100 protein-coding genes, 5 tRNA genes, 3 pseudogenes and 1 riboswitch (1 of these 109 running past the window's edge) are annotated in these 98494 nt (G+C 59.0%); of the genes and pseudogenes, 58 read left to right on the forward strand and 50 right to left on the reverse strand.

The window, feature by feature from the left end; all coding sequences use genetic code 11:
- Positions 1-1345 carry the 5' portion of a class II fumarate hydratase gene (locus HBO10_RS13670; protein WP_014719259.1) on the reverse strand. It extends 38 nt beyond the left edge of the window, so only the first 1345 of its 1383 coding nucleotides appear in the window; the start codon lies at positions 1343-1345; its stop codon lies beyond the left edge, outside the window.
- A 196-nt stretch (positions 1346-1541) separates the two neighbouring features.
- Here HBO10_RS13670 and HBO10_RS13675 point away from each other — a divergent pair, with 196 nt between their 5' ends.
- The 7 genes from HBO10_RS13675 (at position 1542) to HBO10_RS13705 (ending at position 9308) form a co-directional block, all read left to right on the forward strand.
- The gene (locus tag HBO10_RS13675) at positions 1542-2060 is read left to right on the forward strand and encodes a DUF2059 domain-containing protein (protein ID WP_014719258.1); all 519 of its coding nucleotides are present in this window, start codon (positions 1542-1544) and stop codon (positions 2058-2060) included.
- Between the two features lie 6 nt (positions 2061-2066).
- Positions 2067-2360, forward strand: coding sequence for a BolA family protein (locus HBO10_RS13680; RefSeq protein ID WP_034126158.1), 294 nt, complete (start codon positions 2067-2069; stop codon positions 2358-2360).
- Positions 2361-2546: 186 nt separating this feature from the next.
- On the forward strand, positions 2547-3488 hold the full coding sequence (locus tag HBO10_RS13685; protein ID WP_034126159.1) for a rhodanese-related sulfurtransferase: 942 nt from the start codon (positions 2547-2549) through the stop codon (positions 3486-3488).
- 36 nt (positions 3489-3524) lie between these two features.
- Positions 3525-4127 (forward strand): DsbA family protein, encoded by a 603-nt coding sequence (locus tag HBO10_RS13690; RefSeq protein ID WP_169922010.1) that lies wholly within the window; start codon positions 3525-3527, stop codon positions 4125-4127.
- Complete coding sequence (locus HBO10_RS13695; RefSeq protein WP_034126161.1) at positions 4120-5922, forward strand: ABC transporter ATP-binding protein; 1803 nt, start codon at positions 4120-4122, stop codon at positions 5920-5922. The genes HBO10_RS13690 and HBO10_RS13695 overlap by 8 nt, the downstream gene beginning before the upstream one ends.
- A gap of 71 nt (positions 5923-5993) precedes the next feature.
- Entirely contained in the window at positions 5994-8456 is a 2463-nt protein-coding gene (locus tag HBO10_RS13700) for an EAL domain-containing protein (RefSeq protein WP_034126162.1), read from the forward strand.
- Positions 8457-8501: 45 nt separating this feature from the next.
- Positions 8502-9308, forward strand: coding sequence for an iron-containing redox enzyme family protein (locus tag HBO10_RS13705; RefSeq protein WP_034126163.1), 807 nt, complete (start codon positions 8502-8504; stop codon positions 9306-9308).
- A 134-nt stretch (positions 9309-9442) separates the two neighbouring features.
- On the opposite strand, the gene HBO10_RS13710 is transcribed toward HBO10_RS13705, so the two are convergent.
- Both HBO10_RS13710 and lldD read right to left on the reverse strand, forming a co-directional pair.
- The gene (locus HBO10_RS13710; RefSeq protein ID WP_014719251.1) at positions 9443-10369 is read right to left on the reverse strand and encodes a GGDEF domain-containing protein; all 927 of its coding nucleotides are present in this window, start codon (positions 10367-10369) and stop codon (positions 9443-9445) included.
- Between the two features lie 411 nt (positions 10370-10780).
- Positions 10781-11911, reverse strand: a complete 1131-nt coding sequence (gene lldD, locus HBO10_RS13715; protein WP_034126164.1) for an FMN-dependent L-lactate dehydrogenase LldD — start codon at positions 11909-11911, stop codon at positions 10781-10783.
- A 100-nt stretch (positions 11912-12011) separates the two neighbouring features.
- Here lldD and HBO10_RS13720 point away from each other — a divergent pair, with 100 nt between their 5' ends.
- The 3 genes and pseudogenes from HBO10_RS13720 to HBO10_RS13730 all read left to right on the forward strand — a co-directional run.
- Positions 12012-12935 (forward strand): LysR family transcriptional regulator, encoded by a 924-nt coding sequence (locus tag HBO10_RS13720; protein WP_034126165.1) that lies wholly within the window; start codon positions 12012-12014, stop codon positions 12933-12935.
- A 33-nt stretch (positions 12936-12968) separates the two neighbouring features.
- Positions 12969-13044: transfer RNA gene (locus tag HBO10_RS13725), tRNA-Asn, on the forward strand.
- Between the two features lie 121 nt (positions 13045-13165).
- Positions 13166-13350 (forward strand): annotated as a pseudogene (locus HBO10_RS13730) (ParA family protein); the annotation flags it as partial.
- A gap of 146 nt (positions 13351-13496) precedes the next feature.
- Here HBO10_RS13730 and HBO10_RS13735 read toward each other — a convergent pair.
- Together HBO10_RS13735 and HBO10_RS13740 are read right to left on the reverse strand one after the other, a co-directional pair.
- Positions 13497-14171: a MarC family NAAT transporter gene (locus HBO10_RS13735; RefSeq protein ID WP_034126166.1), complete on the reverse strand. Its 675-nt coding sequence runs from the start codon at positions 14169-14171 to the stop codon at positions 13497-13499.
- A gap of 93 nt (positions 14172-14264) precedes the next feature.
- Positions 14265-15170 (reverse strand): LysR family transcriptional regulator, encoded by a 906-nt coding sequence (locus tag HBO10_RS13740; protein ID WP_034126167.1) that lies wholly within the window; start codon positions 15168-15170, stop codon positions 14265-14267.
- Positions 15171-15304: 134 nt separating this feature from the next.
- Here HBO10_RS13740 and HBO10_RS13745 point away from each other — a divergent pair, with 134 nt between their 5' ends.
- From HBO10_RS13745 to HBO10_RS31320, 4 genes are read left to right on the forward strand one after another with little or no spacing between them, the layout of a single operon-like run.
- Complete coding sequence (locus HBO10_RS13745) at positions 15305-17626, forward strand: PQQ-binding-like beta-propeller repeat protein (RefSeq protein WP_169922011.1); 2322 nt, start codon at positions 15305-15307, stop codon at positions 17624-17626.
- Between the two features lie 39 nt (positions 17627-17665).
- Entirely contained in the window at positions 17666-19303 is a 1638-nt protein-coding gene (locus HBO10_RS13750) for an MFS transporter (RefSeq protein WP_034126169.1), read from the forward strand.
- Positions 19296-20054 (forward strand): biotin/lipoyl-binding protein, encoded by a 759-nt coding sequence (locus tag HBO10_RS13755; RefSeq protein ID WP_230633830.1) that lies wholly within the window; start codon positions 19296-19298, stop codon positions 20052-20054. The genes HBO10_RS13750 and HBO10_RS13755 overlap by 8 nt, the downstream gene beginning before the upstream one ends.
- Before the next feature lie 17 nt (positions 20055-20071).
- A complete protein-coding gene (locus tag HBO10_RS31320; protein ID WP_262378109.1) occupies positions 20072-20389 on the forward strand; it encodes a hypothetical protein in 318 nt (105 codons plus the stop codon).
- Between the two features lie 295 nt (positions 20390-20684).
- On the opposite strand, the gene HBO10_RS13760 is transcribed toward HBO10_RS31320, so the two are convergent.
- From HBO10_RS13760 to HBO10_RS13775, 4 genes are all read right to left on the reverse strand, one after another.
- Positions 20685-21254, reverse strand: coding sequence for a type 1 glutamine amidotransferase family protein (locus HBO10_RS13760; RefSeq protein WP_034126170.1), 570 nt, complete (start codon positions 21252-21254; stop codon positions 20685-20687).
- Between the two features lie 155 nt (positions 21255-21409).
- Positions 21410-21568, reverse strand: a complete 159-nt coding sequence (locus tag HBO10_RS13765) for a hypothetical protein (protein WP_155290827.1) — start codon at positions 21566-21568, stop codon at positions 21410-21412.
- Positions 21569-21916: a hypothetical protein gene (locus tag HBO10_RS13770; RefSeq protein ID WP_034126171.1), complete on the reverse strand. Its 348-nt coding sequence runs from the start codon at positions 21914-21916 to the stop codon at positions 21569-21571.
- Positions 21897-22070 (reverse strand): hypothetical protein, encoded by a 174-nt coding sequence (locus tag HBO10_RS13775; protein ID WP_014719228.1) that lies wholly within the window; start codon positions 22068-22070, stop codon positions 21897-21899. Before HBO10_RS13775 ends, HBO10_RS13770 begins: the two co-directional genes overlap by 20 nt.
- 135 nt (positions 22071-22205) lie before the next feature.
- On the opposite strand from HBO10_RS13775, the gene HBO10_RS13780 reads away from it, so the two are divergent.
- Both HBO10_RS13780 and HBO10_RS13785 read left to right on the forward strand, forming a co-directional pair.
- On the forward strand, positions 22206-22880 hold the full coding sequence (locus tag HBO10_RS13780; protein ID WP_034126172.1) for a response regulator transcription factor: 675 nt from the start codon (positions 22206-22208) through the stop codon (positions 22878-22880).
- Entirely contained in the window at positions 22873-24201 is a 1329-nt protein-coding gene (locus HBO10_RS13785; RefSeq protein WP_034126173.1) for a HAMP domain-containing sensor histidine kinase, read from the forward strand. Before HBO10_RS13780 ends, HBO10_RS13785 begins: the two co-directional genes overlap by 8 nt.
- Before the next feature lie 10 nt (positions 24202-24211).
- Here the strand turns inward: HBO10_RS13785 and HBO10_RS13790 are convergent, their stop codons facing one another.
- Positions 24212-24652: a hotdog fold domain-containing protein gene (locus HBO10_RS13790; RefSeq protein WP_003192702.1), complete on the reverse strand. Its 441-nt coding sequence runs from the start codon at positions 24650-24652 to the stop codon at positions 24212-24214.
- A gap of 134 nt (positions 24653-24786) precedes the next feature.
- On the opposite strand from HBO10_RS13790, the gene HBO10_RS13795 reads away from it, so the two are divergent.
- The 5 genes from HBO10_RS13795 (at position 24787) to HBO10_RS13815 (ending at position 29299) form a co-directional block, all read left to right on the forward strand.
- Complete coding sequence (locus tag HBO10_RS13795) at positions 24787-25404, forward strand: TetR/AcrR family transcriptional regulator (protein WP_034126174.1); 618 nt, start codon at positions 24787-24789, stop codon at positions 25402-25404.
- Positions 25405-25930: 526 nt separating this feature from the next.
- Positions 25931-27142, forward strand: a complete 1212-nt coding sequence (locus tag HBO10_RS13800; RefSeq protein WP_034126175.1) for a YeeE/YedE family protein — start codon at positions 25931-25933, stop codon at positions 27140-27142.
- Entirely contained in the window at positions 27132-27665 is a 534-nt protein-coding gene (locus tag HBO10_RS13805; protein WP_034126176.1) for a GNAT family N-acetyltransferase, read from the forward strand. The genes HBO10_RS13800 and HBO10_RS13805 overlap by 11 nt, the downstream gene beginning before the upstream one ends.
- 91 nt (positions 27666-27756) lie before the next feature.
- Complete coding sequence (locus HBO10_RS13810; protein WP_034126177.1) at positions 27757-28299, forward strand: isochorismatase family protein; 543 nt, start codon at positions 27757-27759, stop codon at positions 28297-28299.
- 4 nt (positions 28300-28303) lie between these two features.
- Entirely contained in the window at positions 28304-29299 is a 996-nt protein-coding gene (locus HBO10_RS13815) for a helix-turn-helix domain-containing protein (protein WP_169922007.1), read from the forward strand.
- Here the strand turns inward: HBO10_RS13815 and HBO10_RS13820 are convergent.
- From HBO10_RS13820 to HBO10_RS13830, 3 genes are all read right to left on the reverse strand, one after another.
- Positions 29271-29441, reverse strand: coding sequence for a DUF2986 domain-containing protein (locus HBO10_RS13820; RefSeq protein WP_080757734.1), 171 nt, complete (start codon positions 29439-29441; stop codon positions 29271-29273). The genes HBO10_RS13815 and HBO10_RS13820 overlap by 29 nt on opposite strands.
- Positions 29442-29638: 197 nt before the next feature.
- Entirely contained in the window at positions 29639-30664 is a 1026-nt protein-coding gene (locus HBO10_RS13825; protein WP_034126179.1) for an alpha/beta fold hydrolase, read from the reverse strand.
- Between the two features lie 94 nt (positions 30665-30758).
- Positions 30759-31589, reverse strand: coding sequence for an alpha/beta hydrolase (locus tag HBO10_RS13830; RefSeq protein WP_032896079.1), 831 nt, complete (start codon positions 31587-31589; stop codon positions 30759-30761).
- A gap of 177 nt (positions 31590-31766) precedes the next feature.
- On the opposite strand from HBO10_RS13830, the gene HBO10_RS13835 reads away from it, so the two are divergent.
- Positions 31767-32225, forward strand: a complete 459-nt coding sequence (locus HBO10_RS13835; RefSeq protein ID WP_034126375.1) for a MerR family transcriptional regulator — start codon at positions 31767-31769, stop codon at positions 32223-32225.
- A gap of 14 nt (positions 32226-32239) precedes the next feature.
- Here HBO10_RS13835 and HBO10_RS13840 read toward each other — a convergent pair whose 3' ends face one another.
- The 3 genes from HBO10_RS13840 to HBO10_RS13850 all read right to left on the reverse strand — a co-directional run bounded on the left by HBO10_RS13840 (position 32240) and on the right by HBO10_RS13850 (position 34538).
- Positions 32240-33166, reverse strand: coding sequence for an acetoacetate decarboxylase family protein (locus tag HBO10_RS13840; protein WP_034126376.1), 927 nt, complete (start codon positions 33164-33166; stop codon positions 32240-32242).
- A gap of 106 nt (positions 33167-33272) precedes the next feature.
- The gene (locus tag HBO10_RS13845) at positions 33273-34013 is read right to left on the reverse strand and encodes a type 1 glutamine amidotransferase domain-containing protein (protein WP_034126180.1); all 741 of its coding nucleotides are present in this window, start codon (positions 34011-34013) and stop codon (positions 33273-33275) included.
- A 189-nt stretch (positions 34014-34202) separates the two neighbouring features.
- Positions 34203-34538: a DUF6124 family protein gene (locus HBO10_RS13850; RefSeq protein WP_032902107.1), complete on the reverse strand. Its 336-nt coding sequence runs from the start codon at positions 34536-34538 to the stop codon at positions 34203-34205.
- Between the two features lie 692 nt (positions 34539-35230).
- Between HBO10_RS13850 and HBO10_RS13855 the strand changes: the two genes are divergently transcribed.
- The 3 genes and pseudogenes from HBO10_RS13855 to HBO10_RS13865 form a co-directional block, all read left to right on the forward strand.
- Complete coding sequence (locus HBO10_RS13855; protein ID WP_034126181.1) at positions 35231-35605, forward strand: addiction module antidote protein; 375 nt, start codon at positions 35231-35233, stop codon at positions 35603-35605.
- Positions 35606-35927: 322 nt separating this feature from the next.
- Complete coding sequence (locus HBO10_RS13860; protein ID WP_034126182.1) at positions 35928-36563, forward strand: lytic polysaccharide monooxygenase auxiliary activity family 9 protein; 636 nt, start codon at positions 35928-35930, stop codon at positions 36561-36563.
- 40 nt (positions 36564-36603) lie between these two features.
- Positions 36604-37605, forward strand: a pseudogene (locus tag HBO10_RS13865) (chitinase); the annotation flags it as partial.
- A 197-nt stretch (positions 37606-37802) separates the two neighbouring features.
- On the opposite strand, the gene gudD reads toward HBO10_RS13865, so the two are convergent.
- Together gudD and HBO10_RS13875 are read right to left on the reverse strand one after the other, a co-directional pair.
- Complete coding sequence (gudD, locus tag HBO10_RS13870) at positions 37803-39128, reverse strand: glucarate dehydratase (RefSeq protein WP_034126184.1); 1326 nt, start codon at positions 39126-39128, stop codon at positions 37803-37805.
- 19 nt (positions 39129-39147) lie between these two features.
- Positions 39148-40497: an MFS transporter gene (locus HBO10_RS13875; RefSeq protein ID WP_034126377.1), complete on the reverse strand. Its 1350-nt coding sequence runs from the start codon at positions 40495-40497 to the stop codon at positions 39148-39150.
- A gap of 336 nt (positions 40498-40833) precedes the next feature.
- On the opposite strand from HBO10_RS13875, the gene HBO10_RS13880 reads away from it, so the two are divergent.
- The 7 genes from HBO10_RS13880 to HBO10_RS13910 all read left to right on the forward strand — a co-directional run bounded on the left by HBO10_RS13880 (position 40834) and on the right by HBO10_RS13910 (position 48536).
- Entirely contained in the window at positions 40834-41547 is a 714-nt protein-coding gene (locus tag HBO10_RS13880) for a FadR/GntR family transcriptional regulator (RefSeq protein ID WP_034126185.1), read from the forward strand.
- Between the two features lie 10 nt (positions 41548-41557).
- Positions 41558-42253, forward strand: a complete 696-nt coding sequence (locus HBO10_RS13885; RefSeq protein ID WP_034126186.1) for a tRNA (adenine(22)-N(1))-methyltransferase TrmK — start codon at positions 41558-41560, stop codon at positions 42251-42253.
- A gap of 217 nt (positions 42254-42470) precedes the next feature.
- On the forward strand, positions 42471-43097 hold the full coding sequence (locus HBO10_RS13890) for a glutathione S-transferase (RefSeq protein ID WP_034126187.1): 627 nt from the start codon (positions 42471-42473) through the stop codon (positions 43095-43097).
- A 204-nt stretch (positions 43098-43301) separates the two neighbouring features.
- A complete protein-coding gene (locus tag HBO10_RS13895; RefSeq protein WP_034126188.1) occupies positions 43302-45032 on the forward strand; it encodes an OPT family oligopeptide transporter in 1731 nt (576 codons plus the stop codon).
- Between the two features lie 110 nt (positions 45033-45142).
- Entirely contained in the window at positions 45143-45883 is a 741-nt protein-coding gene (locus tag HBO10_RS13900) for a BPL-N domain-containing protein (protein ID WP_034126189.1), read from the forward strand.
- 138 nt (positions 45884-46021) lie between these two features.
- Entirely contained in the window at positions 46022-47428 is a 1407-nt protein-coding gene (locus HBO10_RS13905) for an amino acid permease (RefSeq protein ID WP_034126190.1), read from the forward strand.
- Positions 47429-47450: 22 nt separating this feature from the next.
- Positions 47451-48536 (forward strand): GlxA family transcriptional regulator, encoded by a 1086-nt coding sequence (locus HBO10_RS13910; RefSeq protein WP_034126191.1) that lies wholly within the window; start codon positions 47451-47453, stop codon positions 48534-48536.
- Positions 48537-48680: 144 nt separating this feature from the next.
- On the opposite strand, the gene HBO10_RS13915 is transcribed toward HBO10_RS13910, so the two are convergent.
- Entirely contained in the window at positions 48681-49061 is a 381-nt protein-coding gene (locus HBO10_RS13915; RefSeq protein ID WP_034126192.1) for a cupin domain-containing protein, read from the reverse strand.
- Between the two features lie 185 nt (positions 49062-49246).
- Here HBO10_RS13915 and HBO10_RS13920 point away from each other — a divergent pair, with 185 nt between their 5' ends.
- Entirely contained in the window at positions 49247-49963 is a 717-nt protein-coding gene (locus HBO10_RS13920) for a class I SAM-dependent methyltransferase (RefSeq protein WP_034126193.1), read from the forward strand.
- Positions 49964-49999: 36 nt separating this feature from the next.
- Here the strand turns inward: HBO10_RS13920 and HBO10_RS13925 are convergent, their stop codons facing one another.
- The 4 genes and pseudogenes from HBO10_RS13925 to HBO10_RS31325 form a co-directional block, all read right to left on the reverse strand.
- Positions 50000-50365, reverse strand: coding sequence for a hypothetical protein (locus HBO10_RS13925; protein ID WP_034126194.1), 366 nt, complete (start codon positions 50363-50365; stop codon positions 50000-50002).
- A gap of 37 nt (positions 50366-50402) precedes the next feature.
- Positions 50403-50567: a hypothetical protein gene (locus HBO10_RS13930; RefSeq protein ID WP_169921996.1), complete on the reverse strand. Its 165-nt coding sequence runs from the start codon at positions 50565-50567 to the stop codon at positions 50403-50405.
- Between the two features lie 70 nt (positions 50568-50637).
- On the reverse strand, positions 50638-51291 hold the full coding sequence (locus tag HBO10_RS13935; protein ID WP_262378111.1) for a cytochrome b: 654 nt from the start codon (positions 51289-51291) through the stop codon (positions 50638-50640).
- A 98-nt stretch (positions 51292-51389) separates the two neighbouring features.
- Positions 51390-51531, reverse strand: a pseudogene (locus tag HBO10_RS31325) (cupin domain-containing protein); the annotation flags it as partial.
- Between the two features lie 89 nt (positions 51532-51620).
- Here HBO10_RS31325 and HBO10_RS13940 point away from each other — a divergent pair.
- Positions 51621-52349 carry a hypothetical protein gene (locus HBO10_RS13940; protein ID WP_034126196.1) on the forward strand — a complete coding sequence of 243 codons (729 nt, stop codon included), beginning with the start codon at positions 51621-51623 and terminating at the stop codon, positions 52347-52349.
- 52 nt (positions 52350-52401) lie between these two features.
- On the opposite strand, the gene HBO10_RS13945 is transcribed toward HBO10_RS13940, so the two are convergent.
- The gene (locus tag HBO10_RS13945; RefSeq protein WP_034126197.1) at positions 52402-52944 is read right to left on the reverse strand and encodes a GNAT family N-acetyltransferase; all 543 of its coding nucleotides are present in this window, start codon (positions 52942-52944) and stop codon (positions 52402-52404) included.
- 160 nt (positions 52945-53104) lie between these two features.
- On the opposite strand from HBO10_RS13945, the gene HBO10_RS13950 reads away from it, so the two are divergent.
- A complete protein-coding gene (locus tag HBO10_RS13950) occupies positions 53105-53338 on the forward strand; it encodes a hypothetical protein (RefSeq protein ID WP_003192651.1) in 234 nt (77 codons plus the stop codon).
- Between the two features lie 6 nt (positions 53339-53344).
- Here the strand turns inward: HBO10_RS13950 and HBO10_RS13955 are convergent, their stop codons facing one another.
- Positions 53345-53839 carry a GNAT family N-acetyltransferase gene (locus tag HBO10_RS13955; protein WP_034126198.1) on the reverse strand — a complete coding sequence of 165 codons (495 nt, stop codon included), beginning with the start codon at positions 53837-53839 and terminating at the stop codon, positions 53345-53347.
- Between the two features lie 119 nt (positions 53840-53958).
- On the opposite strand from HBO10_RS13955, the gene HBO10_RS13960 reads away from it, so the two are divergent.
- Both HBO10_RS13960 and HBO10_RS13965 read left to right on the forward strand, forming a co-directional pair.
- Positions 53959-54459, forward strand: a complete 501-nt coding sequence (locus HBO10_RS13960; protein ID WP_034126199.1) for a GNAT family N-acetyltransferase — start codon at positions 53959-53961, stop codon at positions 54457-54459.
- Between the two features lie 281 nt (positions 54460-54740).
- A complete protein-coding gene (locus HBO10_RS13965) occupies positions 54741-55769 on the forward strand; it encodes a restriction endonuclease (protein WP_080757736.1) in 1029 nt (342 codons plus the stop codon).
- Between the two features lie 68 nt (positions 55770-55837).
- On the opposite strand, the gene HBO10_RS13970 is transcribed toward HBO10_RS13965, so the two are convergent.
- Entirely contained in the window at positions 55838-56386 is a 549-nt protein-coding gene (locus HBO10_RS13970) for a nucleotide-binding protein (RefSeq protein WP_256220338.1), read from the reverse strand.
- 673 nt (positions 56387-57059) lie between these two features.
- Entirely contained in the window at positions 57060-57905 is an 846-nt protein-coding gene (locus tag HBO10_RS13980; protein WP_138763681.1) for a hypothetical protein, read from the reverse strand.
- A gap of 376 nt (positions 57906-58281) precedes the next feature.
- On the opposite strand from HBO10_RS13980, the gene HBO10_RS13985 reads away from it, so the two are divergent.
- Positions 58282-59076 carry a hypothetical protein gene (locus HBO10_RS13985; RefSeq protein WP_034126202.1) on the forward strand — a complete coding sequence of 265 codons (795 nt, stop codon included), beginning with the start codon at positions 58282-58284 and terminating at the stop codon, positions 59074-59076.
- 1004 nt (positions 59077-60080) lie between these two features.
- Here the strand turns inward: HBO10_RS13985 and HBO10_RS13990 are convergent.
- Positions 60081-60314, reverse strand: a complete 234-nt coding sequence (locus HBO10_RS13990; RefSeq protein WP_034126203.1) for a DUF6124 family protein — start codon at positions 60312-60314, stop codon at positions 60081-60083.
- A gap of 437 nt (positions 60315-60751) precedes the next feature.
- On the opposite strand from HBO10_RS13990, the gene HBO10_RS13995 reads away from it, so the two are divergent.
- Complete coding sequence (locus tag HBO10_RS13995) at positions 60752-61201, forward strand: GNAT family N-acetyltransferase (RefSeq protein ID WP_034126204.1); 450 nt, start codon at positions 60752-60754, stop codon at positions 61199-61201.
- Between the two features lie 129 nt (positions 61202-61330).
- On the opposite strand, the gene HBO10_RS14000 is transcribed toward HBO10_RS13995, so the two are convergent.
- The 5 genes from HBO10_RS14000 to HBO10_RS14020 all read right to left on the reverse strand — a co-directional run bounded on the left by HBO10_RS14000 (position 61331) and on the right by HBO10_RS14020 (position 66947).
- A complete protein-coding gene (locus tag HBO10_RS14000) occupies positions 61331-63568 on the reverse strand; it encodes a GMC family oxidoreductase (RefSeq protein WP_034126205.1) in 2238 nt (745 codons plus the stop codon).
- Entirely contained in the window at positions 63565-64056 is a 492-nt protein-coding gene (locus HBO10_RS14005) for a sorbitol dehydrogenase (RefSeq protein WP_034126206.1), read from the reverse strand. Before HBO10_RS14005 ends, HBO10_RS14000 begins: the two co-directional genes overlap by 4 nt.
- A 4-nt stretch (positions 64057-64060) precedes the next feature.
- Entirely contained in the window at positions 64061-65401 is a 1341-nt protein-coding gene (locus HBO10_RS14010) for a hypothetical protein (RefSeq protein WP_034126207.1), read from the reverse strand.
- 173 nt (positions 65402-65574) lie between these two features.
- Positions 65575-66408 (reverse strand): hypothetical protein, encoded by an 834-nt coding sequence (locus HBO10_RS14015; RefSeq protein WP_034126208.1) that lies wholly within the window; start codon positions 66406-66408, stop codon positions 65575-65577.
- 137 nt (positions 66409-66545) lie between these two features.
- Positions 66546-66947 carry a GFA family protein gene (locus HBO10_RS14020; RefSeq protein ID WP_080757738.1) on the reverse strand — a complete coding sequence of 134 codons (402 nt, stop codon included), beginning with the start codon at positions 66945-66947 and terminating at the stop codon, positions 66546-66548.
- A gap of 541 nt (positions 66948-67488) precedes the next feature.
- On the opposite strand from HBO10_RS14020, the gene HBO10_RS14025 reads away from it, so the two are divergent.
- The gene (locus tag HBO10_RS14025) at positions 67489-67962 is read left to right on the forward strand and encodes a hypothetical protein (protein WP_230633832.1); all 474 of its coding nucleotides are present in this window, start codon (positions 67489-67491) and stop codon (positions 67960-67962) included.
- Positions 67963-68025: 63 nt separating this feature from the next.
- Positions 68026-68547, forward strand: coding sequence for a DUF2846 domain-containing protein (locus HBO10_RS14030; protein ID WP_034126210.1), 522 nt, complete (start codon positions 68026-68028; stop codon positions 68545-68547).
- A gap of 208 nt (positions 68548-68755) precedes the next feature.
- Here the strand turns inward: HBO10_RS14030 and HBO10_RS14035 are convergent, their stop codons facing one another.
- From HBO10_RS14035 to HBO10_RS14075, 9 genes are all read right to left on the reverse strand, one after another.
- Positions 68756-69193 carry a hypothetical protein gene (locus HBO10_RS14035; RefSeq protein ID WP_034126211.1) on the reverse strand — a complete coding sequence of 146 codons (438 nt, stop codon included), beginning with the start codon at positions 69191-69193 and terminating at the stop codon, positions 68756-68758.
- Complete coding sequence (locus tag HBO10_RS14040) at positions 69174-69941, reverse strand: SDR family NAD(P)-dependent oxidoreductase (protein WP_052199938.1); 768 nt, start codon at positions 69939-69941, stop codon at positions 69174-69176. The genes HBO10_RS14035 and HBO10_RS14040 overlap by 20 nt, the downstream gene beginning before the upstream one ends.
- Positions 69942-69949: 8 nt before the next feature.
- Complete coding sequence (locus HBO10_RS14045) at positions 69950-70720, reverse strand: SDR family oxidoreductase (RefSeq protein WP_034126212.1); 771 nt, start codon at positions 70718-70720, stop codon at positions 69950-69952.
- 1 nt (position 70721) lies between these two features.
- Positions 70722-71867, reverse strand: coding sequence for an NADPH dehydrogenase (locus HBO10_RS14050; RefSeq protein ID WP_034126213.1), 1146 nt, complete (start codon positions 71865-71867; stop codon positions 70722-70724).
- A gap of 13 nt (positions 71868-71880) precedes the next feature.
- Entirely contained in the window at positions 71881-73080 is a 1200-nt protein-coding gene (locus tag HBO10_RS14055; RefSeq protein ID WP_052199939.1) for an AfsA-related hotdog domain-containing protein, read from the reverse strand.
- On the reverse strand, positions 73077-73607 hold the full coding sequence (locus HBO10_RS14060; protein WP_034126214.1) for a DUF2867 domain-containing protein: 531 nt from the start codon (positions 73605-73607) through the stop codon (positions 73077-73079). Before HBO10_RS14060 ends, HBO10_RS14055 begins: the two co-directional genes overlap by 4 nt.
- A gap of 13 nt (positions 73608-73620) precedes the next feature.
- Positions 73621-74214 (reverse strand): NAD(P)H-dependent oxidoreductase, encoded by a 594-nt coding sequence (locus HBO10_RS14065; protein WP_052199940.1) that lies wholly within the window; start codon positions 74212-74214, stop codon positions 73621-73623.
- A gap of 139 nt (positions 74215-74353) precedes the next feature.
- Positions 74354-74929: an acyl-homoserine-lactone synthase gene (locus HBO10_RS14070; protein ID WP_034126215.1), complete on the reverse strand. Its 576-nt coding sequence runs from the start codon at positions 74927-74929 to the stop codon at positions 74354-74356.
- Between the two features lie 162 nt (positions 74930-75091).
- Positions 75092-75808 (reverse strand): LuxR family transcriptional regulator, encoded by a 717-nt coding sequence (locus HBO10_RS14075; RefSeq protein WP_054898586.1) that lies wholly within the window; start codon positions 75806-75808, stop codon positions 75092-75094.
- 471 nt (positions 75809-76279) lie between these two features.
- On the opposite strand from HBO10_RS14075, the gene HBO10_RS14080 reads away from it, so the two are divergent.
- Positions 76280-76843: a nucleotidyltransferase family protein gene (locus HBO10_RS14080; protein ID WP_034126216.1), complete on the forward strand. Its 564-nt coding sequence runs from the start codon at positions 76280-76282 to the stop codon at positions 76841-76843.
- Positions 76844-76948: 105 nt separating this feature from the next.
- Here the strand turns inward: HBO10_RS14080 and chrA are convergent, their stop codons facing one another.
- Positions 76949-78142: a chromate efflux transporter gene (chrA, locus tag HBO10_RS14085; protein ID WP_034126217.1), complete on the reverse strand. Its 1194-nt coding sequence runs from the start codon at positions 78140-78142 to the stop codon at positions 76949-76951.
- A gap of 164 nt (positions 78143-78306) precedes the next feature.
- Here chrA and HBO10_RS14090 point away from each other — a divergent pair, with 164 nt between their 5' ends.
- From HBO10_RS14090 to HBO10_RS14100, 3 genes are read left to right on the forward strand one after another with little or no spacing between them, the layout of a single operon-like run.
- Entirely contained in the window at positions 78307-78747 is a 441-nt protein-coding gene (locus HBO10_RS14090; RefSeq protein ID WP_034126218.1) for a TspO/MBR family protein, read from the forward strand.
- Complete coding sequence (locus tag HBO10_RS14095; RefSeq protein WP_034126219.1) at positions 78747-79676, forward strand: alpha/beta hydrolase; 930 nt, start codon at positions 78747-78749, stop codon at positions 79674-79676. Before HBO10_RS14090 ends, HBO10_RS14095 begins: the two co-directional genes overlap by 1 nt.
- A complete protein-coding gene (locus HBO10_RS14100; protein ID WP_034126220.1) occupies positions 79666-80157 on the forward strand; it encodes a GNAT family N-acetyltransferase in 492 nt (163 codons plus the stop codon). Before HBO10_RS14095 ends, HBO10_RS14100 begins: the two co-directional genes overlap by 11 nt.
- 98 nt (positions 80158-80255) lie before the next feature.
- Here HBO10_RS14100 and HBO10_RS14105 read toward each other — a convergent pair whose 3' ends face one another.
- The 4 genes from HBO10_RS14105 to HBO10_RS14120 all read right to left on the reverse strand — a co-directional run bounded on the left by HBO10_RS14105 (position 80256) and on the right by HBO10_RS14120 (position 84385).
- Positions 80256-81020: an ABC transporter ATP-binding protein gene (locus HBO10_RS14105; RefSeq protein WP_034126221.1), complete on the reverse strand. Its 765-nt coding sequence runs from the start codon at positions 81018-81020 to the stop codon at positions 80256-80258.
- A complete protein-coding gene (locus HBO10_RS14110) occupies positions 81017-82021 on the reverse strand; it encodes an iron ABC transporter permease (RefSeq protein ID WP_034126222.1) in 1005 nt (334 codons plus the stop codon). The genes HBO10_RS14105 and HBO10_RS14110 overlap by 4 nt, the downstream gene beginning before the upstream one ends.
- The gene (locus tag HBO10_RS14115; protein WP_034126223.1) at positions 82018-83028 is read right to left on the reverse strand and encodes an ABC transporter substrate-binding protein; all 1011 of its coding nucleotides are present in this window, start codon (positions 83026-83028) and stop codon (positions 82018-82020) included. The genes HBO10_RS14110 and HBO10_RS14115 overlap by 4 nt, the downstream gene beginning before the upstream one ends.
- 114 nt (positions 83029-83142) lie before the next feature.
- A riboswitch (cobalamin riboswitch) is annotated at positions 83143-83336 on the reverse strand.
- 119 nt (positions 83337-83455) lie between these two features.
- On the reverse strand, positions 83456-84385 hold the full coding sequence (locus HBO10_RS14120) for a DNA/RNA non-specific endonuclease (protein ID WP_034126224.1): 930 nt from the start codon (positions 84383-84385) through the stop codon (positions 83456-83458).
- Between the two features lie 136 nt (positions 84386-84521).
- On the opposite strand from HBO10_RS14120, the gene HBO10_RS14125 reads away from it, so the two are divergent.
- Positions 84522-85583: a M4 family metallopeptidase gene (locus HBO10_RS14125; RefSeq protein WP_034126225.1), complete on the forward strand. Its 1062-nt coding sequence runs from the start codon at positions 84522-84524 to the stop codon at positions 85581-85583.
- A gap of 29 nt (positions 85584-85612) precedes the next feature.
- The gene (locus HBO10_RS14130) at positions 85613-85918 is read left to right on the forward strand and encodes a protealysin inhibitor emfourin (protein ID WP_034126226.1); all 306 of its coding nucleotides are present in this window, start codon (positions 85613-85615) and stop codon (positions 85916-85918) included.
- 18 nt (positions 85919-85936) lie between these two features.
- Here the strand turns inward: HBO10_RS14130 and HBO10_RS14135 are convergent, their stop codons facing one another.
- On the reverse strand, positions 85937-87331 hold the full coding sequence (locus tag HBO10_RS14135; RefSeq protein ID WP_034126227.1) for an aldehyde dehydrogenase family protein: 1395 nt from the start codon (positions 87329-87331) through the stop codon (positions 85937-85939).
- Between the two features lie 247 nt (positions 87332-87578).
- Between HBO10_RS14135 and HBO10_RS14140 the strand changes: the two genes are divergently transcribed.
- The gene (locus HBO10_RS14140; protein WP_057977606.1) at positions 87579-88472 is read left to right on the forward strand and encodes a LysR family transcriptional regulator; all 894 of its coding nucleotides are present in this window, start codon (positions 87579-87581) and stop codon (positions 88470-88472) included.
- 77 nt (positions 88473-88549) lie between these two features.
- Here HBO10_RS14140 and HBO10_RS14145 read toward each other — a convergent pair whose 3' ends face one another.
- Together HBO10_RS14145 and HBO10_RS14150 are read right to left on the reverse strand one after the other, a co-directional pair.
- The gene (locus tag HBO10_RS14145; protein WP_005789784.1) at positions 88550-88759 is read right to left on the reverse strand and encodes a hypothetical protein; all 210 of its coding nucleotides are present in this window, start codon (positions 88757-88759) and stop codon (positions 88550-88552) included.
- 100 nt (positions 88760-88859) lie between these two features.
- A complete protein-coding gene (locus HBO10_RS14150; protein ID WP_034116881.1) occupies positions 88860-90056 on the reverse strand; it encodes an amino acid aminotransferase in 1197 nt (398 codons plus the stop codon).
- A 343-nt stretch (positions 90057-90399) separates the two neighbouring features.
- Between HBO10_RS14150 and uvrB the strand changes: the two genes are divergently transcribed.
- From uvrB to HBO10_RS14200, 10 genes are all read left to right on the forward strand, one after another.
- Entirely contained in the window at positions 90400-92415 is a 2016-nt protein-coding gene (uvrB, locus tag HBO10_RS14155) for an excinuclease ABC subunit UvrB (protein WP_003192575.1), read from the forward strand.
- Between the two features lie 186 nt (positions 92416-92601).
- Positions 92602-94083, forward strand: a complete 1482-nt coding sequence (gene gltX / locus HBO10_RS14160; RefSeq protein WP_032896132.1) for a glutamate--tRNA ligase — start codon at positions 92602-92604, stop codon at positions 94081-94083.
- Between the two features lie 147 nt (positions 94084-94230).
- Positions 94231-94306: transfer RNA gene (locus HBO10_RS14165), tRNA-Ala, on the forward strand.
- A 79-nt stretch (positions 94307-94385) separates the two neighbouring features.
- Positions 94386-94461, forward strand: a tRNA-Glu gene (locus tag HBO10_RS14170).
- Between the two features lie 50 nt (positions 94462-94511).
- Positions 94512-94587 (forward strand) — tRNA-Ala (locus tag HBO10_RS14175).
- A gap of 81 nt (positions 94588-94668) precedes the next feature.
- A tRNA-Glu gene (locus tag HBO10_RS14180) sits at positions 94669-94744 on the forward strand.
- A 184-nt stretch (positions 94745-94928) separates the two neighbouring features.
- Positions 94929-95468 (forward strand): TetR/AcrR family transcriptional regulator, encoded by a 540-nt coding sequence (locus tag HBO10_RS14185; RefSeq protein ID WP_034126229.1) that lies wholly within the window; start codon positions 94929-94931, stop codon positions 95466-95468.
- 15 nt (positions 95469-95483) lie between these two features.
- A complete protein-coding gene (locus tag HBO10_RS14190) occupies positions 95484-96317 on the forward strand; it encodes an alpha/beta fold hydrolase (protein ID WP_034126230.1) in 834 nt (277 codons plus the stop codon).
- A gap of 38 nt (positions 96318-96355) precedes the next feature.
- Complete coding sequence (locus HBO10_RS14195) at positions 96356-96790, forward strand: thioesterase family protein (protein WP_020300953.1); 435 nt, start codon at positions 96356-96358, stop codon at positions 96788-96790.
- A gap of 55 nt (positions 96791-96845) precedes the next feature.
- Positions 96846-97811: a tRNA-dihydrouridine synthase gene (locus tag HBO10_RS14200; protein ID WP_034126231.1), complete on the forward strand. Its 966-nt coding sequence runs from the start codon at positions 96846-96848 to the stop codon at positions 97809-97811.
- Positions 97812-98494: the final 683 nt, after the last annotated feature.

Below are 98494 nucleotides of genomic sequence, written 5' to 3' on the forward strand. Positions count from 1 at the left end.
CAAACTCGGCATCGGTGAGGTAGCCCAGCTCCAGTGCAGCCTCACGCAGTGTCAGCCCTTCGGCGTAAGCCTTCTTGGCGATTTCGGCTGACTTGTCGTAGCCGATATGCGGGTTGAGGGCGGTGACCAGCATCAGCCCGCGTTCCAGGTGCTGGGCCATTTGCTCGGCGTCGGGTTCAAGACCGGCAATGCAATGCTCCTGGAAGTTGTTGCAGCCATCGGCCAGCAGGCGGATCGACTCCAGCAGGTTGTGGATGATCACCGGTTTGTACACGTTCAACTGCAAGTGCCCTTGGCTGGCGGCCATGCCGATGGTCACGTCGTTGCCCAGCACCTGGCAGGCCAGCATCGACAGCGCTTCGCATTGTGTGGGGTTGACCTTGCCGGGCATGATCGAACTGCCCGGTTCGTTGGCCGGCAACTTGACTTCGGCCAGCCCGGCGCGAGGGCCGGAACCCAGCAGGCGCAGGTCGTTGGCGATTTTCATCAGCGCCACGGCCAGGGTTTTCAGCGCGCCGTGCAGGGTCACCAGCGGCTCATGGCCGGAGAGGGCGGCGAATTTGTTCGGCGCGGTCACAAAGGGTAGACCCGACAACGCGGCCAGCTCGGAAGCAATCGCCTCGCCAAAGCCATGGGGTGCATTGAGGCCGGTGCCGACGGCGGTGCCGCCCTGGGCCAGCTCGCACACCGCGGGCAGGGCGCTGCGGATCGCACGCTCGGCGTAATCGAGCTGGGCGATAAACGCCGAGAGTTCCTGGCCGAAGGTGATCGGTGTGGCATCCATCATGTGGGTACGGCCAGTCTTGACCAGCTTCATATGCCGCGCGGCCAATTCTGCCAGTCCACCGGACAAGGTGGCGATTGCCGGCAGCAGTTGCTTGTTCACCGCTTGCACCGCAGCAATGCTCATGGCGGTAGGGAAGCAGTCGTTGGAACTCTGGGAACGGTTGACGTGATCGTTGGGGTGCACCGGGCTCTTGCCGCCGCGGTTGTTGCCGGCCAGTTCGTTGGCGCGGCCAGCGATCACTTCGTTGGCGTTCATGTTGCTCTGGGTGCCACTGCCGGTCTGCCAGACCACCAGCGGGAACTGGTCGTCGTGCTGGCCGTCCAGAACCTCGTCGGCAGCCTGCTCGATCAGGCGGGCAATATCGGCGGGCAGGTCGCCGTTACGGTCGTTGACCCGCGCCGCAGCCTTCTTGATCAAGGCCAAGGCATGCAATACCGCCAGCGGCATGCGCTGCTCGCCAATCGCGAAATTGACCAGCGAACGTTGGGTTTGCGCGCCCCAATAGGCGTCATCAGGGACCTGTACTTCCCCCAAACTGTCGGTTTCGATACGGCTCATCGGTCACCCTCCTTATGCAGTCGTGATTGGTCAGTTTAGGCCCTGGCGGCCAGCGTGGGTTCCCTAAAAGCGCATTTGTGCCATCGCGCCCCGTGAAACCGGGGCTTGCCAAGGAGTGGGGTTGAGCCGCGAGGTTTTTTAGGCGCAGAATGGTCGCCCTTGGGGTCTTACCTCGCCTGCTAGAAAAGGAAACTCGATGACTCGTCTTCGTGCCATCTGTACCGCGGTTGCTCTGGTTTGCGCCAGCGGCCAGGTTCTTGCCGATACCGCCAGCCACAACGCCAGTGCCGAAGCCTTCCTTACCCTGGCCCATGCTGACAAGCTGGGGACCCCGGTGTACATGCAAGTGCAGCAAATGTTCGCCCAGCGTTTCGAACAGACCAAGGCGCCTGCCGCCAAGCAGTCGGTACTGGACAGCTACCAGGCCAAGGCCAACGCCGCTCTGGACCAGGCCATCGGCTGGCCGAAGCTCAAGCCCGACATGGTCAAGCTCTACACCACCAACTTCAGCGAATCCGAGCTCAAGGACCTGGTAGCGTTCTACCAGTCGCCACTTGGCAAGAAAGTCCTGGAAAAAATGCCGCAGCTGACCCAGCAATCGGCCCAGATGACCCAGGCCAAGCTGGAAAGCGCCGTACCGGTGGTGAACAAGCTGTTGGAAGACATGACCAACGAGCTGGCGCCAAAAGCCGCCGCACCGGCCAAGAAGAAGTAAGCGGGAATGACCATGCAACAGCGTATCGAAACGGCCCTTGCCGCCCTGGCCCCGCAACATTTGAGCGTGCTGGATGAAAGCCACATGCACAGCCGTGGGTTGCAGACCCACTTCAAGGCCGTGCTGGTCAGCCAGCAGTTCGAGGGGCTCAACCGCGTCAAGCGCCATCAGAAGGTCTACGCCACCCTGGGTGATCTGATGAGCGAGTTCCATGCGCTGGCGCTGCATACCTATACGCCTGACGAGTGGGCGACAATCGGCGCAGCCCCGGCCTCGCCGACGTGCGCCGGCGGACATTGAAGCTGCCACAAGTTTTCAGCTGCAAGCTTCAAGAGTAGAGCCCTCGCAGCTGCCTTCTTGCTACAATCCTCAGCGCGCCGCTTAGTCGGCGCGTTTTTTTTGCTTTTACTTGTAGCTTGCAGCTAAAAACTCGCAGCTGCTATCCGGTTCACCCCTTACGAGGGTAGCCACCTGGAGAGAACACCCATGACTCAACCGATTGTCGTGGCGGCACTGTATAAGTTCGTCACCCTCGAAGATTACGTCGCCCTGCGCGAGCCCCTGTTGCAGGCGATGGTCGATAACGGCATCAAAGGCACCTTGCTGATCGCCGAAGAAGGCATCAACGGCACCGTTTCCGGCAGCCGCGAAGGCATTGACGGCCTGATGGCGTGGCTGAAAACAGACCCGCGCATGGTCGACATCGACCACAAGGAATCCTACTGCGACGACCAGCCGTTCTATCGCACCAAGGTCAAGCTCAAGAAAGAGATCGTGACCCTGGGCGTTGAAGGCGTCGACCCGAACAAAAAAGTCGGTACCTATGTCGACCCGCAGGATTGGAACGCGCTGATCAGCGACCCGGAAGTGTTGTTGATCGACACCCGTAACGACTACGAAGTGTCCATCGGCACTTTTGAAGGCGCAATCGACCCGAAAACCACCAGTTTTCGCGAATTTCCCGACTACATCAAAGCCAACTTCGACCCGGCCAAGCACAAGAAGGTCGCCATGTTCTGCACCGGGGGCATTCGTTGTGAGAAGGCCTCGAGCTACATGCTCAGCGAAGGCTTCGATGAGGTCTACCACCTCAAGGGCGGTATCCTGAAGTACCTCGAAGAGGTGCCCCAGGAAGAAACCAAATGGCAGGGCGACTGCTTTGTGTTCGACAATCGCGTGACCGTGCGCCACGACTTGAGCGAAGGCGACTACGATCAATGTCATGCCTGCCGCACACCCGTGAGCGTAGAAGAGCGCGCCTCCGAGCATTACGTGGCGGGCATCAGTTGCCCCCATTGCTGGGATAAGCTGCCGGAGAAGACCCGTCGCAGCGCAATCGACCGCCAGAAGCAGATCGAACTGGCCAAGGCCCGCAACATGCCGCACCCGATTGGTTACAACTACAAGCAAACCCCTTCCGAGGCCTGAGCCATGTCTGCGCGCCTGCTCTATGTAATGGACCCGATGTGTTCCTGGTGCTGGGGCTTTGCCCCGGTGGCACAAGCGCTGGTGGAGCAGGCCCAGGCGGCCGGCGTGGACGTGCACCTGGTGGTGGGCGGCTTGCGCACCGGCAGCGGCGCGGCGCTGGAGCCGACTACCCGGCGCTACATCCTTGAACACTGGCAGGCCGTCACCGACGCCACCGGCCAGCCGTTCAAGCGTGACGGCGCGCTGCCCGACGGTTTTGTCTACGACACGGAGCCGGCGTGCCGCGCTATCGTCACCGCACGCAGCCTGGCGCCGGATTGCGCCTGGAAGCTGCTGGGGCTGATCCAGCATGCGTTCTATGTCGAAGGACGGGACGTGACCCTCGCCCATGTGTTGGTTGAGCTGGCCGAGCAGGCCGGCATTCCACGTATCGAGTTTGCCGGCGAGTTCGACCGTGCCGAGCAGCACGTGGCCACGGCGGCCGATTTCACCTGGGTACAGGACCTGGGCATTGCCGGGTTCCCGACCCTGTTGGCCGAGCGCAACGGCCAGTTGGCCTTGCTGACCAATGGTTACCAGCCGCTGTCCGAGCTGTCGCCGTTACTGGGTCGATGGCTGGAGCGAGCTGCCTGTGTATGAACAGCCTCCACGCACCGACCGCCTGACCTGGGCAGAAATTCGCCGCCTGGCCCTGCGCCACAAGAAATCCCTGTGGGTCGCCAACGGTGTCGCCGTGCTCGCCACCCTGTGCAGCGTGCCTATCCCGCTGTTATTGCCGTTGCTGGTGGACGAAGTGCTGCTGGGCCATGGCGATGCCGCCCTCAAGGTGATGAACCACGCGCTGCCCCTGGGTTGGCAAAAAGCCGCTGGCTATATCGGCCTGATGCTCTTGGTCACCCTGGCCCTGCGCTGCGGCGCGCTGGTGTTCAACGTGGTGCAGGCGCGGCTGTTTGCGCGCTTGGCCAAGGACATCGTGTACCGCATCCGCGTGCGCCTGATCGAGCGTCTCAAGCGTATCTCTCTGGGTGAGTACGAAAGCCTGGGCAGCGGTACGGTCACCACTCATCTGGTGACCGACCTGGACACGCTGGACAAATTCGTGGGTGAAACCCTCAGTCGCTTCCTGGTGGCGATGCTGACCCTGGTCGGCACCTCGGCGATCCTGGTGTGGATGCATTGGCAACTGGCGTTGTTGATCCTGTTGTTCAATCCGTTGGTGATCTACGCCACGGTGCAATTGGGCAAGCGCGTCAAGCACCTCAAGAAGCTGGAAAACGACAGTACTTCACGCTTTACCCAGGCGCTGACTGAAACCCTCGATGCCATCCAGGAAGTACGTGCCGGCAACCGCCAAGGCTTTTTCCTCGGGCGGCTGGGCCAGCGTGCTCAGGAAGTGCGTGACTACGCCATTCATTCCCAGTGGAAAACCGACGCGTCGAGCCGCGCCAGTGGCTTGCTGTTCCAGTTCGGTATCGACATCTTCCGCGCCGCGGCCATGCTCACCGTGCTGTTTTCCGACCTGTCCATCGGCCAGATGCTCGCGGTGTTCAGTTACCTGTGGTTCATGATTGGCCCGGTGGAACAACTGCTGAACCTGCAATACGCCTATTACGCGGCGGGTGGCGCGCTGTCGCGCATCAACGAGCTGCTGGCGCGTGCCGATGAGCCGCAATACCCAGGCGGCGCAGACCCGTTCAGCGGGCGCGAGACGGTCGGCATCGAAGTGCGTGGCCTCGACTTCGGCTACGGCGAAGACCTGGTACTCAACCAGTTGAACCTGGCCATCGCACCGGGTGAAAAGGTGGCAATTGTCGGCGCCAGCGGCGGCGGTAAAAGCACCCTGGTGCAACTGTTGCTCGGGCTCTACACGCCGCAGGCCGGCAGCATTCGCTTTGGCACTGCCACCCAGCAGGAGATCGGCCTGGAGACCATCCGCGAAAACGTCGCGGTGGTGCTGCAACACCCGGCGCTGTTCAACGATACCGTGCGCGCCAACCTGACCATGGGCCGCACCCGCACCGATCAAGCCTGCTGGCAGGCGCTGGAAATCGCCCAACTGGATGCTACTGTCAAGGCACTGCCCTTGGGCCTGGACAGCGTGGTCGGGCGTTCGGGCGTGCGCTTTTCCGGTGGCCAGCGGCAACGCCTGGCGATTGCCCGCATGGTGCTCGCCGAGCCTAAAGTGGTGATTCTGGACGAGGCCACGTCTGCATTGGATGCGGCGACCGAGTACAACCTGCACCAGGCACTGGCGCGGTTTCTCAGCGGGCGTACTACACTGATCATCGCTCACCGGCTGTCTGCGGTGAAGCAGGCTGACCGAGTGTTGGTGTTCGATGGCGGGCACATCGCCGAGGATGGCGACCATCAGCAGTTGATTGCCGATGGTGGGTTGTACGCCAAACTGTACGGACACTTGCAACAAGTGCGTTGATTTAGCTTGAGCTGTGCTATCGGGAGCGGATTTTCGCGTGCGTATTAAGCTGTGCATGTGTAAGGGACTTCATGAAGCAAAAGCGGACTCTCGGAACGCCACGCCTGTTGGGTATTGTCTGGCCCTTCATCGCCGTCGTGTTGTTCCAGGCATTGTTAGGCTGCGTCAGTCTCTACGTGCTTTCGGCAGTGCGGGGTTATGTGGCGGGCGAAAGCCTGTGGTCCAAGGGCCAGAAGGATGCTATCTACTACCTGACCCTCTACGCCGATAACCGCAACGACGCCACCTACCTCAAATACCAGCAGGCCATTGCCGTGCCCCAGGGTGGGCATGAATTGCGCATTGCCCTGGACCGTCCCAATCCAGACATGGAGGCCGCGCGCCTGGGTATCCTCAAGGGCGGCAACCATCCGGACGACGTTTCCAGCCTGATCTGGCTGTACCTCAACTTCCGCCATTTCAGCTACCTGGAAAAAGCCATTGAGCTGTGGACGGTGGGCGACGGCTATCTGCTGCAGTTGGATGAGCTGGCCCAGGAGATGCACGGCGCCATTACCTCCGGCTACGTCAGCAGTGACGATGTCCATAGCTGGAAGGCGCGCATCACGGCCATCAATGAAGGGGTGACGCCCGCCGCCAAGGCGTTCAGCGATGCCCTGGGCGAAGGTTCGCGGATGATCCTGCGCCTGTTGTTGATCACCAACCTGGCGACGGCCTTGGGCCTGATCGTGTTGGCGCTGCTGCGCACCCACAAGCTGCTGGCCCAGCGTCATGCCTTTGCCGATGCGCTGCAAGCGGAGAAGGAGCGGGCGCAGATTACATTGGAGTCGATTGGCGACGGGGTGATTACCACCGATGTCGACGGGGCCATTGCCTATATGAACCCTGCCGCTGAAGCCTTGACCCACTGGCGCTCGGAGCAGGCCCAGGGCCTGCCGCTGGCGGCGTTGTTCAAGCTTTTGAATGAAAACGCCGAGCCCGACGGATTCACCCTGATTGAGCACATCGTCAAGGGCCAGTTCAGCGGCGGCAGCGAGCATTCCAAGCTGATCCAGCGCCTGGACGGCAGCACGGTCTCGGTCACCCTGGTGGGCGCGCCGATCCGCAGCGCCGGCAAGATCAGCGGTGCGGTCCTGGTGCTGCACGACATGACCCAGGAACGCCAGTACATCGCCAATCTTTCCTGGCAGGCCACCCATGACGCCTTGACCGGCCTGGCCAACCGTCGCGAGTTCGAGTTCCGCCTTGAACAGGTGCTGCAACAGGTCGCGCGCCAGCAAAGTGGGCGACATGCCTTGATGTTCCTCGACCTCGACCAGTTCAAGCTGGTCAATGACACCTGTGGGCACGCGGCAGGCGATGAATTGTTGCGTCACATCTGCGCGCTGTTGCAATCAGACTTGCGCGAAGGCGATACCCTGGCTCGGTTGGGCGGCGACGAGTTTGGCATCCTGCTGGAAAACTGCCCGGCGCCGGTGGCGGAAAAAATCGCCGAGAGCCTGCGCCATACCGTGCAAAGCTTGCACTTCGTGTGGAAGGGGCGGCCCTTCATGACCACTGTCAGCATCGGCCTGGTGCATATCTCGCAAACCCCGACCACCCTGGAAACCTCCCTGCGCGCCGCCGACATGGCGTGCTACATGGCCAAGGAAAAGGGGCGCAACCGGGTGCAGGTCTACCACGTCGACGACTCCGAGTTGTCTCTACGGTTTGGCGAGATGGCCTGGGTACAGCGGCTGCATATCGCCCTTGAAGAAGATCGCTTTTGCCTCTATGCCCAGGAAATCGCGCCGTTGGGCCCTACCGACGCTGGCAATGGGCACATCGAAATTCTCCTGCGCCTGCATGACGAAGCGGGGCGGATCATTTTACCCAACAGTTTTATTCCGGCTGCCGAGCGTTACGGTTTGATGACGTCCCTGGACCGTTGGGTAGTGGAAAACGTATTCAAGATTATCGCCCGCTGCATGCATGAGCGTCCGGGCCGACCCATGGCCATGTGTGCGATTAATCTGTCAGGCATCACCATTGGCGATGATGACTTTTTGGGTTTTTTACGTCAGAAATTCGATAGTTACAGCATTCCACCGGAAATGATTTGTTTTGAAATAACTGAAACGAGCGCTATAGCCAATTTGGGCAGTGCGATTCGATTTATTAATGAACTCAAAGCGTTAGGGTGCCATTTTTCCCTGGATGACTTTTGCGCCGGAATGTCCTCATTCGCATATTTGAAACATTTACCTGTAGACTTCCTGAAGATCGATGGAAGTTTCGTAAAGGATATGCTGGACGACCCGATTAACCGCGCCATGGTCGAGGTGATCAACCACATCGGCCACGTCATGGGTAAGCGCACGATTGCCGAGTTTGTTGAAACACCCCAGATCGAACAGGCTTTACTTGAGATAGGTGTGGATTACGCTCAGGGCTACCTGATTGAACGCCCGCAATTGTTTACCTTTGATAGCCTGCAGTGCCGACCTGAGCGGCCGCAGCCTCTGTTATTCAAGGCGCCCGGCACTTTCCGCTGAAACATTTGCTGGTCTGTACAATCACACTTGAAAAGGAGCCCCACAGTGATCGACACATTCAACAGAACCGGCCCGCTTATGGAAGCCTCGAGTTACCCCGCCTGGGCGCAGCAACTGATCCAGGACTGTAGCGAGAGCAAGCGTCGGGTTGTCGAGCACGAACTGTACCAGCGCATGCGCGACAACGCCCTCAGCGCCAAGACCATGCGCCACTACCTGATTGGTGGTTGGCCGGTGGTGGAACAGTTTGCCTTGTACATGGCGCAGAACCTGACCAAGACCAAGTTTGCCCGCCATCCTGGGGAGGATATGGCGCGCCGTTGGCTGATGCGCAACATTCGCGTGGAGCTCAACCATGCCGACTATTGGGTCAATTGGGCGCGGGCTCACGGCGTCAGCCTTGAAGAACTGCAAGCGCAGGAGGTGCCGCCCGAGTTGCACGCCCTGAGTCATTGGTGCTGGCACACCAGCTCGGCGGATGCGTTGATCGTCGCGATTGCCGCCACCAACTACGCGATCGAGGGGGCGACGGGGGAGTGGTCCGCCGTGGTCTGCTCTACCGGTGTGTATGCTGCCGCCTTCCCTGAGGAAGATCGCAAGCGGGCGATGAAGTGGCTGAAGATGCACGCCCAATACGACGATGCCCACCCTTGGGAAGCCCTGGAAATCATCTGCACACTGGCCGGGACCAACCCGAGCAAGGCCTTGCAGGAGGAGTTGCGCCAGGCGGTGTGCAAGAGCTACGACTACATGCACTTGTTCCTGGAAAGCTGCATGCGTCTAGAGAATGCGGAAAAAGACAAGGCGCCAGCCGTTCGCGAGCGCCCTGTGCGCATCGCCAGCGAGGCGTGATGTAACGGTTCGGATGGTATTTGTGGCCAGGGAGCTTGCTCCCGTTGGACTGCGTAGCAGGCCCATTCTTTTTAAATAAAAAATGGGGCCGCTTCGCGCCCCAGCGGGAGCAAGCTCCCTCGCCACAACTGGCTTTATCCCGCCATCGCCAAGCGGTTGCGACCTTCGCGCTTGGCCACGTACAACGCATTGTCGGCCCGGCGCAGCAGGCTTTCAGCCGACTCGGCCGCCAGCAGCGTAGAACAGCCGAGGCTCACGGTCAGTTCGATTCGCGTGCCCTCCACCCAGTAGTCCTGGGCTTGCGCCGCCTGGCGCAGGCGTTCTCCCACCATTCTCGCGGCATCGCGACCGGTGTTGGAGAGCAGGATCAAAAACTCCTCCCCGCCAAACCGAAACACCATGTCCACGTTGCGCAGCTGGCGTTTGATCGCCCCGGCTACGGCGCGCAGCACGCTGTCGCCCGCAGCATGCCCATGGGTGTCGTTGATTTTCTTGAAGTGGTCGATGTCCAGCATTAACAAAGAGAGCGGGTGCAAATGCCGGCGTGCCATGTCGATTTCTCGCTGCAGCGTCTGGTCCATGGCCACACGGTTGCCGGTTTCGGTCAACGGGTCACGCAGGGCGCTGCGGGTGGCGGCGCGGTAGAGCAGGGCGTTGCGCATCGGATAAAGCAAGGTCACCAGCAGGAGTTCGAGTTGGCTCAGTTCTTCTTCAAGCAACCGCTGGTTGCGACGAAAGACCAGTTCCCCCAGGTGTTCGCCTTCATGGCTCAGGGTGTAGCTGACGGAGTGATGACCCCGGTGGCCAAACTCCAGGCGCAGGTCGCTGGCGGCGTGACGGTATTGCAACGCGTCCAGCGGCACCAGGCGCTGAACCTCACGAAAGAACAGGCCCAGGATGCGCTCCGGCTCCAGGCTGGTCTGCAACTGCTGGTTCAGTTGCTGGCGAAGTTCGGCGAGGGTGGCGGGGCGGCGTGGGCGCAAGGATGGCTGGCCAAATCCCAGGCGTTGCAATTTGGCACTGTCAAAGTCAATTGCGTTGGTCTGGGTGGGGGTTTTCATAAGCGCGTGGCCTCTAAGCACTGGGCTGTCTTACAGGCGGGATGAGGGTGGCGAGTGCCAAGCGTCTTACTGATCCTTCAGTTCCGTAAAACATTGGAAACAGTTTAAACCGCTTTTCATTGGGTTATAACCCCATGGCCCTGCCGCACGTCTTGTCATCGCCGAACCTGCTTGAACAGTACTAGAGCGAGATTCATGCCAAGTGTCTTTAGTTGGAAAAAATACTTATAAATCAATTAACTAATTTTTAAATAAGAAAAGTCCGTTAAAGCATGGCGCCAGTTATTTGGCTGATTTGGGCCAGCGTTGCCGCCGGCCCGGTTGACGTAACTGTTTCGGTGGGGCGAGTTGCTTGTCGCAAATAAACAACGCTTCGTTATTCGTGAACAAAGTACACCGCACCCATCACCACTAGACCAAGGTGGTACGGTCGATTTGCGCGATGGAGGTGACCCCGGTCAGGGTCATGGCCACGCGCATTTCCTTGGCGAAGATGTCCAGCAGATTCTCTACCCCATGCTGGCCCTCGGCGGCCAGCGCGTAGGCGGTGGCGCGCCCCAGCAGGCACGCCTTGGCGCCCAGGGCGAGCATGCGCACCACGTCGAGCCCGGAGCGAATGCCGGAGTCCACCAGCACGGTCAAGTCATCGCCCACCGCTTCGGCAATTGGCGGCAACGCCTTGGCCGTGGACAGCACTCCGTCGAGTTGGCGGCCGCCATGGTTGGAGACCACGATGCCGTCGGCACCGAAACTCACCGCGTCCTTGGCATCCTGGGGGTCGAGGATGCCCTTGATGATCATCGGGCCTTTCCAGAACTCGCGGATCCACTCCAGGTCTTTCCAACTGATGGACGGGTCGAAGTTGTTGGCCAGCCAACCAATGTAGTCCTCCAGGTGGGTGGGTTTGCCCAGGTATTTGGAAATATTGCCCAGGTCGTGAGGGCGGCCCATCAAGCCCACATCGAAGGCCCACTGCGGCTTGGTCACCGCCTGCAACATGCGTCGCTGCGCTGCGTAGGGGCCAGACATGCCCGAGTGCGCATCGCGGTAGCGTGCGCCGGGTGTGGGCATATCCACCGTGAACACCAGGGTGGTCACGCCAGCTGCCTGCGCCCGCTCCAGAGCGTTGCGCATGAAGCCGCGATCCTTGAGCACATACAGTTGGAACCAGATCGACTGCGGGCTTTGCGAGGCCACTTCCTCAATCGAACACACCGACACTGTCGATAGGCAAAAAGGGATGTTTTTGTTGGCCGCCGCCTTGGCTGCTTGCACTTCACCGCGTCGCGCATACATGCCGGTCAGGCCGACCGGGCTAAGGATCACTGGCATCGCCAGTTCGGTACCGAACAGCTGGGTGGTGAGGCTCAGGTCGTCGACATTTCGCAGGATGCGTTGGCGCAGGCTGATCTCGGCCAGGTCCGAACTGTTGGCGCGCAGTGTGTGCTCGGCGTAGGCACCGCCGTCGATGTAATCGAACAGAAAGCGCGGCAACTTGCGCTTGGCCGCAGCGCGGTAATCGGAAGCGGACGAGATGATCATCGACGGTGTCTCCACAGGGCAAAGTGCTACACCCTAAGCAAAGTTATGCCATGATGAAAACAACTTTTATCACTGCCATCCAGTCGTTATAGGAATACTGATGAACCTACGAACATTGCGTGCGTTTGTCGAAGTGGTGCGCCAGGGCGGGTTCTCCCAGGCGGCCGAAGTGGTTGCCCTGACTCAGTCCACCGTCAGCAAAGCGGTCAAGACCCTTGAGGACGAATTAGGCATGCCGCTGCTCAATCGCCTTGGCCACAAGAACGAACTCACCGCCGCCGGCGAAATTGCCTACCGCCGCGCCTTGGTAATGCTCGCCGAACGCACCGACCTGATGGCTGAAATCAACGACCTGCGCGGCCTCCAGCGCGGCGTGCTGCGCATCGGCCTGCCGCCGGTAGGGTGCGGAGTCTTGTTTGCGGCGATGTTCGCCACTTACCGCAGCCGTTACCCGGGCATCGACATCGAACTGACGGAGTACGGCAGTAAAAGGCTGCGCGAATGCCTGGAAGCAGGGGAGGTGGACCTCGCCGCCTTGCTGCTACCGGTTGATGAAGGCTTTGACTACCAACCGGTGCGCAACGAGCCATTGATCGCCGTGTTGCCCATGGGCCACCCATTGGCCCGGCGCGAGCGTATCGACTTCACCGACCTGGCCGACTCGCCGTTCATCCTGTTCGAGGCCGGCTTTGCCCTCAATGCCAAGATCCTCAGCGCCTGCGAACGCAAAGGCGTGACCCCCAAAGTCACCGCCCGCAGCGGGCAAATAGACTTTATCGTCGACCTGGTCACCGCTGGGCTGGGCGTTGCCTTCCTGCCTAGGATGCTGGCGCACAAACACCAACATCCCGGCATCGCCTTGATCCCCCTGGACGAGCCTCATACCGATTGGCACATCGCCCTGGCCTGGCGTTCCAGCGCTCATCTGCCACCGGCAGCGCGGGCCTGGTTGGATTTGGCCAAGGAACCGCCGTATTCAAGCGAGCAGGGCGACGATTTGCGGAAAATTTCTGAGGGCGCTTGACTTCTTCTTTTTAATCAGTAACATACGGCGCATTCCGCGATAGCTCAGTTGGTAGAGCAAATGACTGTTAATCATTGGGTCCCTGGTTCGAGTCCAGGTCGTGGAGCCAGATAGAGAAAAGCCTGCAGAGATGCAGGCTTTTTTTTGCTTGGGATTTGACCCAGCAATCCAGACGCTTAGCGCGCTTAGCATGACGCCATCTCTAATCCTTCGATTCAGAGGTAAGGCCAATGAAAGTCGCAGCAGTCGTTTCAACCAAAGGCGGACCGGGGAAAACCACGGTTGGCGCCAATCTAGGCGCGTTCTGCGCCGACGCGTGTCATTGGACCTTACTGATCGATCTCGATCCCAGCCGTCACTGTCCTTGTTCTATACGCTAACGCGTGAGGCGCCGGGCGGGACCTACCAACTGATCGTTAATAATGAAATGCCTCCGCGGAGCGCTTTCTTCTGTCGGTAATGAGGTGAAGCGCTGAGCCAGGCATTTGATAAAATTGCTAGCGAACGTGGCCGCGGGAATATCAACGGCCTTTAATAATTCACTATTATGAAAACTATAATTCAGTGCATAGGTGTAGACGCTAACTCAAAACCACCATTGATAACGAACTGAACACCCATACAAACCAGTAGAAAACCAACGACTCGGGAAATTGCATCGATTCCTGACTCACCAAGCACTTTCATGATTCGCCCCGAACATCTTAAAGCTATCCAGAAAATAAGCGCAGTAATGATGAATACGGTTGCGGCTGCAAGGTGAATGACGAGTGGTAGGGTCTGGTAGGTCGACTGCAGGGTAGAGGCGGAGCTGATAAGCAACGCTATCGTGCCGGGGCCTGCTGCACCAGGAAGAGCTAAAGGTACAAATGACAAATCGCGAAAATGTGGAGTTGCTTTCTCTTTCTCTGAAAGGAAATCTTTCTGAACCTCCGTTTCGTCAGGTGTCGTTGCTGGAAAAAGCATGGCGAAACCGATGTAGGTGACGATCAGGCCTCCCGCTATCCTCAAGCCGGGAACAGATATTCCGAATACCTGCATTACCAGGCTGCCCCCGTAGAAGCTGACAAACATAATCAGAGCTACATACAAGCTTGCCTTCAGGATTTGCCGGTTACGCTCTACTGTAGGCAGCTTTCCTCCAAGTCCTAGTAAAAGGGAGATGCTAGTTAGAGGATTGGCCATAGGAAGCAGGGCTAATAGTCCAATAAGAACATGATGAAAGTAATTACCCATAGTGTTTTTACTCGGTTATGCAACGAATAGGAGGCTATAAGATTATTAAGGTCGTACGTCATCTGCCCTAACGAACCGATATCAAGTCAGGACTCAATCAGGAAAGTATTTTTTTGCCTCTTCCGTGGTGTAGCGCAGAAAGATCTGCACCGCCTGCGGAATCAAGCGCCGTGAAAGTAGAAAAGCATACAGCGACATGTTCTGGAGGGTATAGCCAGGTAAAACACGTACCAGTTTGCCGCTCTCTACGGCGTCATTGGCGCTGGGCAAATTGAACTGCGCGATGCCAAGTCCGCGCAGAGTAAGATCCATGCGCGCATCGTTCGGTGTGGCAAGCAGGATGGCTTGCACCGGCGTCAGGTGTTTATGTCCTTGGGGGTCGATCAGCTCCCACTCGGGTTCTCCCTGACGCCCAAGGCAGGGCCATTGCAGGAGATCGTCCGGTACACGGGGAGGTTTCCTGCCGGCCAGTAACAGGGGAGAAGCGAATAACCCTTGTGGCATTGAACAGATTGGCCGAGCAACCAGCGACTTGTTAATCACTTCGGCGCGGCGATGACTGAAGTAGACATCCACTGGCTCTTCAATGGGGTTTGGCACGCGTGTGCTGGCCTCCACTTCAAAATGAATTTCGTGCTGTTCTTCCAGCATTCGAGCGATAGCCGGGTTGATAAACCAGTGCACAACCTCGGGCGATCCGACGACCCGGATACGTCCTCTAATTTTTCCATCATCCGACTTGATCGCGCTTTCAACCTCCTGAAGGCCTTCGAACAAGGGCGCGATTTCGCTATAGAGCCGCTCGCCCGGGTCCGTCAATCGCATAGACGGCATCCGATTGAACAAGCGCAGACCCAGGTGCTCCTCCAGCCGGGTCACGGCGCGACTGATGCTTGAAGTGTTCTGCCCAAGCCGTTCAGCCGCACGGCTGAAGTTCAATGTTTGCGCGGCAACGAGGAAGGTGTGGTATTCGCTCCACATGGCGTTGCTTTTATGCAATGTATAGTTGCTCCATATGGCATGGCTAAAATTAATAGGCTAACACTATCATCACCAAGTCTGAGAGCCATTTAGCGTATAGGAGTTCAACTGTGACCTCGATAAATCGTATTTTTGCCAGCCTAGTTGCCTTGATGGGGCTGGGGTTATTGTTAGGTGGAGCTTACCTCTTAACCCTTGGCGGATCGTTTTATTACGTGCTGGCCGGATGGGCCTATCTGAGCGCTGGCGTCATGCTTTGGCGTAGGCAAGTTTGTGGAGTATGGCTGCTGGTAGCGGTTGCCGTGCTGAGTGTTCCATGGGCGCTCTGGGAGTCAGGCACGTTCTATTGGGCGCTGTTTCCACGCCTGCTCGTACCGGCAGCGTTGGCGAGCATCGGCTTGCTCCTGTTATCCACTTGGTCGCCTGCGGACTCCCGGCGTCGGATACGCGGTCTGGGTGTACTAGCGCTATTAGGGACGGCGGTGTTCTTTGGGTTTGCCTTTACTCCACATGGTGTCGTCTCGCCTGGCTCGGGCACACCTTTTACTGCAGCCGCCACAAACACCACGCCTTCAAATTGGTCCGCATATGGCCGAACCACTGCGGGTACGCGCTACGCGCCCTTTACGCAGATCAACCGTGACAACGTTCAGGACCTGAAAGTGGCCTGGACCTATCGTACCGGCGCGAAGATCCAGTTGGACAAGGGCGCCGTGGATTCGAACACCCCATTGCAAATTGAAGATACGTTGTTCACTTGCACACCCGATGATCGCATTGCTGCCATCGATGCAGATACGGGGGTAGAACGTTGGAAATTCGATACCCATAGTGCATCTCCTATCTGGAACCGTTGCCGCGGCCTGGGTTACTACAAGCTCAAGGAGGCGCCGGCTGATGGCGTCTGTGCGGAACGAATCGTCAATTCCACCATCGATGCGCGCCTGATCGAACTAGATGCCAAGACCGGCAAGCAGTGCCCAGGTTTTGGCAGCGACGGCGTCGTCGACCTGAAGCAGGGCATGGGCGACGTTAAGCCTGGGTTCTACTTTCAGACCTCCGCGCCGCTGGTGGCGCGCGACTACATTATTATCAGTGGCTGGGTAGTTGATAACTACAGTCGCGGTGAGCCGTCAGGCGTGATCCGCGCCTTTGATGCCCGCACCGGCGCACTGGCATGGGCGTGGGACCTAGGCAACCCGGACATAACCGGCTTGCCACCGGCGGGGCAGACCTACACGCCCGGCACGCCCAACATGTGGACCGCCGCTGCCTATGACGACCAGTTGGGTCTTATCTATGCGCCGCTGGGAAATGCCACGCCGGACTTTTTCGGCATGGAGCGACCACCGCACTCGGGTGAATACAACTCTTCCCTTGTCGCCCTCGATATCATGACGGGCCGCCCGAAATGGAAATTCCAGACCGTCCATCACGACATCTGGGACTACGACTTGCCTTCTCAACCCGCGCTGGTCGATTTGCCTGACGGCCAAGGCGGAACCATCCCCGGGGTATTGCAAACCACCAAGCGTGGCCAGCTTTTCCTGCTAAATCGCGCCACCGGAGAGCCGATTGCCGACGTCGTCGAAAAGCCCGTGCCTACGGCCGGTGCGGTACCTGAAGAAAAGCTTTCGCCTACACAGCCTTATTCGGTAGGGATGCCGACTATCGGTGCCGAACACCTCACCGAGAAGAAGATGTGGGGGGCAACCATGTTCGACCAACTCATGTGCCGCATCATGTTCGACCAACTCATGTGCCGCATCATGTTCAAGCAACTGCGCTACGAGGGCGACTTCACGCCGATCGGTCTGACCAAGGCGCTGGATCAGCCCGGCAATATCGGAGGATTCAACTGGGGTAGCGTCTCCTACGACCCCGTTAATCATCTGGCTTATATGAACGATATCCGGGTGCCGAACATCTTTTGGCTGATGCCTCGTGATGAATTCAATACTTGGACAAAAACCCACCAGATCGAGGTGAGCGGACATGGGCCGTCACCGCAGTTGAAAACACCTTACGGTCAAGCCATTTATATCTGGATGTCATCCCTAGGGGTTCCGTGCAACCAGCCACCCTATGGGACCGTCACGGCGGTCGATCTGAATACGCACAAGGTGGCCTGGCAAGTGCCGGCTGGCACCACAGAGCAATTGGGGCCACTGGGTATCGCATCACACCTGCCCATGCCCATGGGCATGCCAACTTATGCAGGAACGATGACCACGGCAGGCGGCCTCGTATTCTTTGCCGGTTATCAGGACTACTACATCCGGGCATACGACGGGCAAAGTGGCAAACTCGTCTGGGAACATGAATTACCGGTCGGCGCCAGCGCCACGCCGATCTCCTACGTCTCGCCGACGACGGGCAAACAGTACGTTGTCATTTCCGTAGGCGGGGCAGCGCATTCTCCCGACACCGGTGACTATGTAATGGCCTTCAGCCTTCCGACATCCCAACCGTGAAGCGTCTGCAGCGACAGCAAAAGAAGGCGTTACCTGCACATGGCCAGCGCTGAATACGTGTTCAAAGCTGACGAGAAACCGGCGATGGCGGGCAGTCCTTATAAGCCCAAGCTGTCGCCGGCCAGGCGTGCCATCTATTTTGTCGTAGGCTTATTCCTCGGAACCTGCACGACGCTGTGCAACGGCCTGGTGGCGAGCAATCTAGGCGTAATCTCTGGCTCTATTGGCGAGTACACGGCTCAGGTCTCATGGTTGGTGGCAGTTTTTTTGGCGATCAATGCCAGCGCCAACCTGACCTTGGTCAAGGCCCGGATGCAGTTCGGAATCCCTTTGGTTACGGCAAGCATTGTCGGTACCTACATCGCTGCCTGTGTGCTGCAGTTACTGTGGCCCACTTTGACAACTGCGGTCATTGCCACGGCGATCAACGGCTTGATGTGCGCGACGTTGATCGCCTTGAGTACCTATTATCTGATGCAGGCCCTAGCCCCATCGGCCCAGCCGATGGCCCTGATTATCAGCGTAGGGCTTACCCAGATAGGATCGCCGGTGGCGCGCATGATTCCCGTGGAATTTCTCGCCTCGGAACATTGGCTGGGGCTGCACTTGTTGAATCTGGGCATTGGTATGGCGGTGTTGGGTGTGACGTTGGCGGTGCCTTTGCCACGCAGTGATAGGGCCAGCGTGTTTTCTGCCTCGGACGCAGTGGTGATTGTATTGCTGGTTTCGTCCTTCCTGCTGTTTGCCGGTGTGCTTGGCCTCGGCCGGAGCTATTGGTGGACCGACGCGCCCTTTCTCGGCTGGATGCTGGTGGCGGCTATCTCACTGCTGGTGACGGTGGTGTTCATTGAAAGACGTCGGCGTCAGCCGCTGTTGCAATTGGAATGGCTGGGCAGTTTCGACTTGATGCGTTTTGTTGCGATTGCGCTGCTGGTTCGGCTATCGCTGGCCGAGCAGACTTTCGGCTCGGTAGGTTTGCTATCAATGGGCGGGCTCAATAACGATCAGTTGCGTGTCCTGTTTGCGTGCGTACTGGTGTCGATGCTGGCGGGGATCGTCGTCGCTTGCCTGACGTTGTCGCCCAAACGTATCCCCTGGCAGGTCATGGTCGCGGCGTTGTTTATCGCAACGGGAGCGTATCTGGACTCGCAATCCACCAGCCTCACGCGTGCGCCGCAACTGTACCTGAGCCAGTGTTTGATTGGGTTCGGTGCGACGCTGTTTATCGGGCCTGCCTTGATCTTTGGCTTCCTCAAACTGTTCGCGAAGGGACCTCAGTACATGATCACGCTCGTGGTCCTGTACGGGGCGAGCCAGAGTATCGGCAGCCTGGCAGGGTCGGCTGTAATGGGCAGCTACGAGTTCATCAGAACCCAGTCCCATATCGCTAGCCTGGCGGACAGTGCGCCGATCACCAATCCCCTTGTCGTAGCGCGCCTCGGCATTGGCGAGGCGTTGCTTTCGAGTCATATAGCCGACCCGGAACAGCGCCAGAAACAGAGCAGCAAGCTGCTAGGAAAAGCGTTGCAGCAACAGGCTAGCGTACTGGCATTCAATGACGTCTTTCGCATCGTGTCAGTGCTGGCTTTTGGCACCGCGATGTATGTGTTTTATCTGCAGATGTCGGCTTTTTTCCTCTCGCGCATCCGTCGCGAGCCTGAGAACGTAAATGACTGATTCCATGACTGTTCCATCGGATGTTGAACACACTGCTTCTCATTGGTCGCCCCCGCCCCGGGGCCGTTTGCAAGGCATCATCATGGTGCTGGCTGCGATTGGCGTTATTACGATCGTCCTGTACATCTGGAAGTTGCCGCCTTTTGACGCAGGTCTGCAACAGACAGATAACGCCTATGTGAGGGGGCGAACCACGGTGATTGCCCCTCAGGTCAGCGGCTATATCGTCCAGGTGGCCGGGCAGGATTTCGCGCAGGTCAAGCGTGGCGAGGTCCTTGTGCGTATTGACGATGAGGTCTATCAGGCGCAGGTAGATGAGGCGACCGCCAATCTTGCCGTCGCCAAGGCCGACCTCTCCAACAACCAGCAGGCGCACGCTGCTCGCATGGCGGGCATCGAGAGTCAAGTTGCAGCTACGGCCGGTGCGCAGGCGCGCTTATTGCGTGCCCGCGCTGACATGCAGCGCGCAAACGCGTTGGTCATGGATGGCGCCATTTCTACGCGCGAGCGTGACCAGGCACGAGCCGATTTCAGTCAAGCCCGGGCCGAGGTACAGCAGGCGGGTGCGCAAGAGTCGATTGCTCGGGAGGAGTTGCGTACCGTGGATGTCGGCCGTGAAGGTCTGGAAGCCCAGGTGCGGGTGGCACAGGCAAAACTGCGTGCGGCTCAGATTGATCTTAATCACACGGTCATCCAGGCGCCGGAGGATGGCGTGCTCGGAGAAGTGGGCGTGCGTTGGGCCAATTCGTGACCCACGGTACACAATTGATGTCGGTAGTGCCCGCTGATCACTGGATAGTCGCGAACTACAAGGAGGCGCAGACTAAGGCTATTGCGCCCGGGCAGATCGCGACGCTCAGGATTGATGCGTTAGGAGGGGCGACGCTAAAGGGGCATGTCGAGCGGCTCTCACCAGCGACGGGCTCGGAATTCGCGGTGCTCAAGCCGGACAATGCAACGGGCAATTTCGTCAAGGTACCGCAGCGTATCGGGGTGCGCATATCTGTTGATCCGGACCAGCCTTTCGAGTCTTCGCTGCGCCCGGGCATGTCGGTTGAGGTCGATGTCGATACGCTTCATCGGTGAGGAGGCGGCTATCAGCATTCAGTTGCTGTTGAGAGTCCCAGGACCCCTCCGTGAATTTCCCTGACTTCTTACGAGCTGAAAGCATCAGCGCTTTTTGAGCATCATTGAGTTCGCGGAACCGGGCGATTTTGTTGACCTCGTCAGGCGGTATGTTCATACATATCCACCACTCAATCATGTTCAGCATCGGTTCTGCCGCTTTGAGTATTGGAGGGGCGGTTCAACGGTGAAGCGCGCTACGGCCCGGTAACAGGCCGCAGCGCCGAGGTGAGGGGGAGAGACAGAGGGAAGGGGTTCAGCCGTGAATATGTTCAGCCGCATGCATGGCCAGGTAGGCATCCAGCTTCTTGTCTTTCAAACCCAAGGTGTCGAGAATTTGGGCCATGAAACTGACCGGCGCGCTGCCAGGAGCCGTGACCACTCCCTGGTCGGCAACGGCGTACGGTACGTCTTGGTAATAATCTGCTCCGCGATAATGCACCTGCTTGAGGTTGTCAGCGGAGTTGGAGGTGTGCTGCAAGTGATCCAGCACTCCAGCCTTGGCCAGTACGCGGGTACCGTCACAGATTCCCGCCACGACGATGTTCCTGGCGTGAGCCTCACGGACCAGCGCCTCGATGGCGGGGGCGTTGTCTGTTCTCCAGATCGGGCCTCCCGGCACAATCAGCAAGTCGACATCGTCCAGCCGAATGGCCTCGATGGCCAGGTCGGGAATGATGGTCATGCCACCGGATGATGTCACTTGCTTGCCACCGGGAGCGGCAAAACAAGTCTCGAAGCCATAGTAGGCACGGCCCGTGGAATTGATCAGCGCGGGCTCCCAGTCAGAAAAATTCTCGGTGAGGATAGTAACGGCACGTACCATTTGAGTGTCCTTCTCAAGTTTCCATGATAATCAGCAGCAACCTGCCCAGCAGGGTTGTCCTGGTGGGCATTGCTGTCGAGTGTACTCGCCAGCGGGGCTGATGAATGGTGTGGTGGAGTATTGGCAGTATGTGTTTCAACTGGCAATGACAGTGATCAACGCGGCGGCATGTTCAGGCGTGAAACGTTGAGAGGGTGTTCTGGTGCGCTGCGCAGCTCGCCGTTGGCGACCTGGCCTGGCAGCAAGTCTGCCTCCAGCGCAGCGGCTTTAGAGCGGCCCGGCGCCTGCACTGGGTAAGCATAAAGGCTGTGCATCTAAAACGTGCGCGGTGATTGAGCCGCTGGCGGGATGGAGTCGAACCGTTGCGCAAGGCTCCAGCCTGATAGCCGCTGCAGCTCATCGACATCGATCGACTCATCTTCCTGCGCGGTGTAGCACTCGTCACCACTGCGCCTGTCATCGGGATAGACCATAAAACCACCACGGCCGTCAGGGCAGTCGGGCAGATACACCGAGGTCAGGTTGCGTTGCTCATCGAGGTGCGCATTCAAGCGCGCGATATAGATACCCATCGAAACCGCCACACCAATAACCAGCACCACGCAGGCGACCAACTGGCTGGCATAGTTGGCGCCCAGCTCATCACGACGCACGGGCGACATGACACGACCCTGTCTGCTCAACATTCTGGCCAATCAGAAACCAGCCACTGCCTCCCATGCGTACCAACTGAGTTTGCTGTGGAAGGATGCCCACCATCAGCGCGAGGAAAATCACGGCTAACAGCACCCCTTTGATCATCGAATACAGGTTCATGACGGTGACGAGCTCTGGATAAGAAGAGCCTTAGCCTAAGCAGCACGGGGTTAACACCAGGTAAACATCGCAGGAAACAGCCTGACTTCCGCTATCCTTCACACCGCTGAGCACCATCTGCCCGAGGGTTTTTCCGTGCATATTCATCTGCTGCTGGTCGAGGACAACCTGGACCTGGCCACCACTGTCATCGAGTACCTGGAGATCAGCGGTATCGTCTGCGATCACGCCAGCAATGGCCAGGCCGGGCTCAACCTGGCGCTCAACCAGCATTACGACGTCATTCTGCTGGACATCATGCTGCCGCGACTGAACGGCCAGCAGTTGTGCGCAGGGTTACGCCAGCAAGGCATCCAGACCCCCATCCTGATGCTGACCTCGCTGGATGCGTTGCCCGACAAGCTCGCCAGTTTTGCTGCGGGAGCCGACGACTATCTGGTCAAGCCGTTCGAGCTTGCCGAGCTGGTGGCGCGGATTCGCGCCTTGAGCCTGCGGCGCAGCGGCCAGACCAGCCGCCTGCAAGTGGACGACTTGGTCATGGAGCTGACCACCCGCAAAGTCAGCCGGGCAGGGCAGGAGCTGCATCTGTCACCCATTTGCTGGGCCTTGCTGGAGCACTTGATGCGCGCCAGCCCCGAGCCTGTTCCCAGGGAGCGGTTGGAAAGCAAAATCTGGGGCGATGAGCCGCCTGACAGTAATACGCTCAAAGTGCATATGCATCGGCTGCGCAAGACGGTAGACAAACCTTTTGGCCGGCCATTGATCCATACCCTGGCGGGTGTCGGCATCCAGGTAAAGGCCCATGCGTAGCGGCCTGAGCCTGAAGTGGGTAATCAGCGGCAGTTTCCTGTGTCTGATTGCGGTGGTGCTGGTGATCTATAGCAGGCTGCTACCTGAATTCACCGTGCGCGGCCTGTTCTACACCGCCAGCGCGATGATGGAGGAGGAAGCCCTGTATTTTCTCCGGCACTACAAACAGGACCCGACCACGCCGACGCCGCACAATTACTACTACACCAGCGTCATCGGCAAGGAGGCGTTGCCGCAGGACGTGCGCGAGTTGCTGAATGCACCGCCGAGCCTGTCCTTTGGTGCGGTGAATATCTTCGGCGATCTCTATTCCGATGACGACGAGGCGCCGTTCCATATCGTTCTCGAACAACCTCTGGGCGACGGCAAAACCCTCTACATGTATGACATCGACCACGATAAGGAAGTAGGGGGAGAGGTGGAGACGCCATTGTCCGACGCCTACTTTGACCAGGTACTGGAAAGCGTCCAGCTCATCAGCCTGGCCGTATTCGTGCCGGCGCTGATTATCATCGCGCTGTTGGTGTGGTGGTTGGTGCGTCCGCTGGGACGTCTGATCCAATGGTCCAGCACCCTGAACAATCCTGACGCCCTGGCCAGCGAGCGGCCGGGTTTCAACTTCAAGGAGTTCAATATGTTAGCCGATGCCCTGGCCAAAAGTGTTGAACAAGTGCAGGCCGCCAGCCAGCGAGAAGGCCGTCTGTTGCGCTACACCAGCCATGAACTGCGCACGCCGCTGGCGGTGCTCAAGGCCAATATCGAATTGTTGGCCCTGCAATCGGGTGGTGTGCTACCACCCTCGTTGCAGCGCGTAGAACGCTCGGTGCTCAATATGCAGCTCATCGCCGAGACATTGCTGTGGATGAGCCGCGAACGTCCAGAGTCGTTGCCCGAGGAAGACGTTAATCTTAGCGAGGTAGTTGGCGAACTGATTGAAAGGCACCGCTACCTGATCGGTCACCGGGATATTGAGCTAAGCATCGACATCCACAACGAACCTTGCCGGCTGCCCCCTACGGCGTGTCGTATCGTGATCGGCAACTTCCTGCGCAATGCGCTGCAATACGCGGAAGAGGGCACGGTGGATATCAGTTTCAAATACCCCCGGCTGGTGATTGCCAATTACATCAGTGAGGTCAAGCCGCGGCAGGAGTCCGATGATTTTGGGTATGGGCTTGGGTTGCAGTTGATGCGGCAGTTGTGCGCAAAGTTGGGCTGGCAGATTGAGGTGATCCGTGAGCAACAGCGGTTTACGGTCATTCTTGATTTTACGAATGTACGGGACACGCCGCCGGCAGACGGCGCATCTGGAGTCTGTTGAACGATTGTGCCTAAGCGAGCTTCACATTCATGGTGATGTGGGCGGTGAAGACCTTGACGCCGCCCGCATCGAAGATCTCCACCGGCACGATCTTGTCTCCGGCGGTTTGCCAATCGATAGCGCTGCCATCGGCAACAGCGCGGATATCGGTTTTCGCCTTGGCCAGATATTCAACAGTCATGCCTTTGGGAATCCAGCGTGCGCCTGCGGGGATCGACGCGTCGGTCATCATGCCGCCGGCCAGTTCGGCGGCGTTGCACAGTGCGATGGCATGCACCGAGGCCAGGTGATTGGTGATTTCCTTGCGAAACGGCACGGTGACCACCGCATGGTTGGGTTTGAGCTCCGCGATCTCGGGAGTGATGGTGCTGAAGTAGGGTGCCATTTGGCACGCCAGGTTGCTGAATGCGGCGGGGCCTACGCTATTGAACATGCTCAGGGCTTGGCTCATCGGAATATCCTCAAGGGTCATTTGCAGAATAATATTCTGTAACGGAACAATATTCTGTTTATTCCACGACTGTCAACCTGAGCTTTCTCTGCCGGTCGTTCAGCCTATAAACTGTTTTGATTTGGCGTTCCTCCATGCACTCCATCGATCTCATCGAGCGCACCTTCCCCGGCAGGCGCAGCGACCTCAAGCGCATCATCCTGCGCGAAGCACTGGCGTGTTTTAACGAGGTGGGCATCGAGGCGACCTCTATCGAAACCATTCGCGCGCGCTGCGACACCAGCGTGGGCGCTATCTATCACCACTTCGGCAATAAAGAAGGGTTGGTCGCTGCGCTGTTCTTTGCGGCGCTGGAGGACCAGGCCAGTCTGCGTGACCACTATCTGCAAGCAGCGGACACCGCCCACGCAGGCGTCGTCGGGCTGGTGTACAGCTACGTTGAATGGGTGACCGCACAGCCGGACTGGGCGCGGTTCGTGTTCCAAAGCCGTTTTGCCGTCTCCAGCGGCCCGTTCAAGGACGAGCTGCTTGCACGCAATAAACAGCGCAACCAACAGTTGAAGGAGTGGATGAGCGGGGAAGGGCGCAAGGAGCATTTCAGTCATTTGCCTGCCGAGCTGATCCCTTCGCTGATCATTGGCGCGGCGGAAAGTTACTCGCGTGCGTGGTTGTCGGCGAAGGTCAAAAAGAGTCCATTTGAATACCGCGAACTGCTGGCTGAAGCAGCGTGGCAGTCGATCAGCCTGGGTTAGTCAGTCCTCCATCCCCTGTGGGAGCTGTCGAGCTTCAGCGAGGCTGCGAAAGCGGTAGTTCAGGCGCTGAAGATTTTGCCTGTGCCGCCGCCATCGCAGCCTCGCTGGGGCTCGACAGCTCCCACATTTGGGCGGTGTTATTGTCGAGAGTCGTGTTTGGCGCGATGGCCCTGCAAACCGATATTCCACATAGACCGCCGATCTCCTGTGGGAGCTGTCGAGCTTTAGCGAGGCTGCGAAAGCGGTGGTTCAGGCGATGAAGAGGTTGTCTGTGCCGCCGCCTTCGCAGCCCCGCTGGGGCTCGACAGCTCCCACATTTGGACGGTGTTGCTGTCGAGAATTGTGTTTGGCGCGATGGTCCTGCAAAGCGTGATTCCACATACACAGCCGATCCCCTGTGGGAGCTGTCGAGCTTTAGCGAGGCTGCGAAAGCGGTGGTTCAAACGATGATCCTTTCGGTAATGCCCCACCTGATCAAATTCCTTCTGAGGCTATACTTGCCTCCTTCCAACCAATCGAGAACCCCATGAGCACGTCTCTTTCCCTGACGCCCGTGCGCAAGCCCGTCGCGCCACTGATTGCCTTTATCATCCTGGTGGCGGGCGCGCTGTTCCTGCAGAACATGGTCGGCGCACGCCAGGTGTTGCTGCTGGTGGTCGGCGCCGCGCTGGGCCTGACGCTGTATCACGCAGCCTTCGGTTTCACCTCGGCCTGGCGCGTGTTTATCAATGATCGGCGTGGCGCTGGCTTGCGTGCGCAGATGGTGATGCTGGCGGTAGCGGTGGTGCTGTTTTTCCCGGCGCTGGGCGCGGGCACCTTGTTCGGCCAACCGGTGGCCGGGTTGGTGGCGCCGGCGGGTGTGTCGGTGGTGTTCGGGGCGTTTATCTTCGGGATCGGCATGCAACTGGGCGGCGGCTGTGCGTCGGGCACCTTGTTCACCGTCGGCGGCGGTAATGCGCGGATGTTGGTGACACTGCTGTTCTTTATCTGCGGCTCGTTGATCGCCACCCATCACGTCGACTGGTGGTTTGCACTGCCATCGTTCCCGGCGGTTTCCATTGTCAAAAGTTTCGGTGTGCTGCCGGCGCTGGTCCTGAGCCTGGCGGTGTTCGCGCTGATTGCTATGGTGACCGTGCGCCTGGAAAAACGTCGCTATGGTCAACTTGAACAAGGCGTGCAAAGCGAGCACCAAGGGCTACGCCGCTTTCTGCGTGGGCCATGGCCGTTAGTGTGGGGCGCGATTGGCCTGGCGCTGCTCAACTACGCCACCCTGGCCTTGGCTGGGCGGCCGTGGGGCATTACCTCGGCGTTCGCGCTGTGGGGCGCCAAGGTGGCGAGCGGGCTGGGCGTGGACGTTGCCAGCTGGGCATTCTGGGAGATGCCGGGCAATGCCAAGGCCCTGGCTGCACCGGTGTGGGAAGATATCACCAGCGTCATGGACATCGGCATTGTCCTCGGCGCGCTGCTGGCCTCTGGCCTGGCCGGGCGTTTTGCGCCCAGCCTGAATATTCCAGCGCGCTCGTTGATCGCGGCTGTGATCGGCGGCCTGATGCTTGGCTACGGTTCGCGCCTAGCCTATGGCTGCAACATCGGCGCGTACTTCAGTGGCATCGCCTCGGGCAGCCTGCATGGCTGGGTGTGGCTGGTGGCGGCCTTTATCGGCAACGGCGTGGGCGTGCGCCTGCGGCCCTTCTTCTTTGCGGGCGAACGGCCCCAGGTGGCCTTGAGTGGCTGCTGAGCAGTCCACCCACATTCGCCTGGCGCGCGCGCAAGATGCCGGTTTGTTGCCCGCCATCGAGCAGAGCGCAGCCCAGGCATTTCGCGCAATCGAAGGGCTGGCTTGGCTGGCGGATGCCGCGCCGATCGGCGTCGAGTGCCATCGGCAGTGGATCGCGTTATCGACCTGTTGGGTGGTGGTTGATGACCACGATCGCCCTCAAGGCTTCCTCAGCGCAGAACGCTTTGGCGACGACCTGCATATCCATGAAGTGTCGGTTGCCCAGCCGCTGCAAGGCCAGGGCTGGGGGCGCAGATTGGTGGAAACGGCGATAGAGCATGCCCGCGCCCAACACCTGCGTGCGGTGACGCTGACCACTTTCAAGCATGTACCCTGGAATGCTCCGTTCTACCGGCGCCTGGGCTTTGCAATTCACGTCGATTCGCGTCTGGAAACGATCCTGGCGGATGAGTACGCCCATGGCTTCGAACCCGGCAGCCGTTGTGCCATGGCGTGCCCGGTAACATGTCCGAATCCGTCCTGAAGTAGTCTGCCTTGCGTCTGTCGCGCACTGTGGGTGGTCCTTACCATGGCGTGCATCGTTTACCCACTGATGCAAGCCACAAGGACTGTCCATGACCCATAAAGCCCTGATCGTGATCGACGCCCAGCACTCGTTCCGTCATTCAACCTACTGGTCCGAAAACGACCTGCCCGACTATCTGGAAAAACAGCAGGCCCTCATCGATGGTTGTGTTCAGCGCGGCATCCCGGTGGTACAAGTCTTCCATGTTGAAGACCAAGGGCATTTCTCCATGCAATCGGGCAACGTCAGGGCATTGAGCGAGCTGTCGATCAAGCCGCAACTGGTGATCCATAAGCGCTACCACAGTGCTTTGGCCGGTACGCCACTGGCCGCTCGGTTGGTGGAAATGGGCGTCACCACGCTGATCATCAGCGGCATCCGCACTGAGCAATGCTGCGAGACCACTACGCGGCAGGCTGCGGACAGCGGCTTCAAGGTGGATTTTGTCAGCGAGGCGACGTTGACCTTCCCGATGACCCACGTGCGTAGCGGCCGGGTCTATACGCCAGCTGAGATTCGCGAACGCACGGAGTTGGTCCTCGATGACCGCTTCGCCCGCATCGTAACGGTCGCCCAGGCACTGGCGGAGTGAAGCGGTGAGCGTACCGGTGCTGTTCGTGCTATTGCCAAACGTGCTGATGCTCGACCTGGCCGGGCCTGCCGAAGTACTGCGCCTGGCCGCGCAGGTCGACGACCCGGCGGCGGTGGATTTCGACTTGCAATACGTCAGCCCGGTGGCAACGCTGCACACCTCCATCGGCTTGCCGCTGATGGGGCTGGCGCCGCTGCCGCCGACCCTGGCCCCCGGTACGCTGGTGGTGTTGGTGGGCTCCACGATGAACGTGTCGAAAGCCCACCAAAAGGCCTTCGAATCGGCCAGCCATCAGCTCACCCAGTGGCTGCAAAACGTCTTCGCGCCCTCGGCCGAGCGTCTGGTGTGCGTGTGCGCCGGCGCATTGAGTGCCGCCAGGGCCGGGCTGCTCGATGGGCGCCAATGCACCACGCATCATTCTCTGTGCGCCACCCTGCAGGCCCTCGCCCCCAAGGCCCGGGTGCTGGAAAACCGTCTGTACGTCACCGATGGCCCTGTGAGTTGCAGCGCCGGTATTACAGCGGGTATCGACCTAATGTTGCACCTGGTTGCCGAACTGGCCGGGCCACGCTTGGCGTGCGCGGTGGCGCGAGACATGGTGGTGTACCTGCGCCGCAGCGGCAGCGACCCGCAGTTGTCGCCCTGGATAACCGGGCGTAATCACCTGCACCCGGCGGTGCATCGTGTGCAAGACGCCATCGCCGCCGCGCCCTGTGAAACCTGGACGGTCACCCGTATGGCGGCCCTGGCCTGTACCGGCAGTCGCCACCTGGCGCGCTTGTTTCAGGAGCATGTCGGCACCAGCCCGCTGGACTATCTGCATCGCCTGCGCCTGGCTGTAGCCCGCGAACTGCTGGCCGAGTCGGCCCTGGACATTGAAGCCATCGCCGAGCGCGCAGGCTTCGGTTCGGCGCGGCATCTGCGGCGTATCTGGGGTAAGTATGAAGCGGCCACCCCTTCAGCCATGCGCCTTACTCAGCAGGCGTCTCGGGGGGCGTAACCGGGTCCTGGCCAGCTTCGGTTTCCAGCTTCAAACGGTCGGCCTTGCTGATGTATCTGTCTTTGCTTTTGGGCGCCAGCTTGGCACTGGCCTTTTTCGCTTTGGCTTTGAAGAGCTGCTGGAGTTTTTTCTGGCGGTTCATGTCGCGGTGCCTGAGAGGGAAAGGCGCGGATGATACCAGTTTCAACAAATGTGACCGGGCCCTGGGTTAATGCCAGTCAGTTAAGGCAGAGCCGGTAACCGTGGCGAGGGAGCTTGCTCCCGCTGGGCTGCGTAGCGGCCCCAAAAAAGCTGGGAGCGCTGCGCACTCCAGCGGGAGCAAGCTCCCTCGCCACGGGCTCAGCGCGCCAGGAACTGGGTGATCAGCGTGGTTATCTGCTGCTGGATCACGGGCCGTGGCCGCGCGCCTTCGCCGTCCTGGCAAATGATGCTGTCACCGGGCACATCAGCGTCAAGCACCGCTGCCGCCCCCGGTTTGCACTGGGACATAAAACTGAAGTGGTTGGCGTCCTGGATCTCCACGTACTGTGTCGACGTTTTTGGCAGCCGCTTGGCCATGTCGGCGGATTCCATCTGCGCCGGCAAATCCGCTGACGGCACACCGGCGGCGATCACCAGAGCCGGCACCGGCAATGCCGCTAGGCTCGCATCGGTAAAGCCGCGCGACAGGCCCAAGTCCAGAGACACCACAGCGGTCACGCGCTTGTCGCTCAAGTCCGCGGCCACTTGAGCCTTCCCGCTCGGCGTACCTTCAGGGTTCATCTCACGGTAAGCCTTGCACGCCACCAACGTCGGATGGGCGTCGCAGTCCCGGGCAAACAACGCCGGGTCAAAACGCGCCCCCGCGCTCTCCATGACCGTCCAGCCCCCCAGGGAATGGCCTATCACCGCGATCCGGCCACTATCCGCCGCGCCAAATGGCGTGGCCTGCGCCAGCAGCGCATCAATGGCCCGGCTCAAATCCTTGGGCCGTTGCCACAACTGCGCGGCGGCTTGCGCGCTGCGATCCTGGCTGGTGGTGCCAGGGTGATTCACTGCCGCCACGATATACCCCTGCCGGGCCAGCGCACTGGCCAACCACGCCTGCTTGCCCCAATTGCCACCGTAGCCGTGGGAGAGCACCACCACCGGATGTTTACCGGGCGTCGGTGCGGCATCAGGCACCGCAAGCACACCGATGAACACCAGGTTGTCAGCGATCAGCTTGGGTTGGGCGGTGCTGGTGGAGGGGTACCACACGGCCATTTCCAGTGGGCGAATGTTGTGAGTGTCAGGGATGGTGGTGGTTTGGAAACCGATGGGGTCGTTGGCGAGTGCAGGCCCAGTCAGGCTGATCAGGAGCAGGGCGGCGAGGGGGGCTTTCATTGTTTTTATCGTCCTTGAAATGAAGGACGCAGCATGACCTGAAACGAGCGGTTCAGGTAGAGGGGAGGCGGTCACCCGCCCCCCCAATAATCAATCAGCTCCTTATAAACGCCAGCAAATCCGCATTAATCGTATCGGCATGGGTAGTAGGCATGCCATGCGGGAAGCCCGGGTAGATTTTCAGCGTGCTGTTTTTCAACAATTTGGCGGACAGCACCCCGGCATTTTCATGGGGGACGATCTGATCATCGTCGCCATGCATGACCAATACGGGAATCTGGATGCTCTTCAGGTCTTCGGTGAAATCGGTCTGGGAAAACGCCACGATCCCGTCATAGTGCGCCTTGGCACAGCCCATCATGCCTTGCCGCCACCAGTTCAGGATGATGCCCTCGGACGGCTTGGCGCCTGGGCGGTTATAGCCGTAGAAAGGTCCGGCGGGAACGTCCTGATAGAACTGTGCGCGGTTGGCTTTCAGCTGCGCCTGCAAGTCGTCGAACACTGACTTGGGCAGGCCACCAGGATTGCTCGGGGTCTGGACCATCAAAGGAGGGACGGCACTAATGATGGCGGCCTTCGAGACGCGCTCTTCACCGTGGCGGGCGATGTAATGAACCACTTCACCGCCGCCGGTGGAGTGACCGACATGCACCGCAGTTTGTATACCCAGGTGCTCGACCACCGCCGCAACGTCGTCGGCATAGTGGTCCATATCGTGCCCGTCCCAGACCTGGCTGGAACGCCCGTGGCCACGCCGGTCGTGGGCAACGACCCGGTAACCTTCGCCCAGGAAAAACAGCATTTGCGCGTCCCAATCATCTGCGCTCAGTGGCCAGCCATGATGGAAGAAAATGACCTGGGCATCGCGTGGGCCCCAGTCCTTGTAGAAAATTTCAACACCGTCTCGCGTGGTGACGTAGCCCATGTTCGCCTCTCCCAAATGAAATGATGGCCTGATCGAATCGCGATCATGGCGCTGGATTGACCCACTGCGGCCCATGCGTGTCTGGCAAGCGCGCCGCCTACCAATTGCCGCCTTGGCCGCCCAATGACTTTAGGTTTAAAGTCAACTTTAAGGTCAATGGTTTTTTGTGGGTGGTACATGAGAATAGGCGAGTTGGCAAAAATCAGCGGGTTGGCGGCCTCACGCATCCGCTTCTACGAGGCGAGCGGTCTGATCCAATCGGTTGAGCGTAAATCCAACGGCTATCGGGACTATACGCCCGGCACCGAGGCGGTGTTGGAGATCATCAAGGGTGCCCAGGCAGCCGGTTTCTCTCTGGAAGAAATCCGGCAGTTAATGCCCCGCAGTGCCGGTGGTTGGCAGCATGACGAGCTGCTCAGCGGGCTCAAGCACAAGGTCGAGGAAATCGAGGTTCTGCAACAACGGCTGGCCCAGAACAAGGCGCAGTTGCTGAACGTCATCAAGGGCATCGAAGGCAAGCCCGAGGGCATGGCCTGTGCCGAGAATGCGCAGATGCTGATAAACCGTCTGCGCGAGGAAGGGGGCGCTCCAGCCTCATCCACAAAAAAAAGCGCCCGCCGGGCCCCGAGGGCCTGACCGGCGCACGAGGTTCAGCGTTCGCCAATCAGGTTGACGAGCGGCTCTGGCGCATAGAGTGCGCTCTGGAACTCGGGTACGTATTCGTACTTCACCATTTTCCCCAGCTTGAGGTCGCGCAGGTAATCGGACAGGCTGCCATCGCCTAGCGTGAGGGTGGCTGAGTCTGCGTCACGGCTGGAGCCATGGCTGAGCTGGCGGGAAACCGCATACCCATAGGCCAGTTGGCCGTGGTGATCGAGATTGGTGAAACTGCTGGTGACCAGGTCCATATCACGGGACAGCTTCTCAAGCTTTTTAGCCTTGAACGACACGTCCAGTTTGCCGGTCTTGCTATCGGTAATGTCATACACCACCGAGTGCCCATCCTCTTTGCGATCAATGCCGGTCAGCCATTTCGGCAGGTTGTAACCGACCACCCCGCGCACCCGCGCCAGCTCGGTATTCACCGGCAGCTTGAGCACATAGCCCCAAAAGTCCTGCGACATCGACTGGCCCACCAGCGTAAAGGGGCCCAGGTTGGCTTTGCCAGGTTTGTTCGTGATGATCGACACGGCGACTTCGTTATAGGCGTCGTTATCGCAATGCTCATAGGTGTACGCAGTAAACGCGATCAGCCCGCGACCCGGCCAGACTTGCAAGGGCTGCACGGCGGCCAGTACCTGCGGTGGCATCAACGCCCGAAGCTTATCGATGTCGGCTGTATAGACTGCTGTTACCCGACTGTTCTGGTAGTAAAAATTGGGCGAGTAGGATTCAAAACCGATGTCGACCTTGTGCTTTTGCAACCCTTTGAACCAGCTTAAATCAACCCCGGGTAATTCTGCTGCAACCACCGACAACGGCGGGTTGGAGCGAAAGCGGTCGTACAAGCCACCCTTGACGACGGGCACCTGCTGGCCGGCGATATCGATGTGGGTTGTGTCGTTGGGGCTGGGCATCTCGGGCGTTCCGGCCAACGCAAGGTTGGCAAAAGGGGTGAGCAGCAATCCGGTTAAAATGGCGCTTGGAATGTTCAATCGGTTTTCTCCAGAGAGGGGCTAGGCGCTATCGTTCGTGGGACAGCTCGGTTATTACGGCGAGTGCGACGGCCTTGGGCGATTGCGGGTTCTGGCCCGTGATCAGGCGGCCATCGGTGATGACAAATGAGGTGAACGGCACCCAGCCCTTGCGGTAACGCGCCCCTTGGCTCAGCAGCCGGTCTTCAAGCAAGAACGGCACTTCACGCTTCATGCCCGATAGCAGTTCTTCGCGATTGGAGAAGCCGGTGATGTTTTTGCCCTTGATGATCGCGTTGCCCTGTTCATCCTTCAGATCCAGCAGGCCCGCCACACCGTGGCACACGGCCGAGACGATGCCGCCCTGGTTGTAAATGGTTTGGGCGACACGTTGCAGGTCGAGGTTGCCAGGGAAGTCCCACATGACACCGTGGCCGCCGGTGAAGTAGATCGCGCGAAATTGCGACGGATCGACATTGGCGATGGGCAGCGTGTTTTGCAGTCGGGCGCGAAAGGCCGGGGACTGCAACTGTTCACGCGCCGCCTTATCCATGTACAGCCAACCGAGGCTGCGCTCGTCCAGAGGCACAGCACCTCCTTTGGGGCTGGCAAATACCGTCGTGTAGCCAGCCGCTTCCACGACCTCGGTGAAATGCGTCAGCTCTGTCAGCCACAGGCCCGTGGTATCGGGCCTTGAGGGGTAGCTGGCGTGGTTGGTCATGATCACCAGGATCTGGCGATTGTTTGCAGCGGCCGTGGAAGGGCCGGGTTCAGCCTGTGCAAATGTCATAAGCGCGCCACCTATCGCTACCAACGCAAAAGAAATAAGGGTTTTGAGCATGATCCAGGGTCCAGTAATCCTGTCGGTTGGTGCATGCTCACCTTAAACCTCGCTTTAAGGTCAACCCCTGCTTTGGCAAAAAAAAACCGAGTCGTCTTGGGGCGCGACGGCTCGGCTTTTTTTGGGCGTGTTGAACGTTTAGCCAGCTGCTACAGCCGCCTCGCGCTCCATCAACTTATCGACCAACAACATTCCCAGCTCACTTAACTGATGAATCGCCAACGCGACGTCGCGCTGTTTACCGGTCAGTTCATCCGACAGGTCGAGCAGCAGGGCGGTTACTGAGGAAAAGGTTTCATAGCTATTGGCGACGAGCATTTCATTGCTGGCATCGTCGGCAACGCTGAACAGCGGTGTCGAGGGTGGAGGAGAGGGTTCGGCGTTGGGGTTGAGGGCGTGATCGATCGCACGACGGGCTGCCTGATCAAGCTTCAGGTTTGGATCGTTTGGAGGGTTTGGGGTGACTTTGTACATATGCGTAATTCCTGAATGGGGCCGACACCGTTTCGCTACTAAACGAAAGGGTGGCAGCTGTACGCAGGTTAGTAGACCGGGGAATTACACAAAGCCGGCGCGCCCGAAGGCGCCCTACGCACAGCCACCATCAGGCACAGACAGGAACGTCTGATAGATGAAGCTCATGCACTAAGTGTAATTGACCCTCGGGCTACTAAACCCGATCACTGAATTGTCAGCGACCGGGCCACCTTAGAGACGCCCATCCAAGCGCACAAGCCGGCGGATTCTGACGCAACTGTAGGCAACGGAGCAAGGCGGTGCAGCTTGCTGTAGGACGGGTCTACATCAACGCTGGCCCACTCACCCACTCCCTGTAGGAGCGAGCTTGCTCGCGAAAAAATCATAGGCGCCGCGTTCACTCTGGATGCACACCTTATCTTTACGTTCTTCGCGAGCAAGCTCGCTCCTACAGTCGCGACGCAACGTTTCGGTCTTGAGGACACAAGCGCTAATAGTATTGCTCAGCTGCCTGCGCAGCGGCGGGACTAGGATTTTTTCTGGCGGTGCACACCGACATTAAAAATTCACTGGGATCTACAAAGAGTAGCCAGTAGGCTACATTTGAATCTGTGACCAATACGATCAGCAGGACGCCCGAGGAATCAAGCGGGCAAAAGAGATTCTCGATGCCCTGAGAGGTCAATGACATGAGTAAGTCGACATTCAAACCAGAGGACATGCCGGTCCTCGAGCTGGATACATCCGGCACCAGTGCCTATGAGGCTTCGCGCTTCCTTGATAGCCCGCAAACCATCAGTGCTTATCTTGCGCAAAGCATGGCGTGCCATGACCCGCAAGTCCTTATGAAGGCGCTGGCCGAGGTTGCCAAGGCCCTGGGTGTCAACAAGGTTGCCGAAGCCGCGGGGGTGAATCGGGAGAGCCTGTATAAAACCCTGAAAGGCGGCTCAAAGACACGTTATGAGACGGTCCAGAAGCTGATGTTGGCATTGGGCGTGGAACTGACGGTGCGACCGATTACCGCGACCACCGCTAAAAAAACGGCTGTCGTCGGCAAAACCTGATGGGCCAAACAGAGGACGGTTTATTTGATTGAAAATAGTGACGTCCCTTTTTGTCCACAGAGGGCCATCCCTTGCGAACGGGATAAAGCGATTTACGAGAGAAGCTGTGTGGATGTGCGCCTGGTCGTGTAGGAAATCGCCCTCCGGTTGCGTAGGTTCTTTTCCATCGCACTGGTTATATATCCAGTATTTTCAGGGCGGCGCCCTCACGAAACGAAAATGAGTGAAAAATGGGCCTGTGGCAAAAAAAAGCCACTCCGTTAGGTTGAGGTCCTCTCCTTCAAGAAAGGAGAGTTCTTAATCAAGTGAATGGAGTCACAACATGAACAAACCACAAACCCAGACACCTCTTCGCCATGGTCGTGTCACATCCCCTTCCAGCCGTGGCGCAGTCGCCGTGGATCTTGGCCTGCTGGAAACCTGGCAGGTCAATGAAATGGAAGGCGGCAAGAACTTCCCGGCACTGACGGCCGGTCCGTTCCCGGCGCCTTACCAAACCGACAGTGACAGCGTCACCCCGCCAGCCGACGGCTTCATCCTCAGCGGTGGCAAGACCGATGCCCGTGACTGCATCAACTTCACCCACGAGGAAATGGCCAAGCAACTCGGCCGCGCCTTCACCTGGCCGTTGCTCAATGTCGAGCCGGGTCAGACCTTCAAGGTCACTTGGGCATACACCGCGCCGCACACCACCCGTGGCTATCGCTGGCTGATCACCAAGGATGGCTGGGATCCGAAACAGCGCATCACCCGCGCACAACTGGAAACCCAGCCGTTCGCTGAAGACTTCTATGCCCAGGTGCCGTACTACAGCCATGCAGGCGAACTGAAGGCCAAGGTCAATCATGAAGTGAAACTGCCGGCCAACAAGAAGGGCCAGCATGTGATTGTGTTGATGTGGATCGTCGCCAACACCGGCAACGCCTTCTATCAAGCCTTCGATGTGGACTTCAAATAAGCCCGCACCGTTAAACCCACACGTTCTGAAGGATTAGAACATGTCAAAGATTGACTTTACCTCACTGCAATCGCCGCTCAACGATGCCGCTTCGCTGATGCCGAGCATTGCCGGCAAAAAGATCCTCATGGGCTTCTGGCACAACTGGCCTGCCGGCCCGAGCGATGGCTACCAGCGTGGCCAGTTCGCCAATATGAGCCTGGTGGATGTGCCAAAGGATTACAACGTGGTGGCCGTGGCCTTCATGAAGGGCAACGGTATCCCAACCTTCACCCCGTACAAGCTGTCCGACGCCGAGTTCCGTCGCCAGGTGGGTGTGCTGAACAGCCAGGGCAGGGCGGTGCTGATTTCCCTTGGTGGCGCCGATGCACACATCGAACTGCATAAAGGCAACGAACAGCCACTGGCCAGCGAGATTATCCGCCTGGTGGAAACCTATGGCTTTGATGGCCTGGATATAGATCTTGAACAGAGCGCGATTGATTTCGCCGACAACAAGACTGTCCTGCCCGCCGCCTTGAAACTGGTCAAGGACCACTACGCAGGTCAAGGCAAACACTTCATCATCAGCATGGCACCGGAGTTTCCGTACCTCACCACCGCCGGCAAATACGTCGGTTACATCCAGGCGCTGGAAGGCTATTACGACTTCATCGCCCCGCAGTATTACAACCAGGGGGGCGACGGCATCTGGGTGCAGGAGGTCAACAATGGCAACGGCGCCTGGATTGCCCAGAACAACGACGCGATGAAGGAGGATTTCCTGTTTTACCTCACCGAAAGTCTGGTGAGCGGAACGCGCGGGTTTACCAAAATCCCTGCCGACAAGTTCGTCATTGGCCTGCCCGCCAACGTCGATGCGGCTGCCACCGGTTATGTAGTCAACCCGACAGCCGTGACCAATACATTCAAGCGTTTGCACGACAAAGGATTGTCGATCAAGGGCCTGATGACCTGGTCGGTGAATTGGGACAACGGGATCAACAAAGACCATGTGCCCTACAACTGGGAGTTCAGCCGCCGTTATGGGCCGATGATCAATGGCACTGATCTCGCTGGCCTGGAGCAGGAAGAGGCGGATCTGGAGATCGCCAATCGGCAGTAGCGCAAAAGGGGCCTCTGGCAGACGTGCCAGAGGTCAAACAGCTAAGCTTCTGATCTGACTAAAATCCGATGCCTGTTTGGGCATCGGATTTTTTGCGTCACGCTCAAATTGCGCTGAGCATTCCTAAAGCCGATTTACCGCACCAGACAAGGCCGCTTGTTATCAAAGCCCCAACCCGGGATCAGAAACTGCATCGCCACACTGTCATCCCGGGCTCCAAGGCCCATGCCTTTGTACAGTGCATGGGCCTGGGCCACGGCGTCCATATCAATGTCCACGCCCAGGCCAGGCTTGGCCGGCACCTTTACGTAACCCCCTTCAATCTTCAACGGCTCCCGCGTCAGGCGCTGGCCGTCCTGCCAGATCCAGTGGGTGTCGATGGCGGTGATCTCGCCCGGTGCGGCCGCCGCCACCTGGGTGAACATTGCCAGGGAAATATCAAAGTGGTTGTTGGAATGCGAGCCCCAGGTCAGGCCCCACTCGTTGCACATTTGCGCGACGCGCACCGAGCCCTGCATGGTCCAGAAGTGCGGGTCGGCGAGGGGAATGTCCACCGATTGCAACTGGATGGCGTGGCCCATTTCGCGCCAGTCGGTGGCGATCATGTTGGTGGCGGTTTTAAGGCCCGTGGCGCGGCGGAATTCGGCCATGACTTCACGGCCTGAATAACCGTTTTCTGCGCCGCAGGGGTCTTCGGCGTAGGCCAGCACATGATGCTGGTCGCGGCACAGGCGGATGGCTTCCTTCAGCGACCATGCGCCGTTGGGATCAAGGGTGATGCGCGCATCGGGAAACCTTTCGGCCAGCGCGGTGACGGCTTCGATTTCCGCGTCGCCACTCAATACGCCGCCCTTGAGCTTGAAATCGTTGAAACCATATTTGGCCTTGGCCGCTTCGGCCAGGCGCACTACCGCGTCGGCGGTCAGGGCTGTTTCATGGCGCAGGCGGAACCACTCATCATCGGCGTCGGCCTCGTTGCGGTAGGCCAGGTCGGTGGCGTTGCGATCCCCCACATAGAACAGGTAGCCGAGCATCTTCACCGCATCGCGTTGCTGGCCTTCGCCAAGCAAGGCGGCCACCGGCACCTCAAGAAATTGGCCAAGCAAATCGAGCAGCGCGGCCTCCATGGCGGTGACGGCGTGGATGGTGATGCGCAGGTCGAAGGTCTGCAGGCCGCGGCCCGCGCTGTCTCGAGACGCAAAGGTACTGCGCATCTGGTTGAGAACGCGCTGGTACTGGCCAATCGGCTGGCCGATCACCAGGCTGCGGGCGTCTTCCAGGGTTTGGCGAATGCGCTCGCCGCCGGGCACTTCGCCCACGCCAGTGTTGCCGCTGCTGTCCTTGAGGATGACGATATTGCGCGTGAAGTAGGGGCCGTGGGCGCCGCTGAGGTTCAGCAACATGCTGTCGTGGCCGGCGACGGGGATGACTTGGAAATGAGTAACGACAGGGGTATTCATGGCGCGTTCCTGGCTGAGTTCAAAGAGGTTTGCTGATGGCGGCGCCGCTGGGCACGGCCGGTACGGCAGAGGGTGAGGTCTTGGCAAAGAACACCAGGATGGCCGCGAGCACCGAGGTGCAGGCCAGGCCATACAGCCCGCCCTGTATCGAGCCGGTGGTTTGTTCGAGAAAGCCGAAGGTAGTCGGCGCCACAAAACCGCCCAGGTTGCCGATAGAGTTGATCAGCGCGATCACGGCGGCGGCGATGCGCGCATCCAGGTAGCCCTGGGGGATCGGCCAGAACAGCGACGACGCAGACTTGAACCCGATGGCCGCAAAACAGATCGCCACGAAAGCGAAGATCGGCCCGCCGGTGGTGGACATGAACATGCCGGCCGCCGCGATCAGCAGGGCCGCCGCGACCCAGGCCTGCTGGAACTTGAACTTGCCCGACAGCGACGCAAAGGCGTACATGGCAATGATCGAGATCAGCCAGGGGATCGAGTTGAAGAAACCGACCTGCACATCACTCAAGTCACCCATCTTCTTGATGATGCTCGGCAGCCAGAAGGTGGCGGCGTAGATCGTCAGTTGAATGCAGAAGTACAGAGCGCAGAACAGCAGGATCTGGCGGTCTTTGAGTAGCTTGCCGAGGGTGGGTTTCACCGTGGTCAGGGCTTCGCGATCACGCTGTTCCTGATCGATAGCGCCCACCAGCGCATCCTGCTCTTCGCGGCTCAGCCACTTGGCGTCATGGGGTTTGGAGTCGAGCCAGAACCACACGAAGAAGCCCAGCGCCACCGAGGCCAGGCCTTCGATGCCGAACATCCATTGCCAGCCATGCAAACCAAAGCCTTCGATCTGCAACAACGCACCCGACAACGGCCCGGAGATCAACGACGCCACCGCCGAGCCACTGAGGAAGATCGCGATGGCCTTGCCACGCTCCACACCGGGCAACCAGCGCGTGAAGTAATAGATCACGCCGGGGAAGAAACCGGCCTCCGCCACGCCCAGCAAGAAACGCAAGATGTAGAAGTGGGTTTCGTTCTGGATAAACGCCATCAGCGTGGCGACGATGCCCCAGGTGAACATGATGCGGGTCAGCCAGATGCGGGCGCCGGCTTTTTGCAGCAGCATATTGGACGGCACTTCGAACAGCGCATAGCCAATGAAGAACAGCCCGGCACCGAAGCCGTAAGCCGCTGCGCCGATCCCCAGGTCATGCTCCATGTGCGTGCGCACGAAGCCGATATTGACCCGGTCGATGTAGTTGAGGATGAACATGACCACGAACAGTGGGAGCACATGGCCCTTCACTTTGCTCACGGCGCGGGCGAGCGCTGAATCACTTTCGGGTACGGCAGATGCTGGGCTTGAATGCTTCACGAATGAAAACTCCCCCTGATTATTTTTATGCGGGTTTGGTGTTTTGTTGACAGACATCATACAAGTTGTTTTTTAAAGGCCGCAATCCTGTCAGGGCTGTTTTTGTTCTTATAAGCCGGTATTGAGATTGGCTATTTTGGTTATTTGCCAGATTTTATTGGGATTTGTCTCGCTGCTGACGGCTCGGGGTGTGCGCTTCTCTCAAAGCGAAGACAGAGTCTGGTGATGTGGCAAGAGTATGTTGTCATACAAGTTTGGTGTTTTTCGCCACCACCCGTCGCCCCGTGCGCTCAGGGTGATAAGCTCCCCCCAGCCCAACCCCGTGGACCCGTCTCGATGCCGATTAAAAGCACACCGCCTGTGCGCAAACGTTCCGCCAACCTGGCCCAAGGTGTGGTCGAGGCACTGACCCAGCGCATCCAGTTGGGGCAACTCAAGCCGGGTGAAAAACTGCCGTCCGAATCCACCATCGTGCTTGAGCATGGGGTGAGCCGTACCGTGGTGCGTGAAGCCTTGTCCAAGCTGCAGGCGTCGGGGCTGGTGGAGACGCGTCACGGCATCGGCACCTTTGTGCTGGAGCAGCACACGCAGCCGGGCCTGCGCCTGCATGTGGACACGGTCGCCAGCGTGCGCAACATGCTCGAATTGCGCCTGGGCCTGGAAGTGCAAGCGGTGGCCCTGGCCGCGCTGCGCAGAAGTGACGCGCAATTGGCCCACATGCGCCAGGCACTGGACGACTACCAAGCCTCCCTGGCCAACAACGACAGCTGTGTGGAGGAGGACAAGCGCTTTCACCAACTGATCGCCGAAGCCACCGGCAATACGTTTTTCACCGACATCATGCAGCACCTGGGCACGGCGATGATTCCGCGCACCCAGGTGAATGCCGTCGAGCGCGGCGGCGCGGACTTTGCCCAACTGGGGCAGTTGGCGAACCTGGAACACGAGGCCATCTACAACGCTATCAAGCGCCAGGACCCGGACGCCGCACGGGCGGCCATGGTGCTGCACTTGACTAACAGCCGGGATCGATTTTCCGGGCACTCTTAAGGAATCACCGTTGAACGAACACACCTTGTCCCAGCGCCTGGAGCGCGTTGCCGCGCACATACCGACGGGTGCCCGCCTGGCCGATATCGGCTCCGACCACGCCTACCTGCCGGTGGCCCTGATACACCGCGGCGCTATTGCGGCGGCCGTGGCGGGGGAAGTGGCCGCGACACCGTTTCAGGCGGCCAACCGTACCGTGGCCAACAACGGCCTGAGGCAGCACATCACCGTGCGCCTGGCCGATGGTTTGGCGGCGATCCAAGCCGGCGATGACATTACCGCCATCAGCCTGTGCGGCATGGGCGGCGAGACGATCCGCGACATTCTCGAAAGCGGCAAGGCGCACCTCAATGGCCGGGAACGCCTGATCCTGCAACCCAACGGCGGCGAGCAGCCCCTGCGCCTATGGTTGATGGACAACGGCTACCGGATCCTGCACGAGGAGCTGCTGCTGGAAAACCGCTTCTACTACGAAATCATCGTTGCCGAACGCGCCGAGGCGGTCACCTATACCGCCGAGCAACTGTACTTCGGCCCGCTGCAAATGCAGGCCCGCAGCCCGGTGTTTGTGGCGAAATGGCAACGGATGTTGCGCCAGAAGCGCAAGACATTGGCCAGCCTCGAACAGGCGCGGCAGGTGGTGCCCGAGCAGAAAGTGCAGGAGATCGTGCAGCAGGTGAAGTGGATCGTTCAATTGCTTGCCTGACCGCCACCGGTCCAGTGTGGGAGATGTGGAGCCTTAGCGAGGCTTCGAGCGGTGTATCAGGCAACATCCATGTCGTGAATGCCGCAGCCTTCGAAGTCTCGCTAAAGCTCGACATCTCCCACATTTGATCGCGCAGGCCGGTGCTGCCTGGCCACATTCGCGGCACTTCACCGCTACGCTGTAGTCTTCTCTTAAATCCCCCCAAGGTGTTGCCTCGATGATCACTGTTCACCACCTCAACAACTCCCGCTCGCAACGTATCCTGTGGGCGCTTGAAGAACTGGGCCTGCCCTACGACATCAAGCGCTACCAGCGCGACGCCAAGACCAACCTGGCGCCGCCTGAACTCAAGGCTATCCACCCGCTGGGCAAATCCCCGGTGATCGAAGACGGCTCTCGTGTGCTGATCGAGTCCGCCGCGATCATCGACTACCTCATCCGCCGCCACGGCAACGGCCAACTGCAACCCGACCCGGCCACCGATGCCTACGACAGCTATGTGCAATGGCTGCATTTTGCTGAAGGCTCGGCGATGTTGCCGTTGATGCTCAACCTTTATGTGGGACGGCTGGGTGAAGCAGGCGCACCGCTGCATCCGCGGATTGAGTCGGAGCTGGCCAACTACCTGGGGTACCTGAATGATGTGCTGGGCCACACGCCGTACCTGGTGGGCGACGCACTCAGCGGCGCGGATATTCAGATGAGCTTTATCGGCGAAGTCGCCCAGGCCCAGGGCAAATTGCAGGCCTACCCGAACTTGGCCGCGTGGCTGCAAAAGCTCCAGGCGCGCCCGGCATACCGCAAGGCGGTGGAGCGGGGCGGGGAATACGCGTTCGCCAAATAGCGGGCCCACCGACACCGCCTCCTGTAGGAGCGAGCTTGCTCGCGAAAAACGTAAACGATAACGCGTGTTTCCTGGATGAACGCGGCGCCTTTGGGTTTTTCGCGAGCAAGCTCGCTCCTACAGAACCCGTTTCGTCAGGTGAACCTTCGAGTCTCCCAGCGCTCACTTAAAAGGTGGCACTGGCTTTTCTCGAAAGGAATCTGCATGCACTCCACCTCGTCAATCGCGCCCGTAGAGCGCGAACTGAGCCTGCGGGCAGTCATCACCGGGATCGTGCTGGGCATCCTGCTGACCCCTTCCAATGTCTACGCAGGCTTGAAGATCGGCTGGTCGTTCAATATGTCGACCATCGCCTTGCTGATCGGTTATGGCATCTGGCAAGGCCTGGCCCGACGTTCCGCTGAACACCTGCCGTGGACCCTGCACGAGAGCAATATCAACCAGACCGTGGCCTCTGCCGCTGCGTCGATCATTTCCGGCGGGCTGGTCGCGCCCATCCCGGCTTATACCTTGCTCACCGGCAACCAACTGGCAGCGCTGCCGATGATCGCCTGGGTGTTCTCGGTAAGTTTCCTGGGGATCTGGATCGCGTGGTACCTGCGGCCTTCATTGCTCAATGACAAGGCGCTGAAGTTTCCCGAAGGCATGGCCACCCTGGAGACCCTGCTGCACATCTACAACCATGGTCGCGAAGCCGCCACGCGCTTGAAAGTGCTGCTCGGCGCAGCGTTGTTGTCCGGGTTGGTCAAGTGGGTGGATACCTTTATGTGGGCCTTCCCGCGCTGGTCGCCGAACGCCCAGTTGGAGCGCCTGACCTTCACCGCCGACCCCTCTCTGCTGTTGCTGGGGTTCGGCGGCATCATCGGCATTCGCGTGGGCCTAACCCTGCTGCTCGGCGCCTTGCTGGCATGGGGCGGGCTGGGGCCGTGGCTGTTGGCCAACGGCCTGGTGAGCCTGCCCGCCGACAGCAGCGGCCCACAGTTTGCCGCGCTGGTGGAATGGCTGCTGTGGCCTGGGGTGAGCCTGATGGTGTGTTCCACCCTGGCGTCCCTGGCGATTCGCCTGTGGGCTTTGCATCGCTCAACCCGAGCGGCTGGCGGCACGCCTTGGGCGGTTCCCAAGCCTGGGCCTGCCGTGGGGTTTGCCTTGGCGATTGCGTTGGTGGTGAGCCTGCAAGCGCTGTTGTTCGGTATCAACCTTGGGATGGCGCTGCTGACCATTCCCCTGGCGATCTGCCTGGCCGCCGTGGCGGCGCGGGTGGTGGGGGCGACCGGTATTCCGCCGATTGGCGCCATCGGGCAACTGTCTCAGCTGAGTTTTGGCATCGTTGCGCCGGGCCAGGTGCCGATCAACCTGATGAGCGCCAACACCGCCGGCGGTTCGGCGGGGCAGTGCACAGACCTGATGAATGACTTCAAGGTGGGCAAAGCGATTGGCGCGACGCCGCACAAACAGGTTATCGCCCAGATTCTCGGGATTTTTGTCGGCAGCGTCGTCGGCGTATTCGCGTACCTGGCGTTGATCCCCGACCCGCAAACCATGCTGCTCACCGAACAGTGGCCAGCCCCGGCCGTCGCCACTTGGAAAGCCGTGGCCCAAACCCTGACCCACGGGCTGGATTCGTTGTCACCCAGCATCCGCTGGGCCATTGCTGTTGCAAGCCTGTGCGGCGTACTGCTGGGCATACTCGATAGCACGCTGCCCACCCATCGCGCCCGCTATCTGCCAAGTGCGGCAGCCTTGGGACTGGCGTTTGTCTTGCCTGCGTCGGTGTCGCTGATGATGGCCCTTGGCGCGATCATGACCTGGGCCGTGAGCTGTCGCTGGCCAAGTGTGACGCAGCGCTTTGCGATCACGGCAGCGGCGGGCCTGATCGCCGGTGAGAGCATTACCGGCGTAGGCGCGTCGTTATGGCAGATGCTGGGAAGTGGATAAATGGCCCTCGTGGATTTACAACTCTTCACGAATTCAAAAGGCTCACCGTTATAGGCTTGGCGCTGCGACCACTGGATCAAACCCATTCAACTGACCGTTGAGCCTAGCCCATGAAACTGCCTGCCATCGCTGCCACGTTTCTCGCCGTTGCTACGCTGCATCCTTTACCCGTACACGGCGCAGGCCCCGTCACCCATGTCGCCATCTACCGAGGCCCGGCAGGCTGCCCCGACTGCTCGGAAAACGTGAAAACCGCCCTGCAGCGCCTGGACCCCAATTACCAGATCGACTTCGTCGGTGCCGACGAACCCATCGACATCACCCCGAAAACCCTGGCGCGCTACGATCTATACGTGCAACCCGGCGGTGGCCAGGACATCCCGGCCGCCCTCGACAGCCTGGGCGATGCGCGTGCCGAAGCCATCCGCGATTACGTCGCCAAAGGCGGCCGCTACCTGGGCCTGTGCATGGGCGCCTACCTGGCCGACGACAACAACCTCGGCCTGATCCCCCAGGCGCTTGATACCGAAGCTGGCCGTCCCGGTTTTGAAGTGTCCGGTATTGACGACGCCGCCGTGCGGGTGACGTGGGACGGGCAACCCGACTCTGTGTTCTATCAGGATGGCCCTTACTTCCCCAAAGCCAGCGCCGCGGCGCCCTACAAGGTCATCGCCACCTACCACAATGGTGACGTGGCGGCGGCGCGCTACACCTACGAACATGGCGTGGTGGTGCTGAGCGGGCCGCACCCGGAAGCCGGGCGGGAATGGTTTGAAAATGCCGATATCGAGCTGAGCAAGATGCCGCGTGGCGAGCTGTTCGGGTCGTTGATACGTAGCGCGCAAGAGTAGGGCGCGCCGCCCGTTACTTCAGGATGCCACTATTCCCCATGTCGATATCAGGCACGATGGTGGCGTAACCAGGCTACTTGTGCCTGGCCTCGGGCACTTAAGGTGAAGGTCATTGGCCGCCCGAGAACAACAAAAACAATGACTAGCCTCAACTGCAACGATTCCAACGGTCAGCTTGCGCAGGGCTTCAAGCCGCGCCATGTGACCATGTTGTCCATCGCCGGCATCATCGGCGCGGGGTTGTTTGTCGGCTCCGGACACGCGATCGCCGCCGCCGGGCCAGCGGTGTTGCTGGCTTATCTGTTTTCCGGCCTGTTGGTGGTGCTGGTCATGCGCATGCTGGGGGAAATGGCGGTGGCACGCCCGGACACTGGCTCGTTTTCAACCTACGCCGACCAGGCCATCGGCCCTTGGGCGGGGTTCACCATCGGCTGGTTGTATTGGTGGTTCTGGGTGCTGGTCATTCCCATCGAAGCCTTGGCCGCCGGGCACGTGCTCAACCAGTGGTTCCCTCAGGTTGATGCGTGGCTGTTTGCGTTGATCTCAATCGTTTTGCTGGTGATCACCAATCTGTTCAGCGTGGCCAAATATGGCGAATTCGAATTCTGGTTCGCCATGGCCAAGGTGATTGCCATCGTTGGCTTTATCGGCCTGGGCTTCAGCGTCCTCATGGGCTGGATCCCGGATCGCGAAGCCAGCGGCTTGAGCCGCTTGATGGAGGAACACGGCGGGTTTGCTCCCAACGGCCTGTCGGCGGTGGTGGGCGCGTTCATTACCATCATGTTCAGTTTCATCGGCACCGAAGCGGTGACCATCGCTGCAGCTGAATCGAGCAACCCGGCGCAGAACATCGCCAAGGCCACCCGTTCGGTGATCTGGCGCATTGGCGTGTTCTACCTGTTGTCGATCTCCGTCGTGATTTCCGTGGTGCCCTGGAACGATCCGCTGTTGGCCTCCGTGGGTTCCTATCAGCGCGCACTGGAAATTATGAACATCCCCAACGCCAAATTCATGGTCGATGTGGTGGTGTTGATTGCGGTAGCCAGTTGCATGAACTCCTCGATCTACATTTCTTCGCGCATGCTGTTTTCCCTGGGCAAACGCGGCGATGCGCCGCCGGCGCTTAAAATCACCTCGAAGGCGGGCGTGCCCAGGGCGGCGGTGATCGCCAGCACCATCATCGGTGCGGGCGTTACGTTGCTGAGCTACTTCATGCCGGCCGGTCTGTTCCAGTTCCTGCTCGCCAGCTCCGGCGCCATCGCGTTGTTGGTGTACCTGGTCATCGCTATCTCGCAACTGCGTATGCGTCGGTTGCTGCTTCGGCAGAACGTCGAACTGACCTTTCGCATGTGGCTGTTTCCGTGGCTGACTTACCTGGTGATCGTATTCATCTGCCTGGCCCTGGGGGTGATGATGGTGACGCCGGAACACCGCACCGAAGTGTCCTCGACCATTGGCCTGGCGTTGGTGATTTCCTTCATCGGCCTGGTCACGTCGCGCCAGCACAACCGGGCACCCAAGCCGGTGGCGCTGGAACATTCCTGATCACGCCTGTGGGGTAGCGGTGATGGAAACCGAGGCATCTGTTTGCCAGACCATCGGCTTTTTGCTGCTGGACCAATTCACGCTGATATCGCTGTCATGTGCGGTCGAGCCGCTGCGCATGGCCAACCAATTGGCGGGCGAAGAACTCTACCGTTGGCAAACCCTGAGCCTGGACGGCCAGCCGGTGTGGGCCAGCGATGGGGTGTCGGTGACCCCGGACGCGTGCGCGCAGGACCAGCGCGGCTTCGATGCGGTGATCGTGTGCGGCGGCGTGGGCATTCAACAGGCTATCAGCCCTGCGCTCATCGCCTGGTTGCGCAGCCAGGCGCGCCTGTACTGTAAACGTCTCGGCGCGGTGTGCACCGGCAGTTGGGCACTGGCCCAGGCGGGGTTGCTCGATGGCTTCCAGTGCAGCGTGCATTGGGAGCTGATGGCGTCGATGCAGGAGGCGTTTACCCGCGTCAAAGTCAGCTCCAGCGTATTCACGCTCGATGGCAACCGCTTTACCAGCTCTGGCGGCACTGCGCCGCTGGACATGATGCTGCACCTGATCGGCCGCGATCACGGGCACACGCTGTCGGCGGCGATTTCCCAGATGTTCGTGTACGAGCGCATTCGCAACGAGCGCGACCACCAACGCGTGCCGCTCAAACACCTGCTCGGCACGCAACAGCCCAAGCTGCAAGAAGTGGTCGCCCTGATGGAATCCAACCTGGAAGAACCCATCGACCTCGACGAACTGGCCGCCTACGTGCACGTGTCCCGACGCCAGTTGGAGCGCATGTTCCAGAAGCACCTGTACTGCACGCCATCGCGCTATTACCTCAAGCTGCGCCTGACCCGTGCGCGCCAGTTGCTGATGCAGACGCCCATTTCGATTGTCGAGCTGGCGGTGATTTGCGGCTTTGTGTCCACGCCGCATTTTTCCAAGTGCTACCGGGATTTCTTCGGCGTTGCGCCCAGCGATGAGCGCTCGGACATGCGCCTGCATCCGCCGCCAGCGTTACGGCCAGAGGGGCAATCCCGGGCCCCGCAACAGCCCAGGAATACACTGGAGCAGGCGCGCGACGAGCCGACGTTTGCTACGGTGCAGATTAAAAGGCGATAGGGCTTGGGGCTTGCCCGAATGCCAGTAGGAGCGAGCTCGCTCGCGAAAAATTCACAGGCGCCGCGCTCATTCAGGAAGCACGCGTTATCGTTGGCGTTTTTCGCGAGCAAGCTCGCTCCTACAGAAGGCAATAAGCCTCGGCGCTCAAATCCACTGGTCATTCAACGCGGTGCGCTCACCGCCTTCATGCCCGGTATTCAGAATGCCCCTAGGCTCGATCATCATCAGCCTGGCTTCACCTTCGGCCGCCGTCCTGTGCTCAATGCCACGCGGCACCACATACAACTCACCCGGCTTCACATACACCGGGCCCTCCGGCAGGTCGATACGCAGCGTGCCTTCAAGCACCAGGAACGCTTCATCGGTTTCGGGGTGCGAATGCCAAATGAATTCACCCTCGATACGCACCACCTTGAACTGGTAGTCGTTCATTTCGGCAACCACTCTTGGGCTCCATTGCTGATCGATGAGCGAGGCTTTGTGCGCGAGGTTTATCGGTTGGGCGGGTTGCTGCAGGTGAGTCATGCTGAGCCTTCCTGTCAGTGAGAAGGCCAGATTATCCGGGCCGACAGGTCATAGGCTTGTACGATCCTGCAACCCTTCCACTCCTACACCCCCGCATTCCCCACGGGAATGCAGCGCATAAAATTAATGCATTTTTCTTACTGCCACGGTTAACGTAATTTCCTTCAAGGCCACGGAGAACCGCCTTGAACTCATCCTCATCCAACCCTGCTGACAAATTCGATACCTCAAGAGCCAACGAGTACGCGCGACAAAGCCGTATCGCGTTGGCGGGCTATGACGCGTGCCAGGATCTGGCAGCCTGCATGCTCGCGGCGAGCCTTGGCGATGCCCCTTCGGCCAAGATACTGGTGGTCGGCGCCGGCGGCACGGCGCAGGAAATAATCGCCATGGCCAACCTTGAACCGGGCTGGCGCTTCATGGCGGTTGATCCCTCGCAGCCGATGCTGGACGCGGCAAGGCAGCAGTTGGAAGCCAACCACTTGCTTGACAGAACCACCCTGCATCTCGGGACGCTTGAAGACCTGGCAGCAGACGCGTCATACGACGCCGCCACCTTGATCGGTGTGCTCCACCATCTGGAGGGGGATGACGCCAAGGGCCGGATGCTGCGATCGATTCGGGCGCACCTGAAACCGGGGGCACCGCTGATCGTCGCGGGCAATCATTACGCGTATGCCAGCCAGCCGTTGCTGCTGGCGGCATGGGGCCAACGCTGGCGTCAGCATGGCGCCACCCCGGACGAAGTGAAGGCCAAGCTCGGCAAAATCCTTCAAGGCGCTGACCCGCCCCATTCCGAGGCCGCGGTTCAGAAGCTGTTGCATGACGCTGGCTTCGGCGACGCGACGCGTTTCTTCAGCAGCCTTTTCTGGGGGGCTTGGTTGACGTGCAAGGTGGGGTAGCGAGGTCTCCCGTTGCTCAGTGAGCCGTGGCGCGATTCAGATCGCCCGGAGAGTAGCCAACCGCCGACGCCAATCGCCGCCATGCCGAAGGTGGCATTCCTCTTCGGAGTCGAAACTGACGCAGCGGGCGATGTTCGGGACGTGCACATCAGCGTCATCCAACGCGGCGGTAGTCAGCTCGCGCATACGGGCGTCTGCGCCGGCCGCGAGGGCGTGAGCCTTGCTCGCGGCGTTGTCGAACACCCAGATCACCCGCAGGCTTTGGGGAAAAGCACAGTAGTCGACGGTGTGGGTCAACCAGTCGAAGCCCGGGATTTCGACCTTTGCGATCTCGCAGGCGTCGGTCAGCGCCGCGATGAGACGGCGTTCGATACGGGCGTGGTCGCGTGAGGCAGGCGGCATAAAGGAAATCCGTGAATCCTGGGAGTGGGTTGGGGCATCAGGCGATAGGCTGATCAGAGCGGGCGTTATTGAAGCGCGGGGCGCAAGCGTTGCCACTCATGTCCTCGGCAACGATATCCGGGTATCCCCGTTTGTGTTCCATCGCCAACGCGGTGGAGAAGGGTACCGCAATGCAAGTGGCCTGGTCACGGCGCGCCAGCATGGGCGGGCGATCAAGCCGGTAATGTGGGAGCAATCCTGACAGCGCGGCCCTACCTGTGGGCCGCGTCACTTCAGTGCTGGCGCACCCCTCTTGTCATACGCCGCAGTACCTGCTTATCGCCCTGCCTATAGTGCATGACCACCGCCCCGACATGCCCGAGGATAAGCGCCAGCATTGTCCAACCCAGCAAGCTATGAAAGTTGCTGCCCAGATCAACCATCCACTGGATTTTTTCCCCTTCGAACCCCTCCATGACCTGCACGCCAAACGCAGAAAAAGCCCGGCCGGAGCCGTACTGGCGGATCATCCCGATCAGCGGGATCAGGAACATCAGTGCATACAGCATGCCGTGCCCGGCGGCGGCGAAACGGCTGATGCTGAGTGGGCGCCGGTGTTGGTTCAGCAGACTCCAGCTGGCACGTAGGATCAGCAACACCAGTAATAACAACCCTACGGGTTTGTGAAAGGGCCACAGCCATTTATCCAGCGTTGAGTCTGACGCCAGGTAATGGGTTATGGCTGAGCAATAGATCCACGCAAACAACAGGAACATCAGCCAATGCACTGCTCGGCTTACCGAGTCGTAGTGTTCACGTGACCCAGCAGGGGGTGCGCAAGTCGTCATTGTCGTATCCTTCTGGCGAGTCGCCTTGCGTTCTTTTTCAAGGGCATTGAGGCGACAGATGATAAGCGGCCAGAATGAATCTGGCGGTGGCCAGATCATATACAAGGAGACACAGGCAGCGGTCGTGTCGAAACATCAAGAAAACATGCATCCCTCAGGGTGTGATCTGGATGCCCAACGGCATGGGCGTAGCCTGTTCAAATCCACCGAGTATTTTCAGCCGTACGCTCCCCACCTTCATGCCCGGTATTCAAAATGCCCCGTGGCGAGCCTTCGAGCATCAGGAATGCTTCGGGCGTGTGTTCGTTCTTGCGCAGGGCGTGGAACGATCAAAAGCTGTGGCGAGGGAGCTTGCTCCCGTGACGGTCTAAAGCTGACGCGTTTATGGTCGATAACCCGTATGAACCCGCTAATCAAGGACCGATTAAATGGCACTTTCCGTTAGCCCTGCCTATATTCCATCGGCCAATCTCAACCTCACGCCTTCTGAGCAGAAGCTGGTACCCCAGGCGTCGACGGACCCCGCCAAGCAAGCCCTGGCAAACGCCGGCCCCGCGGCCATTTACCATCCCAGTGAAGCGGCGACAACCACCGCACAAGCCCCGGAGGCCGTTGATACCTGGGTCGGTCGCTCCGAATCGCCGCACTTTCCTCGCTTCGTCGACCTGTTCAATGGCGCGCAAAGTGCGCTGAAAGCTTCCTTCCAGACATTCGAAGCGAACCTGGCAGCCACTGCGCCCGACCTGGCCAGCACCGGGTACGGTTTTACCGTTGAGGCTGACGGCCGGCTGAAAGTGCTCGATACGGCTGGCCAGCTCAGCCGTGAGGCGACCGAGAGGCTGACGGTTCTGCTCAATCAGTCCGTTGAGCTGAAGGCCACAGCCGTGGCCTACCGCAACGCCGCCATCGACATGGTAGACGCAGGTTCACCCTGGTCGGGAAGCACCCTGGGCTACTACAGCCTGACCAATGAAAACTTCGCCAGCACTATTGATCTGGCGCCCTTGTTCAGAACGCATGACCCGTCGGATATTAAAGCGGGCAGAAACCAGTTTTTCATAAACCAATTGTCTTCCAATGGCGAGCGCGCGACGCAAGAGACTGAGCGGGCGATGTTGGAGCGGCGTGCCGCCCAGGGGTTCAGCACCCAGGCTTGATCGGCGCAGCCTGCGGCTGTCGTCGAGGACCGGTCGGCGGCAGTGGCCGCGCTTATTGTTCAGGGTTGATCAACGATCTCAACGTATGGTCCTCCCAGATGCCAGCGATTTTCAGATAGGCTCGCGCATGTCCTTCATTCTCAAACCCCAGCGACTCCAGAAGGCGTTCACTTCGCACATTGCGGGGTAAATGATTGGCCATGATCCGATGAAGACCCAACTGCTCAAAGCAGTGTTGGTTAGTGACCTGAAGCGTTCTTTTCATCAGGCCACGGCCTTGGGCTGATTCCGCCAGCGAGAAGCCAAGATGACAGGCCTGAAAAACGCCTCTCACAATGTTCGTGTAGTTACACCGCGCTAGGACCTCTCCGCTCTCGGGTTCAAGCAAGAGGAAACACAGAGCGTTGCCAGCGTGCATATTGTTCACCTGCTGCTCGACCCTGGCCTTTGCGTTGCCCGTGGTGAAATATTCCTCGTCCCTGAGCGGCTCCCAGGGTTGCAGATGCCTGCGGTTGACGCGTTCGTAACGGCTGACCCTCTCGAAATCGTCGGCCCACAATGGCCGAAGGCAGTAGCCCTCAACGCAATACTCCATAAGCCCCTCCAGATTTACCAATGGCCCCATCTGACTGCGTAGCCGCAAAGAATAGCGCCGCTGCGCGTAAAGCGACCCCTTTCATGGCAAACAGGTCTACCATGCCAGCCCCGGCAGTGGTTCCACTCGCTCCCGAACTCAATTTTTCAAGGTAGCGATAATGTCCATCGACCAGATCTCCCTCCCCAAAGGCGTCGGCCCCCACGCCGCCAAGCTGCTTGACGCTATTACTGGCGCCTCCACCCATGAAGAACTCAACCGTGCTGGCGGTAAAGCCGAGGGTTTTGTGCTGGGGCTGGAGGCCACCAAGGCGATCAAAAGCCAAATTGCAGAGTCGCTGTATGTGGCGTATGACGACGCGGCGAGCAATCGAGCTGGTGAACTGAAGGGCTAGTGCACCTCAGCCCATGGTTCCGGAATGAGCGCCAATCGCCGGACTAGGCTGACGAACATAATAATTGTCGAACTCACTGCTTTCGATGAACTGGAAGCCATGGCGGGTATAAAAGCGATTCGAAGCGCTTTCTTTGAGAGCCCCTACTTTGATAGGCAGCGCAGCCGCATCCGCCTCTTTGAAAACCTGAGTGAGAACAGCAGACCCTACCCCTGAACCTTGCGCGCTCGGCCTTACATACAAATGGTCGAGCAAGAGTTCATTGGGGTGATGTTTGACCACTACGAAACCCACCCTCTCTCCAGCTGCCTCGATGTAGCGTGTGTTGCGAGCTTCAAAGCCGTCAACAAACCGCTCCCGCGCACGGGCTGGATCAAATCGCCCAACACGCTCCAGACTTTCGCGCATGGCCTCAATTCGAATGGCTACCAGATTATCCAAGTCGCTTTGTTGAACTGGGGCCAAAGTGATGGGGGAATTTTGATTGGGTGCGACGGGCATATTGGGTGCTCTAGCTACCATCCTGGGGGCTCAGTATAGAGAGCCTGATACTGATGAAGCGACTCGCATGGTATGTTCACGGCGTACATGGAGTAACGGACCCCAGGAAGGAAATGGCCATGCCAGTGGACACCCACCCAATCCGCATTCTCTCGCAACGCCTTAGCATTGAGCCCTTCTGTGAGCAGGACGCTGTTGAGTCCTTCCCTTGTATCACGCCGACTCTGACTCGCTACATGTCCTGGGAACCGCCTGCCTCGCTGGAAGAGTACGCGCAAGTCTGGGGGCGGTGGCTGCCTGCGATAGCGGATGGCAGCGACATCGAGCGGGTAGGTGCTCGTTTTACCGGCTTGGTCGGGCTGCACCATACCGGCAGTGAAACACCGGAGTTGGGGATCTGGGTTCGTGAAGATAAACATGGGCTGGGGTTTGGTGGTGAAGCGGTGCGGGCGGTTGTTCAGTGGGCTAGCGAGTGGGTGGTGGCGAAGCACTTTATCTATCCTGTTGCGACGCAGAATCGTGCGAGTCGACGTATTGCCGAAGCTTTGGGGGGAGTGGTCATCGAGAGGCGGATGGCGGAGAAATATGAGTCGGTTGTGTATCAGATACCTGTGGTTTAGCTCTGGGTGTCAGGTTGGCCGATTGCTGTCCTTCACGAACGGCAGGAGTGTGCCAGAAGCGGACGTTTTCAAATGCCTCCTTCGACCCATAGCGAAGGAGTGGAGCTCCTTTGGTATTTCTTTTTTTCTACGATCCGCATCGTTTAGGGTACAACGCACACTTCAGAAATATCATTACTGCAACCTATGAAGTGATGTTCTGCGATCATCACAATTTGTTCGACCAAGGACCAGCTCTCACGTCACTGGTCATCAAAGCCATTTAGTAGCCGGAGTTTGAAATGCACTACAGAGACTCTCCAGGAGGGCGATTTGAGCAGCTTGTGGCTGATCTGATACAGGCGCTTGGATATGCCAATGTCCGTTCCAACGTTCGTGTCCCAGGAGCAAAAGGAGTATGGGAAGAAGTGGACGTCGTGTATGAGCAGGAAGGTTTGCTTCGTGCTGTGGAGGTGAAACATTACCGTTATTTATCTCCGCCTCGTGCTGAGCTTTTCGTAAACGCTATGCAACAAGCCTCACGCAAACAAAGTATGTTTGAGGCAAGTTCCGCGTTATTGGTGATCTCGTGCCCAATGAATGCAGCATTGAATTTGGCGGCGAAAGCATTCCCAAACGTTGAGATCTGGGACGCAAATGAGTTATTCCGGAGGGCTTCTGAGTTCCCCGATTTATCCAGAGAGCTTGAGAATTTTTTCGAGGTGTCTGCGCCAGCCCGCAGTCAGCCTGCAATCGCGATTGGATTGGCTCAAGAGTCCGATTTTAGCCTGAAACTGAAGACAGGTCGGTTGCTAGCGGATGCGCTATTATCTGTACCCCCTGGGAAGCAAAGTGCTTCAGATTTTGAAACTGCATGTATCAATGCCTTGAAATATTTGTTCGAACTTGATCTTCATGGCTGGCATGAACAGCTCAATACGGATGACGAACTGCATAGACGTGACTTGATTTGCCGGATTCTGCCCAAAGCTGAAGTCTGGAATCTGATGCTCACCGACGTCGGAAGTAGATACGTGATTTTTGAGTTCAAAAACTACACTAAAGAAATTACACAGAAAGAAGTCGTCACTACGGAACGATATTTATATCCCTCGGCGCTTAGGAATGTCGCTATTTTGATATCGCCAAAAGGATGCGCAGCCTCTGCTAAAAAGGTAATTCAAGGCGCCATGCGTGAAAACGGGAAAATGATCCTCTCCCTGTCAGTGCCGGAGGTTGAAGAACTATTGCTCGCTAAAGACGATGGTGGAGACCCAAATACCTATCTTTTTGAGAAAGTTGATCAGTTTCTCATGCGCCTCGGTAGGTAGTGGGGAAAACGGGGCGGATTTATTTCTAGGAAAAGAAATCTGTCCCTTTTTCAGAGTGCGCGGTTGGCTCAGAGCATATTGAGATCGACCTCAAGTCCGGCCCCCTTAAGCTCCTTCGCGAGCGAGTAGCGCCAAGCTCCGCCATTGTCTAGCTCGATGTAAACGACTCCATAGTAGTCTGAAGGCAGTTCCACCCCTTTCTCATAGAGAACGCAGACGCGCCTGCGATTGATCTTGCCCATGAAGTACCCCAGTTCGAGGACGACGTTCTGTCTCGCACGATCTTTCAGCGTTTGGTCCGCTACATTCTTCTTACCGCCTACGTCGTCAGCCGTCATGAGCACCACGGCGAAATGGACATTGGCATATCGTTCCAACTTCTCAATGACGGTGTCGCTAGCGCTAGCCTGCTCATTGAGAATAATAACCTTCAGGCCCAGCTTTTCAAGCAACCGGGCCGACATCTCGCGGATAGCCTCGTTGTGCCCGTGAACCAAGAATACTGTGCTTGGACCTTGAGCGTGCTGGGCCGACGCCCCTGCTGAGAGGTCATCGCGAATGACGTTTTTTAGAACTTCGATCTCAATAATCGGAGAATTGGGTGGTGACCTTGTCACCGATCTTTACGAACATCTTCACTACGCGGCCAGATAGCAGTGACGGCAGCTCGATTGAAGCCTTGTCGCACTCAAGCGTGACGTACGTATCTCCCTGCAATAGAAAGTCCCCAGCACTGATGGGTTTCGATTACCACGAGGTCACCGATGCCTAAATCTGTTCCAGGCGAACAATCGGCCTCCAAGTCAGGACACAACACAATCTGCGTCTTATCGCTCACAATTCGCCCTCCTTGATTTAAAGCTAGCTCTGCATCTTCACAAGGGCTGTACGCGTTCAGAGAGACTGGACACAATCCACTGCTGTGCGTAAACACAGGTACGATTGGGAAGTTGTGCACCACTTGCCCACCCGTTCCACTGATCTGGTACCTCTCACGTCAGTCCTCAGCTGCACAGGGTGGTAATTGCACGGCCTGGCCGGCTTTTGGCATTCGCCCTGATCGGCCATCCTCATCTGATTCAATCATGATGATCGACCTCATGACCGGCCGAAATCGGCCAAGTGCAGACATTCACAACCGTTAGCCCAGCAACTAATCATCGTTTGAACTTAAAATAAAAACCCCGTTGGAACAATCCCGGCGGGACACTTTGGAAAAATCTCACAACCTGTGAGACTTACCGGCGATATAGCGTTCTTCATCGAAGACTATACTATTCGATGTGCCCTCTAGCTTTGGAATGGAGTGAACTCTGCTACAGGAGTTAGAATAGGTACAGTGGCAGGAGGTGGCGGCGCAGTAGGGGCCGAGGGAGTTTCAATGATAGTGGTTTTGTCGTCGGAATTAATTATAGATGTTTTCGAGCTATCAAGCACAGACTTATTTACTACGCCGACATTGTAAATTGAGTTACCAAAAATCCCAATCCATATCGTCTGCGCACCTACCGAACTACTGTTGTAGGTTGAGCCATCGAAACCAAAACCAGTACCTTTAACATCAAAGCCATTTGATACTTTCGAGTATCTTGAGGTGGTTACAGAAATTATATTTGCAGACTGAATCCAAATAACTTTTTTATAATTTCCAGGGCCGAAATTTTTTAAAATACAAGCCTTGATGCCGCCTATTCCAGGAAAGCCGTTTCCGTCGTCCGTTCCGGCGGTGCTAATAGAGGCAGTAGCCGATATAGATGCTTTAACCTCATCAATATAATCGGCACTTGATGGGGCCGATATGAAAGGAGTCGTAAGGCTACGGTTGTAGTTTTTGGTTATTATTGAATGGTATGCTGGTGACGGGTCAGTTACTGCTTTTACTTGTACGGCGGTACCCTTGGCCAAGCATTGGTTTGGTAACAGATTTTCAGTTTTGCATAGCCCGGTTTCCTCGTCCGCTAAACATATGGAGCCTGGAACTTTATTTAGCCCCTCTGACAATAAGCCATTATTAGACTCTATTATTGTTCTCGCACTGAAGTTTGAGGGTAGGTCCGGAACAACATCAGTTCTATCTGGTAGTTGGCAAGCCGACAAGGAAGCTCCGATTGCCACAATCATTAATTGCTTGATCATCTCAATGTCGCCTTGTTATTGAATTGTAATTGCTCGCGCATAATTTTCTGAGCTTAAAATCAGCCTTATACGCTAAGGTTTATGTGGCATGGCGTAATGCTAGTATTGGTTTGATATTTTGTCCAATCAGAAGTGATGCTTTTGCACGACACTTTGCGATTGGCAATTTCTCCGTACGAGAAGGGCCGCATCGTTGTACCTATGAGAGCCTGCTATGGGTTGATTTCCGCCCCTTACGACGGACAGCAATCGGCCAATCGCTGCCACTTGAGTTTGTCTAAGAAATCAGTGGCCGGCCACGGCAGAAAGGGGGAGCTTGCATAAAATCCCTTAGTTTGATCTATTAGATAAATCAACTGCATCTTTAGGAGGAAAAGTGCCAGCGACTATAGTGGGCGATTTGTCGGATGAAGAGACCATCTGGCGCTACATGACTCTGGATAGGCTTATTAATATATTGGATGATAAAGCGCTATTTATGACTGGCTTGGGTGCTTACAGCAAAAGTGATCCATATGAGGGGTACCCGCCGCCCGTCGTACTCAAGCAAGTCAAGGATCATTGTCCACCCGCTATGTATTTCTCCCATGATACCAGCAAATCGCAAGATCTAAATAACTTCAAGTTATTTGCTGAAAGACTTTTTCACTCGCGAGTAGTGTCGTGCTGGTTTCAAGGTGATGAAGAATCAGAAGCAATGTGGAAGATATATGGTGATGCCGGAAAAGCGATAGCAATCCGCACAACTGTCGGCAAACTCGCAAGCGCACTAGGTAACGCATTCGATGGAAAAATAGCAAAAGTGCTATACGTAAATTATACTAAGGTTACGCATGAGGACTATGAGGCCGTAATGGGCGCCCATGCTCAAAGTGTACTACTTGACCCCATTTACAAGAGGCATTCATACGCGCATGAAAGAGAAGTCAGAGCATATATGCAAATCAGAGATGCTAGAATAAACGAACCTGACACCTATAAATCGCATTTAGCCCCCATAGATTACTCTTCCATGATCGATGAAATTGTTGTCTCACCATTCTGTGGTGGGTCGTATGTCAAGGCGACTAAAGCGATTGCTACACAATTTGGCGTTGGAGATAGGATTAGGCAGTCAACATTGCTTTCTGATCTAGCGCCACTTTATTCAAAAATAGAAGGTGCCACTTAAAGTTGGCTGGTTAGTCTTTCTCAACGATGTTTAAAAATCAATATATTAAAACTCGAAAAGCATATGAAAACTTAATCTTAGGATACAGGAAATCATAGGTATGTTGACGAACGTTGATGAATGACTGCTTCTGGCCGATTCTGTTGAAAAAGTCGGCTTCGAATTCCACGCCGAAAAGGTACGCGCCTGAGATTGAAATCTGAACTTTTAGCAGAGGGTTCAGGCCCCGGATTTCTCGTAGCAGCGTGCAACAGAGGTGTTTTCATCCATCAATATTCGAGTGTCTTAGGAAAATCGAATTTTTCAGCACAATCGGCCTGTTCCTGCTTCCCGCGAAAAGGGGACAGATTTATTTACGCGAAAAGGGTGCTTTGTCCGCGATAGTCACCTTGGATGATACGTTTCATAGGCAATCCTGCGTTATCACTTTGGGCAACCGTAGCAACGTTGGAAGACTCTTGATGTACTCTGATGCAAGAAAGTAATGCTAGTAAATTTGAAGCTTAAGGACCTGCCCATGGATGTGATTTCAGCGCACCTATTTTCTACAAATCACCGTACTCAAATTGAAGCCAGCGATCACTGTGGCTGTTTTTACTGTTTAAGTGTGTTTTCGCCCTCAGAAATCACTGAGTGGGTTGATCTAGATAGCACCGCTCTGTGTCCGAAGTGCGGGATCGACTCGGTCATCGGTTCAGCATCCAGTCTGCCGATTACCCCTGCATTTCTTTCGAAAATGCACGAACACTGGTTCTAGAAGATCCTGTCATTCGAGGGCATCCCTTCAGTTTGAGATCTACAGACTAGCTTTACCTCAGTGCCGCACGTTCCTGCTAAGTATTTACACACTCTGGGCCGAAAGCAGTCGCCGCTCTCGTCATCGCAGAGGACTTTGTGCCGATGCTGAATCCCCCAATGCCATCAAGCGCCAAATTGTCGAGTCGTTGTATGTGGCTTACAACGACGCGACGAGTCATCAGGCTAACGAGTTGACGAGATGATCATCAGCCTGGGCAGGCCGCTTCGCGGTCAAGGAGTCTGGCGGTGAGGAGTACGCCCAGTTCGCTCAGTTGGTGGATGGCTAGGGCGATGTCGCGGTGTTTGCCGTTGAGGTCTTCGGACAGGTCGAGCAGCAGGGTGCTGACGCTGGTGAAGGTTTCGTAGCTGTTGGTGATGAGGGTTTCGTTGCTGGCGTTGGGGGCGACGGTGAAGAGCGTTGTTGAATCTGCTTTTGACATGAGTAGACATCCTGAGTGATGCCACCACCTTTCCGCTACTAAACAGTGGGTGGCAGCTGTACGCAGGTTAGTAGACCGGTGGATATCTAAAGCCGGCGCGCCCGAAGACGCCCTACGCACAGCCACCATCGAGCACAGACGCACTGTCTGATTGGTGACGCTCATGCACTTATAGATACCCAAATTCAGGCTACTAAACCCGATCACTGAACAATTCAGCGACCGAGCCACCTTAGAGACGGCCACCTCAGCGCACAAGCCGGCGGATTCTGACGCAGGCGTAGGCAATGGAGCAAGGTGCAGCAGGGGAATCGGATTTTGCCTTCAGGCGCTGCGTTATCGTTTGGGGTTTTCGCGAGCAAGCTCGCTCCTACAGGCGTGTTCGTCACCTCAGACGAAATTGTTAGCATTGAACGAGTTTCATATTGGAGGCAGGGATGGATGAACGATATGAGGTTCAACGGATCACCCACCTTCCGCGCCAGATACAAGCGCTGGAAAAGGAAGCCGTTGGCGAGGGTTTCAGGTTTCTCACGCGTCTGATTAACGAATGGCACTCCGGGGCAAACCGCTTTGATGCACCCGGCGAGTGTCTGATGGCGGCCTATTTGAATCAGCAATTGATAGGCATCGGCGGTCTTTCAGTTGATCCCTATGCTGACAATAACGTGGCCAGACTGCGGCGGGTTTACGTCGCAGCTTCGTCAAGGGGGCAACGCGTCGGACAGATGCTGGTAAAGGCGCTTGTTGAACGTGCCGCTCTCAGGTTTCAGGTCGTGCGTCTTTTCACGGATACGGTTGAAGGAAGCGCCTTTTATGAGCGCTGTGGCTTCAAGCGGACAGATGAGGCTCAGGCGACTCATATCATGCGGCTTGGCGGTTTTTGAGGCGATGGCTGCAATGGCAATGGCTCACTGCGTTGGGCGTGGCCGATAGCTTGTAAGTGACGGGATTGGGAGAGCAACCCCACAGCACTGCAGCATCACCGCAGCACTGTGGGGTTGCTATGACAACGCCTACACCGACCCGAAACGTACCTCCACTGACAGACTGCCCTGGTTATCGCTCAGGCCAGCCCCGTAACGCCCGGCCAGGTCGTCATTGATGCACAACTGCAACTCCCCCTGCTGGCCACGCGGCAATTGCGCCTGGTTGCCGACCAGGAACGGCGCGCCGCTGGTGCCGATACGCCCGATCAATGCGCCTTCCGCTTGACCGGGCAAGGTATAGCCGGGCTTGGCGGTCAGGCCTGGGTGGCCCGCCGCGCCGACCATCCCGGTGCCCGGGTTGGCCGTCCACTGCCCACCGGTGCACACCGCCAGTTGCCAGCTCTGTCCGTTGATCTGCACGCCGGTGCCCTGCCAGGGGTCTCTGGCCTGCACCTGCACGGTACGCTTGAGCAGATCGCTGGCGACCACGTCGGCGGCCTGGAAGGTCAGCGCGGTGATGGTCAAGGTCGGGTTGGCGGTGCCGGTGGAGGGGAACACGCCGTCGCCGACCAGGAACAGGTTGAGGTGGTCCCAGCTGCGTTGGTCCTTGTCCACCACTGAATATCTGCGGTCCGAGCCCATGCGGTAGGTGCCCATCAGGTGGCCAGCGCCGTAGAAGGCGTAGTTCTGACCGTCGTACTCGAACACGGTTTGCGAGCCGGGCTTGAGCTTGGGCTTCAGGTCGGTCAGCTCGGTGGCGCCCATCAGTTTGGTGATGATATGCGTGGCGGCCAGGCGCGCCTGCTTGAAGCCCTCCTTGGTGTATTCGGACAGTTCGTAGGCGATCTCTGGCCGAGGCAGGCCCAAGCCGTCGGTGAAATGCTTGCTACTCTCCACCCGGCACTGCGCATGCTCGGGGTCTTTCTCCACCTGCTCGATCAAGAAGGCCAAGCGGAACTGGCGGGTCAGCACGCTGTTGAGCTTCTGCACCAGCGCCACGCCGGACAATGCCTCGCTCTTGTGGTCGGCGCCGCCATTGTTGGTGCCGCCATTGTTGTCGCCGTCGATAAAATCGCAGACCGTGGTATACGGATCATTCGCCGACCAATTCCAGCCCTCGTTGCCGATCTCGATACGCCACGCGGCACGCTCGCAGCGGAACGGGCCATCGCGCATGTCTTCGATCCCCGAGGTGGACAGTGGCCCACGGAACGGGAACAACGGCTTGCCTTCAGGCATCAGGCCCCAGGCCAGGTACACCGGGTGGTCGGCCAACGACTTGCCGACCTGGCCACTGCTGTTGGCCACGCCGTTGGGGCTGTGCGGGCTGATGGAGTTGAGCAGCAGCTTGGGCGTTTCGATCGCGTGGGCGGCGATCACGTAGCGCTTGCCCTGGGCCGTGCCGTTCTGTTGCGTGCCGTTGTTCTGGTACTGGATGAAATCGATACCCGTGACCCCATTGGCATCGACCTGCACCTTGCTCGCCACACACTGGTAAAGAATACGCACGTTGCCGGTATCCAACGCCTTGGCCATGGTCACGGTGGCGTCGTATTTGGCCTGGATCGGGCAGATCGGCGTGCAGCTGGTGTTGCCGGCGCATACCCGGCGGCCGTTGTCGTTCTGCGAGTTACGCCCGGCTGGCGTTTGCCGCACGTTGAGGGTGAAGCCCTGGTACTGCGTGCCATTGATGGCCTTGCCCACGCCCTGGTCGACCAACGATGGAGGAATGCCGTGCATGCTGTATTGGTAGCCTTGGGGGAAGGTCACGCCCAGGTAGCTCTGCGACGCCACATCGGCGGACACGCACATCTCTTCCTCGGCGCGGCAGTAGGCGGTTTGCAGGTCGTCGTAGCTGATCGGCCAGTCGACCCCGACCTTGTACTTGGTCTGCATACGAAAGTCGTTGGGCAACAGGCGCAGGGCCGTGCCCATCCAGTGCCACATAGTGCCGCCGCCTACCCGCTCGTAGGTGCTGGCGAACAGTCGCGGCCCGTTCTGTACCAGGTAGCTCTTCTGCACCTTGTCCTTGTCGTCGCTGCCGGCGGTGATCAAGTCCTGGATAGTCGCTCGCGGAGCGAACTGTTTGGCCGGGGTCTGCTCGCTCTGCTCCGGTGGGTAAGGGGACTCGGGCGCCTTGAGCACGGCGGTGTAGAAACGCTCCAGGTACTCGCTGCGGTTAGGCGGTATCGCCGGGCCCGACTCAAGCACCAGCACTTTCAAGCCGGCCAGGCCCAGCTGGTAGGCCATGACGCTGCCGGCCATGCCGGCGCCCACGACGATCACGTCGGCGGTTTCGATGTTCTGGGTGTTTAGAGTGCTCATGGCTGCTGCCCTTCCTTGGCGTCGACACCGGTGAATTGCTTGAGGGTCGGTGGCTGCTCGGCCCAGTAGCCGAAGTGGTACTCGCTGTAGCCCATGGGGTGGGATTGGGCGATTTTCCACGCCCAGCTTTCCTTGTAAGCCTCGTCGGAGACTACGCGGATGTCATGCTCTTTGGCGGTGCCCTGGTCATAAGGCTGGTACCAGCTGCCAAGCAGCCACAGCTTCATGATCGAGCGGGCGCCTTTGGCGATCTGCGGGTCCGAACTGCCGAGTATGGCGCTGGCGATCTGCTCATGGGGTTGGCCTTTGATAGGGACGTACAGGTTCAGCAGTTTGCTGAACGCTTCGGTGCCCATGCCTTGCTGGGCGGTGTCGAAGAACACCGGAGGCAGGTTGATCGGGTCGACGGCAGGCGCCAGCAGCTTGGCTGACAGGCCAGTGAGCTCGGCAGACAGGTCGATGAAGTCTTGCAGGTTCGGGTCGCTCATGGCATCACTCCTTGGCACCGGTGGATTGGGCACGTTCAAGCAGAAAGGTGAAATCGGCGAAGCTGGTGCGCGGTGACTGGGTCACCCGGGTGGTCGCGTTGTTGTGGCATTCCATGCAACTGGATGAAGCCTGCGGCGTAGTGCCCTGGTTGTAGGTTTCCAGCGTGGCGTTGGCCAGGAAGTTCGGCGCAGGCGTGCCCAGCGGGTTGGTTGGCGACGGCACCTGGCAGTCATCGGCGGGGGCGGTTGGCCATTGAGTGCTGATCAGTTGGTAGTTGGCCCACACCGTACCCTTGAGCGCGCCTTGCCATTGCGCGTTGAGTTGGTGGGTTGCGGCGGTGAGCGGAATTTCCCGCACGATCTGCGAGGGCGTGGCCTTTTTCGACGGGTCCCACGGCTGCGCGGGCGGCTCGTTCACCGGGCGGTCGCTGGCCTGGGCGTTGTAGAACAGGTAGGGGCCCTTGCGCTCGTTCATGGGGGTGGTCTTTTCCGGTACGTTGCGCACGTGCTCGAAGCTTGACCACACCCACTGCGGCGCATCTTTGGTCTTGTGCACGATGTGCAGGCCGACCAGCCCGACCTTCTGCACGTTGCACGATTCGGGGATCACCGCGCCCTTGCTCGGGTCGGCGTTGCCTGGGGTGTAGACCAGCGCGTCGACGGCGTGGAAGTCCTGCGAGTTGTCGTTGCCGCCGAGCACCTTCCAGGCCGATTTGACCATGATCGCGCCGACATGCTTGTCTTGCTGCGAGCCGCAGGAGAAGGCGATGCGGTTCTCGGCCTTGGTGAAGAAAGCCTGTTGGCCTTCCTTGCTGTAGAGGCCCTTATTAACGATGTCGTCGAACATCGGCTGGTTGACCATGATCGCGTTGCGCGTGTAAGTGCCGTTCTGGTCCACCAGTGGGCCGGTCTTGAACGGCTGGATGGTCTCGTCGAGCACACCAGCAACCTTACCCATCTGCTGCAGCACGGGCAGGTCACCCTTGCCTTGGCAGGCCGGGGGTAGCGGCGACTTCTGGTTCCAGGCGACAGGCTTCTGGCCTTGGGGCAGGAAAATCTCGTAGCTCTCCTTCCACGACTCCCACACCGTCTGCCCCGGCGCGCCGATCTGCGCCGAGGTATTGGCGCTGCCGTCGGCGTTGGCGGGCCAGTTCAGCGCGACGAAGGTCTGCCACGACAGCACGTCGAAATCGTGTTGCAGGTTGTCCAGGGTGAAGGGGGCATTGGCGGTGACGTCGAAGGGAATCGCAGGTGACAGCGGCGGCGGGCTGGCCGCATCGGCCATGGCGAGCACGCTGGTGAAGCTCGCACCCAGGCACGTCAACCGTTTCAAGGTTATTTTCATTATCGTCTCCTCAGCAGATAAAGCGTCGGGACGACGAGGCGTACTGGCCCTTCATGGACCGATAGTTCAGCGTTATCCCTTACGCTAGGCTGAAGGCTAGCCGTTGCGCTTGAACCTCCAGAAATATCCGACTAAAGGTAGGGATAAGCAGGATCGCGCATAAAGTGCGGGCCTTACTCTGAATATCTCCCCACCTGTTTTTTCCAAGGCAAGTACTCCACAAAAACGACGCGGTGGGCTACTCCATCTTCCTTTACACGAAACCCTGACATTTGTTGCAGATCCAGTTGCAAGCATTGAGTTGCAAGTGCCTTTTGTAACGCCGGATCCGGGTGGAAATGTTCAGGGCGCAAATAGTTTTTTTTCAACGTGACATCGCAACGTGCGACTTGGCCCTTTGCGTTGGCAGTGAATTCGAAGCGTGCTTGGCCGAACGCATTTATTGATTGCTTGGCCACCACGTTGTCCCAGAAAAAACGGCTTTCAACAGCAGACCTCTGGTGTCTGCGTTCGTAATCAGAAATGGGTGAGGTATTACCAGAAGCTATCAAAGGTACGGTGACCTCAAAGGTGCCATCAACTGGATTCCGAAGACCTTCCGGAACGCTCTCCCAGATACTGCTCCAGCACACATCCGTGACGACATTCGTAAAGCCTGGTGGACTTCCAGCGTCCATTGGCTGCGCCTCGCAGCGCAATACGTCGCCCTGTCGATCAAGCTTCATACGTAGCTTCACGCTGCCTCGCAGTCCCTCGCCATTCGCCCAGAACACATTTTGAGCCAAGGTAGTGCCTAAAACCCTGCCATAACGCCTCTCTTCTATGCGCTTGATTTCTTCTGAGGTGAGATAAGTTGGAGCGGACTTACCACCGCTATCAACCCAGGCATCCACTCGCTGCTCGGGTGTCAACCGATGGCAACCAGAGAGGGGCACTGAACCTGCCAATAACAGCAGCATGGAGATGAGCCGACAATCGGCCCGTGATTTCATTTTAATGATGGACACTCTTGCCTTCCTTGAAATGACACAAATCGATATTTTGCCTTGAGTGCTAATAAGCGTCTTGTGCTGGTCGAGACTGTGTAAAGCGCTCTGTATCGTTTGCTGCCTACCGTAACTAACTGAATAGGGACTGAAAGTAGTCACCCGGCCTGGGAACATGATTTGGACGGCGCGTACCAATAGACTGCAGAGTCGACGTGAGCGTGTTTTTGCTTTTCAGGTATGAATGTCGTGTCGAGGGTTCCCAGCGCTATCGACACCCATTCGGCAAACTCGCCTTGAGAGCGTGACCAGAACAATGTCGAGCCGCAGTGCGTGCAAAATTCGCGTGACACCGCCTGTGAGGATGCATAGGTTCTGATGCTCGTGGCGCCGGAAAGTACTCGTAGTGCGTTACGGGGAACACTGCCGTAAGACGCGAATGCGGCTCCATGGCCTTTGCGGCATTGGCGGCAATGGCAATGGCTCACTGCTGTCGGCGTGGCGGATAGCTCGTAAGTGACGGCTGCGCATAAGCAGCTTCCTTGGTACACCTTTGTCATGCGCTTTCCAGCCATACGAAAACTTCAGCGTAACCGTCCCACTCCAGTCAGTCGACCGATAGCTGCTGGTCGATGACGCCCGTGCACATGGTGTGGACAAACCCTCAGGCTACTAAACCCGATCACTGAACAATTCAGCGCCCGAGCCACCTTAGGGGCGGCCACCCCAGCGCACAAGCTGGCATGATGGCGCAAGGTGCGGCAGGGGAATCGGATTTTGCCTTCAGGCGCTGCGTTATCGTTTGGGTTTTTCGCGAGCAAGCTCGCTCCTACAGGAGTGGGTTGTTATCAAGGTGCGGGTAGCTGGACAATAGAGGCCGACGAGCCAGCAACGAAGCACCAGATGTGCGAACGTTTGGTTCGCTCGGCTGGGCTCTACGAACTGCAAGATTACTGATCGGAAAAAAAACCAATGCTAGGGAAAGTCAGCAGTAAACATCTTGTCTGGGCCGCAGTCGCACTTTGCGCGACGCTTCTATCCGGGTGCGCGACGTCACGCTACGACGGCAAGCACGCACCGGACCCGAGTAAGGCGATCATCGTGGGTTCGGTTGGTGAGAGCTTTCCGATGATGCAGCCCCATGGGCTGGTGGTTGAGATCAAGCAACAGGGAGCCCCGGGCACCGTATTACGGCTGACGACGCTGGGCAATGAAGATGATCAGCCATCCCCCTCTGTGCTGGGCCATTACTTCATGTATGAAGTGCCGCCGGGTGAGTATGAGTACACGCAGTGGCATTACGTGTATTACGCGGGTAAGTCGATGCCGCGGCCGGTGCCTGCGGTTTTCTCGGTGAAGGCCGGGGAAACTCTCTATATCGGTGATCTGCGCGTCGATGCCCTGCGCTTTTGCCTGTCCAACGTGAACAATGCCGATGACACGGTGCAGGCGCTCAAGCGCAAGTACCCGATGCTCAAGGACCGGAACATCGTGAATCTGACGCCGAAGAGTGGTTTTGCGCCTTGGCCGAGTTCTGATGCCACTGACTTCGGTAAAGGGCTGTGCACGATTTGAAGCTGGTACCGGTGACAGTCATCGACCCCGACGCCCATTGATCCACGTTCAAGGAATTCATACATGAAGCGCTCTACGCTACTCTGGGCCAGCCTGTTCGCAGGCATGGTCTCACTGACCGGTTGCATCAGCGGTCCGGACCTCAAAGGCCAACCGTTCTTCACGTCACCGGCTGAACCTCGTGCGGATGAGGCGACGGTTTACTTTTATCGCACGGCGGCGAGCATCGGTGGCGGGGTCGCCCCGACTATTCAGGTCGATGGCCGCACTATCGGCAGCTTGCCTTCCGGTAGTTTTTTCAAGGCCGGCATTCCCGCCGGCAAGCACAGCGTTGCCTCCACCTCGCCACCGATCATCAGCGGTATGGTTAACCAGCGTTTCGATATCACCGTCGAGAATGGCAAGGTGTATTACATCGCCGATCAACTCAGCACTTCTGACTACAAGGATGGGCAGACCTTGGGTGAAGTCGACGGCCGTCGTTTCAGCGGAACAATGTTTTACTCGCGCTATGCGCTTGTGCCTGCCGAGGAAGCGCTGCGTTCTATCAAGTGGTGCCAGGAGCTGCCGGCAACCGCACGGTAACCACCCGCCCAACATCATCCAAAGCCAACTTGCCAACAGAGAAGAACCCCACAATACCGCGGCATTGTGGGGTTGTTAGCCGTCGCGCTTGAACCCCTAGAAAAAGCTAGGGGTAAGCAGGAACGCTCAGTGGATGGATAGTCCGGGGGCGATGTCGAGGAGATGAAGGCGGGGCCTTCATCAAGCGCCAGGTTGGCCCCCGGCGGCATCAGTAAGTGCGTGCCTCTTCTCGGCTGGATGGGGCAGCGTTGCGCTCGAATAACCTATGCGAAAACTCCAGCACCGCCAGCAACAATTGAACGGCACCCAGCACCAGCAGGAAAGGTGAAGCGCCACTGCTGACGGCCACTACCTGCACTACCACTACGATTACGCGTAGCAGGGCGCTGAGACGGGCATGTTCGCGGGTAGGGGCTCGCCAACGTACAACGCCCCATACAAGGTATGCCCAGGCGCCGATGTTGAGCAGGAACATAGCCGTGGGGTCGAGCGCCGAGAAGTGGCTGTCGAAGCCCAGTTGCAGATCAACCCATTGGATCAGTGCATAGGCCCAGACGGACACGATCGGCAAGGCGAAGGGAGCCATCGCGAGAATGTCGTACGCAGCGCCGGCACGTACGATTTTTTCATGGGTGGATTGGGTCATTGCGGGTCTCCTCCTGGAGTGGCTGGTTCAACAAGTCGCGGATTTCCTGGAACTCACCCGATTTCAGTCCAAGATGATGGCGCTCGGCCAAGACCTGAACGATATGCGCAGCGCGGGATTCTGCGTCGACGATGTAGCCGGGCACTGCCGCCCGTTGGCGGAGTGCGACAAGGTCACTGAAGCGTTCATCCGCCGCCATGATGGTCTTCGCCACCGTCGTCTGGACGTTGCAGAGCCCCAGCACGGCAAAGAATGTGTGTGGGTTTTCCAGGTGATAGATTTTTGCCAGAGCGTTCAGCGCCGCCTTGGAGACCGAATATGAGAGCATCCCGGCCCGTTGGCGCAGTGCCGAAATCGATGATGAAAACACCACGGTGCCGGGAGGTTGCGTCGCACTCAGCAGGATATCCAGGACCATTTTCACCGCGCCCAGGTTAAGCGCCAGGACGCTGTTGAACTCCTGCATCGAGGTTTGCGTGGCCAGTTGTGGAGGGCTGCCGAACCGACCCGCATTCAGGTAGACGGTGTCTACCGGGGCAGGGGAGCGCGACAGCAACGCCTGTAAGGTTGCCGGGGCGCGGTCGATATCGGTCAAGTCGCACCTGAGGAAGTGAAAGCGCTCCTGTGACGGGATGTTGGCCGCAGGATTGCGTGATACCGCGAGCACCTCGTCGCCCCTGGCCAAGTGGTAACGTGCCAGAGCGTTGCCGATACCGGTGCTCACACCGGTGATCAATATGCTAGCCATGATTGCCCCTAGAATTTGCCGATGTGATAGCCGCCATCGGCACTGAGCACCGAGCCGGTGATGTAGCTGGATCTGCGGCTCAACAAAAACACGATCGCGTCGGCGATTTCCTCTGGATGGGCAAAGCGTTTCATGGCGGTCACGTCACGTTTGCGCTGGGTGTTTTCCGGATGGGCCGCCAGCCGTTCCGCAGAGTTCATACCGCCCAGTGTCGGCCCGGGCGCTACAGCGTTGACGCGTACGGCAAAACCGGATTCGCTGTCGCAGGCATTCTCCATGGCGGCGACCTGCGTCAAGGCATTGAGCGCGGTCTTGCTGGCGACGTAGGCGGCCTGATTGGCCATAGGCATCACGCCCGCGCACGAAGACACATTGACGATCGCTCCATCGGGGTACTGGCTGATCAGTTCCAGTTCTTTTTGCAGGCAGTAAAAGGGGCCGTTCAGGTTGGTGTGGATGACCCTGTCCCAATCCTGCGGTGCGCTGGTCGCGATCGGTGCGTAGGGGGCGGTAATGCCGGCGTTGTTGATTGCAAAGTGCAACTGATCCACCTCGCCATCCACCGTCGCGAATGCCGCGGCTACCGACGTGTGCGACGCCACATCGCAAAAGATGAACTGCGCCGAAGCCCCCAGTATCTCTAGAGCGGCGTCGGCCTTTTGCTGGTTCCTGCTCATCAGGAACAGGCGTGCGCCCGCTTTGGCCAGTTGTTTTGCCACCGCCAGGCCGATGCCGCTGGCACCGCCGGTAATGACGATGTTCTTGTCTTGAAATTCCATGTTATTGATTTCCGTAGTGGATGTGAGCGGGACGCTTGTAGTGCTCATTCACGCAGCAATACACCCGGTCGAGTTGCGGGTTGCTCTTGTCCCGAAAGCAGTTACCGTCAAACCGGCATTGCTGAACCTTGTCTTCATGGCCGGCGAGCGACTTGCTGATCAGGTCGTTATCGGCGAAGAGGGCTCGGCTCATACCGATCAGGTCACAGTGACCCAGCCGCAGTTGATTTTCTGCTTCCTGCAGGGAGCCAATGAAACCGGCATAGCCGACCGGCAGCGAGGTGAATGACTTGATCAGGCGTACCCCTTCGACGAACTGTTGCTGAATGCTCGGATGGGCAGACAGCATGTAGCGGAAGGTTTCCTTGATGGTGATCGAGCACATGATTGCCGAGGTCCCCGCGTTTTCCAGGGCCGCCACCACATCCTGGAGCAGTTCCGGTTGCTGCCCGTTGGCGCCTACGCAATCATCAATGCCCAGGCGCACGGAAACCTCCAGCTCTCCTGCGGTAACCCTGTGAATGCGGTCGATGACTTCCAACAGAAACCGCGCTCGCTTGAGCGGGCTGCCGCCGTAAGCGTCATGGCGATGGTTGGTCCAGGGCGATAGAAAACTGCTCAGCAGGTAGCCGTTGGAGGCCTGAAGCTGGACCATCCTGGCGCCGGCCTGTCTGGCTCGCAGAGCCGCTTGAGCAAACTGATCGCAAACGGCGTCGATGTCCTCGACACTCATCTCCAATGCCTCGGCACCACGGCTGCCGGATAACGCACTGCGGCTCGGGCAAAGCAGCGGTTGGCCGCTGATCTGTGTGCCACCTTGGGCGCCGTAATGCTGAAGTTGCACTACCACTGGACAGTCCCGCTGGCGACCGTACTCCACCAGCGGCGCGAGCTTTTCCACGTTGGCATGGCTGTGCAGGCACAGGCCACGCGCATGCAGACGCGTGGAGGGCGCTATGGAGGAGTTGCCCAGCACCACCATGGCGCAGCCACCGTCGATCACATGGTGATAGAAACTGAGCATTTCCTCGGACAGCGAACCGTCCGAGGTGGCCAGGTCGATGCCCATCGGCGCGAAGTACACGCGGTTTTTCAGCGAAACGCCCTGACCGATCATCAGTGGGCGTTGTGATAACTCATAGCTCATGGGCGCAGGATCCTCATGCCACGATTTGCTCGGGGGCCAGAGGGTCAGGTGAGGAGCCAGCATTCCATTGCATCTGCCCGGCAAAGAAGCAGTGGCACTTGATCGTTTCACGCAGTTCGCTGGCCTGGCTCTTGGATAGCTTGTCGAACACCAGCACGCGCTGGTCGGGTTCGCCGGTGGAGCAAGTCGAAGCAACGGGCAGGCTGAGGAAGCCACCCCCTTCGATATACAGCGATACGGTCGTGACCGTGCTCCAATTGATGCCTTCGGCCTGGTGAGTCACCAGCACGCCCAGTACCGAGAGCAGGCTCAGCCTGGCTTGCAGCGCACTGTCGGCGTGATGCACGAGGATGTTCTTGGGCAAGCGATCTGAAGGGGTGAACCAGTGATCCTGAGGGTAGTTCAACGAACGCATGCGTTTGAACAGCGGTAACTTGATCACTGCGCCTTGCAGCCAGAGACGCGATACCAGCCGGCCGTTCTGATAGAAGTTTGCGCACTTGTCGATGGACTTGGGTTGCGATCGCTTCAGGCCGTGGGTCTGTTGCACCACGACTTCGACCTCGTAAGCCGATTCGGTGTAGGCGTTGAAGGAAATGCGCAAGTCTTCGATGGAAATGGAAACCGCACCGCGCTGATGGCCCAAGTAGTTGTAGACGTAGTGGTACATGGCTTGCCTGGCCACTTCGATCAACATCAGGCCCGGCACATGTTCGTGCTGCTTGTTGTAGAAGTAGTAATTCTTGGTGTCGTTGATCAACAGGTAAGAGCCCTGCCTGGCCTTGTCCCACTGCGCGAGCGCCTCAAGGCATTCGATCATGCGCATTACTTGGTCGGGCGGTATGTGGGCATCACCGCCTTGAAAATGCTGGGCCAGGTAGCGTTGGGCCTGGTGGGGGATGAATTCAGCCGTGAGGATGAAGTGGTCGTCGCACTCGGTATAGAAGTCAGCCAGGCGGATCTCGAAGGTGGAGAGTGTGCCGGCCTGTTCCGCACTGAGGGTCAGGGGCAGATGGCGCAGCACATACCGGCCGTCTTGGGCACGGTACAGCTGTTTGAAGAGGTCCTGATCCTGGGGGTTGCCAGCCAGTATGTCGGCACCGATCGAAGCACTGAGAAAGCTGGGCAGAATCAGCCTGGGTCGACCGATCAATACATCCCTGGGTGTGTCTTTGTGCAACAGATGAGGGTCAATTGAGTCTGCGCTGTTCATGAGTTGCGATCTCCAAGTGAGCGAGTTGGGGAATGTAGGGGGAGACGGGACAGCAAACGCTTGATGATGAGCCCATGCACCGGCGCCACCGGCAACATGTACAGGCGGCCGAACGTGTTGAAGGTCTTGACGGAGGTGGTGATATGCAGGCAACGCGGTTGCGTGAGAGGTGTATCGATCGAGACCATGACCGCCAGGTGGGTATCGCGTGAGGTCAGTACCAGCTTCTGTGCGCTGATGGCTTCGATGGTAAAGAAATCGAGCTTTTCGCCGACCCCCGGGGCGCATTGGGGGGTGACACCCGAGAACCCGCCGATCCGCTCGACGTGAAAGTGCTGCGAGATGCTGTCGCGCAACCTGAACGCGCCTTTGAGCCACGCGGGCGTCGCGGCGGTCATCTGGCAGTACAGTTCCAGTGGCGTGGCTTGGGTGTCGATGAGTGCGCTGGCAGAGTGCAGAAAACCCAGCTCGTTGCGCGCGGCCACCAGGCTGGCGCACGGGGGGATCTGGTTATTTGACGTCTTCATGCGTGAGGGCACCTTATTGCAGCAGCGCGATTTGTGCCTGCTCGGCCTGCAACAGCATGTTCTCGTAGAGTTGGTCGGCGCTGGCCTGGTCCTCAATCACTTGTGCGGCGACATTCCGAGCGGTGACGTCGATTGATTCGTCATCGATGAACACCGATTCGTAAATCCCGACTACAGGCAGGTAGATGCCTTTGACGTACGCCACCGTCTGTTGCAAAGGCCTGAGCAATTCATCCAGGGTGTAGCGGTTGAACCCGCCGGCGCGGTAGCCGGTGGAGGGCGCACCCACTGTGGTGATGATCATGAATTCCTTGTCTTTGAGCTTGTCGCCGCCGCGTGCGTAGGCATAGCCGGGGGTGAAGACTTCATCGATCCACTGTTTCATGATTGCCGGGCAGGAATACCAGTACAACGGAAACAGCAACACGATGCGGTCATGGGCATTGAGCAATGCCTGCTCTGCACCCATATCGAACCCGGTGGGCGTCACCGCGCTGGCCAGGCTATGGACCTTGACGCCACGCTGGCTGATCTTGCCCATGATCGCGGTATTGACGCGGGAAACCGAAAGATCAGGATGGCCAGAAATGACAATGACTTTTTTCATGTAGATCGTGTGTCCCATTTATAGTCGGTTGGAATGCCGATGCAGCGTTATTTAAGAGCAGGCGCCTGAGGTTGTAACCTAACCTTTTGGGGAGTCGGCTCGGCCGACTTGCCCGCAGCGGCAGGCCATTTGCGCTGCTTCAGGCCACTTCTCGATCAGCCAGGCAGGGCGGCACACTGATCCAGTTGGCCATGATCTTGTGCCCGTCGATCACGGTGAGCTTGCCCTCGCAATGAGCGTCGAAACCCGCGTTGCGCAACAAGCGGGTAATTCCCGGCGGCGATACCGTGATCAATTGGCGAACCTTGTGGCAAGCGGCGACCTTGAGCACTTCATGCAGCAGCGCCACGGCGTTGGGCGATGACAGGGAGTGGCCCGTGAAGGTCTGTTGTTGCAGGTCGACGGCGGCAAACCGGGAGATTTCCCAGATGTGCGCAGAATGAGGGAGTGCCTGGCCACCCAGCACCTGGGGGAACACTTCCTTGAGCAGATAGGGCTTGTGCGTGGGCAGCAGCCGCGCCACACCGACGATGTGCGGGCCTTGACGGGCGATTACGTACACCGTGTCGTCGCGGTCAAATTGGTCCAGTTCCTCACCGACCGCACAGTCCAGATGCCACCCAAGTTTTTCGACAAATACGCGATAGCGATACAGCAACAGGGCCTGCCACAGTTCGGTCGGTAATGTCAGGCGCGTACCCGTGGTTATATACATGAGGAACCCTCGGCAAAAAAACGAGGGGCCATTCGGCAGAATAATCGAGCACTTAGGTACTGCTCTTTTGGGCAGGTGTGTCGTGAGGGTGCGCGTATTATTGTTGTTGTTGTTCACACTGAGCGGCATTAACGCATCAGGGGGGCGCCAATCAGGTGTGTGTCAGACGAGCAAGCCCAGTGAAGTGGCGCGCACGACGGTAGCGGTGCAGTTATGCACGCCCAGTTTCGAGCCTGCATTGCGCAGGTGAAACTTGATGGTTTCCCGCGATAGCGAGAGGATCAAACCGATCTCGTGGGCGGTCTTGCCGTCGGCTGCCCACTTGAGCACTTCACATTCACGCTGCGACAGGGTTTTTTCCTGCGGTAACTGCCAGTGCGGCGTCAGCACGCGCAAGAACCCCTGATGAGCGACGTGCACCAAAAACCGCATGTATTTTTGATTGGCGGCAAGCTCTTGGGCCGTAATAGGGTCATTGGAGCGCGCCAGTGTCAGCATGCCGCCGCTGCCGCGGCCGTCCAGGCAGGATTGCGCCCAACCATGGGCCAGCCCGGCGCCACGGGCTTCTTCCCACATCTGCGGGTTTTGCCGGGTCATTTGCTCGTCCCAGACAATCGGTATCGTCGATTTTGTGCAGTGCTGTACCGTCGGGTCCACGGCGATGTATTTGCAGTGGGCGTAGCGTTGTCGCCATGAAGGCAAAAAATTATTGCTCATCACGATTTTAGGGCGGGTGACGGGGATAGGGATTCGGATTCCATAGGCGCAATAGTCGAACCCCAGGTGTTTTGCCGTGCTGACGATCCGAGCCAACAATTCAGCTTCGGTTCGGGCATTGTCGATCGTGTCCAGCACATCATCCATCCACTTCACTGTCATTCTCCTTGAATTGACCTTTACGCTCTATCTGCGCCGAAAACGATGACGGCACTACGCCGGTGTCATCAACGACGTGGGTTTAGATGCTCGGCGTTAAAGTTAGACACATTTATGCAGCGCTCTCGGCCTTCATACTTTTGGCGCGAGAAGGCGTTGCAGGTATCGCGATACGCACCTTTAAGAGTGAGCGGTGGGGCGTGCAAGGGGCGAACTCCATTTAGCCGGTGTCCTGATCAATTTCAGCGGGGGCAGCTGAGATAAGGCGTGTAAGGGTAGTGCTGCGTAAAGTTGCTTTACAAGCAAGTGGGGGCATTCTTCATGTTGGTTTCATTTGTTCGGCTTCGCCCTGAGTTGTACGCAGGGCGCGAGGTGATTTCGTCAAACTCCTGATTCGTTTCGGTGTTAAAGCCCGCGCCTACAGAAGTGACATGTTGGGGTGGTATTGTTGCGCCAGATTATGGAGGACTGAACATGACATTGACGGTCGACACCCTGCTCGAATTGGCCATGGCCAACCCTATCAATGCGCAACTCACCGCGCGCTTGCCGGATCTGGGTGTGCAGCAGTGCATGCTCACGGCGGGCTGTTTGTTCCAGGCGGTGTGGAACCATCAGGCGAATCTGCCGGCGGCTCAGGGCGTGAAGGATTACGACGTTTTTTACTTTGACGAGGACCTGTCCTACGAGGCGGAAGACGCGGTAATTCGTGCGGCGCAGGGGCTGTTCCAAGACCTGGGGGTGAATGTGGAGGTCAGGAATCAGGCGCGGGTGCACCTTTGGTATGGTCAGCGGTTTGGCCGGCCTTACCCGCAGTTGCATTCGGCTCGGCAGGGGGTTGACCGTTACCTGGTGGCGGGCACGTGCATTGCGCTGGATATCGCTTGCGGTGAGGTGTATGCGCCTTATGGATTGGAAGATGTGGAGCAGGGGGTGTTGCGTATCAACCCTTTGCATCCGGAGCCGGAGCTGTTTTTGCACAAGGCCAGGAGTTATCAGGCGCGTTGGCCGTGGCTCAAGATAGTCGAGCCGGGCTGAGCCCCAATGCTGTAGGAGCGAGCTTGCTCGCGAAAATCGTTAACGATAATGCGTGCTTTCAGATTAAACGCGGCGCCCGTGAGTTTTTCGCGAGCAAGCTCGCTCCTACAGTAACGTGCCGAGTAGGCCGCAACTTATCACTACCAGCCATGGCGGCAGTTTCCACACCATCAGCGCGACCAGTGCTAGTAGCGCCAACGCCACGTCATACCCGTTGAAAATCGCGCTGGTCCACACCGGCTGGTACAGCGCCGCCAACAACAGGCCAACCACCGCCGCGTTTACTCCGGCCAGCGCCGCCTGGGTCCGCGGGCTGCTGCGCAGGTTGGCCCAGAAGGGCAAGGCGCCGAAGATCAGCAGGAACGACGGGGCGAAGATCGCCAGCAGCGCGATCACTCCGCCAAACCAACCGCTCGGGGCGTGGGTCATGGAGGCGCCGAGGAAGGCGGCGAAGGTGAACAGCGGGCCGGGCACGGCCTGGGTGGCGCCGTAACCGGCGAGGAAGACGTCATTGCTGACCCATTGGCTGGGCACCACTTCGGCTTGCAGCAACGGCAGCACCACGTGGCCGCCGCCGAATACCAGCGCACCGGTGCGGTAGAAGGCGTCCACCAGCGCCAGTGTGGGGTTGAGCGCCCATGTGGCGAGGAGTGGTAAACCCACCAGCAACAACAAAAACAGCATCAACCACAGGGCTCCGGCGCGGCGGCTGATGGCGATGGGCAGGGCGTCGGGCTCGGCACTGCTCTCGGGCTTGAACAACAGCAGGCCAGCCACGCCTGCGACCACCATGACCCCGACCTGAGCCCAGGCGGAGGGTTGCAGCACCACCACGCAGGCGGCGATCAACATCAACGCCACCCGTAAAACGCCTCGGCACAGGTTGCGCGCCATGCCCCACACGGCCTGGGCCACCACGGCTACGGCGACCACCTTGAGGCCGTGCAGCGCGCCAGGGGGCAGGGCGCTGCCGTAGTGGGCCAGCCCCAGGGCAAACAGGATCAGGGCGATGGCCGACGGCAAGGTGAACCCGGCCCAGGCTGCCGCCGCGCCCCGGTAACCTGCGCGGGACAGGCCCAACGCGATACCGACCTGGCTGCTGGCCGGGCCTGGGAGGAACTGGCACAGCGCGACCAGTTCGGCATAGCTGCGCTCGCTGAGCCAGCGGCGGCGGGTGACGAACTCTTGGCGAAAATAACCCAGGTGCGCAATCGGCCCGCCGAAGGAGGTGAGGCCCAGGCGCAGGAAGATCAGGAACACTGACCAGGGGCGGCTGCGGTGATCGGCAAGCTGGGGCAAGGGGATGTCTCGGGCAACGGTGCTGGATGTTGCCGACCATAACCAATTTTCATGACGCGTAGAAGCGCGGGTATTTTGCCGCCCCCATTGAATTTATCCGCGGTTGTTCGAGTCACTTAAAAGCAGTGTACTGTTTTCCATCCACTGGACCTCAAGGACCGACCATGATCTTTTTCATCTTCCTGCTCGCCTGCGGCGCCGCCGCCAGCACTGGCGTGATCTTCAAACCCGGCGCCTGGTACGAATCCCTGGTCAAGCCCAGCTTCACCCCGCCTAATTGGCTGTTCCCGGTGGCATGGACGATCATCTACCTGCTGTTGGCCTGGGCCGGTTACCGCTTGACCCTGATCCCCGGCAGCGAAATGGTGTTGGCCCTGTGGGCGGCGCAGATTGCGTTGAATACCCTGTGGACGCCGGTGTTCTTTGGTGCCCATCGTTTGTTCGCCGGGATGGTAATTATCGTGCTCTTGTGGCTCACCGTGGCAGCGATGGTGGTGCTGGCCGTTCGCCTGGATTTGATCACCGGCCTGATCCTGTTCCCGTACCTGGTGTGGCTGTGCGTGGCCGCGGCGTTGAACTTCTCGATCCTGCGTAATAATCGCTGATGGCCTACCAGCATTGGCCCGCCAGCGAGCCCGAACTGGCCCAGATGCGCCGCTTCAATCGCAAACTGGCGTGGATGCCGCGCTTCAAGGTCCGCAACCGCGTGATGCCGCGTCTGATCCAGGCGCTGCTGCGTGCCAGCCAGACCTTCAAGAAGGCGCCGCTGGCGGAACGCAAAATGCTCGGGGCGATCCCCTTGCGCATCCTGCGCCCCGCTGGCCCGCCAAGAGGCGTGGTGCTGGATATCCACGGCGGTGGCTGGGTGATCGGTAATGCGCAAATGGATGACGACCTTAACCTTGGCATGGTCAACGCGTGCGACGTGGCGGTGGTGTCGGTGGATTATCGGCTGGCGGTGGATACGCCGATCGAAGGGCTGCTGGATGACTGCCTGACGGCTGCGCGCTGGCTTTTGGCGGACTGCCCGGAGTTTGCCGGCCTGCCGGTGTTTTTTGTCGGTGAGTCGGCCGGCGGGCACCTGGCGGCGGCCACTTTGTTGGCGCTCAAGCAATGGCCCGAGTTGCTCCAGCGGGTAAGCGGTGCGGTGTTGTATTACGGCGTCTACGATTTGACCGGCACCCCCAGCGTGCGCACGGCCGGGCCGGACACCTTGTTGCTGGACGGGCCGGGCATGGTTCAGGCGCTGCGCCTGCTGACGCCGGGGATCAGCGACGAGACGCGCCGACAGCCACCATTGTCGCCCTTGTATGGGGACTTTGAGGGGCTGCCGCCAGCGTTGATGTTCGTGGGCGAACTGGACCCGCTCAAGGATGACACCCTGCTGATTGCCGAGCGATGGCCAACGGTGGAGGCTCATTTGCTGCCGGAAGCGGCCCATGGGTTTATTCACTTTCCGGTGGCGATGGCTGATCGCGTGTTGGCTTACGCTCGCCAGTGGATAACGAGCCGCATCCTTGGCGATGAGCGTTAGTATCGAGGCGGTGCAGGCCGCTGACATTCCCCAGGTGCTGAGCTTTGCTTTGCAGGCGCGTGATGAACTGTTTCCCACGCTCAGTGCCACCGGTGTCCCCCACGATCTGGCGCAGTTTGAAGCCATCTACCTTGAGGGCGGCGGGCGGTTTTTGATTGCTCGTGCCGAAGGCAGGATCGTTGCCTCGGTGGCTTATCGGCCCTACGACGGCCGCTTCCCGCAGTTGAACTACCAGGGGCGCAAGACAGTGGAAGTGGTGCGCCTGTATGTGCTCCCGGCTGTGCGACGCTTGGGCCTGGCGGGCCGGTTATACCGCTCGCTGGAAGCGCTGGCGCGGGCCGATGGCGTAGAGGTGATGTACCTGCACACCCATCCGTTTCTGCCCGGTGCGATTGATTTCTGGCAGCGGCAGGGGTTCGAGGTGGTGGATGTCGAGGCCGACCCGATCTGGCAAACCACCCATATGCACCAACTTCTGTAGGAGCGAGCTTGCTCGCGAAAAACGTCAACGATAACGCGTGTTTTCTGAATGAACGCGGCGCCTGGAAGTTTTTCGCGAGCAAGCTCGCTCCTACAGGTTCAGTTGGAGCGCAGGCGCAGGATTTGCGCGCCGTCGAACGGGTCCGTCAGGTAATGCCCCTGCACCCCGAAGGTCTCCTGCAAGCGCTGTGGCGTCAGCACCTCCAGCGGCGCGCCCAGCGCCACCAGTTGCCCGCGATCCAGCACGGCCAGGCGATCACAGGTCAACGCCTGGTTCAGATCATGCAGCGCAATCAAGGTGGTCACGGGCAAGCCTTGCACGCCTTTGAGAATTGCCAGTTGATGCTGGATATCCAGGTGATTGGTCGGCTCATCCAGCAACAAAATCTTTGGGCGTTGCGCCAGGGCGCGGGCGATGTGCACGCGCTGGCGTTCGCCACCCGAGAGGCTGCGCCAGGCGCGTTGGCTCAGGTGGGTGGCGTCTACGTCATGCAGGGCCTGGTGCACGATGGCGTCGTCTTCACGCGACCACGGGCTCAATGCCGACAGCCACGGTGTGCGGCCCAGGGCCACGGCGCCGAACACGCGGATGGCGTCGTCGGTGTCGGCCTGTTGCTCCACAACCGCCAATTGCTGCGCGATGGTGCGGCGCGACAACTCACCGAGCCGCTTGCCACCCAGGCGAACTTCGCCGCTGGCCGGCACACGTAATCCGGCCAGCAATTTGAGCAGGGTGGATTTGCCTGAACCGTTGGGCCCGACGATACCGAGGGTTTCACCCAACTGCACGTCGAGGTCAATGTCTCGCAGCAACTGCGCGTCGCGCACTTTGAAGCCCAGGCCGCGGCAACTGAGTACGCTCATCGGGCATTCCTCCGGCCGATCAGGATCAGCGCAAACACCGGCGCGCCCACCAATGCGGTGACCACACCCACCGGAATCACCTGGCCCTTGATCAAGGTGCGCGACAGCACGTCTGCAGCGATCAAAAACAGCGCGCCACCCAAGGCACTGGCTGGCAGCAAACGCGAATGCCCGGTGCCAAGCAACAGGCGCACCGCATGGGGAATCACCAGGCCGACAAACCCGATGGAGCCGACGATAGACACCATCACCGCCGTTACCAACGCGGCGCAGGCCACCAGCACAAATTGCACGCGGCGCACCGGGATGCCGAGGGAGGCTGCGGAGTCGCTGCCGAAGGTGAACGCATCCAGTGCACGCCGGTGCCACAGGCACACCGCGAGCCCCACGACCGCCACCGGCACCGCCAACCACACCGACGGCCAGCGCACGCCGCTGAGGTTGCCCAGCAGCCAGAACATAATGCCGCGGGCTTGTTCGGAGCTGGCCGACTTGGTGATCAGGAACGCGGTCAGGGCATTGAACAACTGTGAACCGGCGATGCCCGCGAGGATAATCTGCCCGGTGCCGCTGGACGATCCACTGGCTCGTGCGAGCAGAGTCACCAGCGCAAAGGCCGCCATCGCCCCCACAAACGCGCCCGCCGACAACGACACCAGGCCACCGCCCACGCCTATCAAGGCCACGAGTACCGCACCGGTTGACGCGCCGGCGCTGATGCCCAGCAGGTACGGGTCGGCCAGCGGGTTACGCAGCAGCGATTGCAGGATCACGCCGCACGTCGCCAACCCTGCGCCGCAAGCTGCGGCCACCAATGCACGGGTGAGGCGGTAGTTCCACACCACGCCTTCGTCGATGGGGTCCAGTGCATAGCTGGCGCCCCAGAGTTTATTGGCGAGCACCTGCAGCACCACCTGCGGTTCGATGGCGGTTTCACCGATGGCGACGCCAGCGAGCAGGGCGAGCAGCAGCAACGCCAGGGCGAGTAGGGTGCGCATCATTGGCCTAGGTGGTAGCCGTCAATGGCGGCCGCCAGTTGTTCAAGGCCCTCGAAGGTGCGCAGGCTCGCCTGCAAGGCCAGAGCGTCGAGGATGATGATGCGGTTGTTCTTCACCGCGTCCATGTTGCGGGTCACGGGGTCGCTGCGCAGGAAGGCGAGTTTCTTTTCATGGTCGTCGGCCGGGTAGCGACGGCGATCCATGCGTGCGATCACCAGGAAGGTGGGATTGGCCTTGGCGATGGTTTCCCAGCCGACGGCAGGCCACTCCTCATCGGACTGCACCACGTTACGCAAGCCAAGGGTTTGCAGCATGAATTGCGGCACGCCTTTGTGGCCGGCTACGTAAGGGTCGCTGGCCATTTCGGCGCTGGAAAACCACACCAGTGCGCTGGCTTGCTGCAAGCCCTTGCCCTGGGCCGTGGCGACGGACTTGGCCAGGCGCGCCTTGAGTTCGTCGGTCAGTTGTTGGCCGCGATCCTGCACGTCGAAAATCTGCGCCAGTTGCTGGAGGCTCTGGTAGATCGTCTCGATGCGAAAGGGCTCCAATCGCGTGCCGTCGGCGCCGACCAGGTTGTCCTTGCCTTCGCAATCGGACGGCAACAGGTAGGTGGGGATCTTCAGTTCATGAAACTGCTCACGGGTACCGACCACGCCTTGGGGGCCCACCACCCATTCCAGCTCGGCGGCCACCAGTTGCGGGCGCTTGGCGAGTACGGCTTCGAAGCTGGGCTCGTTGTTGGCCAGGCGCTCGATGTGATCGTCCTGGGCCTTGTACTGCGCCGCCACGTTGTTGAACCACAGCGAAGTGCCGACCACCTTGTCGCCCACGCCCAGGGCATACAGCATCTCGGTGGCGGCCTGGCCGATGGTGACGCTGCGGGCGGGGGCGTGCTGGAAGGTCAGGGTGCTGCCGCAGTTTTGCAGGGTCAGCGGGTACTGAGTGGGCGCGGCTTGCGCCAGGGCACACATACCCAAGCCTGCGATCAGGGCGGTAACGCGTGGCAGCATGAGGCGATCTCCTTGTGAACCGTAGGTGCAGCAGGGGAGGTACGGCTCGGAAATACGCCCATGGAGGCTGCTGATGCGCAGGGCCAGGATGTCCTTCCCGGACACCCCGCCGGTTGGTTAATTAGCTGGGCCGGCAGGTCTCCTGACTGATGCGTCGTCGCCATGCCCCGCCTTCCCGGACGTGGTCCAGTGGCATTCAAGGGCAGGCTCGGCATCTACAGTTGCGGGGGCAGTTTCGTTTCACGTCGCGTGCGGCGTTTCGAATTCCCTGTTAGTCCCATACGGGAACCGGCGGCGGTATGGTAAGCGATCACCCCCTGTAGGAGCGAGCTTGCTCGCGAAGGTCGCTAACGATAACGCGGGGAGCCTGATGCGCCGCGGCGTTCTCAGGTGCTTCGCGAGCAAGCTCGCTCCTACAAAAGAAGCGTCAGAGCCGAATATCCTGGGGGCCGCGGATCAGCGCTTCGATCCGGGTGCCTGTGGCGCGCTCTTCGTTGCTGAAGCCGTCGTAGTCGGCCAGGTTGGCGAAGCGGATACCGGTCAATTGTTCGATCGCAATCACACTGCGCTGGTAGGTTCGAAGCGGGCCGAATACCAGGTCGAGTTGGCCCAGTTCGCGGCTCTGGTCAATCATGTAGGCGCTGGCGGACGGCTTGCCATCGTCGCTGAGGTAGGCCACTACTTTCCAGAACGCCTTGGGGATTTTCACGCCACGGTACAGTCGGTCGTCATCGGCGAACACTGGCCCGGTAAACACCGTGGCTCGGGCTTTCCAGCGCTGGGTGTTGTCGAGAATGTAGTCTTCGAGCTCCAGCCAGGTCTTCTGGTTGAAGCCGCTCATCTGTGGCGAGCAGTTGGTGAAGTGAAAGGTGTCGAAGTTGGCGGTGTTGGCCTCGTCGCCCCAGTTGGGGTCCTGGCGCCGCACCAGGTGGCCGCGGTCCAGGCCATTGCCGGCATAAAGGTCTTCACCTACCTGCGCATCCAGGGGCAGGCGACCATCGTAGGCCCAGGTGTCGTTGCTGCGCGTGATGTCCACATGCTTGGCGCCATCGATATTCACCCCCACGTACAGCGCCAGTCGTCGAGCGCGCGACATGGTGATGGAGAAATGCGTGTAGTCCAGGCGCTTGGGTTGCACATCGCCCGCCAGTGGCTGGTCAACCGTGGGCCATGGCACCACGAAGTCGCTGAGGAAGTCGTCGGCATAGCCAGCGCGGTTTTTGAGGTCCTTGGCCGCTGTGACGCGCGGCGTTGCGGCTCTGGCTTCCAGCAGGGTGGGGCTGGCCGCGACCAATGGGCGCAGGTCGGCAAGCCTTGGGCGGTGGGAAAGGTCGATGTTGGCTGCGCGGGCGGGCATGGGCATGTTCCTTATGGGCCTGGGATAAACACCACTGAAACACAAAACCATGACAATTTGGCCCAGGTGGCTAACTCAGGACTATCCTGAAAACCGTTACCCGGACGTTCATCACACGCCAAAAAGGAGCCAGCTCATGTGTGTTCGCCAACCGCGCAACCCGATTTTTTGCCTGATCCCGCCGTACATGCTCGACCAGATCGCCCGCCACGGCGACAAAGCCCAACGGGAAGTCGCATTACGCACGCGTGCCAAGGACAGCACGTTCCGCTCGTTGCGCATGGTCGCGGTACCCGCCAAGGGCCCGGCCCGCATGGCACTGGCCGTGGGCGCCGAGAAGCAACGCTCGATCTACAGCGCCGAAAACACCGACAGCCTGCCCGGCAAGCTGATTCGCGGTGAAGGGCAGCCCGCCAGTGGCGATGCCGCAGTAGACGAAGCCTATGACGGCCTGGGCGCGACGTTCGATTTTTTTGACCAGGTATTCGATCGCAATTCCATCGACGATGCGGGCATGGCGCTGGACGCCACGGTGCACTTCGGCCAGGACTACAACAATGCCTTCTGGAACTCGACCCAGATGGTGTTCGGCGATGGTGACCAGCAGTTGTTCAACCGCTTCACCGTGGCACTCGACGTTATTGGCCATGAATTGGCCCATGGCGTGACCGAGGATGAGGCCAAGCTGATGTACTTCAACCAGTCCGGTGCGCTGAACGAGTCGTTGTCGGATGTGTTTGGCTCGTTGATCAAGCAGTACGCGCTGAAGCAAACGGCCAAGGACGCCGACTGGTTGATCGGCAAGGGGCTGTTTACCAAAAAGATCAAGGGCACGGCGCTGCGCTCGATGAAGGCGCCAGGCACTGCGTTTGATGACAAGCTGCTGGGCAAAGACCCACAGCCTGGGCACATGGATGATTTTGTGCAAACTTACGAGGACAATGGTGGGGTGCATATCAATTCCGGCATTCCCAACCACGCGTTCTATCAGGTGGCCACCCGGATTGGCGGGTTCGCCTGGGAGCGTGCCGGGCGTATCTGGTATGACGCACTGCGCGATTCGCGGCTGCGGCCCAATTCCGGGTTTTTGCGTTTTGCGCGCATTACCCACGATATTGCCGGTCAGCTTTATGGTGTGAACAAAGCTGAGCACAAGGCAGTCAAGGAAGGCTGGAAAGCGGTAGGTATAAACGTTTGACGAAGCCGCCTGCGCGGCGAGGAACAGCCATGCGAATTTCAATCAAGGAAAGCGGCGGACCGGCGTTTTTTCCAGGGTTGGCCAAGCCGCGCACGGTAGAGTTGGACGCGTTGCCCGAGCCCGACCAGCAGGAGTTGCGGCAACTGATTGAAGCGTGCGATTTTTTCCAGTTGCCGCAAAGCACCGATCCCGAGCCTGGCAACCCAGGCCGAGTGCATTACACCCTGACAGTAGCGGAGGGCGAGCGCGAGCACACAGTCTGTGTACTCGCGCCGGTGAATCCCCCGGCACTGGACGGTTTGGTGCAGTGCGTGCGACGGCATATTAATTGTTGAAGCGCCAATGCTGGCAGGCTACTTACGATCCAGCCATACCGTCTGCGCATTGCAGAACTCGCGTACGCCGAAGTGCGACAGCTCGCGGCCGAACCCGCTTTTCTTCACGCCGCCAAATGCCACCCGCGGGTCTGAGACGCTGAACGCGTTGACAAAGACCCCGCCGGTTTCCAACTGATCGGCAATCGCCCGCGCCTTTGCGGAATCGGCCGTGAAGATGCTCGCGGTCAGGCCAAACTCGCTGTCATTGGCCAGCGCCACGGCGTGCTCGGCGTCGCGGGCGGTGATGATCGAGGCCACGGGGCCGAAGAGTTCCTGTTTGAACGACGTCATGTGGTCGGTGACGTCGGCCAGGATGGTCGGTTCATAGTAATTGCCCGCGCCCGCGACTTTATGGCCGCCCAGCAGCAGCGTGGCGCCTTCTTCCAGGGTCGCCTGGACCTGGCCGTGCAGTTCGTCACGCAGATCAAAGCGCGCCATGGGGCCGATATAGGTGGTGTCGGAGGTGGGCTCGCCCATCACCAGGGCGCGGCTGGCTTCAAGGAACTTGGCGGTGAAGGCTTCAACCACTCCCGCTTCGATGATCAAGCGCTTGGCGGCGGCGCAGACTTGGCCGCTGTTCTGGAAACGGCCGATCACGGCGGCTTGTACGGCAGCGTCGAGGTCGGCGTCGTTGAGCACGATAAACGGGTCGGAGCCGCCCAGTTCCAGCACGCATTTCTTCAATGCGGCCCCGGCCTGTGAGCCGATGGCGATGCCGGCGCGCACGCTGCCGGTGAGCGTCACGGCGGCGATGCGTGGGTCGGCGATGGCGGTGGACACGCCATCTTGGGTCACGTTGATGACTTCAAACACGCCTTTGGCAAAACCGGCTTTGCGCAATGCTTGCTGGATCAGGTAGGCGCTGCCCATCACGTTGGGCGCATGTTTGAGCACGTAGGTGTTGCCGGCGAGCAGGGTCGGCACTGCACCACGCAGCACTTGCCACACCGGGAAATTCCACGGCATTACCGCGAGGATCGGGCCCAGTGGGCGGTATTCGATCCGGGCGCTGCCGTTGTCCACCAGGGTGGGCTCCGGGGCGAGCATGGCCGGGCCGTGGGCGGCGTACCATTCGCTCAGTTGCGCGCATTTTTCGATTTCGGCGCGGGCCTGGGCGATGGGTTTGCCCATTTCCAGGGTGATCATTTGCGCCATGTCTTCAGCTTGCTCACGCAGGGCGGCAGCCAGGGCCAGCAGGTATTCGGCGCGCTGGCTCACAGGCGTGCGGCGCCAGGTGCGGAAGGCATCGGTCGAGCGGGCGAGGGCGGCGTTCAGTTGTTCTGCGCTTTCGTAGGGGTAGTTGCCGACTGTTTCGCCGTTGGCGGGGTTGATCGACAGGGCGTGGGTCTGGTGGGAGATAACATTGTTCATGGCACCGTCCGGCTGAATGAGTGGAATAGGGCCAGCGTACGGTGTTGTATGTTTTCTGGAAACTGAATAATAATAAGTAATATGTTCTCAATTCGAGAATGTTAGATCGTCCCCACGCTCTGCGTGGGAATGCATCCCATGACGCTCCGCGTCAAAGACCTATGCGCCAACGATCGGATGCGGAGCGTCCGAGGCAGCGTTCCCACGCAGAGCGTGGGAACGATCATGTACATGATTGGAGAATGATTTGGATCTGGTGCAGCTGGAAATCTTCAAGGCCGTTGCCGAGCAAGGCAGCATCAGCGCTGCCGCCCAGTTGATTCATCGGGTGCCGTCGAACCTCACCACGCGCATCAAGCAACTGGAGCAGGATTTGGGCGTGGAGTTGTTTATCCGCGAGAAGAGCCGCTTGCGGTTGTCCCCGGCCGGGTGGAATTTCCTCGGCTATACGCGGCGTATTCTCGATCTGGTGCAGGAAGCTCGCGCCACGGTGGCGGGGGAGGAGCCCCAGGGCGCGTTTGCCCTGGGCTCGCTGGAGAGCACGGCGGCGGTGCGTATCCCGGCATTATTGGCGGCGTATAACCAGCAATACACCAAGGTCGAGCTGGACCTGAGCACGGGCCCCTCGGGCACCATGATCGAAGGCGTGCTGTCGGGTCGGTTGACGGCGGCCTTTGTCGACGGGCCGGTGCTGCATTCCACGCTGGAGGGTGTGGCGGTGTTCGAGGAAGAGATGGTGGTGATTGCGCCGCTGCATCACGCGCCGATCACCCGCGGCCAGGATGTGAATGGCGAGAACATCTATACGTTTCGTTCCAACTGCTCGTACCGGCATCACTTCGAACGCTGGTTCTCACAGGATGGCGCGGTGCCCGGCAGGATCTTCGAGATCGAGTCGTACCACGGCATGTTGGCCTGTGTCAGCGCCGGGGCCGGGCTGGCGCTGATGCCGCGCAGTATGCTGGAGAGTATGCCGGGGTGTGCGGCGGTGAGCGTGTGGCCGCTGCCCGACACGTTCCGTATCTTGAATACCTGGCTGATCTGGCGGCGGGGCACGGTGTCGCAGAGTTTGAACAGTTTCGTAAAACTGCTGCAAGAACGCGGGTTTTGTAGGAGCGAGCTTGCTCGCGAAGACCGTTAACGATAACGCGGGCATTCTGGATGAACGCGGTGTCTTTGGGTTTTTCGCGAGCAAGCTCGCTCCTACAGGAGAGCGGGTCAGCCACCAAATTGCAGGGTGCCCATGGCCAGTTTGGCCATGATTGCCGTGGCGCCCAGTTGTACCAGCCATAACGCCAACCCACCGAGGAATACTCCCAGCGCTACCTGCAGCACCAAGCTCTTCTGCCGCTTGGCTTGCGGTGCGCGTGGGGCGTAGTCGTGCAGTTCGTCGCGGTCGGCGCGCAGATCCAGGTCGTCGTTTCTCATAAAGCTCTCACAGCAAGGGGCAGTCGGTGTTCAGTCTAGTGCGTTCGCCAATAAAAAGGGGGAAGCCATTGGCTTCCCCCTTCGTATAACGTGTGTCCGCTTACAGCACTTGGACAATCGCCTTGGTCACTGCACCAATGTTCGACTGGTTCAGCGCCGCCACACAGATGCGACCGGTATCCAGTGCATAGATCCCGAATTCGGTGCGCAGGCGGGTGACTTGCTCAACGGTCAGGCCGGAGTAGGAGAACATCCCACGCTGGCGGCCGACGAAGCTGAAGTCATGGCCTGGAGCAGCCTTGGCCAGTTCGGCCACCATCTGCTCGCGCATGCCACGGATGCGCAGGCGCATCTCGGCCAGTTCGGCTTCCCACTGGGCGCGCAGTTCCGGGTTGTTGAGTACGGCGGCGACGATGGCTGCGCCGTGGGTCGGCGGGTTGGAGTAGTTGGTGCGGATCACACGCTTGACCTGGGACAGGATGCGCGCGCTTTCTTCCTTGGACTCGCTGACGATCGACAGCGCGCCTACGCGTTCGCCATACAGCGAGAACGACTTGGAGAACGAGCTGGATACAAAGAAGGTCAGGCCCGACTCAGCGAACAGGCGCACCGCGGCGGCGTCTTCGTGGATGCCATCGCCGAAGCCCTGGTAGGCCATGTCGAGGAACGGCACCAGGTTCTTGGCCTTGACCACGTCCAGCACGTTTTGCCAGTCGGCCGGGCTGAGGTCGACGCCGGTCGGGTTATGGCAGCAAGCGTGCAGCACCACGATGGACTGTGGCGGCAGGGCGTTGAGGTCTTCGAGCAGGCCGGCACGGTTCACGTCGTGGGTGGCGGCGTCGTAGTAGCGGTAGGTCTGCACCGGGAAACCGGCTTTTTCAAACAGCGCCTGGTGGTTTTCCCAGCTTGGGTCGCTGATGGCGACGACGGCGTTGGGCAGCAGTTGCTTGAGGAAGTCGGCGCCGATTTTCAGCGCGCCAGTGCCGCCCACGGCCTGGGCGGTAATCACACGGCCTGCGCTCAACAGTGGCGACTCAGCGCCAAACAGCAGCTTTTGCACAGCCTGGTCGTACGCCACGATGCCGTCGATTGGCAAGTAGCCACGGGCGGCATGTTGCGCCACACGAATGGCTTCCGCTTCGGCAACGGCACGCAAGAGTGGAATCTTCCCCTCCTCGTTGCAGTAAACGCCTACGCCAAGGTTCACCTTGGTGGTTCGTGTGTCGGCGTTGAATGCTTCGTTGAGGCCCAGGATTGGATCGCGTGGTGCCATTTCGACAGCGGAGAACAGGCTCATTTTTGCGGCAGCTCTATGGGGGGTAGGAGGGACGTGTCGCGCTCCAGCCGAATGCACTAGAGCGGTGCACAAACGGGGAGCTAGTATAGAGGCCATCACGGCTGAGAGCGACAACGGAAACGGCTTTTCGGCCAAGTTTTTCGGTTTATTTGCTGACCGTTAGTCTTATTGCAACATTGACGATAAAGGTCGTGTAGGAAGACGGCCTTGAAACCCGTCACATTCGACACCACTTCTACAGCTATCATGGTTTTTTCCTGCAACCTGCGATGATTATTCGCGGGTTGCTGAGCTATTTCGTCCCTGGCGGTGTCGAGTCTGGGGTGACTTCACGAGGTACGTTATGTCGGATTTCCAGCTCGTTACCCGTTTTGAACCCGCCGGCGATCAACCGGAAGCCATTCGTCAGATGGTCGAAGGCATCGAGGCCGGCCTGGCGCACCAGACGCTGCTTGGGGTGACCGGTTCCGGCAAGACCTTCAGCATCGCCAACGTGATCGCCCAGACCAATCGCCCGACCCTGGTGCTGGCGCCGAACAAGACCCTGGCGGCGCAGCTCTACGGCGAGTTCAAGGCGTTCTTCCCCAACAACGCGGTGGAGTACTTCGTTTCCTACTACGACTACTACCAGCCCGAAGCCTATGTGCCATCCTCCGATACCTTCATCGAGAAGGATGCGTCGATCAACGACCACATCGAGCAGATGCGCCTGTCGGCGACCAAGGCGTTGCTGGAGCGCAAGGACGCGATCATCGTCACCACGGTGTCGTGCATCTATGGTCTGGGTAGCCCGGAAACCTATTTGAAGATGGTGCTGCACGTCGATCGCGGCGACAAACTCGACCAGCGCGAACTGTTGCGCCGCCTGGCGAGCCTGCAGTACACCCGTAACGACATGGATTTTGCCCGCGCCACCTTCCGGGTGCGCGGCGATGTGATCGACATCTACCCGGCCGAATCCGACCTGGAAGCGATCCGCATCGAGCTGTTCGATGATGAAGTTGAAAGCCTGTCGGCCTTCGACCCATTGACCGGCGAGGTGATCCGCAAGCTGCCGCGCTTCACCTTCTACCCCAAAAGTCACTACGTGACCCCACGCGAAACCTTGATGGGCGCCATCGAGGGCATCAAGGTCGAGCTGGCCGAGCGCCTGGAATACCTGCGTTCCAACAATAAGCTGGTGGAAGCCCAGCGCCTGGAGCAACGCACCCGCTTCGACCTGGAGATGATCCTGGAGCTGGGCTACTGCAACGGCATCGAAAACTACTCACGCTACCTGTCGGGCCGTGACTCCGGGGCGCCGCCACCGACCCTCTATGACTACCTGCCGCCGGACGCCTTGCTGGTGATCGACGAATCCCACGTCAGCGTGCCGCAGGTGGGGGCCATGTACAAGGGCGACCGCTCACGTAAGGAAACCCTGGTGGAGTACGGCTTCCGCCTGCCGTCGGCGCTGGACAACCGACCAATGCGCTTTGACGAGTGGGAAGCCATCAGCCCGCAGACCATCTTCGTCTCCGCTACGCCCGGCAATTATGAAGCCGAGCACGCGGGCCGCGTCATCGAGCAACTGGTACGTCCCACTGGCCTCGTGGACCCGGAAATCGAAATTCGCCCGGCGCTGACCCAGGTCGACGACTTGCTCTCGGAAATCAACAAGCGCGTGGCCCTGGAAGAGCGGGTGCTGGTCACCACCCTGACCAAGCGCATGTCCGAAGATTTGACTGATTACCTGGCCGACCACGGCGTGCGTGTGCGTTACCTGCACTCGGACATCGACACCGTAGAACGCGTGGAAATCATCCGCGACCTGCGCCTGGGCACCTTCGATGTGCTGGTGGGGATCAACCTGCTGCGTGAAGGCCTGGACATGCCGGAAGTGTCGCTGGTGGCGATCCTGGATGCGGACAAGGAGGGCTTCCTGCGCTCCGAACGCTCGTTGATCCAGACCATCGGCCGAGCGGCGCGTAACCTCAATGGACGGGCGATCCTGTATGCGGACCGCATCACCGGTTCCATGGAGCGTGCGATTGGCGAGACCCAGCGTCGTCGCGACAAGCAGATCGCGTTCAACCTGGAACACGGCATTACCCCCAAAGGTGTGTTCAAGGACGTTGCCGACATCATGGAAGGCGCCACCGTGCCGGGCTCGCGCAGCAAGAAGCGCAAGGGCATGGCCAAGGCCGCCGAGGAGAGCGCCAAGTACGAAAACGAACTGCGCTCACCGAGTGAGATCACCAAGCGGATTCGACAGCTGGAAGAGAAGATGTACCAGTTGGCGCGGGATCTGGAGTTTGAGGCGGCGGCGCAGACGCGGGATGAGATTGGCAAGTTGCGTGAGCGCCTGCTGGCTGTTTGATTTGCGTTGATTGGGCTGGCCCCATCGCGTGTAAGCCCGGCTCCCACATTGATCTGTGAATGCGGTCAAAATGTGGGAGCTGGCTTGCCTGCGATGGCCGCGCCTCGGTTTTCCAGATATCCCCCAGGCTGTTACCATTCGCCCCTTGTTTCAATTTTCAGTTTTATCGCCCATTCGAGACCTGCCATGACCACCGTCCGCACGCGCATTGCGCCATCGCCTACTGGGGATCCCCACGTCGGTACTGCTTACATCGCCCTGTTCAACTACTGCTTTGCCAAGCAGCATGGTGGTGAATTCATCCTGCGGATCGAAGATACCGATCAACTGCGTTCCACCCGTGAGTCGGAACAGCAGATTTTCGATGCCTTGCGCTGGTTGGGCATTACCTGGGCTGAAGGCCCGGATGTCGGCGGCCCGCATGGCCCGTATCGCCAGAGCGAGCGCAGCGACATCTACAAGCAATACACCCAGCAACTGGTTGACATGGGCCATGCCTTCCCGTGCTTCTGCACCGCCGAAGAACTGGACCAGATGCGCGCCGAGCAGCAGGCCCGTGGCGAGACCCCGCGTTACGATGGTCGTGCGTTGCTGTTGTCCAAGGAAGAAGTGGCTGCGCGCCTGGCCGCCGGTGAGCCTCACGTCATTCGTATGAAAGTGCCAAGCGAAGGCGTTTGCGTGGTGCCGGACATGCTGCGCGGTGACGTCGAGATCCCGTGGGACCGCATGGATATGCAGGTGCTGATGAAGACCGACGGCTTGCCGACGTACTTCCTGGCGAACGTGGTCGATGACCACCTGATGGGCATCACCCATGTGCTGCGCGGCGAAGAGTGGCTGCCATCGGCGCCGAAACTGATCCTGCTGTACGAATACTTCGGCTGGGAGCAACCGCAGCTGTGCTACATGCCGCTGCTGCGTAACCCGGACAAGAGCAAGCTGTCCAAGCGCAAGAACCCCACGTCGGTGACCTTCTACGAGCGCATGGGCTTCATGCCCGAGGCGATGCTCAACTACCTGGGCCGCATGGGCTGGTCGATGCCGGACGAGCGCGAGAAGTTCTCGTTGCAGGAAATGGTCGACAACTTCGACCTGTCCCGCGTCTCCCTCGGCGGCCCGATCTTCGATATCGAGAAGCTTTCGTGGCTCAACGGCCAGTGGCTGCGTGACCTGCCGGTGCAAGAGTTCGCCAGCCGTGTGCAGCAGTGGGCGTTGAACCCCGAGTACATGATGAAGATAGCGCCACTGGTGCAGGGCAGGGTAGAGACGTTCAGCCAGGTCGCGCCCTTGGCCAGTTTCTTCTTTGCTGGCGGCGTGAATCCCGATCCCAAGCTGTTCGAGTCCAAGAAGCTTTCCGGTGACCAGGTTCGCCAGCTGATGCAGTTGATCCTGTGGAAGCTTGAAAGCCTGCGTCAGTGGGAGAAGGATGCGATCACCGCGACCATCCAGGCGGTGGTGGAATCCCTTGAGCTGAAACTGCGCGATGCCATGCCGCTGATGTTTGCCGCCATCACCGGGCAGGCCAGTTCGGTGTCGGTGCTTGATGCGATGGAAATTCTCGGCCCGGACCTGACCCGTTTCCGTCTGCGCCAAGCCCTTGATTTGCTTGGTGGTGTGTCGAAGAAAGAAAACAAGGAATGGGAAAAGCTGCTGGGCGCTATCGCCTAAGCAGGCCGCTTAGGGCACGAAACCCCGGCTTTCCGGGGTTTCGTCGGTAAGTGATTGTTATCCCGGCAAAAAATTTTGGAAATTGTTGAAAATAAATTTGACACGTTTCAAAACCACCATTAAGATTCGCCCCGTCCTCACCGATGAGGGGCTATAGCTCAGCTGGGAGAGCGCTTGCATGGCATGCAAGAGGTCAACGGTTCGATCCCGTTTAGCTCCACCAATTTACAGGTTCAAGGTTCCGGCCACACCGTCCTTGAATTGATCAGGTCTAAGCTCTGATCAGATGTACAGAAGGTTTTGTCCCCTTCGTCTAGTGGCCTAGGACACCGCCCTTTCACGGCGGTAACAGGGGTTCGAGTCCCCTAGGGGACGCCAGTTTCAACAAGCAGCTCGAAAGGTCTGCTGCGTCGCGAGACGAAAAATCCGGGGCTATAGCTCAGCTGGGAGAGCGCTTGCATGGCATGCAAGAGGTCAACGGTTCGATCCCGTTTAGCTCCACCAATTTTACAGGTTCAAGGTTCCGGCCACACCGTCCTTGAATCGATCAGTTCTCAGCGCTGATCTGTTGTATAGAAGGTTTGTGTCCCCTTCGTCTAGTGGCCTAGGACACCGCCCTTTCACGGCGGTAACAGGGGTTCGAGTCCCCTAGGGGACGCCACGATTACCCGCTCTGCGGGATTTTTAAGGGTCATTCAATTATTGAATGGCCCTTTTGTTTGTCTGGCGTTTAGCCAATTCCCTCCTTTATTACCCATTTTTCTGTTCTGACCGGCGGTCGTGCTTATCGCTTGCCAAATATTATTATGGTAATAATATTCAACCCATGAAAGACGGAGGCTTCGATGAGCGATAAAAAAGCGCAAACCCGCGAACGTATTTTGCAGGCTGCCAGCGCGGCGTTGATCCAGCGTGGCCCGGCTGAGCCCAGTGTGGGCGAAGTGATGGGGGCGGCGGGGCTGACGGTCGGCGGCTTCTATGCGCACTTTGAAAGCAAGGATGCGCTGATGCTGGAAGCGTTCAGCCAGTTGCTGGCGCAGCGTCGCGCCTCCATCGATGACTTGGACGAACAACTGACCGGCGAAGAGCGGCGCACGTTGGTCGCCGCGTTTTATCTGTCGCGAAAGCACCGCGACTCCACGACCCAGGCCTGCCCGTTGCCCGCGACGGTGGGGGAGATGGGCCGCTTGCCGGACGCTTTTCGCGAGGTTTTGAACGAGCACGTCGAGTTGATGGTCGCGCAATTGGCCGGCAGCCCCGAAGACATCGACAAGGCCCTGGCGGACATGGCCTTGATGGTAGGGGGGCTGACCCTGGCGCGGGCACTCGGGCCCGGCGAGTTATCAGATCGGGTGATACGTGCGGCCAAGTCGGCGGTACGCTGAAAAAGGGGATGCAAGATGGGCGCATTGACCTGGGTTCGTGGTTTCAATGGCACGGTGGGGCGCCTTGCGCCGCATGCTGTCGCCAGCAAGATGCGTCGCACCTTCATGACCCCGCGCGATCTGCCGCCGCGTGACTGGGAGTTGCCGCTGTTGGCCCAGTCAGAGCGCATCACTCTGCGTTTCGGCCTGTCGGCATTGCGTTGGGGGCATGGCCCGGCGGTGCTGCTGATGCATGGCTGGGAAGGCCGCCCGACTCAATTCGCCAGTTTGATCACGGCGTTGGTCGACAACGGCTATTCGGTGATAGCCCTGGACGGTCCCGCCCACGGTCGTTCGCCAGGGCGTGAAGCCCATGTGCTGCTGTTTGCCCGCGCCATGCTTGAGGCAGCGGCCGAGCTGCCACCACTGTATGCGGTGGTCGGCCATTCCATGGGCGGCGCCAGTGCGATGTTGGCAGTGCAGTTGGGGTTGCGTACGCAGGCATTGGTCAGCATTGCCGCACCGTCGCGCTTTCTGGATGTGCTACGCGGGTTCACCCGCATGGTCGGCTTGCCGCCACGGGCGCGCTCAGCCTTTATCCAAGAGGTGGAGTTGAGCATGGGCATGCCGCTCAAGCATCTGGACGTGGCCCACTACCATCTGAACATTCCCGGCCTGATCGTGCACGCCGAAGACGACACCTTCGTTCCGGTCAGGGCGGCTCAAGCCATTCACGAAGCCTGGTTCGACAGCCGCCTGCTGCGCCTGGAGCAGGGTGGCCACCAGAAAGTGCTCGCCGACCCGCAGGTCATCGACGCTGTACTCGCCCTATTGGCCGGCTGCCGTCTACAGGAGCGCCAAAGCGCCTGATACACTGCCCCGCCGACATCAATCGACTGGAGCAAGGCATGGGCTGGGATTTGGCAACGCCGTTCATCATCGATCTGCAGGTTGCGGCTGAGGACATCGACGGCCTGGGGCACGCCAATAATGCGGTGTACGTCTCATGGCTGGAGCGTTGCGCCTGGCGCCATTCCCAGCGCCTGGGGCTGGACCTCACCGAATACCGCCGCCTGGACCGCGCCATGGCCGTGGTGCGCCATGAGATCGACTACTTGGCGGCAGGCTATGAGGGCGATGAGTTACAACTGGCCACCTGGATCGTCGATTGGGACCAACGCCTGAAAATGACCCGTCGTTTCCAGCTTGTGCGCCCCCGTGACGGCGCGACCCTGCTGCGTGCGCAAACAACCTTCGTATGTATTGAGTTGTCCAGCGGCAAGCCCAAGCGTATGCCCGCCGAGTTTATTGAAGGTTACGGCCCCGCCCTGACAGGGGGTTAACGGTTGCCGCAGGAAACCCAGTAAACTGCGCCACGATTTTTGTTGAGTGTTTTCCATGCAAATTGCTTTGGCGCCCATGGAGGGGTTGGTCGACAACATCCTGCGGGACGTGTTGACCCACGTGGGTGGTATCGACTGGTGCGTGACCGAGTTCATCCGGGTCAACGACCGCCTGCTCACACCTGCCTATTTCCACAAGCTCGCCCCGGAACTGCTGCACGGTGCGCACACCGCTGCGGGCGTGCCGTTGCGTGTGCAATTGCTGGGCTCCGACCCGGTTTGCCTGGCGGAGAACGCCGCCTTGGCCTGCGAGCTGGGTTCGCAAGTCATCGACCTGAACTTCGGCTGCCCAGCCAAGACCGTCAACAAGTCCCGCGGCGGTGCGGTGCTGCTCAAGGAGCCGGAGCTGCTCAACCAGATCGTCGAACATGTGCGCCGTGCCGTACCTGCCCATATCCCGGTGACCGCCAAGATGCGCCTGGGCTTCGACAGCCCGGATGGCGCGTTGGTGTGTGCAACGGCCCTGGCAGAAGGTGGTGCGGCGCATATCGTGGTACATGCGCGTACCAAAACCGATGGCTATAAGCCCCCCGCCCATTGGGAGTGGATCCCGCGTGTGCAAGACGTGGTGAAGGTGCCAGTGTTTGCCAATGGTGATATATGGAGTGTTGAAGATTGGCGGCGGTGCCGGGAAATCAGCGGCGTAGAAGACATCATGTTGGGGCGCGGCTTGGTCGCGCGGCCCGACCTGGCCCGGCAAATCGCTGCCGCGCGCGCTGGCGAAGAAGTAGTGGAGATGACCTGGGCGCAGATGCAACCCATGCTCCGCGAGTTCTGGCGTCAATCGGTAGCCCAGTTGACTGAAAAGCAGGCGCCGGGCCGTTTGAAGCAATGGCTGGCGATGTTGACGCGTAATTACCCGGAGGCGGTCGAGCTGTTTACGGCCCTGCGTCGTGAAACCGCATTGGAACAGGTTAGCCGCTTGCTTGGCATGCCTCACCCACAACCGGCAACGTTATGAGTTGTAACCCTTCAATGTCCGTTGATGGTGGGTACAACATTATTTGAGTCGGCGTCCTGTTTCAAAAAATGCCCCATATTGAGAGATATGGGGCATTTTTTTGTTTGTTGGGATTATCCATGGCTGAACTTGACGCCCTTTATAGAGCGCTCGCAGTTTGTTCTCACATAGGTTGAATGTTGCTCGGTAATAAACAGGCACGTTATAGGTTTTTTAAATTCAAAAGTTTCTCTGTGTAAGTTTATTTATAAATATATGTCTTCGGTTGCGTGGTTCTGGTTGTGTCTTATATGTTCGCGCGAAATATCAAAGTGGGCGGTTACGCGGCGTTTTGAATTGTATCGACAAGTTGCGTTTCAGGTGAGTTATTAATCTGTATTTCTGCCACGCACACGTGCGGGGGCGGCAAATCGAGGTGTTCTTTAAAAAGCACGAGGCAAAGTCTGAAAATTTGGTTTGGTTTCTTTATATGACGCGCGATTTTAGGAACTGGTCAGCGTTAACTCCCACAAATTAGCAGCTGTCAGGCAGTGCTGTTGCTTGCAGTTCATTAAGGGGCGGCCGCAAAAACTGAGTGCAACACCTCACCCTCCGGTAAGGTGCCGCCATGTCCTATACAGAACTCAGCGTCGAAGAACGCGCCACGATCCAGGTCGGGCAATATCAAGGTCTTAGTCAGCGCG

The organism is Pseudomonas sp. WS 5503, from assembly GCF_012985385.1.
Lineage (GTDB): Bacteria > Pseudomonadota > Gammaproteobacteria > Pseudomonadales > Pseudomonadaceae > Aquipseudomonas > Aquipseudomonas paracarnis.

What these genes read in the sequence shown, in the direction of transcription:
- HBO10_RS13675 (WP_014719258.1), top strand. Translation starts at nt 1,542, where the DNA reads ATGACTCGTCTTCGTGCCATCTGTACCGCGGTTGCTCTGGTTTGCGCC.
- HBO10_RS13680 (WP_034126158.1), top strand. Translation starts at nt 2,067, where the DNA reads ATGACCATGCAACAGCGTATCGAAACGGCCCTTGCCGCCCTGGCCCCG.
- HBO10_RS13685 (WP_034126159.1), top strand. Translation starts at nt 2,547, where the DNA reads ATGACTCAACCGATTGTCGTGGCGGCACTGTATAAGTTCGTCACCCTC.
- HBO10_RS13690 (WP_169922010.1), top strand. Translation starts at nt 3,525, where the DNA reads ATGTGTTCCTGGTGCTGGGGCTTTGCCCCGGTGGCACAAGCGCTGGTG.
- HBO10_RS13700 (WP_034126162.1), top strand. Translation starts at nt 5,994, where the DNA reads ATGAAGCAAAAGCGGACTCTCGGAACGCCACGCCTGTTGGGTATTGTC.
- HBO10_RS13710 (WP_014719251.1), bottom strand. Translation starts at nt 10,369, where the DNA reads ATGAAAACCCCCACCCAGACCAACGCAATTGACTTTGACAGTGCCAAA.
- lldD (WP_034126164.1), bottom strand. Translation starts at nt 11,911, where the DNA reads ATGATCATCTCGTCCGCTTCCGATTACCGCGCTGCGGCCAAGCGCAAG.
- HBO10_RS13720 (WP_034126165.1), top strand. Translation starts at nt 12,012, where the DNA reads ATGAACCTACGAACATTGCGTGCGTTTGTCGAAGTGGTGCGCCAGGGC.
- HBO10_RS13735 (WP_034126166.1), bottom strand. Translation starts at nt 14,171, where the DNA reads ATGGGTAATTACTTTCATCATGTTCTTATTGGACTATTAGCCCTGCTT.
- HBO10_RS13745 (WP_169922011.1), top strand. Translation starts at nt 15,305, where the DNA reads ATGGGGCTGGGGTTATTGTTAGGTGGAGCTTACCTCTTAACCCTTGGC.
- HBO10_RS13750 (WP_034126169.1), top strand. Translation starts at nt 17,666, where the DNA reads ATGGCCAGCGCTGAATACGTGTTCAAAGCTGACGAGAAACCGGCGATG.
- HBO10_RS13755 (WP_230633830.1), top strand. Translation starts at nt 19,296, where the DNA reads ATGACTGATTCCATGACTGTTCCATCGGATGTTGAACACACTGCTTCT.
- HBO10_RS31320 (WP_262378109.1), top strand. Translation starts at nt 20,072, where the DNA reads ATGTCGGTAGTGCCCGCTGATCACTGGATAGTCGCGAACTACAAGGAG.
- HBO10_RS13760 (WP_034126170.1), bottom strand. Translation starts at nt 21,254, where the DNA reads ATGGTACGTGCCGTTACTATCCTCACCGAGAATTTTTCTGACTGGGAG.
- HBO10_RS13765 (WP_155290827.1), bottom strand. Translation starts at nt 21,568, where the DNA reads ATGCACAGCCTTTATGCTTACCCAGTGCAGGCGCCGGGCCGCTCTAAA.
- HBO10_RS13770 (WP_034126171.1), bottom strand. Translation starts at nt 21,916, where the DNA reads ATGTCGCCCGTGCGTCGTGATGAGCTGGGCGCCAACTATGCCAGCCAG.
- HBO10_RS13775 (WP_014719228.1), bottom strand. Translation starts at nt 22,070, where the DNA reads ATGAACCTGTATTCGATGATCAAAGGGGTGCTGTTAGCCGTGATTTTC.
- HBO10_RS13785 (WP_034126173.1), top strand. Translation starts at nt 22,873, where the DNA reads ATGCGTAGCGGCCTGAGCCTGAAGTGGGTAATCAGCGGCAGTTTCCTG.
- HBO10_RS13790 (WP_003192702.1), bottom strand. Translation starts at nt 24,652, where the DNA reads ATGAGCCAAGCCCTGAGCATGTTCAATAGCGTAGGCCCCGCCGCATTC.
- HBO10_RS13795 (WP_034126174.1), top strand. Translation starts at nt 24,787, where the DNA reads ATGCACTCCATCGATCTCATCGAGCGCACCTTCCCCGGCAGGCGCAGC.
- HBO10_RS13800 (WP_034126175.1), top strand. Translation starts at nt 25,931, where the DNA reads ATGAGCACGTCTCTTTCCCTGACGCCCGTGCGCAAGCCCGTCGCGCCA.
- HBO10_RS13810 (WP_034126177.1), top strand. Translation starts at nt 27,757, where the DNA reads ATGACCCATAAAGCCCTGATCGTGATCGACGCCCAGCACTCGTTCCGT.
- HBO10_RS13820 (WP_080757734.1), bottom strand. Translation starts at nt 29,441, where the DNA reads ATGAACCGCCAGAAAAAACTCCAGCAGCTCTTCAAAGCCAAAGCGAAA.
- HBO10_RS13825 (WP_034126179.1), bottom strand. Translation starts at nt 30,664, where the DNA reads ATGAAAGCCCCCCTCGCCGCCCTGCTCCTGATCAGCCTGACTGGGCCT.
- HBO10_RS13830 (WP_032896079.1), bottom strand. Translation starts at nt 31,589, where the DNA reads ATGGGCTACGTCACCACGCGAGACGGTGTTGAAATTTTCTACAAGGAC.
- HBO10_RS13835 (WP_034126375.1), top strand. Translation starts at nt 31,767, where the DNA reads ATGAGAATAGGCGAGTTGGCAAAAATCAGCGGGTTGGCGGCCTCACGC.
- HBO10_RS13840 (WP_034126376.1), bottom strand. Translation starts at nt 33,166, where the DNA reads ATGCCCAGCCCCAACGACACAACCCACATCGATATCGCCGGCCAGCAG.
- HBO10_RS13845 (WP_034126180.1), bottom strand. Translation starts at nt 34,013, where the DNA reads ATGACATTTGCACAGGCTGAACCCGGCCCTTCCACGGCCGCTGCAAAC.
- HBO10_RS13850 (WP_032902107.1), bottom strand. Translation starts at nt 34,538, where the DNA reads ATGTACAAAGTCACCCCAAACCCTCCAAACGATCCAAACCTGAAGCTT.
- HBO10_RS13855 (WP_034126181.1), top strand. Translation starts at nt 35,231, where the DNA reads ATGAGTAAGTCGACATTCAAACCAGAGGACATGCCGGTCCTCGAGCTG.
- HBO10_RS13860 (WP_034126182.1), top strand. Translation starts at nt 35,928, where the DNA reads ATGAACAAACCACAAACCCAGACACCTCTTCGCCATGGTCGTGTCACA.
- gudD (WP_034126184.1), bottom strand. Translation starts at nt 39,128, where the DNA reads ATGAATACCCCTGTCGTTACTCATTTCCAAGTCATCCCCGTCGCCGGC.
- HBO10_RS13880 (WP_034126185.1), top strand. Translation starts at nt 40,834, where the DNA reads ATGCCGATTAAAAGCACACCGCCTGTGCGCAAACGTTCCGCCAACCTG.
- HBO10_RS13890 (WP_034126187.1), top strand. Translation starts at nt 42,471, where the DNA reads ATGATCACTGTTCACCACCTCAACAACTCCCGCTCGCAACGTATCCTG.
- HBO10_RS13895 (WP_034126188.1), top strand. Translation starts at nt 43,302, where the DNA reads ATGCACTCCACCTCGTCAATCGCGCCCGTAGAGCGCGAACTGAGCCTG.
- HBO10_RS13900 (WP_034126189.1), top strand. Translation starts at nt 45,143, where the DNA reads ATGAAACTGCCTGCCATCGCTGCCACGTTTCTCGCCGTTGCTACGCTG.
- HBO10_RS13905 (WP_034126190.1), top strand. Translation starts at nt 46,022, where the DNA reads ATGACTAGCCTCAACTGCAACGATTCCAACGGTCAGCTTGCGCAGGGC.
- HBO10_RS13910 (WP_034126191.1), top strand. Translation starts at nt 47,451, where the DNA reads ATGGAAACCGAGGCATCTGTTTGCCAGACCATCGGCTTTTTGCTGCTG.
- HBO10_RS13915 (WP_034126192.1), bottom strand. Translation starts at nt 49,061, where the DNA reads ATGACTCACCTGCAGCAACCCGCCCAACCGATAAACCTCGCGCACAAA.
- HBO10_RS13925 (WP_034126194.1), bottom strand. Translation starts at nt 50,365, where the DNA reads ATGCCGCCTGCCTCACGCGACCACGCCCGTATCGAACGCCGTCTCATC.
- HBO10_RS13930 (WP_169921996.1), bottom strand. Translation starts at nt 50,567, where the DNA reads ATGCTGGCGCGCCGTGACCAGGCCACTTGCATTGCGGTACCCTTCTCC.
- HBO10_RS13935 (WP_262378111.1), bottom strand. Translation starts at nt 51,291, where the DNA reads ATGATCTGGCCACCGCCAGATTCATTCTGGCCGCTTATCATCTGTCGC.
- HBO10_RS13940 (WP_034126196.1), top strand. Translation starts at nt 51,621, where the DNA reads ATGGCACTTTCCGTTAGCCCTGCCTATATTCCATCGGCCAATCTCAAC.
- HBO10_RS13945 (WP_034126197.1), bottom strand. Translation starts at nt 52,944, where the DNA reads ATGGAGTATTGCGTTGAGGGCTACTGCCTTCGGCCATTGTGGGCCGAC.
- HBO10_RS13950 (WP_003192651.1), top strand. Translation starts at nt 53,105, where the DNA reads ATGTCCATCGACCAGATCTCCCTCCCCAAAGGCGTCGGCCCCCACGCC.
- HBO10_RS13955 (WP_034126198.1), bottom strand. Translation starts at nt 53,839, where the DNA reads ATGCCCGTCGCACCCAATCAAAATTCCCCCATCACTTTGGCCCCAGTT.
- HBO10_RS13960 (WP_034126199.1), top strand. Translation starts at nt 53,959, where the DNA reads ATGCCAGTGGACACCCACCCAATCCGCATTCTCTCGCAACGCCTTAGC.
- HBO10_RS13965 (WP_080757736.1), top strand. Translation starts at nt 54,741, where the DNA reads ATGCACTACAGAGACTCTCCAGGAGGGCGATTTGAGCAGCTTGTGGCT.
- HBO10_RS13980 (WP_138763681.1), bottom strand. Translation starts at nt 57,905, where the DNA reads ATGATCAAGCAATTAATGATTGTGGCAATCGGAGCTTCCTTGTCGGCT.
- HBO10_RS13990 (WP_034126203.1), bottom strand. Translation starts at nt 60,314, where the DNA reads ATGTCAAAAGCAGATTCAACAACGCTCTTCACCGTCGCCCCCAACGCC.
- HBO10_RS13995 (WP_034126204.1), top strand. Translation starts at nt 60,752, where the DNA reads ATGGATGAACGATATGAGGTTCAACGGATCACCCACCTTCCGCGCCAG.
- HBO10_RS14000 (WP_034126205.1), bottom strand. Translation starts at nt 63,568, where the DNA reads ATGAGCACTCTAAACACCCAGAACATCGAAACCGCCGACGTGATCGTC.
- HBO10_RS14005 (WP_034126206.1), bottom strand. Translation starts at nt 64,056, where the DNA reads ATGAGCGACCCGAACCTGCAAGACTTCATCGACCTGTCTGCCGAGCTC.
- HBO10_RS14010 (WP_034126207.1), bottom strand. Translation starts at nt 65,401, where the DNA reads ATGAAAATAACCTTGAAACGGTTGACGTGCCTGGGTGCGAGCTTCACC.
- HBO10_RS14020 (WP_080757738.1), bottom strand. Translation starts at nt 66,947, where the DNA reads ATGACAAAGGTGTACCAAGGAAGCTGCTTATGCGCAGCCGTCACTTAC.
- HBO10_RS14030 (WP_034126210.1), top strand. Translation starts at nt 68,026, where the DNA reads ATGAAGCGCTCTACGCTACTCTGGGCCAGCCTGTTCGCAGGCATGGTC.
- HBO10_RS14035 (WP_034126211.1), bottom strand. Translation starts at nt 69,193, where the DNA reads ATGACCCAATCCACCCATGAAAAAATCGTACGTGCCGGCGCTGCGTAC.
- HBO10_RS14040 (WP_052199938.1), bottom strand. Translation starts at nt 69,941, where the DNA reads ATGGCTAGCATATTGATCACCGGTGTGAGCACCGGTATCGGCAACGCT.
- HBO10_RS14045 (WP_034126212.1), bottom strand. Translation starts at nt 70,720, where the DNA reads ATGGAATTTCAAGACAAGAACATCGTCATTACCGGCGGTGCCAGCGGC.
- HBO10_RS14050 (WP_034126213.1), bottom strand. Translation starts at nt 71,867, where the DNA reads ATGAGCTATGAGTTATCACAACGCCCACTGATGATCGGTCAGGGCGTT.
- HBO10_RS14055 (WP_052199939.1), bottom strand. Translation starts at nt 73,080, where the DNA reads ATGAACAGCGCAGACTCAATTGACCCTCATCTGTTGCACAAAGACACA.
- HBO10_RS14060 (WP_034126214.1), bottom strand. Translation starts at nt 73,607, where the DNA reads ATGAAGACGTCAAATAACCAGATCCCCCCGTGCGCCAGCCTGGTGGCC.
- HBO10_RS14065 (WP_052199940.1), bottom strand. Translation starts at nt 74,214, where the DNA reads ATGAAAAAAGTCATTGTCATTTCTGGCCATCCTGATCTTTCGGTTTCC.
- HBO10_RS14070 (WP_034126215.1), bottom strand. Translation starts at nt 74,929, where the DNA reads ATGTATATAACCACGGGTACGCGCCTGACATTACCGACCGAACTGTGG.
- HBO10_RS14075 (WP_054898586.1), bottom strand. Translation starts at nt 75,808, where the DNA reads ATGACAGTGAAGTGGATGGATGATGTGCTGGACACGATCGACAATGCC.
- HBO10_RS14080 (WP_034126216.1), top strand. Translation starts at nt 76,280, where the DNA reads ATGACATTGACGGTCGACACCCTGCTCGAATTGGCCATGGCCAACCCT.
- HBO10_RS14090 (WP_034126218.1), top strand. Translation starts at nt 78,307, where the DNA reads ATGATCTTTTTCATCTTCCTGCTCGCCTGCGGCGCCGCCGCCAGCACT.
- HBO10_RS14095 (WP_034126219.1), top strand. Translation starts at nt 78,747, where the DNA reads ATGGCCTACCAGCATTGGCCCGCCAGCGAGCCCGAACTGGCCCAGATG.
- HBO10_RS14100 (WP_034126220.1), top strand. Translation starts at nt 79,666, where the DNA reads ATGAGCGTTAGTATCGAGGCGGTGCAGGCCGCTGACATTCCCCAGGTG.
- HBO10_RS14105 (WP_034126221.1), bottom strand. Translation starts at nt 81,020, where the DNA reads ATGAGCGTACTCAGTTGCCGCGGCCTGGGCTTCAAAGTGCGCGACGCG.
- HBO10_RS14110 (WP_034126222.1), bottom strand. Translation starts at nt 82,021, where the DNA reads ATGATGCGCACCCTACTCGCCCTGGCGTTGCTGCTGCTCGCCCTGCTC.
- HBO10_RS14115 (WP_034126223.1), bottom strand. Translation starts at nt 83,028, where the DNA reads ATGCTGCCACGCGTTACCGCCCTGATCGCAGGCTTGGGTATGTGTGCC.
- HBO10_RS14120 (WP_034126224.1), bottom strand. Translation starts at nt 84,385, where the DNA reads ATGCCCGCCCGCGCAGCCAACATCGACCTTTCCCACCGCCCAAGGCTT.
- HBO10_RS14125 (WP_034126225.1), top strand. Translation starts at nt 84,522, where the DNA reads ATGTGTGTTCGCCAACCGCGCAACCCGATTTTTTGCCTGATCCCGCCG.
- HBO10_RS14130 (WP_034126226.1), top strand. Translation starts at nt 85,613, where the DNA reads ATGCGAATTTCAATCAAGGAAAGCGGCGGACCGGCGTTTTTTCCAGGG.
- HBO10_RS14135 (WP_034126227.1), bottom strand. Translation starts at nt 87,331, where the DNA reads ATGAACAATGTTATCTCCCACCAGACCCACGCCCTGTCGATCAACCCC.
- HBO10_RS14145 (WP_005789784.1), bottom strand. Translation starts at nt 88,759, where the DNA reads ATGAGAAACGACGACCTGGATCTGCGCGCCGACCGCGACGAACTGCAC.
- HBO10_RS14150 (WP_034116881.1), bottom strand. Translation starts at nt 90,056, where the DNA reads ATGAGCCTGTTCTCCGCTGTCGAAATGGCACCACGCGATCCAATCCTG.
- uvrB (WP_003192575.1), top strand. Translation starts at nt 90,400, where the DNA reads ATGTCGGATTTCCAGCTCGTTACCCGTTTTGAACCCGCCGGCGATCAA.
- gltX (WP_032896132.1), top strand. Translation starts at nt 92,602, where the DNA reads ATGACCACCGTCCGCACGCGCATTGCGCCATCGCCTACTGGGGATCCC.
- HBO10_RS14185 (WP_034126229.1), top strand. Translation starts at nt 94,929, where the DNA reads ATGAGCGATAAAAAAGCGCAAACCCGCGAACGTATTTTGCAGGCTGCC.
- HBO10_RS14190 (WP_034126230.1), top strand. Translation starts at nt 95,484, where the DNA reads ATGGGCGCATTGACCTGGGTTCGTGGTTTCAATGGCACGGTGGGGCGC.
- HBO10_RS14195 (WP_020300953.1), top strand. Translation starts at nt 96,356, where the DNA reads ATGGGCTGGGATTTGGCAACGCCGTTCATCATCGATCTGCAGGTTGCG.
- HBO10_RS14200 (WP_034126231.1), top strand. Translation starts at nt 96,846, where the DNA reads ATGCAAATTGCTTTGGCGCCCATGGAGGGGTTGGTCGACAACATCCTG.